Source organism: Paenibacillus sp. PK1-4R, assembly GCF_030369595.1.
GTDB lineage: Bacteria > Bacillota > Bacilli > Paenibacillales > Paenibacillaceae > Paenibacillus.
The window spans coordinates 5,535,480-5,650,822 of record NZ_CP126535.1 but is presented as its reverse complement, the minus strand read 5'-3'; the positions used below and the strand labels follow the sequence as shown (position 1 = coordinate 5,650,822).

Genomic DNA, 115,343 nt, shown 5'->3' with positions numbered 1-115,343 from the left:
CAACGGGCGCATGCCCGGCTTTAATTTGCGGGTAAAGAAATCGTTCAGTGAACGGTATTCCTTCCAGTCTTTCTCGGCCTCCTGAACAGGGATGTCGTAGGTCCGGACAAAATAAGGGATAAATGCCTTACTTCCCCGGCTTTTGGAAAAGGCTCCCACAGTCCGGGAGATCCATTTGCGCGAAGAAAGCTCGGTCATTAATCGCAACAGCGTTTTTGCCATGAATATCCCCCTTAGGGTTAATGCGAACTTCAAGGCCGGCAAGACCGGCCGTTCTGCATAATATTGACACAGAATGCACACGAAATCAATATAGTCTCCTATCGTATGTCTGCGGTTGTCTCGGAATTCTCGAATTCTGTTCCAGCAGCAGACGTCCATAAGCCATCGGTTTGCTGTACGTTGCCTTCCAGTGTTCCGACATTCCCGCCTTGCGAAAACCGTAACGCTGATCCCGTCCATTGCATTCAATAAAATAGATCTGGCCGCTGCGCGTTATCCCGAGATCAAGGCCCAGATCAGCCAGATGTGGCAGACTGGCCGCCAGGTTCTGGGCAATTCGAAGTGCAACGAGTCCGATTCTGTATTCCAGTCGAGCCAGGTCGAAGCCAGATTCTCCTAATTCAAGGGCCTCTGCGAGCTTCATGACTTTACCGCCCTGGGCGATATTGCTGACAAATGTATGGGCAGGAGCCGCTTTGGCAAACATGCCTGTTATTCCCCAAAGACCGTCGCTGCCACGTTGTACAGATACCCGCAAATCTACCGGCCTGCCCTCATAACGTACCAGTGGGATACGCTCTTCAATGAGGTAGGCATGGCGAAAGATCCGCCTTAGGGTGGCGGAAGGAAGCTGTCCTTTGCTCAACCGGAAGGTAGCCCACCCTTTGCGTGCAGCCTTCGTCTCACAGGTTAGTTTCCACTGTCCATCTCGCTCAAAGACTCGCATAATACCATGACCGATGCTGCCGCTGCATGGTTTGATGACGAGGTCATCATACTGTTCCATCATATAGGCCAGAGACTCTGGCGTAGCTTTAACTGCATGGGGTAGGTGTTCTCGCAAGGCGAGGTCCTGATGAAGCATGTCATGAATGTGATCTTTACGATACCGGTTGCGAACGTTGAATACCTGGATACCCTGCAACATCAGCTTGGTAATCTGATGCTGTTCCGTCCGGCGAAGCTGGAGTGATCGGTTATGGATGACGGAGGGCAGTGGCATGCGCTCGCGAACATATCTGCCTTCTTTTTTAACATAGGCAAGACATGTTTTTTGATCCGAATCGATATCTTCCAGCCTCAAAAAGCAGGGGGTTAATCCATAACTGGCCGCTGCCTGTTCATAATTCGCGAGTGATTCCTGACCGGTCCTTCCGGCCGGTATCCCCCGGTACATGCGTGAATCGAACATAATGCCGATCGTTTCTTGGAGCATGACCGTTCCTCCTTCGATGTTATCGCGACCATGGATCGTCCATTCATGGAATGCCGGCCTGTCACCGCATGGCTCAGACATCGCGATAACGCAGACCGGTGTATAAGATGAATCGCCAAGCACTAGTGCTTGCTCAGGGCGTGTCTAAAACTCCAAAGGAAGCAGGTTTTGCCGAATTTTCGTTCCAAGCAAGGAAGTTTTCTGCAGGCATGCCGGGGCACGTCAAGGGAAAGTGACGCAGCAGGGGCGAAAAGACGGTGAAAGATGCACTTCAGCGAGTTTTCAGACACGACCTAGACATAATATCCTATGACATGACTGGGACGGGGGCGTGGACAGCCGCCTTTCCTCTGCAGCCCTGACACGCCTATTTCCACGAAGATCATCGAACGTTCCTGTCTTGACGCCTGTACATTCGTGCTCTGGAATCCGCAAAAGTCATAAATGAAGTGGCAGATGCCCATATGGAAGCATATGATGCCGGAGACGAACGTTAGAGGAAGGAGCAAGCTGCATGAGTAAAAATGGCAAAAAGAAGGTCCCGACGCCGAAACTGCGGCATGTGAGCCCGAAATTTAAGGAATTGGAACTGACTGATCGCCGGGCAGACAAGATGAACTCAGGTTTCACTGTGAATAGGGAAGAACGCTTGAATACGAATAAAAGGGATTCGAGAGCTGTTCAGGAGTCGGAAGAATTCCTATTCGAATCAATGGAGCTACCTGCTTCAACAAACGAGCTGGAAGAGCTAGAGATCGAAGCCAAAATCAAGTCCGAACCCGTAGAGTCTGATCGCAAGGAAGTTGAGACACAAGATAGCTCGGAAAAGCAGATTCAGGTTAGCAGCGTGGCTCCGGTTGCTCTGGAAGAAGAGCAGGACATCAACAAGCAGGAGATAATAAGCAAGGATCGGCTGCAAATCTTGAACCAAAACCAGATGCCGGGTCATACCGGACACTACATCTACACGGACGACTTGAGTGAATTTGCTGTTACGGAGAGCAAGTTGGCTCCTTTCTCTGTGGATGCTTCCAAGCTGAAACCGGATGCGGTCGGCAGTGAAGCATTGCAGGATTATGCGGTGACCAGCATTCACATTGCAGACGGGGCCATTGTTTCGGCGAAACTAGCGGAAGCGTCTGTATCTGAGGAGCACCTGATTGACGGCTCTGTGTCTGGTCATAAAATACGAAATGCTTCTATTGCCGGTGAGAAAATCAGAGATGGCAGTATTACTTCTCAGAAGCTTGGCAACCAGGTCATCGATTCGGCCAAAATTGCCGACGGTTCCATCAGCACAAGACATCTCAGCCGCATGCTGGTAACGGAAGAATTAATCAAGAATCATGCCGTAACTGGAGACAAGATCGCGATTAGCGGCGTGGATACAAGGCATCTCACGGGAGGAGCTGTGAATACCTCCAAACTGGCTGACGATGCAGTGACTACATCCAAAATTCGGGAAGCTGCTGTCACAGGCAGCAAAATCGAAGAACACTCCATCGAGTCTCACCATATTCAGGCAGGTGCTGTTAAACAGACACATCTGGCAGAAGGGTCTGTCGGTCGTTCACAACTATTATGTGGCAGTATTGGAAGTGACCAGATAGAGGATGGATCCATACAAACTAGACATTTAGCTGAGGGTTCATTAACTGGAAGACATCTACTGGACGGTTCAATCGGATCAAGTCAGATTCGTGCTCATTCCGTTGGCAAGGAGCAGATTGGCAATGGAGAAGTGGGCAATGAGCATTTGACGGAAGGTGCAGTAACCAGCAGCAAACTGGCAGACCAGTCTGTGGGAACAGCAAAATTGCTGGAGCAGTCCATTACGGCATCCAAGATCTCTGATCAGAGCGTCATTTCTTCCAAAATTGCGGATGAAGCCGTACAAGGTAAACATCTTGCCAAGGGGTCCATTCGTGCGGAACACATTGCGAATCGGGGAATCACACCGGTACATGTGGACAATTCCGCAATTCACTCCATTCACATTGCAAGTGGAAGCATCGAGGCAACTCATCTATCTGCCGGAAGTGTGTCTGGAGATGCTCTCGCAGACGACGTGGTGTGTGAGCGGCATCTTGCAGAGTCGGCCGTGGGTACGTATGAATTGCAGGATGCTGCCGTTACAGACGTTAAACTCGCGGATGGAAGTGTGACAACAGAAAAGCTTGGAACGGCATCGGTAAGTAGCAGAGCGCTTGCCCCGGGAAGTGTTATATCCTCGCATCTTGCGAGTGGTGGAGTCACAGGTACACATCTGGCTCCAGGCAGCGTGGGTTCCGAGGCCCTGAGACCTTATGCAGTGAAATCAGAACATCTGACAGAACATGCCGTAGGTGTACCTCATCTCCAGCCGGGCAGTGTTGAAACGGATGCGATTGCACGGGCCGCGGTCACAACTGACAAATTGGCTCTTGATAGTGTAACTTCAGCCCAGCTGGCTGGCGGGTCCATTTTTCCGCCTCATCTAACAGATCATGCGGTTACTTCCCCCAAGCTCTCACCAGAAAGTGTTGCCACAGATAAACTGGCGGATTTTGCTGTCACGTCGGCTAAACTGGCAGACGGTAGCGTGACTTCTTCCAAGATTATGGCAGAGAGTATTAACGCCAAACATATTCCAGCAGGAACCATTCGTGGGTATCACCTGAAGCAGCATTCCGTTTCACTGGAACATTTGTCGGAAGAGATACGCTCACCGGAATTATTTGCTAATGGCAGTATTACCGGCAACAAACTTCGGCATGGCTCCATAAGTGCGGACCATTTGACAGCAGACTCGGTATCCGGAACAGAACTGCAACAGGCTGCTGTAGGTAGCGAGCACTTGCAGCCATCCGTTGTACAATCCGTCCATCTGGCTGAAGGCAGCGTGAAATCTGACCATTTGGGGACTCAAGTAGTGAGCTCACAGCATCTGAAGCCAGACATTATTCATGAGGAGCATATTGCTGAACAGGTGGTCACATCGCATCACTTGGCACCTGGATCTGTCGAAACAGACCATCTGGCACCTTTATCCATTACAGCAGCTCACCTTCAGCCAGGTTTGATCAGTGGTTTGCATCTTCAGGCAGAGTCGACAAGTGCTGTTCATCTGCAGCAAGGAGCCGTGCATTCCCGTCATATTCAAGATGGTGAAATTCTTCCTCATCATATCCATGAACGCAGCATCGGAACATCTCATCTGGAAGAAGAAGCGGTAAGTACGATTATTTTGCAGGATGAATCTGTAACACGCTCCAAACTAGCAACGGGTAGTGTGGATGGCAGCAAATTAGCCGCAGGAAGCGTATCGGCTAATCACATTGCCAATGAAAGTGTGCAAACCCGTCATATCCAAGAAGGAGCAATCCTTGCTGATCATATTCAAGAGTGCAGTATTGGCTCAGTTCATCTGGATGAGGAGTCTGTAAGTGCGGTTCATTTGCAAAATGGATCTGTAACAAGTGCCAAACTGGCGGATGGCAGTATAAACGGCAGCAAATTGCTTGAAGGAACCGTATCGGGTGCTCATATTGCGTCCGAAAGTGTGCAAACCGGGCATATTCAGGCAGGGGCCATTCATGCTGACCATATTCAGGAGCGGAGCATCGGCACAACCCATCTGGAGGAGGAAGCAGTAAGTGCCATTCACCTGCAAAATGGGTCTGTCATCAGTGCCAAACTGGCCGACGGCAGTGTAAACGGCAGTAAGTTGATCGAAGATGCGGTGTCAGGAATCCATATCGCCTCTGAAAGTGTGCAATCCCGCCATATCCAGGCAGGAGTAATCCTTGCTGACCATATTCAGGAGCACAGTATTGGCATGCTTCACTTGGAACAGGAAGCAGTAACTGCCATTCATCTGCAAAATGGATCTGTAACAAGTACCAAGTTGGCCGACGGCAGTGTAACCGGCAGCAAGTTGCTTGAAGGAGCAGTATCAGAGATCCACATTGCAGACGATAGTGTACAATCCAGTAAGATTCAGGCAGGAGCCATTCATGCTGACCATATTCAGGAGCGGAGCATCGGCACAACCCATCTGGAGGAGGAAGCAGTAAGTGCGATTCACCTGCAAAATGGGTCTGTAACGAGTGCCAAACTGGCGGATGGTAGTATAACTGGCAGCAAGTTACTCGAAGGTACGGTATCCGGGATTCATATCGCATCGGAAAGTGTGCAATCCGGGCATATTCAGGCAGGAGCCATTCAAGCTGATCATATTCAGGAGCGAAGCATCGGCACAGCCCATCTGGAAGAGGAAGCAGTAAGTGCGGTTCATCTGCAAAATGGGTCCGTCACAAGTGCCAAATTGGCTGACGGTAGCATTAGCGGCAGCAAATTGCTCGAAGATGCTGTATTGGGGAGCCATATCGCATCGGAAAGTGTGCAAACTCGCCATATCCAGGCAGGAGCGATCCTTGCTGATCATATTCTGGAGCATAGCATTGGTACGTCCCATCTGGAGGAGGAAGCAATAAGTGAGATTCATCTGCAAGATGGGTCCGTAACGAGTGCCAAACTGGCGGATGGCAGTGTGAGCAGCGACAAACTGCTTGAAGATGCGGTGTCGGATGTCCATATTGCCAATGGAAGTGTGCAATCCCGTCATATCCAAGAGAAAGCCATACATGCTGACCATATTCAAGAGCGAAGCATTGGGATCTCCCACCTCAAAGCGGAATCGGTAAGTGCGATTCACCTGCACAATGGTTCCATAACAAGTGCCAAAATGGCTGACGGCAGTGTAAACGGTAATAAATTGCTTGAAGGTGCGGTATCGGCTATCCACATAGCAGACAAAAGTGTGCAAACTCGTCATATTCAGGATGGAACCATACATGCTGATCATATTCAAGAACGCAGTATTCGCACAACTCATCTGGAAGAGGAAGCAGTAAGCGGGGTTCATCTGCAAAATGGGTCCGTCACAAGTGCCAAATTGGCCGATGGCAGCGTGAACGGCAGCAAACTGAGTGAGCAGAGTATTACCTCTAATCACTTGAATGCGGGGATTGTAGGTCCAGCGCATTTGAGCGAAGAGATATGGAATGCGATTCGTCAGTTCAGTGGAGAAACGCTGGAGCAACTGGCAGCTATCAAAAGACAAGAGGGATTGCTTCAACCAGAAAATGAAGGTGTACAGCAATCACAGCAGGTAATCGTCGAGGCATTACCGAGTGCTGGTCTGGAGCAACAACAAGAGCTGATATCCCAAACAGATCAGCTTGGCGAATCACCGGCAGCTTTGTTCACGACAGATCAGGCGGATCAGGCAGATCAGGCAGATCAGGCTCAGCAACCACAGCTTGAACGGTCACAGGAGATCGCTGGAACTACGGAGTTTATGTTAAGTGAACAATCGATTACACAAGAGCATCTGTGTGATGATGCCGTGGGCAGCAGCCAGCTGCAATCGGGTGCAGTTCAGGCCAAACATCTGGCCTTCCAACCCGTTCGCAGCGTAAGTAAACAACCGGTTGTGCAACAATTCGGAATGGAAGCTTTTGTACTGCCAGAGAGTGAAGTATGCACAGAAGTAACCGTTGTTTTTGAAGAATCATTTGCTTCAGAACATTATGTGATTGTGGGCATGAGCAATGATCGGGGATTCCAAATCTCCCTGCTCTCGCAGAGTGAGGACGAAGCGGTACTTGAGGTGTCACGTACGGCAGATTGCAAGCATACGTACGGGTTGTTGTCATGGATTGCTGCGGGACCTTCGCAAGAATAGTGCCGGTTGTTGTATCTGTAATACAAAAATGACAAAAGCGGTGTCCAGAGTTGTCCGGGACACCGCTTTTGGTTGATATAAGCTTAATCCGTTCGGACGGTGAGGGGTGTCTGAACGTTTTGTTACCATTAGGATAAGTACATTATAAGTTCAATCACGATAAAGTAAGATTTTACAGGCCTACAGCTTGATACGCTTTGGTAATGGCAGTAGCTTCAGCAGAATTCGCTCCGTACAGATCTTTGGCTGCTTGGATGGTAGCTGTTTTGGCAGCGGCAAATTTGGACGTTGGTGTCAGGTAGTTCACCAGTGTGCTGTAGAAAATTTGAATCGCTTTATCCCGGCCGATTCCGGTAACAGTCACACCATTATGTGTTCCGCCTTGAGCAGCAAGGTAATAGGCTTTGTTGATGATACCGCTGTTGATATGAACACCGCCGTTGTCCTGTGTGCCTGTGTAGCGATCGCTGTATTTGTCAGGTTGACCATACAATGTAGGGTTGGAGAGGGAGCGCAGCGCATCTCCTGGAATGTTAGGTGTGTAGATATCATCACCGAGCAGCCAGTTTTTGTTTTGGATCGTATTACCGAAAATATCGGCAAAGGCTTCGTTGAGTGCACCTGGTTCATTGCGATATTCCAGATTGGCTGTATATTCAATAACACCATGTGTCAATTCATGGCCCACAACATCCAGATCACCTGACAGGGATCGGAACGTCGTTCCATCTCCGTCACCAAAGACAATCTGTGCCCCGTTCCAGAAGGCGTTATTGTAATTGGAGCCGTAGTGCACGGTTGATCTGATCAACAATCCGTTACCATTAATACCGTTACGGTTGAATTTGTTTTTGTAGAAATCATACGTAGCAGCCGCATGAGCGTGAGCATCTACACCTGCACGATCGGTCCATACATTATCCGAATCTGTGAGCAAGCTACCAGGCAGTGAGGAGCCATTGTTCGCCGTGTACGTTTGGATGCCATTGCCGCGAGTGGTGTCTTTCAGTTGGAAGGTGCTGCCGGATTGGGTGGTTGTCAGGGTTTTGGTATCTCCAAGCACACCTGTACCTGTTCCGGTGGCGAAGTTAATGAGGTCAAACTGGGATACGATACTGCCATCCACTGCGTTAATGAAATATTTGGTCCGTAGAGGGGTTGGTTCCAGTACGTTTACTTCCGTAATGTAAACCAGATACGTCTGACCATCTTCTTCATGATGATAGATGTTCAATTCAGCTTGAGGTGTGATTTCCGCGGCACCAAGCTCTCCAATCCGGGAGGTTGCTTCTTCGGTTGCAATACGGATCGCATCTTCTCCGCTGATCTCGGCTACACCATCATTCGGAATGGCCTGCTCTTCAATCGGTGGAAGATCGCCAAGTGCGGAGCTCACGGCTCCGGTTTTGTCCAGGTGGACCGTCTGTTCTGCACCATAAACCGGGATACCTTTAATATACTGTTTCAGGCGGAAGTGTCTTACACCAGATGTATCTGTGTTTCTTTTGACAATTTTGAGCTGGGATTTCACATCGGAATTCAGGAATTGTTCCTGCTGTCCAAGATAATTAAAGATGGTGTCATCTGTTCCACTGTTCAATGGAATACCCTCCTCAGAGGCATAAGGGGCCTGAAGTGGAATGGATTGATCAGACACTGGAGCTGCAGTAGCAGAGGATACGGAAGCGAGCAAAAGAGCTCCTCCAAGAATTGTTGGCATAACTTTAGCGAATTTCATAGTAAACTCTCCCATTCTTAAACTTATTTTTTGGTTGGAAAATGTTCATGCCAGTCTCGGTTGGAATTCCGTCTGCAACTTGGGCAGCGCGGAGCGTGGGGCTGAACCTGAAGCGTGGAATGAGACAAGAAACGATTGGAACAAAATTGGCTTGGCCTTAGCTCGGGAAGTGTTAAGCACGACACCAAACGAAAAGGATAACCGTTTATTCAGTTCAGCCCGAAGGTTTAATCGTCTATTGTGTTCCTCTTTCAGAAAGCCGGGGGTTGTCCAATTGCGCAGGTAGAAGATACGTTCACGGAAAACTGGGGTGTTCAATCCGGGTTTGCGTAAATGACAAAGGCAGTGTGTTCTGAACGGCATCACTCCTCTCAAGAGTAAAATGTATCTGCTTACAGGTTCTGCGAATGAGGTCATAATCTAATCAACCTAAGGTCAATAAATTGATTTAAAAAATATATGGGAACTTATGTTCACCACAAGGTTATTTTTGTAAATAAAACTGCTTGGAACGTATATTATCACAATGTAAAACTTTGGAAAAGATACAAATTTAGATTTTTGCTAAAATTGTGTCTGAAGTAGGGGAGAGGTAGCGTTTTTCACATATTTTGACGTATTTTGTCTAAAAGCAAGGCCTGTACCCTCGTGATCACAGAGAGAACCTGCTTAGTGCAAGGACAAACGCCGTTTCCACTGCTCCACGAATACATAGAATAACGTGTACTCCCTTGGCATGCCGATGATCGAATGCGGGAGGTGAAACTGTTGCGCAAAACCCGTACCACAGCACGTTATGCAACCCGATCCAATGTGACACGAAGAAAAACAGTGCTGAAGAAACGAAGATGGAAGTCTGGACACAAAAAGGGTACAAAGGCCTATACGTTCGTTATTCCATCCAAACAGCTGATGTCACAGGCTGAGGATAGAGTAGAGAATGGAGCGGAAAATGGCATGAGTGATGCTCCTTCACACAGGGATGTTTCTCAGCGACCGATACTCTCGGTCATTATCCCTGCTATGAATGAGGAGAAAAAGATTGGTGCAGTTGTACGTGAAGCGCTGCGGATATGCCGTGATGCTGAAGTGCTTGTCGTTGTGAATGGTTCAACAGATGGTACGGCTAAAGCAGCCAAACGGGCTGGAGCACGAGTGCTCACGTATGCAGAAGCGCTGGGGCATGATGGAGGACGAAAAGTAGGCGCAGCGGAGGCGCGCGGTCAGGTATTGTTATTTACTGATGCCGATATCGCAATTCCCGCAGAGCACCTTGCACCTTACGTGAAGGCTGTGCTGAAGGGAACGGATGTGGCGCTTAACGACTACCATGGGCCGGTCACTCATCATCCCGTTCATCCGGTAGTGGAGGCCAAACACATGTTGAACAGCATACTCGCAAGATCCGATCTCCGGGGGGCATCTATGACAGCTATTCCACATGCAATAAGCCGAAAAGGACTTGAGGTCATAGGGATATCCTCACTGGAAGTTCCGCCACTCGCACAAGCCAAGGCAGTGATCGGCGGACTTCGGGTACGCGCTGTTCATCACGTACCTGTGGGTAGAATGAATGCAGTACGAATCAAAAAGCGAAGCGGAGCTGATCCGCTAAGTCAAGTGGTACTCAATGATCATATGGCAGCGATTAAGTGGATTACGGATACGCTCGGTCCTCGCGGAGGTTATACCGATCTGAAACGTGTTCGCAACTTGGCGAGGTAAGCATGTCGCATCGGATGATGCAGCATGCTGGAGGTGAGGAAATGAAGGGACGTTCAGGGGTTGTCCGCCGCAGGCGGACAGCAAATAGACAAACGACAGCAGGAAGAACAGTAATGAACAAGCGTCTTAGGAACAAGAAACATGTAGATATTCAAAAAACAAGAAGAAGCCGAGTAAAGTCTGGCCAAGTAGATCTGCACTTGATGTGGAAAGCGGGGCAAGTTGCAGGAAGCGAGGCAAAGGCAAACAACACAGTATCAGAAAAACACGCACGTCTCGTGTGGAATGCACACGCGGCGAACGTTGGGGAGCTAAACAACTTCGAGCTAGCTCTGAAGGCAGGTAAGGCATTTATGCAGGGTTATACTCAGGCCTCGGGACATTCATTCCAGATCGTGCCGCTACCTCTTCGTCATTCGGCTGCTGCCGTTGTCTGTGCCTGTAATGAGGAACACACACTGGGGCAGATGTTATTGCAACTAAAGCGGTTGCCTCTGACGGATATTATTGTGGTACTGAATGGAACGACAGATGACAGTTTGAAGCAGGTACTAAGGCAGCCGGGACTTACAGTAATCTATGAACCGGATCGGGCAGGACATGATGTGGGCCGGGCACTTGGAGCCAAGATGACGGATGCGGAGACGGTACTTTTTGTGGATGGAGATATGGTCGTCTCGGCTGAACAGCTTGCACCCTTTCTGTTCGCGGTTGATCAGGGACAGGATGTGGCGTTGAATAATCTGACGTCTTTGCTTCCTGCGTTTGCCGGGCAGGATGAGGTAAGCCGGATCAAAGCATATCTGAACCGAACATTAGGCAGGGCAGATCTTGGTTCCAATTCCATGACAGCCGTGCCTCATGCATTATCTCGTCGTATGATTCAGACCGTGAAGCCAGCATCACTGGCCGTTCCACCTAAGGCACAAAGTCTAGCTATTCAGCATGGAATGAACGTCTCGGCACCAAGTCAGGTGGATGTTATTCGTTCCAATCGGTTGCGTCCTGGTAACACGGGAAGTGGGAATGATGTCGCCAAATTGATCATCGGAGATCATCTGGAGGCACTGGCTACATTGCTGGGTACAGGTTGGAATCCAGCCCAGGCACATACACTCTCCCGTGTAGAAGTGGCTTACAGGAGGAACGCCTAATGACACTGACGAGTATGATTATCCCAACTTACAATGGTCTGGATCTGATCAGGCCCTGCATCGATGCCATACGTCAATACTCGGGCGATCCTGCGTCATATGAAATTATCGTGGTAGATAACGGTTCGACGGATGGAACGGCTGAATATTGTGCGCTGGAGCGAATTCGATTTGTAAGGTTCCCGGACAATCGGGGGTTTCCGGCAGCGTGTAACGCTGGACTTCGTGCAGCTTGCGGGGATGAGCTGTTGCTGTTGAACAATGATGTTACGGTCACGCCCCGTTGGTTGGAGAACCTGCGAACGGCTCTGTACAGTGACGCAAGTATTGGGATCACGGGTCCTGTTACGAATTATGCAAGCGGCATCCAGCAGATTGAACTGCAGTTTCGGGATATGGAACATTTTCAGGAGTTGGCCAATTCCAATAATATTGCGGATTCTTCAAGGTGGAGGGAAGTACGCCGGATCGTTGGTCTGTGCATGCTGATGAAACGAGATGTCGTGGAATCGGTTGGACTGCTTGACGAGGCATATTCTCCGGGACACTATGAGGATGACGATTATTGTTATAGAGCAAGATTGCAGGGATATCGCCTGCTGGTATGTGGAGATGTTCTCGTGCATCATCAGGGAAGTGCCAGCTTCCAGAAGACAGATCCGGTAGCGTGGAAACAGCTGCTTGAGCGTAATCGTTCGATTTTTATGAACAAATGGCATGTCGATCCGCTTGAATATATGGACATATCCGATGAAGGAGGGAACGTGGAATGAAAGGTGTAATTCTTGCCGGCGGAACAGGAACTAGACTGTATCCGCTGACCCGGCTCATTAACAAACATCTGCTTCCAGTCGGTAAACATCCGATGATTATGTATGGCATCGACAGGCTCCGCCAGGCAGGCATTGATGAACTATTGATTGTGATCAACAAACATTCCGCCGGCTTATACACAGAGTATCTTGGTGGCGGAGCGGATCATGGGGTGAAGTTGACTTATCGCATTCAGGAAAAGGCAGGCGGGATTGCAGAAGCATTGGACCTGGCAACTTCCTTTATTCTTCCTGGCGAAAAATTTGTAGTGCTTCTCGGTGATAATCTCTTCAGCGATGATCTGAAGCCTTATGTGGACCGTTACATGCAGCAGCCTGCTGGTACAGCGCGAGTTCTGCTCAAAGAGGTGGATGATGCACGACGTTACGGGGTGCCTGTTTTTGATCCAAAGCATCCAGAGCGAATCTCGTACATTGAGGAGAAGCCAAGCCAGCCGAAAACCTCTTATTGTGTGACGGGCATATACATGTATGACGATCATGTATTTAACCTGATTCGCAACATTGCGCCGTCTGCGCGCGGAGAACTTGAAATTACGGATGTGAATAATCACTACGCATCTGCTGGAGGGCTGGAATACGACATTTTGCAGAAATACTGGAGTGATGCAGGTACATTTGAATCCCTTCAGGAAGCAGCTGTCCGTATGAAAGGACAATTGCCCTAAAATATATGCGACTGATGCTGCCGCTGTGCGGTGCCCCATGGGAGCAGAACACTCTGCGCCGGAGCTGGAAGGATGCTCCGGCGCTTTGCGCAGCGACAATCCTCGTGCATGCCAAAGGAGGGAACGGCGTGAGAGTAGTGACACGCAACGGGGCTGCTAGGGCCACCGTGTCAGGTAAACCCCGGGGCATCCACCCGGCCGTATTTATGGGCAGTGGCACTCCGGCAGCAGCAGATACAGGGTCTGCTGGAGTCAGAGGTGTGAAGTCAGGGAAACGTAGTACCCTGACCAAAGCGGGTACATCTGCCGGCGCATCGCATAAGGTCCGTGCAAGGAAAGCGAGCAGCACAGGCAGTGTTGTTGGCAGAGCAGGCAAAGCTGGCTCTGCGAGCACGAGCAAAGCGGCAAAAGCCAGCCGCACCGGCAAAGGCAAAGCCGGTCTGCGCAAGGCCACTGCTTGGCGTAGGCCTGCATCAGCACGGGGCCGGCGTGCCGCTGCCCGCGCCAAGCAGCGCACGGCGATGCGCCGTGCGCCCATGCCAGCACCGCAAGCCAGCACGCCACAGGCGATGCCTGCCAGCGGTGCTGGCCCCGCCCCGCGCCAGGCGACACACCCGAAGGGTGTCGCCCCCGCAGGGCGGGGAGGCGCTGCCGGCGCGAAGGCGGGCAGCGCGAAGGGTTTGCCGCCTCCGCCCGCGGAGCACGCAGTGCAGGCGGAGGCCGTGCCCGGCGGTTACGCCGAGGGCTACCGCGACGGCGTATTCGCCGGCGGGGAGGCGCTGGTGGCGCAGCACATCCCGCCGGATCACATTCTGCCTGCCGTGGCGGCGGCAGATCTGATCGCGGCGGGATTCCGCCAATACGCGCCCAGCCTGACCCGGCTGTCCAGCCCGCATGAGATGGCTGGACACATCACGGCGGCGCTGGATGCACAGCGCCCCTTGTCTGTCGTTCGCCTCGGAGATGGCGAACTGCTCACGCTGGCAGCCGATACGGTGCTGCCAGGCCAGGAAGTGCAGGAGCTGGCACCGTTTCTGCCCTATGCAGGGGTGTCATGCTCAACCCCCGACATCCGCGCGATGCTTGCGGAAGCCATACAGGCCGCCGACTGGGTTGGCGTGCCGATCTCGCGGGCGCCGACATTCCAGGGGCTGTTATTCCCGGTATTGCGCCACTTCGGGATCGACTGGTCCCGGCTGAAATTGACCAGTTCCACGATCAATTACAGTCTGCATCAGTCCGGCCTGGTGTTGCCCTTGCTGCAAGGACGGCGGGTTCTGCTCATAGGCAGCCAGGCACCAGAGCTTGCGGCACTGCTGCATAACCGGGGGATTCATGTCACAGGCATCATTGGTTCTGTAGCAGGAGTTATGGATATACCGAGGGTGATGCAACAAACCGCAGAACATGCTTTTGATATCGCGTTGGTGGCGGCGGGAATTCCGGCGGTCATTCTGTGTCGGCGAATTGCAGGTGAACTCGGCAAGGTCGCTCTGGATTTTGGACATTTGGCCGACAAACTGGTAACAGGAGAGCTTCAACTCTAGTGGACCGTCCGGGGGCTGGTTATGTGCGTGTTGGCCTCACGGACAAGTGGAAATGGAGGGAGCAACATGAGCACACCCGATCAACAGCGCGGGGAAGAACGTCATAGCCGCAGCAACAAGGTTAAGGCTCGAAACGTCGTCCGTCGAAAGGGTCACAGTCATCTGAACATCATTCCAAATATCAGCACTCGCAGTGACAACAGCCGCAGTGAAAACAACCGGAATGGCAGCATAAGCAATGAAAAAAAAGCGGCCCGTCGTGCCACACAGCACGATGTCTCGCGATCTGATATGGCAGTCCTGCATGCAGCAGGTCGTCGCTCAATGCGGAAATCCAGACGTAAAGGCAAAAGCAGGCGCACAGCCAAAGGCGCGAGGCTCTACAAACAGGGGTATACCAGAGGATACAACGAAGGTGTCCGCCAGGGACAGAGCTCGTTTGGTCTTGTTTTTGAAGGAGTTAGCATTATTATCCCCACGTACAATCAGCGGGAGTATGTGCTGAAATGTGTGTCCAGTATCGAAAAGCATACCCCTGCCCCCTTCGAGATCATTGTCGTGGATAATGCCTCCAAGGATGGAACTGCCGAGGCCATGCTCCGCAAAGGCGGCATGGTGAGGGTGGCTGCCCTGGATAAGAACCGGGGGTTTGCCGGAGGTGTCAATCATGGGCTGATGATGGCGAGAGGTCGACATATCATCGTGCTGAACAACGATACGCTCGTTACTCCAGGCTGGCTGGATAACATGATGACTTGTCTTGCCAGTGATCCGAAGATTGGTGTGGTGGGTCCGGTGACCAACTATATTGGCGGGGATCAGCAGATTCAGGTTCCGTACCGTGAGGTAGAAGAGATGTGGTCTTTTGCAGCCACACATAATCGTCCGGATGCAGACAAACATCGAATAACCGATCGCCTGGTCGGGTTCTGCTGGTTGTTCTCACGGGAGCTGCTGGAACGGGTAGGTTATCTGGACGAAGGGTACGCGGTGGGCAATTTCGAAGATGATGACTGGATCATCCGGGTGAAGCTGGCAGGATACCAGCTTGCGGTAGCCGGGGATGCTTTTATCCACCACTTCGGAAGTGTCAGTATGAAAGCCTTGGGTGAGCAAGACTTTGCTGTAGTGAATAAGGATAACGAGCAGTTTTATAGCCAAAAGTGGGGAGATCCCCATGCGCTGGTTGCCGAAACCTCTCGCTTGGCTAGACAACAAACCTCTGGTACCCCATCCGGTCAACAAGAGGATGGTGACACAAACCCAATGGATCCGCGTCAGCGAATCTCAACGCAGGGTAGCCAAGATCCAGCATTACAGTTCAGACACAGTTATGACTTCTACCCGGAAGGTTCGTTCCTGTCCGATGCCAAAGGTGATGTCTATACTTTAACCGGCGGTCGGCGGCGTAAGCTGAACATCCCTGTACCGCGTGGAATATCACCTGTTCAGGTTGCCAAGCCGGACCTGCTCGCCATTCCTGCCGGAGAAGCACTGATATCAGCGGGGGACGTGCAAGGATGGCCGAGGGAATCACAACAGGCGCATATGACAGCGGTTCATGGTTCTCACAATGGCTGGGCAGAAGGAAGTATTGTTGCCGCAGTGGATGCACCCGAGATTCGATATCAGATCAGCGGAGACAAGCGGAGACGATTTGTTTCGGTCTATGCATCAGAACGTTGGGGTGTACATTCTGGGCATATTGTCAGCGTGTCTGCAGACCAACTGGATTCGATGGAAGAAGGATGGCCCATTATTGCCCCACCTCAGCTCTTGAACCCAGATCTGTAATGTCGGGCGATCTGTTTATCCAGATTAGCAGTATGATGCGGAATGGAAAATGTAGCGGTACCCTGTGTAATCGCTCTGATTCATTCCGCATCCGAATATTACATATGAGTTGTTAGCTAGACTACTGAAGCAGAGCGATTCAATCTTGTAAAATAAGCCATCTTTCAAATTTATAATTTAATCTTTCTATTTGGTTATAGGTTTATTCTATTAGCAGATCCATTGACGCAGGAAGGGCGCAGGAGTACATTTAGAGCCATAATTCTTATTTAACAGATGGGAATTGAAGGTCTAGGGCGTTCATAGTTAATCACCCAGACCTTGATCTTAAAACCAATCAGGAGGTATGTCGATGTCATCATCAACCAAAAAAGTCGTGCTGTGGAGCAAAACAGGCTGTCATTTCTGCGGGGAAGTGAAAGCATTTCTGACAGAGCGAAACCAGCCTTTTGAGAACATTGAAGTGCAGGGAAATGACGTGTTGCGTGATGTGCTTGAAGCAAAATATGGCATTCGGCATGTACCCGTTATTGAAGTGGGAGGGGACGGCAAATTTGAAGCCTTGCTGGAACCTGATCTGGAGAAGCTGGCGGAACTTCTGGCACGAACGGACGAAGCGACAGCAGTCTAACGGGAGTTAATATATACCTTTGAAGCAAGCCGTTCCGGCTGTTGCATGATGCAAGATCGCATTTGTACAGCAGCTGGAACGTTCATAAGTTATGGCTCACTTGGGATGTAAATGGTCTTATTTACATCTTCAATGTTCATATAGAAAAAATCTATTAGTCACGCTGTTGACCCTTTTACGGGGCAGTGATAAGATTTGTGAAATTAAAACAAACCAAACTCATAGGAATAGTTAACTTTTAAGTTATTTCGCATACGTAATCAGTTCAGTTGGCCCTTGATCATTCTTTTGAAGATTCTAATCCAAGGAAGGCGGAGTGCATATGACAGCGAAACGCAGTTTGAAATTTGGAGCCATTATTCATGGGGTTGGAGGAAGCAACACCACATGGAGACACCCGGAGGTTCTGTCGGATGCCAGCGTTAACTTTGGATTCTACAAACGTCAGGCACTGAAAGCGGAGGAAGGCAAGTTCGATCTTGTTTTTATCGCAGACGGTCTATATATTACCGAGAAATCCATTCCGCATTTCCTGAATCGCTTCGAACCAATCAGTATCCTCTCCGCTTTGGCTGCCGTTACTTCACGCATTGGACTGGTGGGTACCCTCTCAACATCCTATAGTGATCCGTTCACCGTAGCCAGACAGTTCGGTTCCCTCGATCAGATCAGCGATGGCCGTGCAGGCTGGAACGTTGTGACTTCTCCGCTGGAAGGTACAGCGAAGAACTATAGTAAGAGCAGTCACCCTTCGCATCCGGAACGTTATCGCATTGCCGCAGAATATTTACAGGTAACCAAAGGGTTGTGGGACTCTTGGGAAGATGATGCCTTTGTAAGAGACAAAGAGAGCGGCGTATTCTTCGATCCATCCAAGCTGCACACGCTTAATCATGAAGGAGAGTTTTTCTCCGTACAAGGGCCGCTCAACATTGCCCGTTCACGGCAAGGACAGCCGGTGATATTCCAGGCAGGTTCATCGGAAGATGGCAAAACGCTGGCGGCGCAAGAAGCGGATGCTGTCTTTACCGGACACGATACGATTGAAGATGCACAGGCATTCTATAAGGATGTCAAAACACGGGCGGCCTCCTATGGACGTTCTGCACAGGATATTGTTATTCTGCCAGGCATCAATCCCATTGTTGGACAGACCGAAGAGGAAGCGGAACAGAAATATCAGGAGATTGCGAGCCTGGTTACCATTGATAAAGCGCTGGATTATCTGGGACGTTTCTTCGAACACCATGATTTCTCCCAATATCCGCTGGATGAACCGTTCCCGGAGCTGAATGGCACTGGAAGCAACAGTTTCCGCAGTGGAACCGACAAGATCAAGAAGGATGCCAAAGAGCAGGGATTGACCTTGCGTGAAGTGGCTCTGCGGGCAGCAACACCACGCAGCAAATTCCTGGGCACACCAGAGCAGGTCGCTGACAAGATTCAGGAATGGTTTGAGACGGAAGCAGCAGATGGTTTCATTATTGCTTCTGAGCTGCCAAGTGGATTGTCTGATTTTGTGGAACTGGTTGTTCCAATTCTGCAAGAACGCGGTCTGTATCGTACGGACTATGAACACGATACATTGCGGGGGAATCTTGGGGTACAGATTCCGGTTAACCGTTATACGGCTGCGAAGAAGCAAGTTGTATCTGATTTGGCATGACGGATAGGGAGCGAACGAGTATCTGATTTTGTCTGCTGTTTTCTCCAACCGTAAAAAAAGCAATTACTACGATTCACACTATCTTAAAACCAACTTAACTCATAGGATATATAGAGTATTGGTATAAACATCAATTTAATGACACCTGTATACACAGAGGGGGAAGCGATATGAACAGGTCTATCTCATGGATGAAATATATGGCATTGGCAGCAGTATTGGTGATGGTATTATCCGGTTGTGGAGCGGCGGGAGGCAGTACGAACGGTGCAGCACAGGCTTCGGGCGGGGATCAGGCCGGGCAAGCTGAAGGAGGCAACCTGACTTTTGCACTCGCGACTTCACCGGATACGCTTGACCCTCATCGCAGTGGGCTTGCCGTAACAGTACGTGCCATCCGAACGATCTACGACAATCTGGTCGTGCAGCTGCCTGATGGTTCCATCAAACCTTGGCTCGCCACGGAATGGAGCGTATCCGAGGACGGCAAGAGTTATACGTTCAAGCTGCGTGAAGGCGTGAAGTTCCATGATGGTACACCTTTTAATGCGGAAGCCGTGAAATACAATCTGGACCGGGTGATCGATCCGGCCACCAAAGCTGCCAATTCTCTGGCCCTGATTAGACCGTATAGCTCCTCCGAAGTCATTGATGAATATACCATCAAGGTAAATCTGGAATCACCATCGCAAGCCTTTCTCGGTAACTTAAGCCAGGCGCTTCTGGGGATCGTATCCCCAACAGCTGCTCAAAAATATGGTGACCAGCTGGGTAAAAATCCGGTGGGAACAGGTCCGTATACCTTTGTGAAATGGGATGAAAATGCGGATATCGTCGTTGCCAAAAACAAGGATTACAACTGGGGACCTGAGACGGTTGAAAATAAAGCCGCGCCCCATGTGGATACGATCACATTCAAGATTGTACCGGAAGAAGCGACGCGCATCGGAAGTGTACAGAGTAATCAGGTACTCGCTGCCGAGACGGTTCCACCGCAGAATATCGCTGCATTAAAAAACGATCCGAACCAGCAATTGTTACAGGCCAATACGGTTGGACTGCCGTACACACTCTTCTTCAATCTGCGCAAAGCGCCTTGGGATGATGTGAAAGTAAGGCAGGCAGTACAATCCGCTGTAGATGTTGAATCGATTGTCAAAACATTGTATCTGGGCAACTACGAACGTGCGTGGTCTGCACTGTCTCCTGGAATTCTGGGTTATGATGCATCGCTGGAAGGAAGCATCAACCCGGACATCAATAAAGCCAATCAGCTGCTCGATGAACAAGGCTGGGTGAAAGGCGCTGACGGTATTCGTGCAAAAGACGGCCAGAAACTGACCCTGCGTTATGTAGATGGTTCGCCCAATCGCGAGAAACGTAATGACATCGCCGCCATTATCCAGCAGCAGTTGAAACAGGTTGGTATCGCTGTTGAAGTAGAAATTACAAAAGACGTGGCAACGGTTATCTATCAGAACTGGGATTATGATCTCTATGGCAACAGTCAGGTCAATTCTGATCCAAATGCCTTGTACGCTTTCTATCATACGAGTGCAGAGGGCCAGCGTCCGACCTTATCCGGTTTGTCTGATCCGAAGATCGATGAACTGTTAGAGCAGGGAGCCGTGGAGAGTGACGCGGATAAACGTGTCGAGATCTACAATCAGATTCAACAATATCTGATTGAGCAAGCGGTAATTCTGCCGATCTATGTATTCCCGTACACCGTCGCAGCATCCAAAAAGGTCGAAGGCATCAAGTTTGATTCACTGGGGTATCCACTCTTTAACGACGTTCGCATTCAGCCCTAACAGGAACGACCAATCCAGATTCAGGAAGGAGATATCCCGGTATGGTTCAAACGATACTGTCACGACTCGCAACATCGCTTCTGGTTATTTTCGGAGCTTCGGTGCTGGTGTACTGCATCATGTATCTCCTGCCGGGTGATCCAGTTCTACTCATGCTGGACCCGTCCTCGGCTACCCCGGAGATGATCGAGAATCTGCGGGTTCAGCTTGGACTGGATCAGCCGTTTTACATCCAGTTTGCGAACTATTTTGGTGATATGCTGCGTGGGGATTTCGGTAAATCGATGATCAATTCGGATCCGGTTTTGCCAAAAATACTGGAACATTTTCCAGCGACACTGGCTTTGACCGCACTCAGTTCAATCATTGCCATCACGATTGGAATTACACTTGGTGTACTGTCTGCGATCCATCGCAATGGCGTGATTGATTTCGTCGCCCGGCTCGTTGGACTGTTCGGCATTTCCATGCCAACCTTCTGGACGGGGATACTGCTCATCCTGTTATTTTCAGTACAGCTTGGCTGGTTCCCGGCGATGGGTTCCGACGGATTCAGCTCACTGGTTCTTCCGGCTGCCACACTGGGTCTTGTGGGTGCAGGGTTTATCGTACGGATGGTGCGTAACAGCATGCTGGAAGTGATCAATGAACCGTTTATCGTGGCATTACGGGCCAAAGGACTTTCGGAACGTGCCATCATGTATGGTCATGCACTGCGTAATGCGCTTATTCCTGCAGTAACGGTAATCGGCATGCTGATCGGTGATCTGCTTGCTGGAACCGTGGTGGTGGAGACCGTTTTCTCCAGACAAGGAATCGGCCGAATTATTGCAGATGCGCTAATGGCCAAGGATCTGCCAGTGGTGCAAGGTGTCGTCTTTTTTACCTCAATTATCTATGTCGTCTTGAACTTGCTGGTGGATATCTCGTATTCGTACATTGATCCTCGGGTTCGGCGTGCAGTCCGCACATGATATTGGATGGAACAGTCAGAAGTGTCCTGACGCGGAGTATGAAAGGAGGAGTTGGTGCTCATGAGCATGAAACCTTTGGCTGGTGACAAAAAAGCATGGGCGGGCAGTGTAGGACGTATCCGTCTGTGGAATCGCCGCCCTTGGCGTTATCGCGTTTCATTCGCGGTATCCCGATTATTCTTTTATGCAGCATTGCTGGTGGTGGTATTTACCGTGGCATGTGCGATTGTGCCAGGCTGGATTGCGCCCTATGATCCAACTCAGATGATGACGGATGCCATCCTGCAGGCTCCCTCTGCTGCGCACCTGTTCGGGACGGACTATTTTGGCAGGGATATCTTCAGTGTGATTGTGCATGGGAGCAGAGATTCATTGCTCATTGGATTCGCCTCGGTACTTGTAGGCGGTATTGTTGGCAGTGCTCTTGGTATTATCTCCGGTTATGCCGGAGGTATTGTTGATACCATCACCATGCGGGCTGTTGATATTCTGATGGCTGTACCCGGCGTACTGCTTGCATTATCTGTTGCAGCTGCTCTCGGGCCAGGACTGATGAATATTGCACTGGCTGTTGCGGTTTCCTCCATTCCGGGCTACGCACGGGTGATGCGTGGGCAGGTCATATCAGTTAAAGGTCTGCCTTTCATTACAGCGACACGTTCACTGGGCGGTTCCAATACACGTATTTTCTGGAAACATGTACTGCCACATTCGTTGTCACCCTTGCTGGTCATGGCTACGCTGGGCGTAGGGACATCAATTCTAACGGGCTCCGGACTCAGTTTTCTGGGACTTGGGGTGTTGAAGGAAATACCGGATTGGGGCGCATTGCTCTCACAAGGAAGAGGTTATCTGACGGTTGCCTGGTGGATCTGTACGTTCCCGGGACTGGCGATCACTTTGTTTGTACTGGCGGTTAATCTGATTGGAGACGATATTCGCGATCGGCTGGACCCCAAAGTAAAAGGAGCGGCCTGACCGCTATACCAAGGAGGAATACGTTATGTCACATGTTGTCATTATTGCCGGATCACCTTCCAAACGTTCGCGTTTGACAGGTCTGACGGATTACAGCAGCCAAAAATTAACGGAGGCAGGCATCACCGTTGAAGTCATTCATGTTGTGGATCTTCCCGCTGAGGATCTGGTGCAAGCCCGGTTTGACAGCTCATTCATTCGTGATGCACTTGCTGTCGTGGAAGCGGCGGATGCAGTTATTGTGGCTACGCCGGTATATAAGGCATCTTACTCGGGAGTGCTCAAACTGTTCCTGGATCTGATTCCGCAAGAGGGGCTACGGGGTAAGTTGACACTTCCGCTCGTTATCGGTGGTTCCATTGCTCATCTGCTTGCCATTGATTATGCATTGAAGCCTGTACTGGCAGCCCTTGGTGGAAGACATATCCTTGGTGGGGTCTACGCTGTGGATCAGGGGATTGAACGATTGGATGATGGAAAGTTCGTACTCTCGGCGGATATTACTACACGTCTGGATCGCTCGCTGGATGAATTGATATTGACACTGGAAAAGGATGGGATTACGATATCATAAAACCAAGTAAATATATTGGATAAATCAATATAAGATCAAACGTCTGCGGACGTGGATACGGAGGCGCTCATGAATATCGAGAATATTGAAGCATTTGTATATATCAATCATTATGGAAGCTTCAATAAGGCTGCCGAAGTACTCTTCTTGTCCCAACCTTCGGTCACAGCTCGCATTCAGTCACTGGAAAGGGAGCTGGGCTGCAAGTTGTTTGATCGGCTTGGCAAGCAAATCGTGCTGACAGAGGAAGGTCGGAAATTCCTGCCATATGCGCAGCAAGTGCTGCAAGTGATTCAGAAGGGCAAGCAGAAGATTCAGCAAAGGCGATCAACACCGGATGCGCTTCGGCTCGGTAGTACAGTATCGGTATCTAACTATGTTATTCCCGATTTTCTACCCAAGATCAAGGAAGCTTACCCCGAAATTAACATCAAATTGACGACAGCAACGACGGATCAGCTGATTGCCAAACTGCTTGGTCAAGAGATCGATCTTGCTTTTGTGCGCAAGGTCATGCATCCTGCGATCCGTACGGTTGCTTTTTATGAAGATCCGATCCAGCTCTATGTGTACAAAGGGCATCCATTCATTGAGAGCGGGCATGTCAGCATGGAAGCCATCCGGAATGAGCAACTGGTCTTTTTTGAATGTGGTTCACTGGACTGGCTTCGCATTCACCGGGCTTTCGACTCGCTGGAACATCCGCCGAATATTACATATCATGTCGATAATTCGGAGACGGCTAAGAAGCTGGTTATGCAAGGGGCAGGTATTGCCTTTCTCCCGGGACTCACGGTGAAGAAGGAAGTGCAGAATCAGGAGCTGTTCCCCATTCAGGTACATGAGGTAGCAGGTGTATCGTTGCAGATCAGCGTTGTCACGTTAAAGGAAGAATATTCGCCATTGGCAGAGCCCTTCGGGGAACTGCTGCGGCAGTTATAGATTGTTTGTAAGATTCAAGAACAGCGGTTCAGCACAATCAAGGAGGAGAAGGATATGAGTATTCGTGTTGGCATTTTGGATCAGACCCCTATCTATGAAGGGGAAACGGCAGTGGATGCTTTTCGGCATACAATTGAGCTGGCACAGCGGGCAGAGCAGCTTGGATTCCATCGGTTCTGGGTATCGGAGCACCATGATTCCGGGCATGTTGCAGGTTCCTCCCCGGAGGTACTCATCTCCCACTTGCTTGCGCATACAAAGCGGATTCGGCTGGGGTCTGGCGGAGTAATGCTCCAGCATTATAGTCCATACAAAGTCGCCGAAAATTTCAATATCCTCGCAGCGCTCGGACCCGGAAGAGTTGACCTGGGAATCGGTCGTGCACCAGGTGGATTACCCCGTTCAACACAGGCGTTACAGGAAGGTATTCAGGAAGCTGCATCTCTGCAAGAGAAAATTGTTCAGGTGAAACGATACATCCACAATGAGCCGCTTGAAGATCCATCACATCCACTTGCAGGTCTCAGTGCCTCGCCAGTGTCCGACATTCCAGCGGAACTGTATGTGCTTGGAGCAAGTGTCGATAGTGCAAGCATGGCTGCGGAACTGGGACTCCCATATGTCTTTTCACTGTTCATTAACAGTAATATAGAGGTAGCGCTTCAAGCGATCCGTGTATATCGTGAACAATTTGATCGTTCCCAGGGACGGGAGCCTTACGCTGCATTAGCCATATCGTTAATTGTGGCCGAGAGTGAGGAAGAAGCGGAAGGACTTGCGAGTGAGCATATGCTGGTGAAGATTCATCTGGAGAGTGGAAAGGTGCTGACCGTTGGTTCTGTGGAGCAGGCGGAAGAATTCGGACGTCAATCAAACGAAACCTATCGGATCGAAATTCTGGAGCCAAGTGTGACCCGGGGTACAAAAGAAACCGTAGGTCAGGCACTGTTGAAGTTCCAGCAGGATTTTGCCGTGGAAGAGTTCATTGTGACTACAGCTACACGGGACTTTGCCAAGCGAATTCGTTCATTCGAATTGTTGCGTGAGATTCTGGCAGAGCAGGGACTCAGTGAATTTGCACTGGAATCCAAGGAACAGGAAGCTGCAATCGGATAGAAGTAGGCAGTTAATATAGCAGTGAATATATATGAATGGGAGGCCATGTGATGAAAAGTGATCTGGAACAGCCTAAACAACAGGCTGAGCAACAAGTACAGGGCCCCGAGCATGAACTTCACGGTGAACGGGCGGAAGAATTTGCGGAACGTTTAATCACCATTCGGCGACATCTGCATCGCAACCCGGAATTGTCCGGCGAGGAAAAGGAGACGACAGCAGCCATTCGCAGTTGGCTGGAAGAGGAAGGCGTCCGTATTGCAGACGAATATGCGCTGAGGACAGGGCTTGTCGCTGAAGTAGGCCAAGGGGACGGACCTGTTGTTGCCCTAAGAGCAGATATTGATGCGCTGCCCATTCAGGAAGAGACAAAGCTGGAATTTGCCTCCCAGGTAGATGGAAAGATGCACGCTTGCGGACATGACGCACACACGGCAATTCTGATTGGTGCTGCACGATTACTGAAACAGCGCGAGTCCAGTTTGCCGGGAAAAGTACGGTTGATATTCCAGCCCTCGGAGGAAAAAGCAACGGGTGCTCGGCAAGTGATCCAGAGCGGCGCATTGTCCGATGTTCGGGCGGTATTCGGATTACATAACAAGCCTGATCTCCAGGTAGGTACGGTGGGCATTCGGGAAGGCGCATTGATGGCAGCAGCAGACGGTTTTGTTGTCAAAGTGGAAGGTGTAGGTACCCATGCAGCCGTGCCTGAAGCCGGCATTGATCCAATCGTGGTTGCCGCACATATTGTTACGGCATTACAGGCCATTGTGAGTCGTAATGTAGGAGCACAGGAGAGTGCCGTAATCAGCGTCACCAAGCTCCACAGCGGCACAGCCTGGAACGTTATTCCGGATGAAGCGATCCTCGATGGCACAGTACGCACCTTTGATGAGAAAGTGCGTGCACGGATTCGCGAGCGTTTCAATCAGGTGGTAGCGGGTGTTGCGGCGGCCTATGGCACACGTGCTACGGTTCGCTGGATTCAGGGACCACCTGCCGTGGTCAACGATGAAGCACTGACATCTGCGGCGGAGCAAGTTGCAAGTGAGATTGGATTGAATAGTGTTAGACCGCTACCTTCTCCAGCAGGTGAGGACTTCTCTTTTTATCAAAAAGAAGCTCCCGGCCTGTTTCTCTTCCTGGGCACCTCTGGCCCGCATGAGTGGCATCACCCTGGCTTTGATGTGGATGAACAGGCATTGCCGCTCGGAGCACATCTTCTGGCTGCACTGGCTGAGAAAGCACTGCACAATGTGCAAGCACATCAAGAGTGATGAGTATAGTGAATCACTGGATCATATCCAGATCGAAACGGTTCCGTTCGACGGCAACCGTTTTTCGTATTCCCTTTTTTAAGTGAGAGCGGGGTAGGAACGACGAATTGTTGAACCTTATTAGATGGTGTAGTTATGGCTAGGGTTGGCGCAAAAGCGTCAGCTCTGTTTGGGTTTTCTTACAGGAAGGGCAGCTAAAGGTATTGTTAAATTTTATTTTTTTTAATGGAAATATTTGTTGACGCTCCCCAAAAGGATGTGCTATATTTTTCTCGACCTTTAATCGTAATAATTACTATTAGATAAAAAAAGAAGAACAGGAGTAGTCGCTGCGATGAAACAGGAGATCGATTTTATCAAGTTCAGTCCCACTCAAAACATGACGATTCTGGTTAAAACGGATCATGCAGCAGAGAAATACAATCATATTGCGACTCGTCTAATGTCGTATGATAACGTTTACGCTGAACAAGTGGGATTCATTGAACCAACGAGGAGACCGGAAGCTGTGGCCCGTCTGGAAATGGCCGGAGGCGAGTTCTGTGGCAATGCCTGCATGGCACTTGCAGCACACCTCGCATCTGAAGCAGGACTGGTACAACAGGAGTCTATGGATATCATGCTGGAGGTTTCCGGAACCGATCAATTGATCATGTGCCATGTGAAGAAGCAGCAGAACGAATACAACTGCCAGGTAACCATGCCGGTTCCGAAGCAGATTGAACAACGAACAATCCGATATGAAGGCATCGAGCTCGATATGGTGATCATCCGGTACGCTGAGTTCATCCATATCGTGATTGAAGTGGATGACTTCGACGATACGATGAAAAAGAGGGCACAGACCCTTGCAAGGTTACTGGGACTAACCCTGGGAGATAAGCTGATCGGTATCTTGTTATATCAATCACACTTGGAAGAAATGGCCCCACTCATCTATGTTCCAGAGCTGGATAGTCTGATGTGGGAGAGAGGGTGCGGTTCGGGTACGGCCTCTGTGGGAGCCTATCTTGCATGGAGCCAGCAGAGGCAGATTACACAGTATATCAAGCAGCCCGGTGGTGCGATCAAAGTGATAGCTGAGTGGAATGGCGCAGAACTTGGGAGCATTACGATTGAGGGATCGGTAGGCATCGTGGCACAGGGCAAAGCCTACATAGATGCTCCAGCAGAATGGAGCGTTATAAACGCATGAGGTACATGACATGATCGAGACAACGTATTGGGGGAAAAGAAATGATCACATTGGTTCATTTTCAGACATGTTTGAGTGAATTTGCAGAGAAATTTGATAAGCTCGCGAGCAAGTATGATCATACGATTCTGCATAGTTCGGAGCTGGAGGCTGTGATCAATGACTACTCCCGCTTTGTGACCGATCAGGAGAATAAGGCAGCCTGGGAACAGTTGGAGCATTCCGAGCTGGAAGAGCTTGATTCGCTTGTGTGGCAGTTAAGAAATAAATCCGCCCAGTGTGTGGCGATCATGGAGAAATATCGTGCATTAAAGTTAGAGAACGGGGATGTGCAGATTGCCGATTATTTCAAAAACATAGAAGAGTGTATCGATAAAGAATTTGGCAGCTTCCATGTCACCTCCGATTCCAGAGTGTTGTTGGTAGGCTCCGGTTCATTCCCAATGACACCATTACTCATCGCCAAGCGAACAGGTGCACAGGTTGTCGGGATCGATATTGATGAAGAGTCCATTACACTCGGGCGAAAAGTGGTGGAGACACTGGGCACGGGTTTGAAGATTCGTTTGGAGTCAACCTTGCTGGAGGATCTGGATTATACCAGGGAAGCAACCCATATCATTTTCAGCTCTACGGTGGCCCCTAAATATGAGCTGCTTGATCAACTGCATGCCCTGACGAATGCACAGGTGGTTGTAGCCATGAGATACGGTGATCAGTTGAAGTCGTTGTTCAATTATCCGATGGAAGAGACGGACAGCAGCAAGTGGAAGCTGGTGGACCAAATCCTGCGCCCGGATGATGTGTTTGATATTGTGTTGTATCAAAAAGCATAGGTATGCATGTGCATCCAAGTGCGTCCAAATGGATTACAGATTGAACTTTGAATTAAGGAGGATTATATGAGCAATCTTCAGCGAATTCTGTTACTTGGAACCGGGCCTGCATCCATTCAGCTTGCGGTAACGCTCAAAGATCATCTCAACTGCTTAATAGGCATTGCGGGGAGACAATCGGTTCGTTCAGCGTCCGTATTCTCAGCCCTCGAACAGAGCAATCAACGTATTCAGGTCAGCATTCAAAATGAGAAACATCAATCGCTCGCAGGTGAGTGTTTCGTTGATCATGTGTTCAAGGGATATGACACCATTGAGGGGGAATGGGATACACTCATTTTGGCGGTTACCACCGATGCTTATATCGATGTATTGGAAAAAATGAAAAATGAATTCATCAAACAACTGAAATGTATCATTTTGATTTCTCCAACGTTTGGGTCGAATCGACTCGTGACCCATTATATGAGAGAGCGGAATGCAACGCCGGAAGTGATCAGTTTCTCTACCTACCTTGGAGATACCCGTTGGATGCACGAACATCCGTCCAATCATGTGATTACTACAGGGGTGAAGAAAAAGGTCTATATCGGTTCCACTCGTTACCCGTCTGAACAGGTCAGTATGTTACGCCAAGTTTATGAACGTTTGGGTATTGCGCTGGAAGTGATGCGATCTCCACTGGAGGCGGAAACGAGAAATATCTCGTTGTACGTGCATCCACCCTTGTTCATGAATGACTTCTCATTAGAAGCCATCTTTGGAGCTCCAGATACTCAGAAATACGTATACAAGATGTATCCTGAAGGTCCGATTACACAAGTTTTGATACGGGAAATGCGGGCACAGTGGCAGGAGATTATGAATATTACGGACCGACTTGATATTCAGGGAGTGAACCTGCTTCAATTCATGACGGATGACAACTATCCGGTTCGATTAGAGAGTATATCACGCCAGGATATCGAGAATTTCAATCAGCTGCAGGTCATTCATCAAGAGTATTTATTATACATACGGTACACCTCCTTATTGATTGATCCATTCTCGGAACCCGATTCGGAAGGGAAATATTTTGACTTTTCAGCAGTCCCATTCCGCAAAACGTTCATGAACCACGAAGGGGAACTGGACATCCCCCGTATGCCCAAGGAAGATTACTATCGCATCAAAATCATTCAGGGCCTTGCCAGACATCTCGATGTGAGCTGTCCAACCATTGATCAATTTATCGCCAGATATGAGGCAAAAATTCAGGAAGTAGCTGACGCACACCCGAATCAACGCTTGTCCGATGCCTTTGTCATCCAATCCTTTGACGAGGATATCCGCATGATTTGCACCGGCCTTTGACTTTGAGTAATTGGGTTAATTACATCTCAAATTAATCAAGTTGAACCTGATGTTTACATCATAACGAAGAGTGCAGAACCAATCTGAAGAAGCGAAGCGGTCGCCTTTATCCCCGGATTTTCTCTTTGGAAAAGAGATCAAAAAAATCTGGGGATAACAGTGATCGGAAGATGGTACTGCAATCGGAGTTGCCCGATGTAACCTACGAGGTCTGCTTGTAATTTCATCATCAGGAGGAAATGTTGTGAATAAAGGTAGTACTTTTAAATGGTTATTATTGCTGGTATTTGCCATTGCGCTGCTCGCCGGATGCGGACAGAGCCCAAAAGAGAAAGAGAGCGCCCAAACGGAGCCTGCCAATAGCCAGGTACAAACGGAACTTATCTATGCTTCTGCCAAAGATATTAATGATATGAACCCCCATCTGTATACAGGCTCCATGCCTGCACAAGGGATGGTATACGAGTCTCTGGTGGAAAACACACCTGACGGAATCAAGCCATTGCTGGCTGAATCATGGGATATTTCCGAGGATGGGAAGACCTATACCTTTCATCTGCGACAAGATGTGAAATTCCATGATGGAGAGCCGTTCAACGCAGAGGCGGTTAAACAAAATATCGATGCAGTACAGGCGAATGCCGAAAAACATGCCTGGATCAAGCTGTCTACCAAAATCACAAGTGTAAAAGTTATAGATGAGCATACGGTGGAGCTGACGCTATCGGAAGCCTATTATCCGGCACTGGTGGAATTGTCCATGACAAGACCTTACGTCTTCATATCACCCAAGGATTTCAAGGATGGCGGAACCAAAGACGGAGTAAGTGGTTTCCACGGTACAGGACCTTACAAGCTTACTGCTCATAAAGTCGAAGAGAATGCCACGTTTGAAGCCAATGAAGACTATTGGGGTGGTGCACCTGCAATCAAGAAGATCACATCCAAGGTCCTTCCGGCAGGTGAAACAACATTCCTGGCATTGCAAAAGGGAGAGATCAACTTTGTGTTCACCGATGACCGGGGAGCAGATAGTATCGATGTCGAAGCCATGGACCAATTGGCTGAATCCGGTGGTTATCAAGTGGTTCGAAGTGAAGCGATGAATACTAATATGATCGTAGCCAATAGCAGTCGCGAGAATAGTCCGGTTCAGGAAACGGCAGTGCGGGAAGCGCTATGGGGTGCCATTGATCGCGAAACGATCAGTAAGGATATTTTTAACGGAACGCAGACTGTAGCGGACACGCTATTTTCAGCCAATGTCAATTACGCCAAGGTAGACCTGAAGAAACGGGATTATGATCCGGAAATGGCTAAAAATCTTTTGGACCAAGCTGGCTGGACATTGGCGGATGGTAAAGAGGTGAGAACGAAGAACGGTCAGCCTTTAGCCATGAAACTATACTATGACAGCAACTCGTCTTCACAGAAAATACAGGCTGAATTGATCCAGTATTCGATGAAAGAATTGGGTGTTCAGCTTGAGATTGTGGGCGAAGAATCCACTTCCATTGCGAATCGGAGAGCCACCGGGGAATATGACCTGCTCTTTAATCAAACCTGGGGACTGGCCTATGATCCACAAAGTACCATTGCGGCATTTACGTCCGATTCGGCATACAAGCATACGACAAGCGGAATTTCCAAAGCAGATGAATTGTACAAAAAAATCGATGCGGTCATGGTTTCCACGGATGAGGCTTCACGCCAATCCCTGTATGCCGACATTATGAAGATCGTCCATGATGAAGCGTTGTTCATTCCGATTACCAACGGACGTGTCACCGTTGTCGCTCCCGAGAATCTCGATGGAATCTCATTCAAACAGACTCAATATGAACTACCTTTTGAAAAAATGAATTTTAAATAGAGCGGAGATGGATATGGGAAGTTATATCATCAAAAGGATTCTGTTAACCATCCCTTTACTGATTATCATTTCATTTATAACGTTTGTTCTGATTAATTTATCTCCCTTGGACCCGGCGGTTGTTGTGTTACAGGCACAGGAAGTTCCGCAGATCACAGAGGAATTAATTGCCCAGACCAACAAGGCATTGGGGTTCGATCAGCCGTTCATGATCCAGTATGTGAACTGGATTATGGCTGTTGTGCAGTTGGACTTTGGCAATTCTTATGTATCTGGTGAACCCGTATGGTCATTGATGGGGCCGGCTTTTATGAACACATTGAAGTTAACGCTTGTCTCATCGGTATTCATTATTGCGCTGTCCATTCTGCTGGGTGTGATCTGTGCCATGAGAGAAGGCAAGTTGCTGGATCGATCGGTCAGAGGCGTATCATTTTTCCTTACCGCCATGCCATCCTACTGGCTTGCAGCCATGATGATCTGGTATTTTTCCGTCAAGCTGGACCTGTTACCTACCAGCGGCATGGACTCGTATCGAAGCTACATTCTACCGGTGATTGTAATCACGGTGAGTTATACAGGCATTTATTTCCGAACGGTTCGAAGTTCCATGCTGAGCAATATGAATGAGGACTATGTATTATATGCAAGGGCAAGCGGTCTGAGCGAAAAGAAAGTAACCCTGCATATTCTGAGAAATTCATTACAGGTGGCTGTGTCCATCTTTTGCATGGCGATCCCGATCGTGCTGGGCAGTACGGTGGTCATTGAAAATGTATTTGCCTGGCCGGGGCTCGGAAGGCTCAGTGTAAAATCCATTTTAAGCAGGGATTTTCCGATTATTCAGGCGTATGTTCTGATGTTGGCTGTAACCTTTGTCTTGTTTAATACGTTATCCGACATCATTAATGCGGCGATGAATCCCCGGTTGAGAAAGGAATTCTGATGCGAATACTGAAAAATCTGAGCAAAGACAAGCTTGCGATGACCTCTTTGGTAGTGATTATGGTCACGATTATGGCGGGCGTACTGGCTCCGCTTATTGCGCCGCATGATCCTGGACAAGTGAACATGAAGCTTCGGTATGCCTCCTCATCCTGGGATTATCTATTAGGCAATGATCATCTGGGTAGATGTGTATTATCTCGGCTTATCTATGGCATCCGTCCAAGTGTGTTATGGGTTCTGGTTGCGCTGAGCCTTTCTGTTCTGATCGGGGCCATTGTTGGATTCATCGCAGGTTACTTCAAGGGGAAAGTGGATGCGTGGATCATGAGAGTCTGTGACATTATGCTTTCTTTCCCCGGATACGTAATGACACTGGCGGTGGTTGGCATTCTGGGTGCAGGACTGGAGAATATTTTGATTGCCTTTGTGTGGATGAAATGGGCCTGGTTTGCCCGCGTTATTCGAACATCTGTGATGCAATTCTCTGATATGGATTATGTAAAATTCGCTAAAGCCTCCGGCACGCCTAACCTGAGAATTATAACCAAACATATTGTTCCGGTTACATTTGCCGATATTGCTGTCATTGCCAGCGGTTCCATGTGTTCGATGATGTTGCAGATCTCCGGCCTTTCCTTTCTGGGGCTTGGAATCCAGGCTCCGCATGCGGAGTGGGGCATGATGCTCAATGAGGCGAGGGAAGTCATGTTCTCCAGACCTGAGTTGATGTTGGCACCAGGCCTGGCCATTGTGGTGGTGGTGTCTGCCTTTAATTTTTTATCGGATGCGCTTCAAGTGGCTCTGGACCCCAAATTGATGACCTCTCAAGGTAAGTCTGACAAGTCTTACGAAAGTGAGGTGAGAAAGGCCGCTTATGAATATAGTCGAGGTTAAACATTTGAAAGTATGGGACAGCAATACAGGCAAAGTGATCATTCATGACAGTTCATTTGAAGTCAAACAGGGAAGCTGTATGGCCATCGTGGGGGAAAGTGGTAGTGGGAAGTCCGTTACGTGCAGGGCCATCATGCGACTGAACAAGCCATGGATTCGCCAATCGGGCACAATGTCATTTCAGGGCGAAGACCTGAACCAGCTTTCGGAACCGGAGATGCGGCGTAAGCGGGGCAAGCATCTGTGTATGATTTTGCAGAATGGCATGAGTGCATTTGATCCTTCCTGTGTCATTGGTGTTCATATTCGGGAGACGCTTCAGCAACATTTTGGATGGAACACCCGTGAGATTGAACGGAAAATCATCGATGCCATGGAAAGCGTTATGCTCAGACATCCACGCGAGATTTTGAATCAATATCCACATCAGCTGTCCGGTGGGATGCTGCAACGAATCATGATTGCACTGGCATTGGTGCTGGAGCCTGATCTGATTATTGCGGATGAGCCAACAACGGCACTGGATACGATCTCCCAATATGAAGTGGTGGAGCAATTGATTCAATTACGTGAACGCATGGGCTGTTCCATGATGTTCATCTCCCATGATCTCGGCGTCGTCCAGAAGATTGCAGATGACGTGATGGTTATGAAAGACGGCAAGATCGTTGAGCGTGGCAGCATGCATTCTGTTTTGACAGAGCCGAAGCATGCCTATACGCAGTATCTGGTCTCTACCCGGCTGGAGCTGAGCAATCATTTTAAGGCGTTGATGCAGGGGGACTCCTAGATGCTAAAGGTGGAAGGTATCGAAAAATCATATAACCAAGGCGGACTGTTCTCCAAGCACAAACAACAAGTTTTGAAACAGGTTACCTTTGAATGCCAGCAAGGCGAATGTCTGGGCATCATCGGTGAAAGCGGAAGCGGAAAATCCACATTGGGACGGTTGATGCTGGGCATTGAACGCCCGGATCGTGGAACGATCTCGCTCGATGGTAAAGACGTACAGGATCGACGTGTACGGATGGGTAACATCAGCGCCGTTTTTCAAAATTATACGTCCTCGATCAATCCATTTCTTACCGTGGAAGCTGCCATTATGGAACCGATGCAAGCACAGCAAAAGCTGCGAAAGGATCAGGGTAATTCAGAGAAGGTGGATCTGTTGCTGAGCCAAGTTGGACTGGACCCTTCCTATAGATCCAAATATCCGCATGAACTATCGGGCGGGGAGGCTCAGAGAGTGTGCATTGCCAGGGCCATCTCCACCGCCCCCAAATGCATTGTGTTTGATGAAGCGATCAGCTCACTGGACGTATCTGTTCAGATTCAGGTGTTGCAATTGTTGAAAGAGCTGAAAGAAATCTACAAGCTGAGCTATGTTTTTATCACGCATGATATACAGGCGGCAGCTTATATCTGTGACAGGGTAATCATTTTCAGAGAGGGACAGGTTGTAGAAATCGTTCCGACCAAGCAACTTAAGGACGTACAGTCCGATTATGCGAAGCGATTATTGAAGCATTTAATACCATTTTAGGAGGAGCCCCATTGTGAGTGGAGCGATGTCTTGGCCTTTTCTACGTTTGTACATATTGGTTCTTCTATATTTCAGTGCCAATGCCATTCTTAACGTGATCATCCCATTACAAGGGGAGTCCTTGGGTGCGAGCGGTACAACGATTGGACTGATCATGGGCGCTTATATGTTTACAACGATGTTCTTCAGACCCTGGGCAGGTCGGATTATTCAAAAGCACGGACCGATCAAAATATTACGTCTGATTCTGATTATCAATGGATTTGCGCTGATTTTATATACCTTTACGGGACTTGGAGGTTATTTGCTTGCTCGTATTCTTCAGGGGGTATCCACGGCTTTCTTCTCCATGGCTTTGCAGATTGGCATTATTGATGCTCTTCCGGAGAAAGATCGGTCTCAGGGTATTTCCTATTATTCGCTATTCAGTTACATACCGGGGATCGTGGGGCCTGTGCTCGCATTGGGGATATGGCAGGCGGGAGGCATGGATTATTTTACAGTGGTTCTGATCGGCATTGCTGTCTGTACGGGCATCTTCGGATATACCGCCAAAATGGAACCAAACAAGGAGCAGCCTGCTGTGGATCCATCGGAGCAGAATGTGAGCATGTGGGAATCCTTTGGGCAGTTGGTGAAGAATCCATATTTATTTCGTTGCAGTGTGTTAATGCTCGCTGCTTCCGTTGTATTTGGCGCGATTACCACCTTTATTCCCCTGTATGCGAGCCAAGTACCAAACGGGAATGCCGGCGTATATCTGATGCTTCAGGCAGGAACGGTGGTGCTGGCTCGAATTATGCTTCGAAAAAGGATTCCTTCCGATGGCAGTTGGCATTCTCCTTTCATGATGGGCACCATGTGTCTGCTCGCCGTAGCTGCGCAATGTGTCAGTTTTGCCGTGACAGGCGGAGTGGTCTTTTTCTATGTGGGCGCTGTATTTATGGGAATCGGTCAGGCGATCCTGTATCCGACACTCACGACCTATTTATCTTTTGTGTTGCCTAAGCTGAATCGAAACGTTCTGATCGGTTTATTTATCGCGATGGCGGATCTGGGTATTTCTCTGGGTGGTGTGATTATGGGACCCGTCGCTGACTTCTCTTCCTATTCATTTATGTACATGATGTGTGCTATCCTAGGAGCGGTAATGATCGTTTTTGCCTATGAACGGCGGAGACCCGTTACAGGTACATCTGTGAGTTGACTGCCAGAAGAGAAAGTGGTGACGAACGTTTGAAGTCTTCAATGACGGCAACATCCAATGGAAAATTAAATCCGGTATCCTTTTCCTTTATCCGGTTTTATATGCTGGCCTTTTTATTTTTTGCGGCGAATTCTGCTTTGACGATTATTCTGCCTTTGCGAAGCGAGGCCGCCGGATTGAATCAGGCTGAGATTGGTCTGATGATGGGGGCATACATGTTCACCTGTATGCTCTTGAGACCTTTTGCAGCACAGCTGCTGGGCAAGCATGGGCCGCTTCGTGTGATGCAATGGTTATTACTTTTACATGCCGGGACGTTGCTGCTGTTTGTTGTTTTTGGTGTGGAGACGTATCTGTGGTTGCGAGCCCTGCAAGGGGTGGCTACGGCCTTTTTCTCCATGACGATGCAGGCAGGCATTGTGGAAAAGCTGGAGGACAAAGACCGGGCACAAGGGCTGTCCATGTACACCCTGTTTACGATGGTTCCTTCTCTGGTCATTCCGATCCTCGCCATACAAATCTGGGAAAATGCCAGTGATCTAGCGTTTACGCTGCTGATGATCGGACTGGCGGCGCTGCCACTTCTGATTGGATATAATGTGGATCTGCCCCGGAGTACCGTGCAGAACAAATCGTATACCTTGGGTGATATGTGTCGTTCATTCGGCGGCATCTGGCGCAGTACGCCACTGCTGATCAGTAGTGTGGTGATGCTGTTTGCGTCCTGCGTTTTTGGGGCAACAGCGACCTTCCTTCCCTTGTATATGGTATCCACCGGAACGGCGAGTGCTGGGGTATTTCTGACGATTCAGGGATTGGTTGTGATCCTGTGCAGGTTTATTTTACGTAAAAAAATTCCGTCCGACGGTAGCTGGAATACCTGGCTGATGGCAGGATTAATGCTGTGTGCAGCACTGGGAACCCAGTTACTCAGCCTGATGGAGATCATCGGGCCATTGGTGTATCTCTCCGCGGTGTTCAGCGGTTTTGCCTTGGCACTGTTGTACCCGACATTAACCACATATCTGTCTTTTGTGCTGCCTGCGGATTCCAGATATGTACTCATGGGGATCTTCATGTCCTCGTATGACCTTGGATTCTCTCTGGGAGGACTGGCGATGGGGCTCATTGTACAGGTGAGTTCGTATTCGACCATGTTTATGATCTGCACGTTGCTGTCTATTGCAGCGATGGTACTGGTGTTGGTGTTCAGGCAACGGATGGAAGCGGGCAATAAGGCCAGATCTGTGGTGACTATATAAATTGAACTAAAGAACATTTACACGGATCACTCCGATGACAGAACAACCTTCCGATCGCAGTTATCCCCAGATTTTTTTGATTCCTTTTTATAAGGTTAAATCCGGGGATAGCGTATGCTTCCGATGTAGCTTTCTTGCAGAAAGCTTGTAGGCGAAGTGTATGCTTTCGAAGTAGCTTTCTTGCAGAAAGCTTGTAGCTCCGCTTCTTCAGGTTTTTTCTGTCCTCTCCGTTTCGTGTAAATGTTCAGTTCAATCTATATAGTTTTGTTGAATATGTCCCGGTACAGGCGTACTTCTAATTTATATTGATAGTTCCGCTGTCTAGCCTATCCCGCATGTAGTGCGAATATTTACAGAGGAGGTTTATGACTCACTTCTTGCCAAAACGTATCATCAGGATGCGAAAGTGTAAGGGGCGGTCATCAACCTTTTTTTGCAGGTTGAATCAAAAATAGTTTGACAACGACCGTCCAACAGGATTATAGTCATTGTTGTTAATCGTAATAATTACTATTAAAGTCTGGATTACGCAGACTGCACATATAAGGAGTAGATTTCTATGACACAAAAGCAAGTTCCGGTAACCGTACTGAGTGGTTACCTCGGTTCAGGGAAAACGACGGTTTTGAATCATGTGTTGAACAACAGACAAGGGCTTAAGGTTGCCGTGATCGTTAACGACATGAGCGAGGTCAATATTGATGCTGCGCTGGTTAAGGGGGAGGCAACCTTGTCTCGAACTGAAGAGAAGTTGGTGGAGTTGTCCAACGGCTGTATCTGTTGCACCTTGCGGGATGATCTGATGCAAGAGATTGAGAAGCTGGTGAACGAAGGCAAGTATGACTATATTTTGATCGAATCCACCGGAATCAGTGAACCTGTTCCCGTTGCACAGACCTTTACATACGCCGATGAGGAGTCGGGTATTGATCTGACTCGTCTGGCCCGATTGGATTGTCTGGTAACGGTGGTGGATGCCAATCGATTCTGGCATGATTTTGGATCAGGACAGAGTCTTCTGGATCGTAACCAGGCGACCGGAGATGAGGACACCCGTGATGTCGTAGACTTGTTGATTGATCAGATTGAAACCTGTGATGTGCTGCTGCTGAACAAATGTGATCTGGTCGATGACACCGAGCTGAACAAGCTCGAAGGGGTCATCCGCAAGTTACAGCCTAACGCCAAGATCATTCGGACTGAGAACGGACAGGTGAATCCGTCTGAGATTCTGAACACAGACCGCTTTGATTTTGAGAAGGTGAGCATGTCCGCTGGATGGATTCAGGAGTTGGAGAAGGAGTCGCATACACCGGAAACCGAGGAATATGGCATTGGTTCCTTTGTATATCGCCGCAGAAAGCCGTTCCATCCTTCCCGTCTGGCTGAATTCATGAGTTACTGGCCAGAAGAAGTGGTACGTGCCAAAGGTTTGGTATGGCTTGCGGCCGAAGGCGATGTTGCTGCAAGCCTGAGTCAGGCAGGACCATCCATTCAATTTGGTCCTGCGGGACATTGGATCGCGGCGTTGCCGGAAGCGGACAAGCAAGAGATTTTGCGTAACGAGCCGGATGTTCTGGAGAAATGGGATGCCCAGTGGGGAGATCGGCAGACAGAGCTTGTCATGATTGGGATCGACATGGAACGTGCCAGTATTGAAGATGAGCTTGATCAGTGTCTACTCAGTGACGAAGAAATGCTGGGCGACTGGGGTCATTTTGACAATCCCCTGCCATGGCCTGTGGAAGCCGTTTAACTCGGAAGATGATGTCATAATCATAAATTCAATGGATAAGGAGCTGTAATTCATGGCTAAAAAATCAAAAGTGGTACGTGAGAAGCAACGTCAGGCGATCGTGGCAAAATATGCGGACCTGCGCCGGGAACTGAAGGAAAAAGGGGATTACGAGGCATTGCAGAAATTGCCGCGGAATGCATCTCCGACTCGTTTGAAGAACCGTTGTGAAGTGACAGGCCGCCCGCGGGGTTATCTACGCAAGTTCAAGGTATCTCGAATTAAGTTCCGTGAATTGGCTCATCAAGGTCAGATTCCTGGTGTAACTAAATCCAGCTGGTAAAATGATCAAGGGTTGGGTATTTTGCTGAAAGGATGTGCATCTTCATGCTGGACTTGTTTACGTTACGGAGAATTGAGTCCGTAATGAACGGATATATTCACGAGAAGGTACCTGCGCCACTGCGTACGATGGTGAAGCTGACATATGAGATGAATGACAATGAATTGATCCTGACCGAAGAAAGACCCGCCGAGGAACGGTATCAATGGGATAAGATGCATATTGCCCGATTTTACTGGGAAGAAAATCAGTGGAAAGTGTATGCCAGAGATGAACAGAGCAGCTGGAATCCGGTAGATGATATTACACCTTGTTCCGATTTTGAGAATGTGCTCGAGCAGGTGGAACGGGATGAAGCTGGACTGTTCTGGCGTACATGAGCGAGTTCAAAGATAACCACATCCAGTGGCTATCTTTGGGCTTTTTTTGTGTCCAAGAATCACTGAAGCAAAGAGAGATGCGATTTTTTGATCTTCCTTTCTTAATGGGCAAAAGAATAAATAAAATCTGTTTTGCAATAAAAATTTATTGTAAAACGATAAATATTATGATAAATTCATATCACTTAAAACAAGTGAGGTGCTTTTTGTGAAGCGAGGTACAACCATTTTTTTAAAATTGGCAGTGTTTCTTATTGGTGTTCCCGTTCTTGCCTTATGTATATTCGGTATACCCTGGTTAGCGAATAATCCGGTGAATCCGAATTATGCAGGTGCACTATACCCCATAGTGATTATTATGTATGTGTCAGTTATTCCGTTTATTGTTGCACTGTACCAAGCATTCCGTCTGCTGAGCTACATCGACAAAAATGAAGCGTTCTCTCTAATGTCAGTGAAATCCTTAAAAACAATAAAATATTGTGCTATTGTAATCAGTAGTCTCTATTTTGTGATGTTGCCATTTGTGTATGTTGTAGCAGAGAAAGATGATGCCCCAGGCCTCATTCTTATGGGGATGGTTCCTATTTTTGCTTCATTGGTCATCGCAGTGTTTTCCGCTGTGCTCCAAAGATTGTTACAGGAAGCGATTGATATCAAATCAGAAAATGACCTAGTGGTCTGAGGTGAATATATGGCCATTATAATCAATATTGATGTGATGTTGGCAAAGCGGAAAATGACGGTTACCGAGCTTGCAGAGAGAGTTGAGATCACGATCGCCAATATTTCCATATTAAAAACAGGAAAAGCAAAAGCGATCCGTTTATCCACTCTGGATGCCATCTGTAAAGCACTGGATTGTCAGCCTGGAGATATATTGGAATATAAAGCTGACGAGGACGAAGATACAAATGAGCATTTGTGAAAAATGACCGAAGAAGACTCTGCATGTTGTATGCAGAGTCTTCTTTTGCGTCAGCTTGTTCAAGGAACATCTGACTATAACGAATGATTGTGCATTATTCGAAATTGCATGGGTGTTACGTTTTCCTGGGTTTTAAAACATCGGATGAAGTAGCTTGACTGAGAGAACCCCGTTTCCAGTGTAATTTGTTTAATGGAAAGGTTGGTTGTCGCGAGCAGTTGTTTCGCATGTAGTAGCCTGGATTCCAAGAGGAATTCCGGGAAAGAGATTCCAAACGTCTGACTGAACTTTCGGCTAAAGTATGTTGTACTGTATCCGGCAATCCCGGCAGCGTGGTCTAGTGTAATGTGCTCGTTACTATGGGAACGAATATAATTCCCTGCTTCACGAATTCGCTCGGAAGTGTGATTTAACGAAACATTGATTTGGCTCGCTGCGGATTGCAATCGGGTCAGAAGTTCATATAGAGTAGCTGCCACACTGTGCTCGTCCTCCACCTGATAGCCTCTGCCTAGCTCCAGTAATCGATCCATGAGCGCGGTAACCACCGGAAAGTTGGAACATTGAAATAGCCAGGGCTCGTCAACGCCTTTTCCATTTAACAGCTCTTCGAGACGAATACCGTAGAAGTGAATCCAACGAATACTCCAAGGATCATCCAAATCTGAGTAGTAGGTTTGTCTGAGACCGGGGCCGTAGAGGAATCCCTGACCTCGTGTTAGCTCATAACGAGTGGTTCCCGTGTCCAGGAATCCTTTACCGTCCAGGACAAGGTGCAAATTGTAGCATTGATCTAAGTTGATATCTTTCGTTCGATATTCCCGATTCACATGATGCTTCGGAAAATCACTGTACCCTCCAATAAAATCGGGAAAACATACATGTCTGGGGAAAACCGGCTTGGGGAGAAAGATGTGTTCTTTCACGTGCATCCTCCATTTAAACGCAATATTTTTATGTAGTGAACTGAAATAGATTCAGCCCACTGTTATTTGAATATTCAGCAATGACAATATTTTATTATAAGTCGCATAATCTTGTCATTTATTATATGTGAAGGTTCCAATAGAATGGAGGCAATATGGCAGGTTAAGGGGGCAATTAAAGGTGGCAAAATCAATCCAATTGGATGAATTAAAAATGGGGGTCTGTTATTACCCTGAGCACTGGTCGGAAGCGTTGTGGGAGGACGATTTCCGTAGAATGAAAGAGATGAATATCACAGTTATTCGGATGGCTGAATTTGCATGGTCCATCTTTGAACCGGAAGAAAGTCAGTTCGATTTTAGTTTTTTCCAGAAGGCACTGGATCTGGCGCATCAATACGGTTTAAGCGTTATTTTGGGAACACCTACTGCAACTCCACCAGCATGGTTAACATCCAAATATCCTGAAGTATTAAACGCAAATAAGGACGGGGTATTGTATCAACACGGTATGCGACGCCATACCAACTACAGCAGCCCAATCTACAGACAGCAATGTGAGAAAATCGTGCGTAATATGGTGATTGCCTATAAAGATCATCCTGCTCTCATTGGATGGCAGATCGATAACGAATTCAATTGTCATATGGATGTTTTCTATGCTGAGACTGACCATGTCGCCTTCCGTGAATGGCTTAAGAATCGTTATGAATCGTTGGAGAACCTGAACCAGGCTTGGGGAACCGTTTTCTGGAGTCAGACCTATTCCGACTGGGAGCAAGTTCACCTTACCCGAAATATGGTCAGCCAATCGCCAAATCCTCACCTGGCATTAGATGAAAAGAGATTCATCTCAGCAAATACCATTTCATTTGCCAAACTTCAGGTGGAGATCATTCGGGAACTGGATCCGAAACATTGGATCACAACGAACGGTACGTTTGGACACTTGGATAATCATGAAATGACAGAAGACCTGTTGGATTTCTTCTCCTATGATTCGTATCCGCAGTTTGCCACGATCTTCCCAGGGACAGACGATAACTCATTACAAGATCGGGCCTGGAGTATGAAACTGTCGAACGTACGCAATATGTCACCGAATTTCTGCGTCATGGAACAACAGTCTGGGCCAGGAGGCTGGGTCGACAGTATAGGCATGGGTACGCCAAGACCGGGACAGATCCGATTATGGTCGTATCAATCTGTTCTTCATGGAACAGATCTGCTCGTCTACTTCCGCTGGCGGACGGCAACATTTGGCACCGAGATGTACTGGCATGGCATCAATGATTACCATAATCAGCCCAACAGAAGGGTACGCGAGGTTGCACAAGTAGGGGAAGAGTTTGCCAAGATCGGGCGTGTTATTGCGGGCACTACATATCAAGCCGATGTTGCCATCCTGCAGGATTACGATAACATCTGGGACGGGGAGTTGGACGAGTGGCACGGTCCGCTTCAGCAACAGAGTATACGCTCCTGGTATAAGCAGCTCCAGTATCGTCATATTCCGACGGACATGGTTACACTGCAACCAACGACAACACTGGAAGAGTTATCCGAATATAAGGTGATCATCTATGCTCACCCGGCCATCATGACAGACGAGACAGCAGAACTTCTCCAAGCCTATGTCAGTCAAGGAGGCACTCTGTTTTTCGGTGCTCGCACCGGATATAAGGATCTCAAGGGGCATTGTTATATGAGACCGTTCCCTGGGGCTGTCGCTGAGTTGTGTGGTGTAACCGTAGAGGACTTTACCTTAATCAAAGGAACCATTTCCGCAGCTGAGCTGCAATGGAATGGGGCGAGTGAGCGACTTCAGGAGGGAACGTCAACGGCCGGATTTAACGAAGTTCTTCATGTGGAGCATCCTGACGTACAGGTCGTAGCCGAGTATGCATCCGAATATTATGCAGGTAGTCCTGCATTGACCAAACGTGCAGTAGGTCAGGGACAAGTATGGTATTATGGAGCGGCTTACAATGAACCGGTCGTAGATGCTCTCCTGGATGAAATAGGGCTATCTTCACCTGTGGATGACCTGGTAGAGGTACCGTCCGAAGTTGAGCTTGGTATCCGTTCCGGTAAGGATAAAGCTTATTTATTTTTACTCAACTACTCGGATCAACAAGTACCCATTAAGCTTAAGAAGCAAGCAAAAGAGTTACTGTCAGGTACAACACTTCAGAATGAGATCAACATGCCCGCGTATGGTGTGTTCATTTTTGAGATCGATTTGCCACATTAAGCAATCCATTCATCCATATATGCGTTATATATAGAAAGAAACACCAAAGACGCCTTGCAGCCATTGCAAGGCGTTTTGTATATGCATGATGTGATGTGTAACATATATTTAGCATGAACTTATTTCGTATAACTATGCTTCGTACAAAATTTCACCTGTCCGGGATACATCATATCCCTCGAATGATTGCAGTTCCTGCCTGAACTCCGGCGATTGGAGAATCCGCAGGACAGATTTTGTCCAGGCTTCATTACCTTGCTTCCTCAGCATGACTAGATCATAACGTTCCTGAACGAGCGGGATAAAATCAACCTGTCCCACAAGTCGCGCAGCCTTCTCAATGCCAACTCCGACATCAGCTTCGCCTGAACTGACTTTGGCCGCCACGCCCATGTGACTGGTTTCTTCGACTTGATATCCGATCAGACCTGCGGCAGGAATTCCATGCAGTCGAAGTTGCTCATCCAGCAATACTCGCGCGCCAGAACCTATCTCCCGGTTAGCGAGTCGAAGTTCAGACTTGCTCAGATCGGTCCAATTCTGCAAGTTCTGCGGATTACCACGCTGTACATACAGTCCGGCAGGTCGTGATAGCAGGTTCACCACAACATAAGATCGTCCCGTCAGAATTTTGCGAATATACGGCAGATTATACTCACCGGTATCTCCGTCGAGCAGATGGGTGCTGACCAGATCGGACTCACCGCGATACATCGAGATAAGCCCATCCAGACTACCCATGAACGAGCGTAGCGGACGAATGTCCCGAGTTTGTTTTTCCATATGGCGCATTAGGATATCCAGACTGACATCCTGACCTGTTATGACCAGATGCCGTGGTACAGCAGTCATTGCATGAGCAGAACTCGCTGGAGTAATCGCATGCGCAGACCCTACAGGTGTAGTCAATTGTAAGGAAGTTCCCTGAAAATCACCCTGACCTGGATGAGTTCCTGATGCCGAGGTCTGATGAGGAGTCGGGATACGCTGACCTGAGGACTGAAGTTGTTTGGAGCGACGTTTATATGCCTCCAGATCGGTTGCATCAATTCGCATTTGTTTACCCACACGGTATGCGACGAGGTCTCCCTTTTTGATCAGGTCATAGACCGTCAGTTTCGATATTTTGAGCAGCTTGGATATTTCTTCGGTAGTGTAGGATTGCTCCTCCGTCATAAGTGAAGATCCTCCTTCAAAGGTATAGAGCAATTATGGTTTTGTTATGAATGTTTCTTGTACTATATCATTAATTGAGGGATGCCATAAACCTGAGAACACGCAATAAACGCATAGGACAGATAACAAAAATCAAATGTGATCTTAATCACCTTCCCATTTTTTTTGTCTTGTGTATAATTAGATATAATCAATTATAACTAGTTATAACCAAAGATAACGTTGGGGGAGAAATGAATGAGAAAGAGAATCGGATATGTGTTGGGAAGTATGTCACTGGGACTGGCTCTTGTATTGGCTGGTTGTGGCGCAAGCACGGGCACTACGGATACATCCACGGGTGCAGAACAAACGACCTCAACGCCAACGGCATCAGGTGAAAGTTCGTCAGCAGGAAATACTGATCCGCAGGAAACGGTAGATCTGACAATCTCTGCGGCGGCCAGTCTGACCGATGCGATGAAAGAGATTGAAACCAATTATGAGCTAGCTAATCCTTATATAGAACTTAATTTTAACTTTGGCGCCTCGGGTGCCTTGCAACAGCAGATTGAACAGGGTGCCCCGGCTGATGTTTTTGTATCGGCGGCAACAAAAAATATGAATGCGCTAGTGGATGAAAACCTGATTGCATCGGGCGATCAGAAGAATTTGCTACAGAATTCACTGGTGGCCATAGTGCCAGCAGATGGGACCCACACAGTAACCAGTGAAACGGATCTCACCAGCGACTCCATCAAGACGGTAGCCATTGGGATTCCGGAAAGTGTTCCTGCGGGAACCTATGCCAAGGAAGCTCTGACCAATGCCAAGCTGTGGGATGAACTGGAAAGCAAACTTGTGCAGGGGAAAGACGTTAGACAGGTTCTTCAATATGTAGAGACAGGTAATGCTGATGCAGGATTTGTATATAAAACGGATGCTCTTACTTCGGATCAGGTGAAAATTGCGTTTGAGGTGGACAAGAACAGTTACACACCCGCCAATTATCCAATAGGCATTATTGAAGGAACCAAACACCGTACAGAGGCCGAACAATTTTATGCGTATTTACAAACCCCTGAAGTGCTCGATATCTTTGCGAAATACGGATTCACAATTCCGGAATGAATGTGAATGCCATAGATTGGTCCGTATTCTGGTCACCGGTGCGCTTGTCACTTCAGGTTGCGCTGTTATCCAGCGTGGTGGCCACTGTGCTCGGAATTGCGATAGCCTGGAAGATGTCACGTTCTTCATTTCGGGGAAAGATCCTGCTGGAAACGGCATTTATGCTGCCGCTAGTCCTTCCCCCAACGGTGGTTGGATTTCTGTTACTTGTCATACTGGGGCGTAAAAGTCTGTTTGGACAATGGATTGAAGCCATATTCTCCGCTCCGGTTATTTTCACCTGGTGGGCTGCGGTGATTGCTTCGGTGGTGGTTGCTTTTCCACTTGTGTATCAGACGATGAAATCGGGATTCAGTGGTGTGGATCGGGATCTGGAAGATGCGGGTCGTTCGATTGGGGCGGATGAGTGGCAGGTTTTTCGTTACATCTCCCTGCCGCTCGCAGGCAGAGCATTGATGACCGCCTTCATCCTGGGCTTTGCCCGCGCACTCGGGGAATTCGGAGCCACACTGATGATTGCAGGGAATATTCCAGGCAAAACACAAACGGTACCCACGGCAATCTATGTCGCTGTGGATTCGGGCAATCAGACCATGGCTTGGGCATGGACTATTTCCATTATCATCATCTCGTTTATCATGTTACTGATGACCAGACAGCAGCGAGATGGAAAAAATGACTAATTTGATATGTGTTAATATTATATATAAAATGATGAAAAACTCGTTTTGAGGAAAGAACTTTTTTCCTTAACGCGGGTTTTTATTACCAATTTCATATGTACCAATATCAATATCCTGCCAAATTGGTCTTAATGGAAATGTAAAGCTGTTTTAACATAAAAAAATAAAAATTTTCCCAAAATTTAATCGTTCAGTACTCGCTTTCAGTGGTCTTGTTCCTGTAAGATAGAAGTAATGGATTCCAGCCAAGTACTGAAATAAGGAGAGACGACGATGAACACTAAATCTGATTGCGGCGTTTCGTTGCAAATCGATGACTATCTGGATCTTTTGCATTTTGCCATCCAAATTCAGGATCAGGAATGGCAACAATCCCTTATCCGCCAACTCAAAATATTTCAGACGGCGACGGAGCAGCAACGCACACCTGAAGAGGAATTATGGACACGGTTTGATTACATCAACAGCAAACTGACAGGTCTGTGCCACCAGATTCATGCCGCTCATTCCATGGACGAACGCAAGAAGTTCGAGGAACGGATCGGTCTCTTACAATTACAGCGAGTGGAAGTTGCACGTAAAATTAAATGGGCGAGTCGCAGATAGATGAGTAGTGTATACACCAAGTGATGCACCGCCAAAATGGTATAATCAGTGAGAGTCATACAAGAAGAAGTCATCCACCAATCGATATTGGGGATGGCTTTTTCTTGTACTATAGAGAAATCCTATAACCATATCAGGATGTCCTATTAGTTTAGTTATTGCCCTAAGATGACTTGTAATGATATTCTTTGTTCAACCTAATTCCGACTATACAAGTAAGAATGGTTTGTTAATAGGGTAGAGGAATGGGAGTACACATCATATTCGCTGTGATAACAGCCTGTGGAGGAGATTGGGAATGGTTAAAAAACGGGGGATTCAAAAATTCCGGACAGCACTGCTGTTCATTACAATGCTGGCGGTACTGGCTGGATGCAGCACAGGAACTGCAAGTAATGATTCAGAATCTGCTTCGGCAGCAGGCGACACCAAAGTGAAAAAGATCATTGTAGGAACAGGTACACAATTCCCGAATGTCTGCTTCATTGATGAGAATGGCAAGTTAACAGGTTATGATGTGGAACTGATCCGGGAGATCGACAAACGTTTGCCTGAATATGAATTCGAATTCAGCACGATGGATTTCAAAAACCTGCTGCTGAGTCTGGAAACGAAAAAAATTGACCTGATCGCTCACCAGATGGAAGTGAATGATGAGAGACAGGCCAAGTTCCTGTTTAATGATGAAGCCTATAATATTTTTCCAAATAAAATTGTCGTAAGTCAGAAAAATGAGGAAGTAAAATCGATTGAGGATCTCAAAGGGAAAAAACTGATTGTTGGTGCTACAAGTAATGCGGCTGTACTTGCTGAGAAATGGAATGCAGCGAATGGCAACGGGATTGATATCGTTTATTCCGGAGCGGGTGAGGATACCATTACCCAGATCAAAACAGGCCGGGTGGATGCCACCATCAGCACGCAGTTTGCCATTGATTATCAGAATAAGGCGGTTGATGCTCAGTTGAAAACGGTAGGAGATGCCCTCTCCAACTCCAAAGTGTACTTCATTCTGAACAAAGATGAGCAGGAGCTCAAAACCAAAGTGGACGAAGCGCTCAAAGCGATCAAAGAAGATGGAACGTTAGGCAAACTGAGCACTGAGTGGCTTGGAGCTGACTATACGGTTGAAGAGTAGTCTGAGAAAGGTGTGCAGCGGTAATGGGAAAATCATTTGATCTGTCATTGGTTCTGGATTTCATCCCGGAACTGCTACGATATTTGCATATAACACTGATTGTACTGGGTGGTTCCATCGTGCTCGGACTGGTGGGCGGCGTGCTTCTGGCCGTTCCCCGGCTGTATCGGATTCCGGTACTAAGCCAGTTGGCTACCCTGTACGTCTCATTCATGCGGGGCACACCGATCCTGATCAAATTGTTCCTGGTGTATTACGGATTTCCCGAGCTGCTCAAACCCATTGGCATCGACCTGTCGAGAACCGACCCGTTGTTATTTGTCATTGTGACCTATGCGCTTAGTGATGCGGCATCCTTTGCCGAGATCTTTCGCGGAGCGGTGCGCAGTGTGGATAAAGGCCAGACGGAAGCAGCCTATGCTGCAGGTATGACCACATTCCAGTCTTTTCGGCGGATTGTTGTTCCACAGGCACTGATTGTTGCTTTTCCGAACATGGCCAATACGTTAATCGGTTCATTGAAGGATACTTCTTTGGCCTTCTCCATTGGTGTCATGGATATGGTGGGCAGAGGGCAGACGTTAATTTCGGCTACATCGCACGCACTTGAGGTGTATATCAGTCTGTCTGTGGTCTATTATGTCATTGTCATTGTGCTTGAAAAAGGATTTGCCTTTGCAGAACGCAGACTCCAGCGTCATGAACGCAAGAGAGTTGTACGCAAACCGGCAATTCGAGCCAAACGCCTGAAAGAGGTTGTTCAAAAAGTCCGCTTTTGATTACGAATCATGCCTGGCGGCATCATCAGCATCGAAGTTGAAATTCAGCCGAAATGTCCGTTGCTCACGTAGTTTTCCCTACGCTCCGCTACTCCATTTCTAACTTCATTCCATCTTCTCGGTACTGAAAACCAGACTTTTTGAACTCTCACTGAAACGAATAGCGGGGTGAGCATATGTCGATTGATCTCCAGTTTATCTATACATCTTTTTTTCAAATCCTGAAGGCATTGCCACTGACACTTGTCATTACGATTGTTCCGTTGATTGCAGGCTTCGGAATCGGTCTGGCTACAGCTCTGATCCGTATCTATCGCGTGCGGTGGATTCACCGTATTGCTGACTTCTACGTTTCTTTCCTGCGTGGAACACCGATGCTGATGCATCTATTCCTCATCTATTACGGCATTCCGATGATTATCGATAAGCTAGCGGAACGTTACGGTTGGGCTTTTCAATCCTCGTCGATTCCAATTCTCGTATTTGTACTGATTGCTTTCTCGCTCACTGCGGGCGCTTATATGTCCGAGATTATCCGTTCAGGTATTCTTGCTGTGGATATCGGCCAGATGGAGGCGGCTCACGCTGTAGGCATGAGCACATTCCAGGCTTTAAGGCGTATCATCATCCCTCAAGCGATCGGGGCTGTATTGCCTAACCTGTGCAGTATGTTTGTTGGGTTCCTGCATGGATCAACACTCGCTTTTACCGTGTCTCAGATGGACATACTCGGTAAAGCGGATGTGGTGGCATCCGTCAGTCTGAAGTTTCTGGAGGCCTTTATCGCCGCAGCGTTTATCTACTGGGGGCTGACCATCATTGCCGAGCGGATCACTGCTCTGCTTGAGCGTCGGGTTGCCGTGTACAGCAAAGGAGGCGTGTCATGATTAAACTAACAAACATACACAAAACTTTTGGCAAGCAGGAAGTATTGAAGGGAATTGATCTGACCGTGGAACAGGGCGATGTCGTAGCGATCCTTGGACCGAGCGGATCAGGTAAAACAACGCTGCTGCGCTGCGTCAATTTTCTGGAACGTGCCGATGAGGGCGAGGTTCAGATCAGTGGATTAAGCGTCGATTGCAAGCATGCACGCAAACATGACATTGTGCAGTTGAGACGAAAAACGGCGATGGTGTTCCAGCATTATAATCTGTTCAAACACAAGACAGTGCTGGATAACGTCACCGAGGGATTAATTATTGCCCAGAAAATGTCCAAAGCCGATGCCCGCACGCGTGCCTTGCGCGTGCTTGAACAAGTCGGACTGTCTGCCAAAATCAATGAGTATCCAAGTATGTTGTCAGGTGGACAACAGCAACGGGTGGGCATCGCCAGAGCACTGGCACTGAATCCCGAAGTGATTTTGTTTGATGAACCGACATCAGCGCTGGACCCCGAGCTTGTGGGTGAGGTGTTGTCTGTCATCCGCTCCATTGCTCAGGAGGGGATCACCATGATTGTAGTCACCCATGAAATGGGGTTTGCCCGTGAGGTGGCAAATCGGGTTGTTTTCATGGATGGAGGTTCCGTTGTGGAGGAAGGAACCCCGGAGGAGGTGTTTGTACGTCCCAAGCAGGAACGTACTCGCCAATTCCTCAGTCGATATTCTTCCGACTGGAGTTATGTCATCTGACGATATAGGCGCAAGCTGTAGTAACTGACGATCCCGGCCCGGCATATGCTGTAACAGGCAAATGCTGATAGGCCGGGTTTTTCTATGGGTGAAGCAGGCCGTGACGGTAAGGAGGAGGACCATGCAGAGCAAAATCGATGAAATCATCACACATATTGCACACTCTCACCAGCAGATCGCACGTGTGCTGGATGCCAAACGCCAAGTCGCTGTACGCATGTCTGAAATCATCAATCATTTGCCAGATATCGAACCGGAGTTGGATGGCGTTGACGGTCTGCTGGATAGCTCTGGGCAAATCAACAAAAGCATTATCTCTTACTTGGGGGGCCTTGCAGATCTGGAAGAGGCTGTAGCCGAAACGCTGACCCAAGTCATGCGGGAGATCGCGGTTCAAGAAGAAGAATAAGCCCGGAAGGCGGGTGAAGGAACATGAGTAGAGAACAGAGCCTCATTCTGATGCTGGACGCAGCAGCCAAAATGCAGTGGAATATTGCCCTGATTCTGGAGGCAAAAGCGATTGAGGCCGAGAAGGTACGGAACTGGACGCTGAATCATTTGAATGGGGATACCTTTCTGACGCATGGGGATCAGGTAGGCGAGCCGCTTAAAATGCATGATCAGCTAGTGGAATTGCTGGAAGGATTAACCCGGATGGAGACCGGACTGTGCAACAATCTCAAAGCGGTGATGGTGCAGAACGATAGCGAAGATGGCGGCGGTATGGACGGTGGCATGTTTGGCGGCATGGATCTGGGAGACCTGGGAAAATGAGTCTGATGCGGCGTGAGCAGGAAGCCAAACTGGCGCTCATTGAATCCATTGCACACAGTCAGCAGGCGCTGGCACGCATTCTGGACAGTGTAGCCAGTGTAACCGCTCATTCGGAAGTATCCGCCCGCAGTCTGGCCGAGAACATTCGTTTGCTGAGTCGCTATCAGGCAGAAATGTCTCGTATGGTTACGGGAATCAGGCTGGCCCGAATCCAGCATGGGGAGCCTGGCTTGCCGTGGCTCAAAGACCCCGGGTGTGCAATTCGTATCGTTCGGGACATACAGGAGGAATGTTGACATGTTAAAGAAGAAGAAAATACGACTGAGAACCAAAAGAGCTTTGGTAACCCGTGGAGCCCGTCTGCGCAAAATTCGCAAACTGCGTGCGCTCAGAGCCAAACGTGTTCTTCACAAACGCCCACTTAAAGGACGCAGTGCGTGGCTCAAAAAAAAGAAACGTGCGGTACGGCGGCACCGGAGTCCAAAGCCCGTACAACCAGTCGTCCCGGCTACCCCTACCGATCCGAACCCGGACGGTGCGTACAGCCAGGGATACAACGAGGCGTACAACGAGGGATTCAACGCGGGTTTCGCCAAGGGATTCGAGGACGGACATCAGCTGGCGTACAAAGCACAGTAACCGAGTAGACAGGATTATTCCTGCATGGAATGATACCTGTCCAACAGTGCCAGTTCAAAAAGACCGGTTTTCAGTACCGAGAAGATGGGATGAAGCTAGAAATGGAGTAGCGGAGCGTAGGGAAGGCTACGTGAGCAACGGACATTTCGGCTGAATTTCATATTCGATGCTGGTGATGCCGATAGGCATCCTTCGTAATCAAAAGCGGACTTTTTGAACATCTTCTAACAAATGATGTTAGCCCGGGGGGACAGATCCCTCCGGGCTATTTGCATCGCCGCAAAAGCGGACATGCCCGTACAGGCGGATGTGGAGGGCAAGCGCCAATTTTGCGCCTTGCAGGACACCCGTCCATGATGCATCTGACCCCGAGGCATATCCTTTAGAGGGAAGACCAATCTCGGGGAGAGTCTGGAAGTGAGATCTCCTGAAGGAAGACAGGGTGAAGAATGTGGCAAAACGAAAGCACCGTCCGCTGACCGAAGCGGAAACGGCTTACCGCGGCGGATATGCAGAAGGCCGCAGATTTGGCGGCTGTCAAGCCATGATGGAGCGGGTGCAGATGTTTGAACCGACCCTGCGGGATATGAAAGTGTTATATATCCCGCAAGGATTCGATGCCATCGATGAAGGTGTCACCTTGGCTCTGCAGCAATCTGTACGTGAATGCGTTGTTGGATCGCCAGCAGCGATGTTGCAGGAAGCCAGTCAGCATCGGCCCGATGTTGTGCTCGTCATGAATGGTCTGCATGTATTTCCCGCAGATCATGTGGAGCAGGTGAATGGCATACGTGCACTCGGTATCCGAACTGCCGTGTGGTTTGTGGATGATCCGTATTTCACCGAAGATACAACGTCCCTTTGCCAGCACTATGATGTCGTGTTCACGCATGAAGAGGCCGCGGTGCCCTTCTACCTGGCACATGGAGCGAACCAGGTCATCTATATGCCACTCGCGGTGAATCCAGGCATGTTTCAACCGCGGCGCGCGGCACCGCAGCATCAACACGACATTTGTTTTATCGGTACCGGATTCTGGAACCGGATTGCTTTGTTCGACGAGCTGGCCCCTTTTCTTGCGGACAAAAAGGTATTCATTGCGGGTAGCCAGTGGAATCGGCTGGCACGCTTTGATGTACTAGGCCGTTTCATCCACGAAGGATGGATTGCTCCTGGAGAGACAGTGGATTATTACAATGGCGCCAAGATTGTCATTAACATTCACCGTACTTGCGAGAATGGGGAAGACAATCGCAACACACATCATCTTGAAGGTCACTCGATTAATCCACGCACGTATGAGATCAGCGCCTGCGGCACAATGCAGATTACGGATGCACGTGCAGATTTACCCCGTTATTATAAGCCGGGATATGACATCGAGACGTTCACCAACGCAGCAGAACTTCAGCGCAAGATCCACTATTATCTGAAGCATGAAGAAGAACGACAGGCGATGGCGTGGCGGGGACTTCTCACCACGATGAACCAGCACACATTCACTCGCCGCATCGGTCAGTTGCTGGAACATTTGTAATCCCCGTCTGAAGTGCAGCATCAACGAGAACCCTATCCCAAAAAATAAAGGAGTGGCGGTATGTCTCTCAAACACCGTAAAACCAAAAAGGTTCATGCACCCGTACTGAGCCTGGCTGATCAAGCACGCAAAAATGGGCAACATGCCGGATATGACGCAGGTAAGGAAGAAGGATATCTGCGCGGTCGGGCCAACTATATTGTGAATTGCGCACAGGAACCGTTGCCTTTCCGACAGCTTCACGTGCTGTATGTATCCTCGGGTAAAGGCTTCCCTTACTCCCCGTTGGATGAGGCCATTATGGCCACGCTACAGGGTATGGTAGCTCAAGTAACCCTCTCTGATCCGCGTCAACCGGTATCTGAAATTGCGCTGCAGACGCGTCCTGATCTTGTGCTTGTGCTGGATGGAATGGATATCCCCATCGAGCATATCGATGCGATTCGCCAAGCGGGCATTCAGACGGCGATCTGGCTCACGGATGACCCGTACTATACAGATATGACGCTGGATATTGTGACACATTTTGACCATGTCTTCACGTTGGAACTGAACTGTATCGATCTATATCGACAAATCGGCTGCGCGTCAGTTCACTACCTCCCTTTTGCCGCATTCACTAATCATTACTTTCCGATTACAACTCCTTCCCCGTTAAAACGGGATGTCAGCTTTATCGGCTCGGCCTATTGGAACCGGGTATACTTCTTCAATCCGATCATGCCTCAGTTGATGTCACACAATACGGTATTTAACGGAATCTGGTGGGACCGTCTGCCTGACTATACTGCCTATGGCGAGAAGATTGAACTCGGGCGCTGGATGAGTCCGCCGGAGACCAATGATGTGTACAATGGCACCAAAATTGTCATCAACCTGCACCGATCCCACGAAGATGATTCCGTCAATAATAATCACCTCAAAATCCCACCAGCCTCACCGAACCCGAGAACGTTTGAAATTGCCGCGTCCACGACGCTGCAGCTGACCGACGCCCGGGATGACATTGCGCGTTTCTACAAACCGGGTGTGGAGATTGAGACATATTCCTCGCCACAGGAGTTACTCGACAAAGTGGAATATTATCTTACTCATGAAAAGGAACGCCGTGAGATTGCACTTCGTGGACTCGAACGTACACTGAAAGACCACACGTATGGCAAAAGAATTAATGAAATGTTAACCATCATATTCCCTTAATTCTGGCCGGGAGGAGGTGTGCACAGTACCCTGTATCGGTTACCCGTGTACAGGGTCCGTGCGGCCATGGCAACGAAACCAAAGATGATGTTATTTTCACATGTGTGCAATACTCGCAGCATTACAGGCGCCGAGAAGCTGCTGCTTCATTTTATGAGAGAGATCGGTGCAATCTTTGAATGTGTGCTCGTAGTCCCTCAGGAGGGGAAGCTTGCGGGGCTTGCGCGGAGATTCGGCATTCAGGTCAAAATATGCACTCTGCCGATGCTTCACGGTGTGTACACACCTTACCTGGGCATTGCAGATGATGCGGAGCATCTTCGCCATACACCAGCGTATCAGGAAGCGGTCTCCCTCATACGGGAGACTGCTCCCGATATGGTGTTAACGAACACCTGCGTTAATGTGATGCCGGCTGTAGCGGCAAAGTCCCTTCAGATTCCGGTCATCTGGAAGATTACCGAGATCATTCATACGAATGAACATACAACCGAGGCGATCCAGATGATTGGGCGTTACGCGGATTGGATTATCGGTATATCCGAGACAGCGGTAGCCCCATTTCAAGAAGCCGGCATGGGTGACAAAGTGACCATCATTTCCCCAACTTGGGAACCCGCGCTACCCGCACCGGACCGCTGGGTTCATCTGCGTGAACGCAAGCGTAAGGAGCTCGGTTTCAAATCATCCCAGACCTGTATCGGTTATATTTCTTCATTTATATATGATGCCAAAGGGTTGAAACCTTTTGTGGATATGGCCTTGAGGATCTGTGAAACGCATTCGCGCTGTCGCTTCTGGATCATCGGGGCACCATCGGATAAAAAGTATTACGACGAGTGTGTATCACGGGTGAGAAAATCCGGGTATTCACGCCGGTTTACCTTCACCACATTTGAAGAGAACGTATCTCTAGCGTATACCGCGATGGATATCCTGGTCATCCCAAGCATGGTCAAGGAAGGATTTGGCATGACCGCACTGGAGGGGCTCTATTTTGCCAAACCGGTCATCGCTTTTGCCCAGGGTGGACTGAAGGAATTAATGGAATCCGTAGGCAGTGATACATTTTTGGCCCCGCCGGGCGATACCGAAGCGCTTGTCACTTTGGCAACAACCTTGCTGAATGATGCAGAGCTGGCCTCAAATACGGGGTGGCGCAATCGGACAGAAGCGGAAAGGCTCTACGGCGTTGAAACCTACCGAACGAAACTGCATACGATGGTGACACAGTGGTTATTGCGTTTTCCCGGATGGTTTGCTTATATCCAACCTCCGAATGGACCTGTGTATACCCATGGGGAGGGAGGACTACGCACTGTACTGGTTCTGGAGCCGACTACGGTGCGGGCACTGTTATTCCCACTGACCGTCATACAGGCGTTGCCACATTCCTCATTACCTCCAATCGCATTGGGTCACGATGCTCCTGTTGCCTCAGGTACTGGCCCAGCTGCAAAGCCGATTCAACAGAGGGGCAAAACGCGGAAACGTCGTCGCAAGCCACTTGCACCTCATTCTCGCCGAGACCGTGAGGGGCTGAAACGTACTTCCGGAACTGGCAGACGTAAGGGGAGAACCCGTACAACGAAGGGACCGCGTCCACATATGGGGAAATCGGCTAGTCGCAGACGCAAATCTGCCAAGGCAGGACGTAGCCGAGCAGGGCGCAAGGGTTCCAATACAAGATGAAGGCAGGGATTACGATGAAGATCATGACGGTGCTGGGTACGAGACCTGAGATCATACGGCTCAGCCTGATCATCTCCAAGCTGGACCAGTACGCGTCCAAACATATTCTGGTGCACACGGGACAGAACTTCACGGAAAGTCTCAGCGGTCTCTTTTTCAAGGAAATGGGCCTGCGCGCACCGGATTACGTTCTTCAGGATGAAGCGGCCTCTCTGGGACGACAGCTATCCTCGATGTTTACGCAGATGGAAGATCTGATAATGCAGGAGAAGCCCGATAAATTGCTGCTGCTTGGCGATACCAATAGCGCATTATGTGCAATATTGGCTGAGCGCATGGGTGTTCCTGTTATTCATATGGAAGCAGGCAATCGTTGCTTCGACCTGGATGTGCCTGAAGAGAAAAATCGTAAGGTTATTGATGCCATCTCCACCGTTAATATGCCTTACACGGAACAGAGCAAGAAACATTTGGTCAGCGAAGGGGTACCAAGCAGGCGCATCGTACTAACGGGCAATCCCATCTATGAAGTCATGCAGCACTACGACGCGCAAGTAAGTTCGAGCAAAATACTCAAAAAGCTCAAGCTGAAATCCGGGCAATACTTCCTGGTTACTGCCCATCGAGCCGAGAATGTGGATCATGCCCCTCATTTGCTGGAGATTATGAAAGGACTGAACCAGGTCGCAGAGGAACACGGGTTGCGTGTGATCTGCAGTATTCATCCGCGTACCGCGATCCGGATTGCGGAGCATCTGCAACTGGAGATGAACCCGCTGGTGGAGTTTCACGAACCGTTTGGATTCTTCGACTTTGTAATGCTTGAACGTCATGCACGCTGTGCACTTACGGATAGCGGTACCGTGCAGGAGGAGTGTTGCATTATGGGCGTGCCGACCGTAACGATGCGTCGAACTACCGAGCGACCGGAAACGGTCGATTGCGGCAGCAATGTAGTCTCCGGTCTGGATGCCGCGCGCATCGCTGATTGCGTGAGAGTCATGACAAAGATGTCTAGCGACTGGGATTGCCCGCAAGGTTACAAAGCCACAGATGTATCCAGTAAAGTGGTTAAATTTCTGCTTGGAGGGAAAATGCATGTTTGAAAATAAGCGTATACTCGTGACTGGCGGTACGGGATCATGGGGTTATGAACTTGTGGCTCAACTACTGCCCCAGCAGCCCAAAGAAATTATTGTATATTCCCGGAACGAGTCCAGCCAAGTGGCTATGAGTCGTGAATTTGAAGACCCGCGTCTTCATTTCCGGATTGGAGATATTCGTGACAAGGATGCCTTGACGGCGGCTTGCCAGCATGTAGACTATGTATTTCATCTGGCAGCGCTCAAGCATGTTCCGGTGTGTGAAGACCAACCGTACGAAGCACTCAAAACCAATGTGATTGGTACACAAAACGTAATTGAGGCTGCTATTGAGAACAAGGTGGAAAAAGTAATCTATATCTCGACTGACAAGGCTGCCAATCCGTCCAACTTCTATGGCATGACAAAAGCGATCGGCGAGAAATTAATTGTATATGCAAACTTGTTACACAGCGATACCAAGTTTGTTACGGTACGGGGTGGGAATGTACTGGGAACAAACGGAAGTGTGGTACATCTGTTCAAGAATCAGATCCGCCAGAAAGGGCAGGTCTCCATCACGGATATGAGTATGACTCGATTCTTTCTTACGCTGAAGGATGCAATTACCTTGCTGTTCAAAGCTTCGGTGGAAAGTGTCGGCGGAGAGATCTTTGTCATGACGATGCCTACCTGCAAAATCGTTGATCTCGCAGAAGTGCTGATTGAGGATTCCGGTGTGGAGAATGTGAGCATTGTGGAACGTGGCATTCGTCCAGGGGAGAAAATCCATGAAATATTGATGAGTGAATTCGAGAGCATGACCACCGTTGTCTACGATGAGCAGTACCTGGTTATTCTTCCTACCCTGGGTATACCGGGTCTGCGTGAACATTATACCAATTGTCCCCCGGTCTCCTTTAACAGTTTCAGTTCTGAACACCAACTCATGACCAAAGAGGAGATTCGTGAAATTCTGAAACGCGGAGGATTCTTGTCATGAAACTGCTGATACTTGGTGGAAACGGAATGGCCGGCCATATTTTGGTCGACTATTTCCGCCGTCAAGGTGTACACAGCGTCTTCTACACATCTCGGGATGTAACGGACCCCAATGGTCTGCTCCTGGATGTGAACGACAGCTTCATGGTTGATCGATTGGTAGAAGCTGTGCACCCGGATGTGATTATTAATGCTGTAGGTGTGTTGAACAACTTCGCAGATGAGGACAAAATTACTGCATATCATATTAACGGTTTCCTGCCACATCGTCTGCGGCGGGTTGCAGATACGATTGGTGCACGCCTGATTCATATCAGCACGGACTGTGTGTTCAGCGGGGAACGGGGAGCATACCGGGAAGATGATGTTACGGATGGGACTTCAGCTTACGCCATCACCAAAGCCCTAGGCGAAGTTCAGGATGAAGGTCATCTGACGATCCGTACGTCCATCATTGGACCCGAGATTCGCCAGGGCGGCATTGGTCTGATGCAATGGTTTATGTCCAGCACAGGTGAAGTCGGGGGGTATACCCGCGTATTCTGGAACGGTGTGACCACACTTGAGCTGGCCAAATGGGTAGACCATTACCTGGCCTCATCGGTTAGTGGTCTGATCCACCTAGCTCATCCGGCACCTGTCAGCAAGCATGACCTGCTTGTATTGTTCAAGCAGACCTGGGATAAGCAGGATGTGACGATTGTGCGTGATGACAGTGTAGTGCAGGACCGTACGCTGGTGTCCACTCGCGAGGATGTGAAGACAGACCTGCCGGATTATTCTACAATGCTGAAGGAGTTGGCATTATGGATGGAGCAGAGCTGAGAGGCAAGAACGTACTGATTACAGGCGCCTCCGGTTTTACCGGGCGACATGCCGTATCTTATTTTCGGGAAGCGGGTGCAGTGGTTGCAGCGGTAGTCCGGAGGCCGGATGTGTATTCATTTGGTAAAGATGCACAAGTCCATGTCTGTGATCTGAACGATAAACAGCAAGTACGTCATCTGATCGGCGAGGTGCAGCCCGACTATGTGCTGCATCTCGCTGGCAAAAATTCAGTGCCTGATTCGTGGTCTGATCCGCTACTGGTCCTGGAGACCAATGTGATGGCCGTGCTGTATTTGCTGGATGCGCTTCGTAGTTGTCCGACAGCACGAACCGTTATTGTAGGATCGCGGTTAAAATATACGCCGGAACCTGGCCGGATTCCCCGGCCTCCGCATCCATACAGCCTCAGTAAAGCGCTGGAAGAGATGGTGTCGTTGTCGTGGATGTCGCTCTTTGGACAACAGATCATGCTGGCGGAGCCAGGCAATCTGATTGGTGCGGGTCCTTCCACAGGCATCTGTTCACTGCTTGCACGCCATGTTGTTGCCTGTGAGCAGGCGGGCAAAACCGAGGCATTCCGTCTGTCCGGACGGGACAATACCCGTGACTTTCTGGATGTGCGGGATGCCGTCAGAGCATATGCGACCCTCCTGGTACACGGGTCCAGCGGTACAGTATACCCGGTGGTGTCTGGAGTCGAGCGCAGTCTTGGTGAAATTGCAGATCTGCTGTTGTCCATGACAGAAGCGGAAGTCCCTGTTCGCTGGGATGGGGCATCTTCTGGTCCGGATGGTTCGGGAAAACAGGAGGAATTATCACTGCTGCGCAAGCTTGGCTGGCAGCCGATGATTCCATTTGCCACATCGCTTCAGGATATCCTGAGTGATGTTCGTGTCCAGCAAGGGAGGACGACAAGTTGAATCCGAGAGTATCCATTGTCATTCCATTTTACAACTGCCCTTATGTGCCTCAGGCAATTCAAAGTGCGCTGAACCAGACGTATCCCGATGTGGAGATCGTTGTTGTGAATGACGGTTCAACCCGGCATGCAGAGTTGCTTCAACCCTATCTTCCTTATATTAATGTGCTTGGCAAAAGCAATGGCGGGACGGCTTCGGCACTTAATCATGGCATCCGTCATGCCTCTGGTGATTATGTAGCCTGGCTCAGTTCGGATGATTATCTGTACCCGGATAAAATTCGGCATCAGCTGGAGTTTATGCAACGTGAGAATGTGCTCGTCTCCCATACGAACTTTCATTATATCAATGAACATTCCGCAGTGACCAAGTTAAACGGAGGACCTGCACCGATGGCCGATCTGGATTGGCTGCGAGTGTTCGTTAACAGCAATCCAGTCAACGGTTGTACTGTCATGATCCGCAAGGATCTGTTCAGCGGAGTGGGATTGTTTGATGAGCTTCTGCCCTACACCCATGATCTGGATCTCTGGATGCGGATTTTGCTGAACGGTCATCGGTTTCCGTACCTGAACGAGTCACTTACCGCATATCGTTGGCATGGTGGAATGGGATCGGTACGTCATGCGGATGTCATCGGCAGAGAGGCATCCATGGTATGGTCCAGATATCGGGAACCGCTGTTGCAGCGAATAGCGACGCTTGGCGGGTAGCGTAGGGAGGGCAGTTATGAAAGCCAAAAGATGGCTGATTAACGCCCTCTTTGCGCAGCATTTTACCTAAGACAGTAAGAGGAGGGACATCTAATTGTGTTGTCATAATTAATAATAGAACTATAATTACTGAGAAATATATAGTTGCGCAGTTTTATGTCGTATTTTCACTTTATAAAGTGTTTTAATCATTTTATTGATATGAATAAAAGACTTGCTGGACCTATGTCAAAAAAGTAGACACTACGCTGCGGATTTGTCCGTAAATTTCATCGCAAAACGAGCAGGGGAAAGATATCCTAGCGCGCCATGCATTCGCTTGGGGTTGTAATAGAACTCAATGTACTGATAGATAGCAGTATAGGCCTCTTCCGGTGTCTTAAAACGAGGGTTGCAGTATTGAGTTCCTTCTTTAAAATACTGTGCCATGACTCAATACAGGCGTTATCATAACAGTTTCCTCGGCGGCTCATGCTTTATTCCATTCAGTATAATTTTTAGTTGCTCCACGTATTCTTTTGACGTGTATTGAGAGCAGCGATCCGAGTGATGGAGTAATCCCGGAGCGGGGCGTTTGGCCTTGTAAGCTTCCTCCAGTGCACTTCCATAGGTTATATAGACGCCAGCCTACAATTTCACGTGTGCACAAATCCAGAACGCTGGCGAGGTATAGACGACCTCGTCGGCAAGGAATGTAGGTGATGTCGGTAACCCATACCGTATTCGGTTTGGACGTTTCAAATTGCTGATTCAGCGTATTTAGCGCAAGGGGATGGTCGTGTTTGGAATCCATAGTCTGAACGCGATATTTGGGCATGACCACAGAACGTAGATTCATTTGACGCATGTATATACTGACGGTACGGGAAGAGATTCGCAACCCTTCTAAACGGAGCAGATACGTAATTTTAGGGCTTCACACCGCATCTGGTGGTCGTAAAAATGATAGCGAATACGCTTCATGACCTGGCCTTTTCGGTTCTGCCGCTTGCTGGTTTGGTCCATTCGCCATTTTTAATATCCGCTCCGTGATACTTGAAAGGTTCTGCACATCTTCTCCAAAGAAAACTCGGAGCGATGATCTTCCACAAACTGAAATCTTAGCTCTTTGGTTTGCTGAAGATGTGCACTGCTTTTTTTACAATCGCCAGTTCTTCTTGTGTATCCGCAAGCGTGTGCTCTTTCTAATGAAGCTACCGGCGCATCTCATGAAGCTCTGCTTCCAGTTCCTTCACTCGATCTATGCTGGCAACAGGCTCATGTTTTAGTTCGCGGTACTTACTCATCCATTGGTGCAACGTACTTTTTGGAATGTTGAGTTCTTCTGCCAAATCTCCAAGTGTCTTCGTCTGCTCTTGAATGAATTTGAACGTTTGTTTCTTGAATTCTTCGTTATATCGTTGCCGCTGTTCTCCCATGTGGACACCTCCGTTAGTCTTATTATCCTTCCGTCCGTTAACGGGTGTCCACTTTTCATTCTAGCTCCATGCTGGATGCGTTGAGAATGATCAGAAATATGAGATCTAAATTATTTATGATATTAACAGAGGAGTTCGTCAATTCTGTATAGAAAGCATAGGATACTTTAAAAAGTTTGAATCATATAATGATGGATTCAAAAAGGGTTTAACATGGTGTCACAAGCGTAGTGAAAACAGAAATCGTTTTAGGAGGATTAGATACCTATTTACTCGACTTGTAGTAGTATGCCTGAGTGAATTCGCTTTAAGGGTCCATATTAAGAGAGAATTCAGTCTCATTTCCCTAGCAATTTCATAACGAGTAGATTTATGTCGTACTCCCCACGTAGAGTTAGCCACCCCTTTTTAAAAGATCGATATTTGCCTTAAACTACGCCATGTTCCAACGCTCGCGAACTTTTTCTGTGGGCGTCCTACGCAAATGTTTCTTGCTCAGATGGTATCCTATCAATAACGATCCGCTCACACTTCGACTCGTATCTTATTTCGAATCTTAAGTTGCCTGGTTATCTCTCGGTTACTAGTTTAAAAGCTTACATTTTCAATTTCTCAAGTGCATGAGAAATAAAGGGATACCAAATTATGATTTCAGCAGTCAAGATTAAAAAATAAAGACAAATAAATGTTTAAGGACAGTGCATTAGAAAACTACTCAAGCACTGACTGGAAATTCAATTATGAATTTAGGTTGCTGTTGATAAGCTTTTATTGTACAAATTAAAGTAGTGTGCCTGTCTTCTTAGCAATTCATCGTGTTTACCGCTCTCGACGATTTGACCGTCCTTCATTACCAGAATCCGGTCTGCATTTTGAATGGTCGATAATCGGTGTGCAATGACTAATGTTGTCTTTCCAATCATCATTGTATTCAACGCTTCCTGAACAAGTCGCTCAGACTCATTATCTAAAGATGCAGTAGCTTCATCTAAAAGTAAGATCGGCGCATTACGAAGAATTGCTCTTGCTATAGCAATGCGTTGCTTCTGGCCACCTGAAAGGTTTGAGCCTCTTTCACCAACTTCAGTTTGGAAGCCATCTTTCAAGTTAGTGATGAATTCGTAAGCATTTGCATGAATTGCTACCTGGACTAATTCTTCCTCTGTAGCCTTCTGATTTCCGTATATGATGTTTTCAAGAATAGTTCCGGAAAAAAGGTAAGGCTCTTGAGGTACCATAGAGAAGTAACTTCGAATTTCTTCCTCACTTAAGTTTTCATAGGACTGACCATCAACTGAAATGGTTCCTTTTGAACTAGGATACAAACTTAGTAATAGTTTAAATAAGGTTGATTTTCCGCTCCCACTGGGACCAACAATGGCAACAAACTCACCTTTGTTAATATTTAAGGACAAGTTTTGTATTACAGATTCATTATCGTATTCAAAGTGAACTTGATTCATTATTAAATTGTTAAACGAATTCTGAACGTGTTTCGCATCTTTTGGTGCGCTTAATTGTTCTGGCAATACGTCCAAAATTTCAGAAATTCTGTCTGCGGCTCCCATAGAATATTGGAAATATCCCCATATGCCTGAGAATGCTATGAAGGGCATAATTAAGTAATTCATAAGTTGGGTAAAAGCGACTAAGCTTCCTACAGTCATATCACCTTGAGAAACGAAATATGCACCGAGAATGAATGCAATAAGGAATGCAATGTTTGCAACGACTTGTGTAGTGGAATCTAATGCGCCTCTCATTTTACCGTTTTTAAGTTCTAACTCAAATATTGTCTCTGCTTGTTTCACGAATTTTTTGTGGAAAATATTTTCTAGTGCAAAAGTTTTGAAGAGGATGCTTGATCCCAAAACATCCTGTAAAAAACTAGAAGTCTGTCCGTTCTGATTTTGTAAATCGTTAGAAAGCTTTCTCATAGCTCTACCGAAAACGATTGCAATAGCTAAGGTGACTGGGCTAATCAATAAGCATATAATCGCAAGTTTCCAGTTTATTGAAACTAAATAGATGAAGGAAAAGATAGCGAGCAGAGGGTTTTTAATTAGTTCTATAAGTGTATTTCCAAGCGCGTCACCTACCAATGAATTGTCATTGGTCAGTCGGGTAACCAATTGTCCGGAATGATTTTTATCATAAAAAGGTTGTTTTAATTGAAGAAGTGTAGTCATTGTCTTTTTCTTGAGATCGTTACGGATCATACTGGCCACTTTAGCTTTTAAATATGTATCAGTGTATGCATTTAAACCGAGTATAGCTAGAATAGTACATCCTGCATAAACCATGAATATCAATTGTGAGGAGTCTTGTATTATGGCCGCATCAGTTATTCTGGAGATAAACCAAGCAAAGGATAAATTTAGTGCAATGCCAATAAGCATTGTAAAGGCTAAGGGTATATAGAGATACCAGTATTGTTTTAGATACGCTCCAATAAACTTCACAGTGTTTCACCTCTTAGTTTCAGTAAGGTTTAGTTATTTCCTCTTCCAATTCAGCCTTTACTTATGGGGAGCTATGATAATACCCAAAGTAATGGCTAATTTTAGTGTTTCAAGTGTAATTCCTGGAGTAACATACGCTTCAAAAATTGGTTTGATTTGAGAAAAATTCTTTGTTCGTCTTTAAGATCAAGGTGGTCAAGATCAACAACACCAATTTTCAAATTTTATAGTCTCTGTTTATCAATATTATTCATTAGAATTAATTCCTCACCACGCTTTTATTTTGAGTTTATTACTCAAGATCGGTCATTGAAATGCTTAAATCATATTCATAAAACGTCTGTATACCGTCCAAATAGATTATATGTAAAAGAGAATCGAAACTCAAGATCAATAGACTATGTCATTTCGAAAGTGTGGATCGCTTATGAAGTTAAATATCATAGGGTGGACTGTGCGAAATTTGGGGATTGAAAGGATAAGAAGAAAAAAATATATAAGATATACTTGGTTTGTAATGTTTATTTCTGTAATTTATACATGGGCTATTGTTGTATTTATGAGACCGTTAACTGTAAGTTAAACGTTACTATACCTGTTAGAGGTATTATGAATAATTATTTTTCGCGGTGTGAAAACATGTTCTTATAGAGGTTTGAGGTGTATCTAATCATTTTCCAAGTGCTAGTTCAATAACCAAGAGGGTAAAGTTTATAATGCCAAGGAATCAAATATAGTAGTTTTGAAATTTAAGTGATTTATTTTTTTTTCTAAGATCCCCTTTTAAAGAGGCTGGAGGAATTGGAATTCCAAAAGCTAACGTTGAATGATGCGAGACATGGCGATATACAATAGAATTTTATGTTTGTTATTTATGAAATTATACTTAAATGTGCTTCCGGGATACCGCAGATGTCCAATACCGATCGAATTGATCTTCATATAATAAAGGAAAGCAATCGCTGCGCACAGACAAGCGGAGGAGGGGAAGGCCTGAATGGAGCCAAAAGTATCGATCGTCATTCCTTTTTACAATTGTGCTTATATCGAGCAGGCTGTTCACAGTGCCATTCACCAGACGTATCAACATATTGAAGTCATCGTGGTGGATGATGGGTCAACCGAGCACGTGGAGAAGCTACAACCATTCATGGATTCCATCCGCTATATTCACAAAGAAAACGGTGGAACCGCGACAGCATTAAATGAGGGCATCAAACATGCAACAGGGGATTACTTTGTCTGGCTCAGCTCGGATGATGTGATGCTGCTGGATCGGGTGGAGAAACAACTGAAGTTTATGCGAGAGGTCAAGGCTTCATTCTGCCATGGTGCCTACCATTATGTGAATGAGAAGAGTGAATGGTTGGATACGGTGCATCCGGAAGTGGGAAGTCGTCTGGAGATGTTGCAGGTACTGCTGGAAGGTTGTCCGATCAACGGCTGTACTGTCATGTTAGAGATGGAAGCATTTGAGCGGTTTGGACTGTTCGATACTGATTTTCGCTACACCCATGACTATGAGATGTGGATGAGGCTGTTTCCAATGTATGAGCTGTTCTACTACAATGAACCTCTGATGTGTTACCGATTGCATGAGTCGATGGGTACCAAACGTCACTTCAAGGCACTGGTTGCCGAGATGGAAAAAGTTCAAGAGAAGCATAGACCTATTTTACTCAATTTGCTTCAGGTTGGCGGGTATTGGAAGTAGATGGATTTGGCAATGATGGCTGAGTGGATTAGTTTTTAAAATGGTAGGAGAGCACCTTTATGAAGCACTTTTAATGTGCTATAAGTGGGGAGCTCTTTTTTTGTTCCATGGACGATCCGTGGATAGAAATGTAGATGGGTTGCTGAAGTCTCTGTATAATGAAATGATTCATACACGGAAGGGACTGGACTATGCGCAGATATCAATATCTTAAACCGAATCATTAATAAACTAATGGAGGTAAAAGAATTGATTACAGAGTTACACACAGAACGGTTATATTTGCGAAAAATGAACGTATCGGATTCGGCCAGCTTGTTTAAGATTTGGTCTGATCCGGATGTTACTAGATTCATGAATATCAGTCATTTTACGGATGAGAATCAAGCTATAGCGATGATTAATCTTCTGAATGATCTTTCTCAGGATAACAAGGCTATTCGGTTCTCCATCATTGCGCAAGAGTCCAACGAAATCATAGGTTCATGTGGTTATAATTCGCTGGATTTTGACAATCTTAAAGCAGAAATTGGGTATGATATTGCCAGATCACACTGGGGAAAAGGATATGCTACGGAAGCGATCTCTTCTTTATTAGCTCACGCCTTCTCGACTATGAAGCTGAATCGAATTGAAGCAAAGGTTGACCCCCATAATGTGAATTCAATCAAGCTATTACAAAAGCTAAATTTCACATATGAAGGCACTCTCAGAGCATACGAGAGGGTAGGCGAAACGTTCATTGATCTGAATATGTATTCCAAGTTGGCGACAGATTAATAAGATCTGTAATAGCGTGTTCTCGGTCCATTAGAACACATTTGAAGCGAGCAAGGGGTGTCCTCAGTCATTCATATGACAGATGGGACACCCCTTGTTTGATATTTCGGCATGTTATATAAAGACGGCATATCATTGGACGACTCAATCTTTTGAATTCATGATCGCCATGGATGCAGGATCGGGAAATACATATCCTTTAGGCAGCTTTTTCATCAATTCATTCATTACAGCGTAATCCACGTCGATGTGAGGTGTGGAAACTGGAGTCGAAAACCAGCGGTTGTACAGATCACTCGGTACAAGTAACGTCATATCGTAAGTCCTCCTCTGTAGATGGCTTCTTGGTAGACTTGAAATGTACGCAATCCCATCACTTCCAGTGAACGGTGTTGTTCAGCCCAGGCTTTCGCCGCCGCACCCACTGTTCTCCGGGTAACATTATCCTCAAGTAGTGCATCCAACAGTTCACGGAGCGAGTCGACATCCTGCGGAGGAACAACCCATCCCGTACGTCCAGGTTCAACCATCTCGGGCATGCCGGCTGTGCCACTGACGATAACAGGTACACCCGCAAGTTGCGCTTCGGTAACGGAGAACGGCTGGGTGTCCTGCAGGCTGGGCTGGACATAGATATCTGCATGGCGCAGGAAGGAAGGAATATTGTCCAACTTGCCCCAGAACACAACATCCGCTCCAATACCCGTTGACGCGGCCTGTGCTCGCAATTCATCGGTTAGATTGCCTTCACCTGCGATCCAGCAGACCCAATCAGAACGTTTATTTTTCAGACTGGCTAAGGCCTTGATTAACACATGAACACCCTTGATGTATTCAAGTCGTCCGGTAAAGGCAATGACTTTCTTGCCCGCAGGTGGTCGCTGGCGGAACTTCACAGCTGCTGAGGCACGGTAGGCTGGGAGATCTACAGCATAGGGAATCTGTCTGAACTTTGATTCAGGAACGGCAAGTTCTGTAAGCGTACTCTTGATCCAGTGGCTTGACACGAGAATGAGCTCGGACTGTGCTGCACTTCTCTCTTCCAATGAGAGAAAATAACGTCCACGCTTGGATTGCAAATATGAAGGGAGAGTAAGCTGTGGGTTGGAATTTTGAGCATCGTAAAAGGCTTCGCGTGCAAGAGCGCCATGATAGCTTGTAACCAGTGGGATATTGCGGTTCAAAATGCGTTTTATGGCTACGGCAGCTACCGGATCTTGCGCATGAATAACGTCATAGTGGTCCACTCCCAGATAAGCGGCCGCCATCTCGAAGGCATATCTATTCAGTTCATAATAAGCGAGAAGAGGATCGGCAGTGAATTGTGGCAGATCAGTCGGATTGAGTTTGGCTTGCAGCATGGGCCACACCTTATCCTTGGAGAAAGCGCGATTCAGATTACGAACATATACTTCGTTATTGGCACCATTTGTGCCCATGATATCAACCTCTACACCAAGCGCCATCAGCCTGTCGGCCAGTTGTTTAACATATGTCCATATGCCTCCCATATGTGTAAGCTCCCAATACGTAACGAGCAGAACTTTCATAGCTACCTCCTTGTCACGACCTGCACCGGCCGAGCTTCTATCCTTTTATTCTATGAAAAAAGAGGACCGGAAGGTCGGGCATTTCCGTGTAATTGGTCGAAAATGGGTGAATGCAAATGGCAATGGACGAGAGGAAGCATATCCTATGTACAGGAAGGTTCATGTGCTCCGAAGGAGGGATCTACAGTGGCGGTATATTTACTTGAGATTCATGAGAATCTGTTACAGACATTTGTTCCCGTCAAGTACATGGATGTGGAGTTGGCCTATGTGGGCGGCGAGGAAGGGACGGATGTATTTGTTGGTGGAGCCAGTATTCACGGAGAACTGTACCGACACCTGTTTCACCTAACGGCATATTCGGGGGGAGCGGGCGGTAATCAGGTCATTCATAATCTGGATGTGTCATCCGAGCCTCATGAACTGAGGATCATCAGCAACAGCTCTTCACCGAAGCATCTGGTTATTCGAATATATTGCAGAAGTATTCACGGTCAGACATTGGGCATACTGTCAGAATATCAGATGATGAAGCTTGCAGATTGATATGGACATCATTGCATAGTCATGATTAACCAACGTGTGGAGCAGGGAAGGTGCCTGTTCCATTTTTTTGTGGTGGATCCATAAAAGAAATGCCTGAAAAAATAGCTTGACAGCAAAGGTATTTTCATTAGAATTAGATCAGTATTAAACGAAAGTTTAAAACGACGATTTAAAACGATAGTTTGAAATTAGTCGTCAATATAGGCTGAGTGAGACGCATGGATAAGCCTGCGATCTCCTGGCTGGAAAAGAGTGTGGAGAACGTGAAAGAACAAACAGCAGTATCCCAGGAGCCCGCAGAGTTTTCAATCAAAACGATTATACTGCCACTCCTGGCTATTATCGTCGGTATGATCATGGTTATTCTGGACAGCACGGTGGTGAATGTAGCCATTCCGAATCTCGTTCAATATTTCGAGACGGATCTTAAAACCATCCAATGGACGGTTACGGGTTATACCCTGGCTTTGTCTGCGGTTATTCCACTGGCAGGCTGGTTAACAGACCGCTTTGGTGCCAAAAGAGTATTTCTGTTCACGATTGCCATGTTTACCTTGGGTTCTGTATTATGCTCGATTGCCCAATCACCTGAGCAATTAATCATTTACCGTGTCATTCAGGGCCTTGGTGGAGGCATGGTTGCTCCTATTGGTATGGCAATGGTCTTTCGTCTGGCTCCTCCTGAGCGAAGAGGTTCCATCATGGGGATGCTGGGAATTCCGATGCTGCTTGCCCCTGCATTGGGTCCGGTCTTGTCCGGGTGGTTTATTGAATCACTGAGCTGGCACTGGATCTTCCTGATTAACTTGCCCATTGGTATTGCAGCTTTCATTCTATGTATCAAGTTTTTGCCGGATACAGATCGTGGACGCACACCTGCACTGGATCTGCTCGGCATGATTCTGGCGCCAATTGCGTTCTCGATGCTGGCTTACGGTGTGAGTGAGGGTGGAACGAGCTGGACGTCTGCAACAACTTTGACGGGTGTCATTGTGGGTGGTGTAGCGCTCATTATGTTCATTATTGTGGAGCTTCGTCATCAAAATCCATTGCTCGAACTCCGGGTATTCAAATCATCTGATTTCTCACGGGGAATTATTCTCGCATGGGTGTCACAAGTGGCGCTGTTCGGTGCGATGATCCTGATCCCGCTTTATTTGCAGCAGATCAAAGGATACACTGCACTGGAAACAGGATTGATTCTACTGCCACAGGCGTTGGCTTCCGGAGTGGGTATGCCTCTTGGTGGTCGGTTGTTTGATAAAATCGGTGCTAGACCTCTGGCCTTTGTGGGTCTGGGTATTATTTCGGGAGCATTGTTTATTCTGTCCTCCATTACGGCAGAGACAGGTCTTGGCCTGATTATAACAGCTCTGGTTATGATGGGTCTGGGTATGGGCCTGTCCATGATGCCACTCAATACGCATGTATTAAATGCTGCACCGCGTAAGTTGGTTGGACGGGTGACACCGCTCACGGCGGCTGCACAGCAAGTGGTCGTGTCCTTTGCGGTTGCAGGGCTTACAGGCTTCCTTACTTCAAGAATCGCAGACAATACAACGAGTACAGAGCCGACCGCTATCGTTCATGGTTTGGTGGCTGGTTTCAATGATACGTTTTTCCTGGCCGCTTGTATTGCATTGTTCGGATGTTTGCTCAGTCTGATTCTGCGCAAACCTAAACCGATGCAGGAAGAAGAACTTCAAAATGGCGACAAGCCTGATCCCGCGATGATGATGGGACACTAAGACTCTATAAAAACCATACTAAGGCAGTTCAGAGAAATTTTGCTGAACTGCCTTTTTTGTTATGCTCAATGGAAAATTCGCAGTGCTGTCATCATTTCACGGAAAGAAATGGCATATCGATCTGGTGAAAAAGACAAGCTCATATGCTGTCTGCCCTGAATGCGAATATACTCACGCAGTTTCTTGTTATTCATCAGGTCCCTTGCTTCGGCTACAGCGGCCTCTACATTTCCAATTGGATAAAACTTACCAGTCTTATTATGTGTGATAAATGAACGCACACCATCCGAATCCGTGCTGAGCACCGGGCAGCCACAACTGATGGCTTCAGCAACGGCATAACCGAATCCTTCAAGCAGGGAAGTGGATAACATGATGCCCCCTGAAGCGGCAATCATGGAATAATATGCAGGCATCTGAGAATGAGGAACATTGATAAAAATGCCAATCCGATCCTCAAGCCCGTATTCTGCCAGCATGTGCCGGAACATGACTTCATCTTCTGGATTAGCCAAAGTTGGATCGTGGAACAACCATAGTCTGGCTTCCGGATTTTTTTTGACGATTTCACTCGTTATGATTAAATATTCACGCCAGTTTTTGTTGTGTTCAAGTCGTCCTACCCAAGCCAGCACCGGATAGGGTGGGGTATCCACTAAGATTGGTGCGAAGGTGTCCGTATCCAGCATATTGGGAATAACAAATCGATGAAGCCAAGGGCAGATATGAATGAACATATCCAGCAGGTGGTCTGTGGGAGGTATAACGGCAGCATCGCAATGAGCTTGGAGGTAAGGGACACCCATCTGTATCGTTTCCAGAGCCTGATCGCGAGTTCCGAGTCCCTGCGCTTCAAAAATAATTCGTCCCGTATAACCAAGTCCTCTCAAGCGGCCGGGCATAGCGATGTCTGAAGTGGCAATGATGGCATCATAATGATGAGTATGGATGATATGATGGATATCCTCGTCACTGGATGCGGTGAAAATGGGCGTATCACTGTTGTTCTGCAATCCCGAGCCTGTGTTGAGATACAATAGGTGCGCTTCAATGCCATGACGTTTCAGAACAGCGGTGCGCAGTCGATTTAACGTATCCACGCCACCGCTTGGAATATAAAACGTGAATAATACTTTCACACGATTCACCCTCTGACTTTTGGTCAGGAGCACATTCTCCTGTACTCTATGTTACGTTGGCTCTAAGTGCAGGGTGTGGGTGTTAACCGGATTGTTCACATTTTGGACAAAAATTTTTAAGCTGTCTTTTAAGTGTCATTAAGCTGAGGCTAGGATAGCTCACGTAAGATACAAGGAACTTCCCGTGTCTATCATCTATTACATAAGTTCAACATAACATTTACACGATAAACGGAGAGGCAGAAATAACTTGAAGAAGCGAAGCGTTCGCCTAAAAGCTTTCTGAAAAGAAAGCTACATCGGAAGCATACGCTATCCCCGGATTTTTCCTTCTGAGAAGGAATCAAAAAATCTGGGGATAACAGTGATCGGAAGGTTATTCTGCCATCGGAGTGCAAGTGTAAATATTTTCAGTTGAATTTATATAACGAACGATGGTGCACGGGTATTTTAACGGGAAAGGATGAATGATGTGCTCGAAGTGAAACAGGTCAGCAAAGTTTACGAAGGGCAACGCGGCGTACATCAACTGGATTTCACCATGGAACGTGGTGAGATTGTTGGCTTTCTCGGGCCCAATGGTGCCGGAAAAACAACAACGATGCGTATGATTACGGGTTATGTGCATCCAACCGCGGGTTCCATCATGGTGGATGGGGTATCGGTGCATGAGCAGGGTCAGCGTGTTCGTTCCAAGATTGGGTATCTGCCTGAAACTCCGCCACTGTATCCCGATATGACCGTGCAGTCCTATCTTAAATTCGTAGCCAATTTACGAGATGTCCCGGCACGTGAGGTTAAGCTGCGGGTCAGTGAGATGGTTAGCAGACTGGGGCTTCAGGGTCGGGAAAGGCAAATGGTACGTGGGTTATCCAAAGGATACAAACAACGCCTTGGGCTGGCAGGAGCCATTATTCACAAGCCGGATCTGCTGGTCCTGGATGAGCCAACATCGGGCCTTGATCCAAACCAGATTATCGAGATCAGAGATCTGATTCGAGAACTGGGGGAGAACCATACAGTGCTGCTAAGTACGCATATTTTGCCTGAAGTGAGCACGCTCTGTAATCGAATGTTGATCATCAATCAGGGACAGCTCGTGCTGGATGGTTCACCTCAGCATTTCGGATCAGCAATGGGGGATCAGTTCAAGGTGTCGATTGAAGTGAAGGCCTCTGCGGAGCAATTACATAATGTGCTGACCCCATGGGAGAAGGTGCGGAGTGAAGTCATTCAAACATCGGATGCGAATACCGCCAAAGATACTTCACTTAACTCAGCGGATACGGTTAAAATGCTGCTTACTGGAGAAAACTCGGAAGATTTCCGGGAGGAGCTGTTCTACCTTTTGTCAGGTGCAGGATTACCGATACTGGAGATGAAGAAGGAGAACCTAAGTCTGGAGCAAATCTTCCTGAAGCTGACCACAACCGAGGCCACAGACACAGACGCAAATTCGGCAGATGTGGATAAGGTTGCTGGGGCAGAGATGGATCAGGATGTAACTTCGGACATCGACTCGTCGAGTATATCGGGAACAACAGTTAGTACAGCAGCCGATGCTTCGCCCCATTCTCGCAAAGGGGAGGACTCCAAATGAGACGAATGATGGCGGTATGCAATAAAGAGCTGCAAGCTTATTTTCTGTCACCCACGTCCTATTTTGCTTTTGCCGTATATGTACTGATGACCAGTCTGCTGTTCTATTCAAGCTTTGTATATTACCAGCCGAGCATTGTCGATTATCGTCTCGTGTTGGGCGATACGTTGTCCATGCTGCTGTTTGTCGTGCCGTTGTTAACGATGCGACTGGTTGCAGAGGAATTCAGACAGGGAACAGATGAATTGTTGCTGACTTCTCCGGCACGAGTAACGGAAATTATTTTTGGTAAATATCTTGCTTCTCTGGCCATTCTGGTTGTGCTCATCCTGTGCAGTCTGGTGTACCCTTTCATCATGTCATTTTATGGGACATTGGATATGACGACGGTATGGATGTCTGCGCTGGGGTTATTTTTCCTGGGCGGAAGCATGATGGCGATTGGACTGTTCGCTTCCACGTTATCTCAACATCAGATGGTGTCTGCGGTGGCGGGTTTTATTATTTTGCTCGTTTTGTGGATGCTTGATTCATTCGCAGGTAATACAGGTTCTGCTTTGCAACAGTGGCTGGACCCGTTTGCACTGACTAACCGGTTCGACAGCTTCATGAAAGGTGTACTTAGTGGACCGGATATCTTGTATTATGTCACCCTTTCGGGTGTGTTTCTGCTGTTAAGCATTCAAATTGTGGAACGGAAGCGGTGGAGGTGAGAAGATGAAAAAATGGTTAAGTCATACCAACAGTACCGTGCTGTCCGTAGCGGTGATTGGCATCTTTATTTTGCTAACACTGTTCCTGAATTCACTTGGCGGCTTCCAGCTGGATCTGACCTCGAACAAACAATACACGTTGTCTGACCAGTCCCTTACTGCGATCAAAAATGTGAAGGATGACGTCAACATTCTGGTGTTAACGGTCGAAAATGCCAACAACACCGTCCTGAACCGTGAGGTCAAGGATATGGTCGAGGAATACACGAAACGTAACAGCAAGTTGAAAATAAAACAATATAATCTGACGCAGGAACCTGCGCTTGCATCCAAATACGGCATAACAGGCAGCTCCATTGTGTTGGAGCAGGGAGATCAACACAAAGTGATTGATATCGCCAGTTTGTTCACCGCGACAGGTGACGGCAGTGATGGATCATATCAGTTCACAGGTGAGGAAAAACTTACGCAGGCGCTCATGAATATGTCATCCACCGATATGCACAAAATGGTCTTTTTGACCGGACATGAAGAACTGAGTCTCGATCAGATGACTACGCTGAAATCCTCCTTGGAACAAAATAATGTGCAGACGGAAGAGTTGCAGCTGAATCAGGCCGGGAAAGTTCCGGAAGATGCAGATGTGCTTGCCATTATTGGTCCACAACGCGATCTCAGTGATACGGAAATGAAAGCCATTCGCACCTATCTGAGTAATGGAGGCAAGCTGTTATTATCCCTCGGATTTGTGGAAGATATGAAATCCAGTTGGAAAAACATCGATGCTCTGATGGCTGACTATGGCGTCGTTGATGAGCATGCGGTCATGGTGGATAATCAGCAAGCCAGTACGATGGGGCCACTCTGGGTGGTGCCGGAGTATGGTACACATGCAATTACGGACAAACTTGCTGCAAGCCAATTGTATCCGATGTTGTCGCTGTCGATTGCGTTGACTAGCAAAGAACAGGATAAATATACCCTTTCACCGTTAATTCATTCTTCGAATGACAGTTATGGGGAGACAAATATCGGCGGTTTATTGCAAAATGAAACAAGCAATGATGCCGAAGAGGACATTCAGGGACCAGTGGAACTGGGGTATGCAGCCGATACAACGGATGGTAAACCGAAGGCGGTTATTCTGGGCTCGTCCATTTTCATGCAGGATTCGGAAATTGCAAATGGCGGCAATCGGGACTTTATTTTGAATACGGTAAACTATCTGAGTGAGAAAGAAAATGGATTGACGATTCGCCCAAGGGTACAAGCCGGGTATGAGATGGCATACCTGAATGGCGAACAGGCCAGAACGATTTTCTTTGTGGCTATTGTAGCGTTCCCGCTCATCTTTGTTATCATCGGTGTACTCTTATGGTGGAGGCGCAGACGGGTATGAGAAAATGGGTCCCAACGATTCTGGTAGTCATCGTACTGATTGTGGGCTGGGTGTACGCGGCCAGTCAAAATTATTTTCGAGAAGAAGAAGCGGTACAAGCCAAATTGCTCGGTATTCAATCCGGGGATATCCAATCCATCACGATACATGATACTACGGAGGAGACATCTGGTGCAGCAGGATCTTCGACTTTGTCGCTTGAAAATGGCGTATGGCAGATGGTTGAGCCAAAAGCCTATCCTCTGAACGGTTACAGTGTCAGCAGTTGGTTAGATGCTCTGAGTGGTGCGAATCAGGAACTGGTGGTGGAAGAAGCGCCGACGGATCTGGATAAGTATGGATTAGGAACAGATGCTACACGTATGGATATCAAACTCAAAGATAATCGGGAGATCAAACTGGCTATTGGTGGCCAGCTTCCAGCAGATGATGCATGTTATGTGCGTGTTGATTCGGGTCCTGTGGTTGCCGTGCAGACAGAGGCGATTACCAGCATAGCTTTGTCTCGTCGTGATTTGTTGGACACGACACCTTTTAACATGGATGAGACAAATGTTGGGTCTCTGGAGTGGGAAGGTGAAGCAGCTACCTGGATGTTAACATCGACATCGGAGAACGATGCGGCAGAGCAGACTTGGACACTGAATGGAAAAACGATTGAAGCCACAGATGCCGTATCTCTTATCGGCAAAATCAAAAACTTGTCGACAGCAGATGATGTGCGCAAAGCGTCCGAGCTGAAGAATTCGGTTCCCCGATTCACCCTGTCTGTTGAACAGACGGTCAATGGGCAACAAGTTCGAGATGTGTATCGAGGAATTACGGTGCCATCCGAATCGGATCAGATCTGGGTCATTACGCCGGATGGTCAATGGGCATATGCCATGGAGGCGACGAGTCTAACGGAAGCCGAGAAATTCCCGGATACAATTAAAGCATCCACAACTTCTTCGGAAGAGTCATCAAGTTCGGCAAATGAAGCAACGACATCCTCATCAACAGACGGGAAATGAGTGGGGCGGAAGATAAGTGATATTATTGTGTTGAGATGCAAATATTATGATGCAAATATTATTTCGAGGCAGTGCTGCGAACAAGCAGCACTGTTTTTTTATTTTATATAGCAAGAAATTCACGGTCCACAGATCAAAAACTATAAACAAAGACCAGAACCAGAAGACCCGAATCTATAGGGTAAGGTACCATATCCTTTCAGCATATCGGTACGTACAGAAGCACATCCTATCTTTGTGACCAAAACCAACAAACATTGGAGGATGAGTACATGCCAGCAGTCAAAAAGGCAACAGCTATTACGTTATCATTATCTACTGCGATCTTTGTAATGGCCGGTTTGACAGGTTGTGGCACGAATCGGGATACCAACAATATGCATACACAAAGTGTTCGTCAGCAAGCGAGCGGCATTAACCGTTATGGTGTGGAAACAAATGGCATGGATGGCATCCGTGCGAAAAGTTATCGCATGCATAATGTCACTGACCTGAAATCCAGTGAAGAGCTGGCAAAACGCATCACGGAGATGAAGGAAGTTAAATCTGCCCGTGTCATGTTAACGGATCGTAATGCTTATGTGGCCGTTCGTTTGGCAGATGGTCACGCAGGCAAGTTGGAAAGCAAGTCCAATGGTCGTACGAGCATGCTGAATGGAACGATGCGTAATCATGCCAGTGATACCATGCGTGGGGGAAACATGAATCACGATATGGGTGGCATGCGTGTGAATGGTGGTACGGGCACAATGTCTCCGTACAGCACTAGCGGAATTGCTCCAGGACTGAACACGAATTCAGCAACGGATCGCAGCCATATGGGGAATGACCGCAGCATCTATGGAACCATGGGCACAGGTACAATTGGTATGATGCGTGGTCTGACAAATAGCGGCAAAGCACGTGGGACGGACGATGGGCATTATGGTATGAAAAGTGAAGGACAACGTGTAGATAGCACGGATGATAACACATCAGCTGAGATTAAAGGTAAGATTTCAGCAAAAATCAAGCAGTTTGCACCGAACATCGAGAATGTATATGTATCAGCCAATCCGGATTTTGTGGAGCAAGTGGAGAACTACGCCACAGATATTCGTAATGGTAAGCCAGTCAGTGGCATGATCGATACATTCCAATCGATGGTAGAGCGTATTTTCCCAACCAACGGTACGGATACCAATCACCGTGATGGCATCCTTGACGATGGCCTGATGAACCGTAATCACAATGGTGGGGTCATGAATCGAATGAATCGGTAGTTTTTTGACTGAACAAGTGTGCCTTTGCGCAGATGGTAACATCAGCTGCAGGGGCATGTTTGTTTTACATAATCTCAAATACATAGACAACTGCATACGTTCTCTTTGGACAATGAATCACATGTTTTACTGCCCATTTTTCTTATAAAACTGAACCAACGCCCTTGACCTGACATAAGATGAGTTGACTGTATCCCCTTAACCTTGTTACACCAACACAACCCGAGCAAGGAGGGGTGAACATTGAAGGGTATCGATCATAAAAGCAAATTTTTGTTAACCCACCGTGAACGCGAAGTATTCGAATTACTGGTTCAAGACAAAACAACGCGTGACATCGCAGGGCAGTTATTCATCAGCGAGAAAACGGTGCGTAACCATATTTCGAATGTGATGCAGAAACTCAATGTTAAGGGTCGTTCGCAGGCAGTTGTCGAGCTGATTAAGCTTGGAGAACTGAAGATTTAGTTGCGAATTACAGTTAGGATTACGTAGCAGCATGAAAGCCTTTCTCTATTCTTTGTCATGAAGAATGGGGCAAGGCTTTTTTGCTGCAATGGACCATAAAATAAGGGAGTTAACAATAAATTGAGGGAAGATCCGAAACGTAGCATCGCTTGTTTTCATTATTTTAGTAGACCATAATGATTACATATATGAAACAGATAAGGCAGTAGGTAAGGCTTGAAATTGAAACAATGGTAGAAAGGACGATCTAAATGGACCGTTTCTTAAATGAATTTGAAGATCATTTTCGTGCGGGTTTTCTGCCCGATCTGGAACAAATGCTGGCTAAGGTGCAGCATGAAAAAGTATATGCTTGTGCTTTTGGAACGGACAGTGATTGGGTTACCCTGTTTTTGGCGGTAAATACAGAGGAATCCCTTGCTGGGCATATTGTGAGTATGAAAGAGCAAGGGCTATGTGATAGTGAGGAGGACGAGATCTATTACAGATGGGGTTGCTCCGAATATCAATATGGCGAGGAGACGCACTTTAAGCATATCAGCCGATTGTTGTATGCAACAGAAGATGTCCAGAAGTATAAGGATGAGATCATTCGAATCATCGCCAAAGTTGTGAATGAGACAGCAAATGACGTTTTCGCCCGGTATGGACAAGCAAAAGCAGACATTACGTTCTTTGTTTCTCTAACAGATGACGATCTAGCGGAGGAGATTGAAAATCAATCGGTTCATCAAATGACTGTACCCGGCTTAGCCAGCAAATTCTTAAAACGATATGATGGCATCAATTAGAACGAGTTAACTCGAATCAAAACGAATTGAATCTTAGTACCGCGAAAGTCTTTCCTATTCTTTAACTAAACTAAAGAAGGAAGAGGCTTTTTTGTTTTTGCGTGAAAAAATGAAACAAACGAATCCATACACTTATTGATTCCTATTCATTTGAAGGAACATCCTCCATTTTTTCTTCGAAAATGGCTGATAAAAGAGCTGCTCCAATTCCTCAAATTGTGCTTCGTTCAGATGAAGATGGAGCGCTATTTTCGCAATTTTTGCGGCAGGTTGGGAAGCGGATTTCCTTCCTCCGGCTTTTCGTTTGATCGGAATATGAAATTGTAGCAAGTCTTCGAGCTGATTCCAACCTTCCCAACTCAACCGACCTCCGCGTTTCCAGTCGATAGCATAGAGGGCATAATAGGCGTGTCCTTCTGTTTGTTTGGAAGCCATAATCCAGATGGAAGGAATGAGCTTTTCCCGTTGTCTTCGATTCATTAGAATTGCACCCCTCTCGATTCTCAATATAAAGGACATCAACTATGCGTATCAAGCAGGTGAGGGGCTATACACGCTCAGATCATTGCAAAAGTCATGTTAAATTCCTCTTGATTTGCAGGATCGTCTTGATTAAAATGAAGTTATAAAAATAATTTTCTTGATTTATTAAAAATAAATAAAAATAATTTTCATAAAGTGAGGTCCTCATGGCAGCCATATTACGTGCGTTGCAGCAAGAACTGAATAACCTTCCGTCTCAGGAGCGACGTATTGCCGAAGTCATTATGCAATCTCCATCGGACATTCCCGGGTGGACGATTAGTCATCTGGCAGAGCAGAGTGGCACAAGTGCGGCGACGGTGACCCGCTTTTGCAAGTCGTTTCATTTTAAAGGCTTCCCCGATTTCAAAATGAAGCTCGCCGCAGAATTGTCCCACGCATCTGATGAAACGGCGTATCAGGATATTGTAGCGGGCAATTCACTATCCAAAATTGTTGAAGCTATCGAAGCCAACCACCTTGCGTCTATTTCAGATACCACCCGTTTGCTGGATTTGGGCAGATTGGAGCAAGCCGTTCAATTATTGTGCCAGGCTCGCCGCATCGATCTGTACGGTGTGGCTACCTCATCGATTGTTACACAGGATTTCTATCAGAAACTGGTGCGGATTGGCAAGAGCTGTACGGCTTTTTCCGACTCACATATGCAGATTACATCCGCATCTTCGCTCGCCGAGGGAGATGTGGCGATGGCCGTATCCTATTCAGGCGAAACACCGGAGACCATCGATGCCCTGCATTGTGCCAAACAGGCCGGAGCTTCTACGATTTCACTGACTTCCTATGGCAGTAACACGCTTGCAACTGTATCCGATATCCCACTATTCACCTCTTCTCTGGAAGAAGGCATGAGGCGTGGAGATATGGCTTCACGTATTGCACTGCTGCATGTGGTCGATATTTTGTTCACAGGCATGGTAAGTGCCGACTTCGACCGTTTTATCCCCAGACTGGAACAATCCTATCATAATGTGCAATCTTATCGAGTCCAACACAACGGAGGTGCCTGACAGATGAAGATGAATATACGAATTTTTGAAAATGAAGAAGACTTGAACGCCACGGGTGCTGGCCTCATTGCCAGCTTGTTGCAGACCAAACCACGGGCTGTATTGGGGCTCGCAACAGGAAGTTCTCCTGTGGGCATATATAAACAGCTTATCACGTTGTACCAGAAGGGGCTTGTCAGCTTCTCACAGGCTTCTTCTTTTAATCTCGATGAGTATGTTGGACTTCCAACAGAACATCGCGAGAGTTACCGCAGTTTCATGAACGAACAATTATTCAAACATATCGATATAGATATTGCTAGAACGCAAGTGCCTGATGGTCAGGCTGCCGATCTGGAACAGGAATGTAATTCCTATGAACAACGGCTGGACGATCGTGGACCTGTAGATCTGCAACTGCTTGGCATTGGACATAATGGTCATATTGGCTTCAATGAACCGGGAACTGAACTTACAGGACGAACACATGTTGTGGATCTGAAAGACGAGACGCGAAAGGCAAACGCACGCTTCTTTGACAGCATTGATGAAGTTCCGGCTCAGGCGATTACGATGGGTGTTGGTACCATTTTGAAAGCCAAACAAATTCTGCTCATTGCCCGTGGCGAGGAAAAAGCCGAGATTATTCGCGAAGCATTCATGGGCCCAATCACAACGGCCTGTCCTGCATCGCTTTTGCAATGTCATCCAAATGTGGTGGTATTGCTGGACCGTGCAGCTGGGAGGCTGGTGAGATGACCGAGGTGAATAGCCATGAACCTAGGAGTCAGCGTGATGAAAATATTTCTCTTCTTCGGGGCAAGCTGCTCCTTGCAGATGAGATATTGGAAGACGGTGTATTAGCTTGGAGGGATGGGAAAATCATCTATGCTGGGATACCGGAAGGTCTTCCTGAACAGATTCGGAGCGAGGCTTTGCCGCTGTCAGTACCGGAACGTGGTCTCATTGTGCCTGGATTCATTGATATCCATGTGCATGGTGGGAACGGAGAAGACTTTATGGACGCAAGCCCTGAGGTGTTGGACAAGATCACTTCTTTCCATAGTACGCAGGGAACAACAGCGATGCTTGCGACTTCCATGACAGCTCCAAAAGAGCGACTGGATAACGTACTTGCTGAGGTCAATCGGTACCGTTCCGGTGAAATGCCTTATGCTCAGCTTGAAGGTGTACACTTGGAAGGTCCGTTTTTTAGTCCGAAATGGCCTGGTGCGCAAAATCCGGAACATATCATACTGCCTGATGTATCTTGGCTCGAAGCATGGGAGAAGCAATATCCTGGCCTGATCCGTCAAGTTACGTTGGCACCGGAACGTGAAGGCGCGCTGGAAGTCATTTCATGGCTGCGAGAACAACGGATTACAGCGGCACTTGGCCATACAGATGCGACCTATGAAGAGGTGGAGCGGGCAGTGGAAGCCGGACTGCATCATGCGGTACATACATTCAATGCCATGACACCGTTGCATCATCGGTTACCCGGGGCTGCCGGAGCCGTGCTGAGTGATCCACGTATCAGTGCCGAGGTAATTGCCGACGGCATTCATGTTCACCCTGCGGCGATCTCAATCCTCGCTCAGCTGAAGCAACATGATGATCAACTCGTGTTGATTACGGATGCCATGTCTGCTGCGGGACTGGATGATGGGGAATACAAGATCGGCGACCTGCCCGTAATCGTGAAGCATGGCGAGGCCAGACTGAAGGACGGCGGCGCACTGGCTGGAAGCACACTGACGATGATTCGTGGTTTCCGTTACCTGATACAGGAAGTGGGCTTGAGTCTGAACGCTGCATCAAGAGCAGCAAGTCTGACTCCTGCACGCCTGCTCGGCATTGATCACCGGACAGGTTCCCTGGCTCAAGGAAAACAGGCAGATATCGTTTTACTGAATGCGGAGCTGGATATTGAGGGTGTATGGGTGAAGGGCAGAACTCTAAAAGAATAAATACAAACCAAATAGCTAATCAGTAGTCCAATCTACTGATTAGCTATTTGGTATAAGATGGGAGTGTTTATTGAGCAATTTTATTTGGAGCTGAGCAATCAGATATTTTATTAAAAAGATTACGAAAATTATCTATGGTTGTTTGATCAAATCCTGTCTCTTCAGATTTATTAATTGAACTTACTCGATCATAAAATCCTCGAGACAAAATAGCTTTACGATTTCCGGCTAATATCGAATTAGAAATGTTGATTGTTTGTTGTTGTGAAGTGCTTTCTAATAGAATGAATTTATGGAAGTCATTTGCAGAAAAGAGATCTTCAATAGCTAGTTTAGTGTCTCCTACAAAAATATACTCTTTATCTTCATCTAAACCGATTTTTTTTAATTTATTGCTCACGATTTTTCCCTGCTTGTCCTGATCAAGTAAACAAATAAAGGGAACTCCCCAACCTAAAAGTATGGCTGCTATATTTGGAATCTGGTCAACTCCAATTGAGGGGATTATAGTGAAATCTTGAGACACTCCCAAATAGTTTTTCATAGCTAAAATATAATAGTAATCAGATATTCCTTCAACAATAATATTAGTATTGCTATTGAAGGATATGCCTGTAGATAAGTCGTACCCTAATGCAGTTATTATAGGAGTTAAAGTGTCTCTATCAGAAACTTTATGGAACTTATTCTCAATATAGGTTGACTTATCATTTCTCATAACTAATTTTAAACGATCTAATCTATCTGTATCAATTAAATAGGGGCTATGAGTAGTCATTAATATTTGATTTTCCTTTGACAATGATTCTAGCACTCGTAGCATATCTTGTTGTGCCTTAGCATGTAAATATAACCCAGGTTCATCAAGTAAAATAATATTTGGAGCAGATTGCTGTTCAGCAACTAAAGTAATATAAAATGAAAGAAACCATTGAAATCCTTGACTTCTTTGATCGGGTTTGAAGGGAGCAACATTATTTTTTTCATATAGATAAAAACTTAACTCGTCACCGTCAATATCAAGAGATAAATCAACAGAATTTTGTTGGTAAAAACTAGAGAAATCTCCTGTTATCTTTGAGGAGGCGTCATTAACTAATAATTTTCTTTTTTGTTTAGATGTTTCATCAAATATGACTTCTTCTGAAATACCCACAATTTTAAAGAATCTTTGTATAATTGTACTGCTTGCAGCAGTAGTACGATTTGCTTTGTCAGGAAGTAAATCCGTAAAAGAAGAAAATAGTATTAATTTAGGTAATTCTATATCGTCATATTTTTTTGAGTCAGAGAATGAATTAAGACTATCAAAATTGTCTAATACTTTTAATATTGGTGAATTTTCATCTAAAGAAGTTACATCATAGAATTCAAATAGTGTTTCAGCAAAAGCTATGTATTCGTTCTCTGTAAAATAATCATTTAATTGCTGAGAGATTGAATTATCGATTAGTTCAATGTTTTTCATTAGCAGTTTAATGGTTTTAATCAACTGCTTTTCCCAATAGGCATATTCTTCGTCATTAACATGTCTAGTATATTCGATATAACTACCTTCGGTAGTAGTAGCTGCCCCAACGGTCTTAGAGACTACAATTTCATGAGTTTTATTAGTAGGGCTGACTTCAAATTTGTATTCCTCAGAGAAAATGAGTTTGTCAAGCATGATCCTTTGAATCTCCATTTCAGAAATACTGTAGCATATCGTAATTTCTGGAGGTTCTGCTGATAGTGAATTTGGGAAATCATATTCCTTATCAAAATTATTGTCTTGAAATGCTTGTAATGCTTTTAGTATATTACTTTTTCCTGATTCATTTTTACCTGCGAAAATTGTTAGATTATCATTTATGTAACATTTGCCCGAATCCACTATAGATCTAAAATTTTTTATTTGAAACCAACTTAATTTCATGCATAGCCACCTCAGTGTTGTTTTACTTAATAATATCACATAATAACTTAGTAAGGTGACTGGTATTTCCAAATTTCAACAATTTTTTTACGTGAATATTATCTCTGTTCTATATATTTATAATAAATTATGTGCAACTATTTATATAACTTGAAATGAGATAACTTCAATTTATTTGTTCAATTATGTTAAAATAGATCTCAAAAAGACGGGATCTGCGGATCACGCATAACGGAGGCGTGAAACATGGAACGTAACGCTATGCTCGAACATGATCCGTTCATCACAGTGCTGGCGGAGAAGTTGCACATACACGGATATTATGCCTTTTATGGCGAGCATTACAATGAGACCGATATGGAGCTGTACCGCAGGCATCTGTTTACATCATTCAGCAACATCGTATGGGTAGAGCTGGATGCACGCAAAAAGTATATGATTGTCGATCATCGTGGACGCAACACGGTCATGAAATTGATCGAAGGTATGCTGAACACACGCAGAACGCTGCGGGCGAACCAGGCAATGGCAGGCACGGACACCTCTGGAGTCCAGCAGGAGATCGCACATTTATCCAAGCTTGTGCACATGTTGAAGTTCACAACATTCCGCACATAAGCGAAGTGTGATATGTGGGCTGTAATAAGCGGCGTGAGTAGGAAGAGTAGAGTATAATATGTGGCTCTCATAAGCGATGAGTAACAACGAAAAATGAAAATAAACACCAAGACATGACAACGAGTGCATCTCATAAGTAGTAATCTCCGAAGGGTCGCTCAGTTCTAACGAACCTGCGAAGCCTTATTTCAATGATTTGGCTGTCATACAAAATGTAACGAATCTTAGACACGCTATTTAATGTAAATGAGCGATATTACGTTACAAAATCATGCTTACACTCCAAATAAGTTGTCTACGATTCGTTAGATTTTCAAACCTGCGAAATTTCAAGTAATAAGGCTTGTGAGGTTCTTTAGACGACAGTTGGCAATTTCCATGAAAGCTATGTGTTGGGTTTAGATAGTAAACGAGTAAACATAAAGAGAGAGTCCTGTCATAGCTGACGGAACTCTCTTTATTTGCTTTATACAATTCAACAACACACATTCTCTATATAAGCAATTATCTAAACGAAGTCACAAAACTGCTGAACAGCGTCCGGACATCATACTGATATTTATTGATCGGCTCAATCGGACGTTTCTCTCCAAGCAGGGTGTAGACGGCGATCCGTGCTGCCCGGACTGAATATTCTTCGGTGAATACCACGTCATCGGGAATTTCGCAGAATTGGCTGATAAAGGCCAGGTTGGTGGAGCCTTCAGGCACAACCTTAGGTCTGTCGCTATTCAGTCTTGGCATGAATTGGGCTGTAATGTAAGGCATCATACAAGGAATGCAGTTGGCGGTAGCCATGATCTCCTCTTGATGTTCCTGGAAATGAAGATGGCCGATCAACTCTTGCATAATCTCTTCCCCGGTACAGTCGCACATTCTTTTCTTCACGTAATCGCCCACGTTATCCGGATATAATCCGTATCCCCAGAATACGTTGACATGCTCCGGCTGACCACGGAAATGCGGTTGGAAGGCTAGAACGACAGACATGAACCAGCTGGAATCCTTGAAAGTAACCAGCGCGCCGGTACCTGCCCGGTTGCGTGTGAATTTCTCCATCAGATCAAAGAAGACCGAATCCTGGAAGGTGACCGTAAACGACTCCCATTTGGACTCATTCACATGATCATTAAAAGAAGAAGGGTTGCCCAGCATCGGTTTCTTGGCGGCAATGTTCTCCCACAGCTTCCATGAGCTGCCCTTGCCATTCAGTTTCGGGGCGGAAGTCATGGAGCCGATGTCGGCCCCTTCGGTCATCGAACCGTTTGTAACAATGACCAGATCACCTTCGTGGATGTCAATGACTTCCTCGGTACCATTCCGGCTCACATGCATCCGACTTACCGTAATGCCCTCGCCGTCTTTGAAATCCAGATCCGTGACGGTACATTTCAGCGTGAAATCTACGCCAAACGGTTCCAGATAATTATGCAATGGAAGGATGATCGAGTCATATTGGTTGAAGGGCGTGCGGGTAACGCCTTCCAGCGTCTGAATTCTCGGGAATTCGTGAAAAAAGCGAAGCATGTATCTTTTAAATTCCACGGCGCTGTGCCAAGGTTGGAAGGCAAAGGTGGTCGCCCACATATACCAAAAGTTTGTTTTAAAAAAGTGAGGGCCAAACCAGTCGTTGATGCGCAGTTTACCCAGCGTGTCTTCAGGAGTAATAATCAGTTTACCCATCGCCAGACGGTCCGCCATATCAAAGCCCATCGAGAGCACATCTTCGACCTTCCCGTCACGGTTGATGAGCCGTGCATTGGAATGTGTGGGATTGGCATCGTCAAATTCGGTAATTTCCTGTCGGACAGATATGCCTGGATGGTCGATGGAAGGGATGGAAGCCAGCAGCTCCCACAGATTCTCATAGGCCTCGTCATTGAGCATCCGCCCGCCGCGGATGATATATCCTTGATCAGGATTACCAGCCCCGTCATTGCTACCGCCGAGAATTGGCATTTCTTCGATAATGTGAATATGTTCTCCAGGAAAGCCACAATCTCTGACAAGATAAGCTGCACCCGCCAATGATGCAATGCCGCCGCCTACAAAATAGACCTGTTTATTACCATGTTCTTTCTTCACGATCATTCGCCTCCAAAGGGTTCTGTAATCACATCCCTAATGTAAACCTTGCAGGTCCCGTAAGGTATGATCAAAAGAAAGGGAGTGTCCATTTTTTGGTCACTTTTGGAAAAGTGTCTAAAGATTATGCGTAGATCACATGTAAAAAAAGCCGCACATCCTAATCGGATGGCAGCTTATTCTCATACTTGTGCAACGCCCTCAGGACACTGCCTTCGATCAGCTCACTGAGCTTCTCGATAATATGTTTGGGAGGTTCTCGCATGTCGCCCCTCATCCATTGGATAATCAGCCCCGTGAAGGCCAAGGTATAGAAGTTGGCGACGAACTCTTTGTCCTCACTGCGGACCTGTATCCCACAGGCCAGCTCATCAATAACACCCATGATCAGATCATGGGTTACTTCATAGAGGTATGTGTCCAAGTGGGTGCGCCCGAGCGAGTCGAGTGTATTGAAGCAGAACGTTTTATTGTTCTCGATGTAACAAAAGATTTTATGGAATCCGTCCGTCCATGTGCTGTAGCTTCGGTACTCCGTAAGGCTCTCTACCGCTTCAGTCTGATATATCCACCCAAGCAGCGCGTAAATATCCTGAAAATGATAATAAAAGGTTTGCCGGTTCACGCCGCAATGGTCAACCAGATGTTTGACCGTAATCTTGTTCAGCGGGGTGTGCTCCATCAGTGATTTAAGCGAGTGAGCCAGCGCATGTTTGGTTAAGTGAGAAGCAGACACAACATTCACCTCATCATTTTGGATTAGCTTGCTGGTATGCACCAGCAGGTAAACACTCATGGCAAAAGCCCCGCAGCGAAGTCACGAGTATAAGCAAGTCAAAACGCAGGAATCCGAAAGATCCTCCAATCCACAAAACCCCTGTAGCTATCAACATCTTCGTTACCCGATCCGCACCATATTCCATAAGGGTGCATCCTAAATATTGAATATCAATCGCTTCAAATAAACTCCTAAAGGCCACTTGTGTTGTCTCTATCACAATCCCTTAAAAGTTAGCCGTCGTCTAAAACCAGTCACAATAAAGAGCAACCATGGTAAAAGCCTGAAACCTAGTGAAGGAGACGTAATCAATCTAAAAAAACGGCCGATAAGGTCGCGTATATTATCTCTATAACACTAAACCATTAAAACCGAGACCCCGTCTATAAAATCAGTCATAGGAAGAACGATAACGAAATGATCGAGAAAAAATCGAAAAACTGTTCAGTAGCCCATCGTTTTGTGATCTATCACACTAACCTTCAAAGTTAAACCCATACCTTTAAAGAAGCCATAATAAAGCAAACTGTACGCAATGATCGATACAAAATTCAAAGAACGGCCTAAAGGTCACCATGTTTTTATCTCTAATACACTAACCCATTTAAAAGTAAGTCACCATCGTCTCCCTTCATAAAAAGCAGCCACGAAAAAACCACAATTTCACCAAAGAAAAAAGAAACAACTTCACCAAAAAAACAAAAAAAAGAAACAAATAAATCAAATAAATAAAAAAAGACGACCCGAAGGCCGTTCTTTTTTCTCCCCATTACACTAACCAATCAATAGTTAGGCTCAATCTTAAAATCAGTCTGCGAGAAGCTGCAACGTAGTGAAGGGGACGAAATCGATTCTGAAGAAGCGGAGCGTTCGCCTTTATCCCCGGATTTCTCCCTTTAGAAAGGGAATCAAGGAAATCCGGGGATAACAGCGATCAAAAGAACGATTCGGCCCCGGAACGTCCACTAGCACCTTGCCCCAGCACTTATTTTAGTAATGATGAGCCCGACTATTACAAACTCTTCAGAAACTGCACAATCGTCAACAACCCTTTATCAAAGTTCTCCAGGTTGAAGTGCTCGTTTGGTGCATGAAGGTTCTCATCCGGCAAACCAAAGCCCATCATAACAGCAGGGATTTCGAGTACACGTGAGAGCTTCTCAACAATCGGAATGGAGCCGCCATCTTTGGTAAAGAGGGCACGAACGCCATACACGTGCTCATACGCATCTGCCGCTTTTTGCAGAATTGGATTGGAAGGATCAGTGTTGAAAGCAAAAGCTTTTTCAATCTGTTTCACATGCAGCGTTGCACCCGGTTGAACGTGAGCGCGCAGATGTGCTTCGATACGATCCAATACATGTTGTGGATCTTGATCCGCCACGAGGCGGCAGGTGATTTTGGCATGAGCTTCCTTCGGAATAACCGTTTTGCTACCTTCGCCTTGGAAACCACCCCATACGCCGTTTAGTTCCAATGTTGGACGAGCGCCAACACGTTCCACGAACGAGTAACCTTCTTCGCCGTACAATTGCTCCAGTCCGAGGTCTTGACGAAGTTGTTCTTCATTGAAGCCCTGTTTCACAAATTCTTCTCTCATCTCAGGAGATAGTGGTAGAACGCCGTCGTAGAAACCATCTACACTCACACGGCCTTGCTCATCATGCAACGAAGCGAGCAGGGATACGAGTGCGTGCAGTGCGTTAGGTACACCACCACCAAATGAACCGGAGTGCAAGTCGGTATTGGCTGTGTTCAGATCTACGTGAAGCGAGCAGAGGCCGCGCAGGCCAGTGGAGATCGCTGGTTTACCTTTTTCAAGCAGGGACGTATCCGAGATCAGTACCATGTCTGCACGCAGCTTGTCTGTATTATCATTAAGATAGATGGGCAAGTTCGGGCTGGAGATTTCCTCTTCGCCTTCGATACAGAACTTGATGTTAACCGGAAGTTCTTTGTTTTCGGCAAGAATGGCTTCTACTGCCTTGATATGTAGGAAAATCTGTCCTTTGTCATCCGTCGCACCACGGGCGAACAGCTTCCCATCACGAACGGTAGGTTCGAAAGGAGGTGTCTCCCACAGGTTAAGCGGATCAACTGGTTGTACATCATAGTGTCCATAGATCAGCGCTGTCGGTTTGCCGGGTGCATGCAGGTGATCTGCATAGACAATCGGATGTCCAGCCGTTTGAATGACCTCTACGTTTTCCATGCCTGCACGTGTGAGCGCATCTGCTGCCCATTGTGCTGCACGATTAACATCCTCTTTATGCTCGGAAATGGCGGAAATACTTGGAATGGACAACCATTCATTCAGTTCTGCCAGGTGTTTTTCTCTATTTTGTTCAAAATAAGTCTGTTCTTTCATTAAAAAGGCCTCCTTCATGTTTGCTTTATCTCATTGTAATCCATTTTGTCATGTTAATAAAACATTGGTTAAAAAAATGATCGGTTACAGATCGTTTCATTCACCTGAGGATTGTGCGTATAATACAAGAAAAGGATTTCATCCATATATTCTCAGGGGAGTTGAGGAAGTTTCCATGACAGTCAGACCCGATGCAAGCAGGCAGGTGAGCAGCGATGGAACCGACTAGGAGCGATCGAATATTTGGCAGATTCAAGCGATTATCCGATCTGAAGGCTGGAAGGCATAAAGGACGATTTTATCGAAACAGCCTGATGCTTATTTTACTCATTGCCAGCATTCCCGGACTAATCACAGGTATCGTCATGTATCAACAGGTTGTTGGCCGGATGGAAACCGAGTTCAATCAGATGCACCAGAACCAGATTGAGAACCGGGCACGCAATGTGGATGACCAGCTGGCTTATCTGGAGATGAACTTATCCCATTGGGCTTTTGAACCGAGGTTTGGCAATGCTTTGCGAACACTGGATTTTGTGTATTATTTTAATGAAACGCAGGAGATTGTGACTACCTTATACGTATTACAAGGTTCCCATCCACTGATCAAGTCAGCACAGCTGTATTTGCAGGAACCAAAGCCAATCTTGTTTAATCGGGATTATACCGAGTTGAACGATGAAGCCAAAGTACAAGCCTATGATCGATACCTTTCCATGGGTAACCACGTGTACTGGACAGACTGGGTTTCCAGCATCAACAGAGATACCGAACCTTCGACTAACGATAGTCCACTGCATACGGATGCAGGCAATGCACTTGTTCTAGTACATAAGATACCAGGCGAGAGCATTAATCCGTTTGGTGCACTGATCATCACGCTGGATAACGAGAAAGTTGCCAGTTTATTGAAAACGCTTACTCCTTATGACGAAGGTTTGACGTTCCTCATGGATCAGGAAGGTAACACACTGGTTACCGGAAATCCGGGAACGGCGGGAGAGACTTCTGCTTTTGAGCAGCAGCTAAAAGAAGAAGTAGCCCTGCATGCGGGCAGCCGCTCATTCCTGTTCCGATATGAGGATCAGACCTATTCTGTCTCATACGGTTCATTGAGTCGGATCGATTCAGACTGGACTTACGTCTCCGCAGCACCTTTGACCTCAGTCACTTCGCCAGTTAAACTGGTGTCCAAAATCATCGTCATTGCGAGTATAGGCAGTCTCATCCTGGGATTATTGTTATCCTGGTTTGCTTCACGCCGCATATATTCACCTGTAGCGCGGATGCTCCATCTGCTTACGCCTGGCAGAAACGAAACCACACCAACGGATGCCAAGCTGGATGAGTTTGAGCTGCTGGAGCAACAGTGGAACGAACTGACCTCCCGCAGTGTTACGGCACATCGCCAGTTGCAGGAGCAGCTTCCCCATCTGCGCGACAGCTTTGTCCTACAACTTGTACAGGGGCATCTATATGCCTATAACGAGCAGGATCTCCAGCAGCGCATGCGTCATCTTGGATTTGAGCTGGAGGGCCAGCAGTATTTGCTGGTGCAGATGTATTTTACGGGGTATGAGCAGCTGCAAGGCAGATTTGGGAGCCAGGACACGGGATTAGTCACCTTTGCAGCCGTGAATATCACTCAGGAAGTGGCAAAGAATTATTTTAGACAGATCAGTGTCATGAATTTTCATGATCTGTCTTCCGCCATGCTTGTGATTGCTCCCCAGGACGAACCTGTGAAATCACAAGCGATGTTATGGGGGCAGGAGCTTGTGGAGGTCATTGGAAGAACACTCAAACTGAAGGTGACTTTGATGATCAGTCGCCCAGCAGCTTCACTTCAGGAACTGCCCGGACGATTCGTTGAGATGGAACAGGCCGTGGCTTATCGCAGTGTGGAGGAAGGAAGTCAGATTCTCGATCTGGAGGATGAGGCGTGTTTCCGTAGAAATGAAGCAGCTTCCTATCCACTTGGGCTGGAACGGGAGTTGTTACAGGCGGTCAGGCTGGGCAAACAAGCCGAAGCAGAACGTGTGCTGGAACAATTCATGAGTGAGATTACGCGGACGGGCAGTACCGAATTTCAGGTGCAACAGATGATGCTTCAATTGCTCGGCAGTATTCAGCACATGATGTTGCAAACGGGTGTCACACCTTATAAGCTGTTTGGTGGTTACAATATGTATGAGCAACTATCCGGTATTCGTGAACCTGTACAGATGAGGCAGTGGATGATGAATGAGGTATTCATACCGTATATACAAGAGGTTGAGGTACGATCGCAGGAACCGCTGAAACTGGTGGTGGAACGAACGATGTTGTATATCGATACACATTACCGCAGCGACATTTCGCTGGAAAACTGTGCTGACGAGGAGCAGATGACACCCTATGCACTGAGTAAGGCTTTCAAACAGGTATCGGGCATCAACTTTATTGATTATCTGACACGTGTGAGAATGGATACGGCGAAGCAATTGTTACGTGAGACAACGATGAAAATCAATGATGTTGCGGCGGCTGTGGGATATCAGCACAGTTATTTTAATCGGATCTTCAAGAAACAGGAGGGAGTTACCCCGAGTCAGTATCGCGATCAATGGTTTGGACAATAACCTTTTATATCTTTGTCATTTCAGACCGACATTCAGCTTTAACGGATGTCGGTTTTTTCTTTTTTTTACCGTGATACAAAGAAGGATAAACCCGCAAAAATGTGCAATTCTACCTGCTACGTTATGTTCAGTTTCTTGTGGAAATGGCGTTATAGCGGGCTTTTCGGCCAATGAGCCGGAGCAATGCAAAAAATGAAGGTTGCCGGAAAAAGATCGGCTGTATAGTCTGAGTATCAGGTTATTTGATAACGCTTACATCGTTGAGAAAGGGGAGACATGATGAACGGGAAGACGGACTGGAATACCAACGGCACTGCAACTGCTCAAGCGGATATGGCAACAAGACCATTAAAACAGGAGTCCAATTGGAAAAGGCAGATTAAACGAAACAAATGGTTATATGTGCTTGTGCTTCCCGGCTTTTTGTACTTTGTCATCTTTAAATACTTGCCCATGTGGGGGATCATCATTGCCTTTCAGGACTACCAGCCTTTCCTGGGCATCCGGGAGAGTAACTGGGTGGGGTTAGAGAACTTTACGAACTTTTTCTCCAACCCGGACTTCTTCCGACTATTACGCAATACATTGGTCCTTGCCCTGTATGATCTTATCTTCTTTTTCCCGGCACCGATCATTATCGCCTTGTTATTAAATGAAATTCGGGTCGCTTTCTTCAAAAGAACGATTCAAACGCTGGTTTATGTACCCCATTTTGTATCCATGGTGATTATCGCCAGTATCACGTACGTGTTCCTGACCCCACAGGGCGGGGTGTTATACGACCTGATCGCCTGGATTACAGGCAAGCCCATTGATGTACTTTCCAGCCCGGGTTCGTTCCGCCCGCTCATTATTGTTCAGATGATGTGGAAGGAGATGGGTTGGGGCACAATCATTTTCCTTGCTGCCCTCGCAGGTGTCGATACGGAACAATATGAAGCCTCCATTGTGGATGGCGCCGGACGATTACGGCGGATGTGGCATATCACACTTCCAGCCATTCGTACGACCATAGTCATTTTGCTCATTCTCAGACTGGGGAACTTCCTCGATACCGGATTTGAGCAGATCTATCTGATGACCAACTCCCTCAACCGGGATGTGGCAGATGTATTTGATACGTATGTGTACACGGTGGGGATTACGCAAGGTGCATTCAGTTACAGTACCGCTGTTGGACTATTCAAGTCTGTGGTGGGGATTATCCTGGTGCTTGGCAGTAATAAACTTGCGAAAAAATTCGGCCATCCCGGAATTTATTAAGGAGGAGCGCCCATGAACAGCCGTCTATACAACAGCCCTGCCGGCAAGGTATTTGATATCTTCAATTACGTCATGCTGGGGATTCTGGGCATATTAACCGTCCTTCCGTTCCTGTATATTATAGGGAATTCTTTCGCAACGGAAGCCGAGATCACCGAACGCAGTTTTTTTCTCATTCCGAAGGTGTTTTCCTTCAGCGCGTATGAGTATATTTTCTCCTCGTCCACGATCTTTCGCAGCATTGGTGTTTCCATTTTCATCACGGTGGCAGGCACACTGGTCAATCTGTTTTTCACTCTAACAATGGCTTATCCACTATCCAGAAGTGACTTCTGGGGCCGTAACGTCATGATGAACATGGTGATCTTCTCGATGTTATTCGGCGGTGGCATGATTCCAACGTATCTCGTTATTCGAGGACTGGGACTGCTCGATTCTTACTGGGCTCTTATGCTTCCTGGCGCGATCAGCGCTTTTAACTTAATCGTTGTCAAAAACTTTTTTCAGCAAATGCCGCCCGGGCTGGAGGAAGCGGCCCGCATCGACGGCTGTTCGGATCTCGGCGTGCTGTGGCGAATTGTTCTGCCTTTATCGAAACCGGTCATTGCCACGTTTGCTTTGTTCTACGCCGTAGGCCACTGGAACAACTTTTTCTCGGCACTCCTGTACATTTCCGATAGTGACAAATGGCCTCTGCAAGTCATGCTGAGACAGATCGTGTTACTCTCGCAAGCCAGTGTCGGAGATATGGCAAACATGGACCCCAATTTTGTACAGCCACCAGAGCAGTCGATCAAAATGGCAGTGATCGTTGTAGGTACCATTCCGATTTTGCTGGTGTATCCGTTTTTGCAGAAACATTTTGCCAAAGGTGTCATGTTAGGTTCAATTAAAGGTTAAAGCCAAGGGGGAGAACGTATGGGACAAAAAACGGGATTCAAAAAAGGTGCACTGTTACTCTCTGCGTCACTGGTACTAAGTACAATTCTGGGAGCATGCTCCACGGACAAAGCAGGTTCAGGAACCGCTGCGGGTGGCACCGACGAAATTACCATTATGCTTCCGAACTTCGAAGCGGAGAATCCGCCGGAGAACAGCCCGGTCATCCAGAAACTTGAGGAATTGACCAAGGTGGATGTGAACCTGCAGTGGGTGCCAAGCAGCTCGTACGAAGACAAATTCAACATCACATTGGCCTCGGGAAAGCTTCCTCAGATTATGGTGGTGTTAGGGAAGTCCCCAAGTTTCATTAATGCGGCCCGAACCGGGGCTTTCTGGGAGCTGGGTCCTTATCTGAAAGACTATCCGAATCTGAGTCAAATGAATGAAATCATCACCAACAATGCGTCAATCGATGGCAAAACCTATGGGATCTACCGGGCACGGGCCCTGGGACGTAATGGGGTTACAATCCGCAAAGATTGGCTGGAGAATCTGAGGCTGGAAGAGCCGAAGACGATTGATGAATTTTACAATGTGTTGAAAGCGTTCACGAAGGATGATCCGGACGGTAACGGCAAAGATGATACGTACGGTCTGGTTGCCAGCAAATTCACGGGCCCGTGGGATAACATGCAGGTATGGTTTGGTGCGCCCAACAAATGGGGAGATGATGGCAGTGGAGGTCTGATCCCGGCGCATGAGACACCAGAATACATGGAAGCCCTGAAATTTTTCCGGCAAATTTATAGTGAGGGTCTGGTCAACAAGGACTTTGCCGTGATGGATGCAACGAAACTGCCTGATCCATTTGTGAATGGGCAAGCCGGTGTCATGGTGGATGTAGCAGATAATGCCCAGCGCATGGATCAGAAAATACTCGATAAAGATCCAAATGCGACAGGACGTGTGGACGTGCTGCAAGCGATGGAAGGTCCAAAGGGATTACGTGATATGCCAACGTCCGGCTACTCCGGCCTGATTGCCATTTCCAAAAGCAGTGTCAAAACGGAAGAGGACCTGAAGAAGGTGTTGGGCTTCCTGGATCAGTTGAACGAACCGGAATTACAGGCATTGTTGTACAACGGACTAGAAGGCAAGCAGTATGAGAAAAAAGAAGACTACATCATACCGAGCACTGACAAGCTTGCGCTCCGCGACCTACAGGGTTTAAACCAGATTTTGATGTTTGTGCCGGAAGACAGAACGCTTCGTGTACAACAGACACCTGTCCGTGAAAAGGTTGCACAGGTGCAGAAAGCCAACGAAGAGATTGTCATCGCCAATCCTGGCGAACCGCTGATCTCTGATGTTTACGCCCAGAAAGGACCGCAGCTGGATAATATCATTAACGATGCGCGGATCAAATATATCGTAGGTCAGATTGATGAGAAAGGATTCGAAGATGCTGTTGCCCTGTGGAAGAACAACGGCGGAGATGATTATGTGAAAGAAGTTAATGAACTGTACGCTGCACTGAAGTAGTCGTATAAGCCAGAGCCCGGTAGCCGTGCTTTCAGTGTAGCGGAAACAGCCGGGCTTTTCTTATCGCTTTGTTGGCTTGATCCGTGAACAAAATTTCATCCAACTTTCTGGAAATTATGACTTCCTGAATATGGTTTTTGATGTATAATCAAAGCAAAAAAAACCTATTTGAACTGAAATGAACGGTATTGGTAAAGCTGGTTACCATACACTCTTGAACATGCAGGGAGGAAGGCAACATGTGGAACGGGGATGCTTTTGAAAATCCCGAGGCGCAGTACAGGGTCCATCCCTTTTGGTTCTGGAATGGGGATATGGAAGAAGAGCAGATTAAGCGGCAGGTGGCTGAGATGGCCACGCAAGGTGTAGGCGGATTCTTCATCTGTCCGCGTCAGGGACTACAGATTCCCTATCTCTCTGAAGCATGGTTTGATAAGGTGCGGGTTGCAGTGCAGGCAGCTGCCGACCATGGCATGCAGGTATGGTTATATGACGAATATCCATATCCAAGCGGGATGGCTGGCGGAGAAGTGACCCTTGATTTCCCTGAAGCGAAGCAGCGACAGCTCGTGCATCATCATCTGGTGGTTCAGGGCGGAGAAGCTGTGGATCTGGAGTTGCCGTGGGGACGAGTCTTGGTTGCCAAGGCGATTCCCAAGGATGAACAGGGCAAGCGTCTGTGGCATGGGTCCATCGATCTGCGCAGCAAAATCGGCAATATCCAGACCGATCAGGTCTTTCAGGAGACCGGACTCACATCGTATAACCGCAAGCGGTTCTTCACCTACCGAACAGCGTTCCGCTTGTTGTGGGAAGTTCCGGCAGGTGATTGGGAGTTGATTATATTTCAGGAAAAAGTGATCGATGATTTCAAATATTACGGCAACTTTGTTGATCCTTGCCACAAGGAAGCGATGAGTCGTTTTATTGAACTGACGCATGAGCGTTATAAGTCAGCGGTTGGAGATCAATTTGAAAGCGTGATCAAAGGCATGTTCTCGGATGAGATCGCACCGCTGGGTCGTATCCCCTGGTCACCACAGCTCCCCCGTTATTTCAGTGAGCGTTGTGGATATAGTCTGATCGATTCGCTACCGGCCCTGTTATATGGTGATGTTCCGGACGCGCATCGAATTCGGTATGACTATTACCAGTCACTCCACCTGCTTCTCAGGGAGTCCTATCACAAACAGGTGCATGACTGGTGTGAGGAAGCAGGAATCCAGTACGCCGCTGAGGTACCTGGCGTACGGATGACCACCCAGTTGTTCAGCCATATGCCAGGCGGTGATTCGGCACATGAGAAAATCGGACGGTCCTTATCGTGGATTCTGGAACGATATGGCCAAAAGATGCGTGACAATCCCAAGATGGTCAGTTCGCTTGCCCGACAATTGGGCCGAAGTCGCAATCTGATTGAATGTTTTCACAGTGTGGGCTGGTCGATGACGCTACAGGATGCCAAGTGGATGATTGATCGCATGGCTGCCATGGGCACCAATTTTTATAACTTTCACGCCTTTTTCTATACGATTGGTGGGCTTGCGAAGCATGACGCACCACCGTCTCAATTTTTGCAGAATCCCTACTGGAAGCATTTCCGGCAGTTGGGGGATTACACCGGACGGTTGAGTTATCTCATGAGCACCGGAACAGCAGACATTCGTATCGCCGTACTTGACCCAACGACGACATTCTGGAGTCTGATGGGTAATCCGCTGCATGGATTTGAGTATAGCGGCGAAGACGAATTAGAACGGGCGCAACTGGAGCGTCTGACGAAGGACTGGATGCGGATTACTACCCATTTACTCGAAAACAGACGAGATTATGATCACCTTGACCCCGAATTGTTGGCTGAAGCTGACTTAACGGATGGCACCATTCGGATCGGCGTTGCCCGTTATGACGTATTAATTCTCCCACCGATGCTGAATCTGGAGGCCGCGGCCTGGGAACAGGTGAAGAGATTCGTTCAGCAGGGAGGAACTGTTATTTCTGTTGGGATGCCTCCGCATATTGCGATTCAGCCGGGAAGTCCGGAGGGAGAGGAAGCTGCCCAGTTCTTTGGTGCGGGCGAGCAGCCTCAAGAAGTGTACTGGGGCCGTAACGTGACAACAGATCATGATAACCGTGAAACCATGTGGCATCAGGGTGAGGGGAATGCCTTTTTTCTACCCGCAGGAACGGGGCAGGGAGATGACTTTTCGCTGGAGCTAATCTCTCTCCTGCTCGATCAGGTATTGCCCGAACCCATCTGTTGGATAATGGAGGAGGAAAGTGCATCTCTGCTGATGCACACCCGTCAATTGTCGGCTGGGGAGCACATGGTTTTCTTGACCAATCAGGAGGGGCAGAATCTGAAGGGGCAATTGAAGGTGGTCGCCAGACAGCTGTGGGATGGAGAGGAGCTGGCAGAGAACGCTTGTCTGGTGGCAGAACAACTCGATCTGGAGACAGGGCAGCTTCAGGCATTGCCGTATACGAGCAGTGGCGGGGAATGGTGCATTGCGCTAACGCTCGCGCCTTACGAAGCGCATGCTCTACGCCTTACTTTACAACCTGCGAAGGAAGAGGCATTAACAATGAAGGTGGATGTAGCAGACAAAACGGGTTCGGCGTTTGTAACGGATGTATCGGCAGGAGCGAATCAGGCCCGTAAGATCAGAGTTCCTTCAGAAGGGCCATGGCGAATGGAAACGGTGCAGTCTAACATCCTGCGAATGGGACAATTCCATCTTCTCGCCTCCAATGATCACGGTGTAATTCTGGAAAGCCAGCATGTAGCTGTGAAACCGTTTATTGATCAGGCGGCAGAATTATCGGAACAGCAGCATCTGCCAATCCAGTTTAATCAGGTATTTGGCACACCGAAAAAGGCATCCGTTGCTTACCCGATCGAGTGCCGTTATACGACCACATTTGAGCTGAGAACGGCATTGCCTGCATGCCTTTTATTCATGGACAGAACGGCGATCTCGGGCACTTGGTCCATGGAAATTAATGGGCAACCACTTGGAAAAGAACAGTTCGATCCAATCGAAATAACCGACCACAATAACATCGCTTGTGATATTACGGAGCTGCTGCACAGCGGTCTCAACGAAATGACGGTGAGTGTGCAGGTAACGAAAGATGAGGATGGTATCGTTGATCCCTTGTATCTACAGGGAAGATTCGGCGTGGAGTTCCATCATGAAGGCATGGCTTCGCTTGTACGGGAGTCGGATACGGCCCTTCGTATCGGACCCGAACCGCAGCCACTGTATCCCCATTTTTCCGGGGAAATGAGTTATAAACGCACGTTCTGGTTGGATGAGCCAGGGGAAGATATGATCACGTTTGAACTGGAATTCAGCGATTGGCGGGTACAGGATGTGGTGGAAGTGCGGGTAAACGGGCATAGCCTGGGTGTACGATGCTGGTCTCCGTATCGCTGGAAGGGAGAGGTCTCCTGGTTGCGTCCGGGAGATAACGACATTGAAGTTCGGATTACCAACACATTGATTGGCCTGCTGGAAGGTACGTATTTTGATTCGGAACATCATCGATTACAGGATGCCGGTCATGTACCTTTTGCAGAATTCGGATAAAGGAGTGGAAGTAGGGCATGGGACATCGTATTCAGTTTGACCGTTATCCAGGTGGTGTGATGAAAGCGTTAACGCTCAGTTATGACGATGGAGTGGTGCATGATCGCAGACTGGTGGAAATCTGTAATCGGTATGGACTGCGGGGAACATTTAATCTGAACTCCGGTACGCTAGGCAATCCAGGCCGTATTGATCCGGAGGAAGTCGCTGAATTATATGAGGGGCATGAAGTAGCCGTTCACACGGTTACTCACCCTACGTTGCCTTATGTTCCGAATGAATTGTTGACGGAAGAGATTATCGAAGACCGAAAAGCATTGGAGCAGCTCGTCGGTTATCCGGTACGAGGCATGGCTTATCCCAACGGAGGGTACGACCGTGCGTTAAGTACCAAGCTGGAGTGGCTTGGCATCGATTATGCCCGTACCGTTGAATCTCATGGCAGATACACGTTGCCAGACCGGCCGCTTGAATGGCATCCGACCTGTCATCATAACCATGATCTGGCGGGGCATGCCGAACGTTTTATCCAACATTCCAAAACAGGTACGCCACTATTACTCTATGTCTGGGGTCACAGTTATGAGTTCAACGACAACGACAACTGGGAGATCATCGAACAGTTTGGTGAGCAGATTGGCGGCAGGGACGATATTTGGTATGCCACGAACATCGAAGTGATTGCCTATTGGAAAGCGGTGCAACGATTGGAGTGTTCGGCCGATCGCTCCATCATCCATAATCCGTCTGCCATCCCGGTTTGGTTCACGGCTGACCAGCAGGTTGTTGAAGTGCAGGGCGGAGAGACATTGCGGCTAAGCGAACGAATCAAGGTATAAGGAAGGGAGCTGACGGTCATTCGTTATTTTCATGAGAACGAGGCGATTGCAGGCAAGGTGTACGATTCAATTCCGGATATATTAACAACGGTGGCTCAGCGTTATATTGGCGATCATCCAAAACATTCATTTTTGTTCAGAGCCTATCATCAGGGAGGTTTTCGCAGGCTAGGGGACTATCGCTACGACCTGAATTTGAATGAGAAATGCGTAGAGGCTCGTGCAGGGCAGTACGTGTATGTATGGGGCAAGTTATGGAGCGAGCAGAATGCAACGTTAAATACGGGTTTGAACTGTTATAGTCCGGTGACGATTTACGTGAACGGTGAAGAGGTGTTCAAGTCCGAGTTGTTGCAGGAGTTATTTCCCGAGCGAAGAACCCAGATTCCAATTTCCGTGAACTATGGCTGGAATGATGTGTTGCTGTGTTTTGTCAAAACAGAAGTGGGATTCGGCGGTATCTACGGAACAGCCTCATTCAAAAATTTCCCGCTCCACTTCCTCACTCCTGGGGCAGATCGTCAGGGTCAGGAAGGCTGGTTATATTCGGAACCCATTGATGAACCTGTATTATCTCTTCCTCGTGACGGTATGACGGAAGAAGAAACAGGTCTTGCCTGGTATCCGCGCAGGGACTGGACAGACGAGGAGCAGAGCGCAGGTTCATTTGCTCGAATCTTTGGTACGGAACAACCGGCTGTTGCCTATGCGTGGTCCAGAATGGATGTAACCTTGCCAGGAACAACACCAGTTATTTTAAAAGGCCGTCATGATGGTGCTTTGACCCTGTATGTGGATGGCACGGAAGTATACTCTGCTGGAAGTAGTGCTAACTTCTATGTTGAACTCCCACGGCGTTACGGTTCCTCGGATTTGGTCGTGAAAAGTGTAATCCAGGAAGCTGGTGGCTCATGGGGATTCACGTTGGAAGATGCCGAGCGTTCGGGTTCCAGAGGGTGGAGACTGAAATCACCTCATCCGGTTGCGGGGTGTTCTGACCCCTGGCTGTACACAGGCGTGTTTGCTCCTGGTGCTGAACCATCCCACGCCGACATCGTGCGAACAGACACTGTATTTGATGATGGCGCACAAGGTGTGTATTGGCGGGTAGATCTTCCCGACACTCATGTTCGTCCTTACCTGGAAAATACACATTACGGAAAGTGGAATTATCCGCTCGGCGTTACCCTGCTTGGACTTCTCCAGACGGGACAGGAATTGGGACGGGATGATTACATTCAGTATGTGCGGCAACATATTGAACTGAGCACTTCATTTGATCGCTACGGTCTGTGGGATCGGGAAGGGTACGGTGCGGCAGGAATCAATAATCAACTGTCTGCGATAGACAGTCTGGATGATTGCGGTTCGTTTGGATCTACGTTGCTTGCTGCGATGGAGTTGGGCGATATTTGTGGGGGAAGAGATACCGCGGATCGAATTGCGGGCTACATTACGAATGAGCAGGAACGTCTGGAGGATGGTACCTTTTATCGGGTTCGCGGCAGTGGAGAGATGCGTCAGGAGACGATGTGGTGTGATGACTTGTACATGAGCACACCATTTCTGATGCGTTATGGTCAATTGACAGGAGATGCGACGTATTGGGATGATGCGGTCAATCAGTTCCTGATGTTCCGTAAATACCTCTATCTTCCCGAACAACAGATCATGTCCCATGTGTATGATTTTGTACGTGGTCGGGCGACTGGTATTCCATGGGGACGAGGGAACGGCTGGGTGCTTTTCTCATTAACCGAATTGTTATCCATCCTGCCACATGATCATGTTAAACGACCGGAACTGCTACGTTTCTACCGTGATTTAAGTCAAGGTTATCTGGCGCTGCAAGGGGGAAATGGACTATGGCATCAGGTGCTGAACCGCCCGGATTCGTATGAGGAAACCTCCTGCACATCCATGTTTATCTACGCTTATGCCCGTGGTATTCGGGAGGGCTGGCTGGAACAGCCAGAGCCTTATCTGGAGGCAGTGCGCAAAGGATGGGAAGGCATGACACGTTTGTCAATTGACTATAGAGGTAATGTATACGGGGTATGTCGGGGTTCGGGGTACTCGTTTACCGCCTTGTATTATCGCGATGATCTGGGATGGAATCTGAATGATACCCATGGGATCGGCATTGTGCTCTTGGCTGGCATTGAAGCGCATAAAATGAATCAGCAGCTCCGTGAGGCGCATATCGATTCTTCGGTTACAGCCGCGCAGCGCTGATGTTTGACGCAACGAAACGAATGTATGTGGATAGCCTTCTATTGGTAGATTACCAGCTAAAGAAAGCGGCAATGCCCTCAGGCTTGCCGCTTTTAGTTTTATTCCAATCCCGAATCTGATCTGCATAATAGCAATATATAAATACACTTACCTTCACCCAATAATATGAATAACTCCGTTTTTAGCACGCATTAAAATAGCTCTAGTTGCTCCGGTCCTTCTTCCTTCTCCGGTTCAGTACGGTCAGGAAAAGGCTTCACTGGCAGGTCCAGCAGGTCCATCATCATCTGGGCATTCGCCGCTGCATCGCCTCCGGAGTTGTTATTAAAAATAACATAGACATCCTTGCTCTGCTCCTGCAATTGCTCCAGATATCCTTTCCATTCCAACAATTCTTCCTTGTTGTAACGGTACAGGTAACGGGTCTCGCGCCAATTGGGCGCACCATTCTGATGCCAGCCGGACACGTTGCGTCCGTGCATGCGAACCAGTGTCATCTCCGAATCCGTCGCCTGTGGAACGATGGGAATGGAACCTGGACCCGCCTGAGGTTCGTCACAGACGCTGTGAACCCAGCCTTGTTCTTTCAGGAACGCAAGTGTGCGCTCTCGCATGTCACCTTCATACCAGCTACGATGACGGAATTCGAGGGCACACGGAATACCCTCCATTCTCAGTTTCACTTCACGAAGCTCTTTCACGTTGTCTTTATTGCACTCAAACCAAGGTGGATATTGAAACAAGGCTGCCTGCATCTTGCCAGCTTCAATGACGGGCTCTAGTGATTCTCGAAAAGCCTTATACATCTCTGACGTGCTGGTGAAGTAGGGCTTGCCCCGTAGATGTCCGGTCATTCCCTGATAGGCTTTGATGATAAAAGCAAAGGATTCGGGCGTCTCTGCAGCCCATCGTGCCATTCGATCCCGCGGCTGAACCGCGTAGAAGGAACTATCCACCTCCACGGTGGAGAAGTATTGTCCGTATAGACTGAGCTTGTCTTTGGCTTTGGTACGGTTTGGATAGAGATCTTCCTGATCCCCCCATCCGGTAAGTCCGATGCGAATCATAAGAACACCTCCTGTTGCTTATAGTAAGTGTTCAAAAAGACCGGTTTTCAGTACCGAGAAGATGGGATGAAGCTAGAAATGGAGTAGCGGAGCGTAGGGAAAACTACGTGAGCAACGGACATTTCGGCTGAATTCCATATTCGATGCTGATGATGCCGATAGGCATCCTTCGTAATCAAAAGCGGACTTTTTGAACAACCTCTTGTAATTAACCGATTTGCAGGCATATGTCTAACATTATATCGTGTGCATTTTGGCTCTTCAATGTTGGAAACTTACTGGAATTTTTTGAGTTTGCAGAATAAAGACGTTACAATACATTAAAGCTAGGGGAAATGATCAGGCTTGTACAACAGTGACTATAGATAGAGAGCCAGTGACCAAGTGGAGGGCGAGAATGGATGACGGAATGGTATGAAAAGAGTTTTGGAGAAGATTATCTTCTCGTATACAAGCACCGGGATGTGCAGGGTGCCTATCAGGAAGTACATAAAATGATCAATTGGTTGAAGCTTGAGCCCAATGCTGAAGTACTGGATCTATGCTGCGGTATGGGACGGCACTCCATGGCACTTGCTGACGCAGGTTTACGAGTGACCGGAGTTGATCTGTCCGATGTGCTTTTACGTGAAGCACGCCTAATAGACACTGAACACCGAGTATCTTGGTGTCACGCAGACATGCGTGAACTCCCGCTGAAAGGCGGCTTTGATGCCGTAGTCAATCTGTTCACATCGTTTGGTTATTTCCTAGAGGACGGAGAACAACTGAAAGTATTACGTGCCATTCATCGGATGCTTCGCCCAGGTGGCAGCTTTATAATTGATTTTATGAATACGGCTTATGTGACTCGTCATCTGGTACCGCACTCCGTCCGAGAGGATGAGGGGCAGCGGATTGAGGAGTATCGCAAGATTGAGGAAGGGTTTGTGCAAAAGGAAATTCGCATTACGGATACCACATCCGGACATGAACCGCGGGTATATCAGGAGCGTGTGAAGTTGTACACACGGGATCAACTGAGTCAGATGTTAAGTGCCGCCGGACTCCGGGTAGATCAGGTACATGGCGGTTATGACGAAGAGAAATATGACGAGCAGACTTCTCCACGCATGATTTTTGTGGGTCGTCGTCCTGTGGAGTGAACAGAGACAGTCTGGAAGGGGGATAACATGAAGCGCACAGAAGAGATGTCCATGACAGAGGGCATACACCGGGTCAAGATCAGCATGTCGTTTCCCTTGCGATGGGTGAACAGTTATGTGTTATCAGAATCGGGTGGGAAGATAACCATTATAGATCCGGGACCGCGTAATTCGGAAACAGAACAGGAGTGGAGTGAAGCGCTGGCAGATCTTGGCCTGACCTTTAGTGATATTCGTCAAATTGTACTCACCCACCATCACCCCGATCATCTTGGGTTGTCGGGTTGGATGCAACAGATGACGGGGGCACCCGTTCGAATGTCCACACGCTCCCGCCAAGAGGCCGACTATATGTGGGGACCTGATTCACGTATCAATACAATATTACCTGATTATTATGGTCGTCATGGTATGCCGGAAGACAAGACTGAGCAGATACATGAACATATGAAGGCATTTACTTCGCAGATCACGCCACTTCCGAATGTCACACCCGTTGAAGATGGCGAGTGGCTCGATATGGGCGGGAGACGTTGGATTGCTGTGGAGACGGGTGGACATGCCCCAGGCCATTTATCCTTTTATGCGCCGGAGTCCATGGAGATTCTGTGCGGAGATGCAGTTTTGCCACAGATTTCACCGAACATCAGTCTGCAACCCGGCAGTGACCCTCAGCCATTATTGTCTTATATGGAAGGATTGCAACGTCTTGGTGAGCTGAACGTCAAGCAGGCGTATCCCGGACATCGGAATCCTTTTGCCCAGTTCAACGAACGGACAGTACAATTGCTGGCTCATCACGAGGAACGTCTTCAGAAGATGACGGAGCGAATTCAGGAGTCACCGGCGAATGCTTATGACATCTGTGTGCACATGTTTGGCAATCGGCTGGGTACCCATCAACTGCGGTTTGCCATGAGTGAGACGTTGGCCCATTTGCAGGAGTTACTTCGACGCGAAGTAGTGAAGCAAGAGCAGCAACCGGATGGCACGTTCTATTTTCAAATCTAAACGAAATGATGATATGGATATGAAAAGATAATACGATCTATATAAAGGCTCTGGACAGGAAATTCACCTGTTCTGGGCCTTTTTAGCCTCTCTTAACGGTTCATTCATCTATTTTTAAGCCAGCGCGCCTATGATACATCTATGAACTTCGCTAGGGCGTGTCTTGAGACATACCCTAAAGAAAGTAGGGAAGAGCGATGACCAGAAGAAAACGGAATCAATGGAGAAAATGGCAAGCTTCAGCGGCAGCAACGTTGACTGTGGCTGCACTCTTTCAATATGTAAGAACTTCGGATGCCTTTGATGTGGCCTATGCAGCAGCAAATGGCACAGATACAAGTGTTACTGCTTCAAGCCAAGTGGATACGCATGATGATGTGATGGATGAATGGATCAACAGTACAACGGACAGCAACAACTGGAACACGCAGGACAATGACATTAATGATAGTCAATATAATGGAACATCTGATAGCACAAAAGCAGCTCTGCCAGATCAGAGCACAGGTTCATCATGAGCCGCACGGAGCAAGTTGCTCGTCCGCTCCGATTTCAATTCCGTGCGATGAACACGGATGTTGAAGTGCAACTGTCCGCTGGGCGGGAAGAAGCTGAACATGCAGCAACCTTGGTGAAGAATTGGTTTGAGACGCAGGAGCAGCGCTTCAGCCGATTTGTGGCAGACAGTGAACTAAATCGTCTGAATGGTTCGACCGGATGGATGCCCATCTCCGCTGCGATGGATGAAGTTTTGAGTCTGGCCTATGGATATATTGGACTGACTGAAGGGATTTTTCAACCAGGTATCTCGCAGGCTCTTCAGGCTTCGGGATATGATATAAGTTTCGAGAAAGTGCAACAACGACAACCGCAACGTCCGTTGCTTGAACGCATATTGCGAACTAAAACGCCTGAATGTTCAGGGATGAAAGAAGATCGATATGACCACAGTCGTCCGAGCTGGATTCAGCGGGAAGGTAGCAGGATGGTTCATTTGGACCCCGGAGCTGAGTTGGACCTGGGAGGCATTGTTAAGGGCTGGGCAGTGGAGCGTATCGCAGACTGGTTACAGCGAACGTTGCATATTCCGGCAGGTTTGATTAACGCGGGTGGAGATATTCAAGTATGGGGTTCACCAGACCATTCCCAGTGGACCTTGCAAGTAGCAGATCCTTTGCAGAATCAGGGTGCTGTGTCGGGAGTGATCCGTTTACAGCGAGGAGCTGTTGCCACTTCGGGTATTTCCCGCAGACAATGGCAGAATACGGATGGAAGTCTTGCGCACCATCTTATTGACCCTCGGACGATGGAACCGGCGGATACGGATGTGTTACAGTGTACCGTTCTGGGACAGCATGCTTCGCAATGCGAGATCATTGCCAAGACGGTCTGCATTTTGGGAAGTGCTGAAGCGGTGGGCTGGTTAAACCGACATTACGATCGGCATGACGTCCTGTGGATGACACGGGATGGGATTACTTATTTTAGAGGGAATACGGATACGCTTGCTGAGCACTGGCCCGGTTTTGATCCGGATCATCGCTTCAGTCTGATCTAGGACAAGTCTAACAGATATGGGGGAGCCGGTTATGGCACAATGGATTGTAGATTACCTGCCAACGTGGAATATCATTCGAATTAGTGGAATTGCTGCTTATGTGCTGCTCTTTACAGGTGTGTTTCTGGGCATTGCGCAAGGGATGCCTATGGCCAAAGGCAAACCAAAAGCAACCATGTTCAAATGGCATATTCGAACGACCTGGCTCGCCTTCGGACTTGGACTCGTGCACGCATTAACGTTATATATTGATCACTATAGCCCGTTTACCTGGGGAGAACTTCTGATTCCTTTTACAGCTTCCGTGCATCCGATCGGCAGTGGTCTGGGAACGTTAGCCTTCTACGGATTAGTGATTGTCCTGTTATCCAGTGATCTGCGGAACAAGCTGGGCCGTAAATGGTGGTTCATGTTCCACCTGTTGTCCTATCCGGTGTTCATTGGTCTGCTGGTTCACGGCATGGTTACCGGAACGGATTCTGGCAATATCATCATGCGGATGATGTATGTATTTACCGGACTCAGCATTCTCGGTATCACGGTGTTGCGTGGCATGTTGCGAGAACGCAAAGGCCCGGAAATCACGATTGGACCGAAACGGGCAACATCTGGTTCACATTCCGAGCAGAATTGGGTTGAAGGTATTGGTTTGGTGAGAACGGTACGACCTAAACATCTGAAATAATAACATGTGGATTATCCAATATGTATCGTTACACATGCAAAAGAAGCGGCCATCAGGCCGCTTTTTTCATGAATAGTTATTTCCTCAAACAGTTATTTCACGAAGCATCCACACACATGTCCAATGTTCCACATGGCTTCAGATATGAAACGAGTTACGCATTATACAGCGTCATCACTGACAGGTTTTTCTCCCAGTGCTTCTTCAAGCTCGGATTGTTTGCGATGGGCGATCCGACTGCTCGCTGCCGATGCAATCGCACCGACAATATCATCGAAGAACGTGTGAACAGGGCCCAGGCTCTTGTCATTCAGTCGTTCAAGCACCCCTGGTTTCAGCTTGTCCACATAACCATAATTCGTAAATCCAATACTGCCATATACATTGACGATGGAGAATGCCAAAATCTCATCCACGCCATACAGTCCTTCATCGTTCTCAATCATCTCCTGCAAAGGAGATATGAGCTGCCCCTGTTCTGCCAGAATATCAAGCTGAATCCCGGTCAGAACGGCGTTCTGTACCTCACGTTTACGGAGAACCATCTCCACATTTTCGATACATTCTTCCATCGTAAGACCTGGATAATATTTTTTCTGCAATAACATGACCAGCTCTGCGATCTCAGGGATCGTGACGCCCCGCTTATGCAGCCATTCCCTTGTTGCCTCCGCCACTTTGCGGCTATTCAGGCTGTAAGGGATTTTTTCTTGCTCAGGATGTTCCATGGGCGATTCCTCCTCTGAAGTTAGCAATGTCCCTACTCTTGCTTCCTAATACGTTATTAACCTGTTTTACGTTTCTTTAAGATAATATATAAGTTTTCAGCAAAGCGATTATCTTTTAGTTATTTTTTGGACAAAGGCTCGTATACATGGTAGTACAAACTGTAAAAATGATGAGGGGGAACGTGATCATGAGAAAGATCCAATCTTTGCGTACGGTATCGGCAGCAGCGCTGCTGAGCATTCCTATGGTATTGTCAGGCTGCGGCATGTTTGGAGCACAGTCTTCCGAAGCTGTTGATCCACCACCGCCCATTCAGGAAGCAGCCATGATTCAGGCAGCCGAAGGAAATGGTGCACTCGTAACGCTCCCATTAACGACGGTATATCTGCAAGACCAGCAGGGGCTGCTCGCTCCGGTATCCCTGACACTTCCTTCTGGAACAGACGCCAGCAGTCCAAAGACAGCACTGGATACACTTGTCACAGGTGGAGCCTATGCGGGTATGCTGCCTGAAGGATTCCAGGGCGTTCTCCCGCAGGGAACGGTTGTGCAGAATGTAACGATTCACGCGGATGACAAGCTGGCGGTTGTTGAGTTCTCGGGTAATTTTGCCAAGTATGATGCGAAGGAAGAACGGAAAATGCTAGAAGCTGTCACGTGGACATTGACGGGAACGCCTGATGTAGAGAATGTGCAGATCTGGGTGGATGGCAAAAAGTTAACACAAATGCCGGTGAACAGCACGCCGCTGCCTGAACCGCTGAATCGGGCTGTGGGAATCAATCTGGATCTGGGTGATACGTTTGTGACCAACAGTAGTCCGGTCACGGTTTATTTCTCCGCTGCTTCACCAGCAGGCATCCAATATTATGTTCCGGTGACACGTCTGGTTACACCTGGTGAAGATCGGGTGCAGGCAGCATTGAATGAACTGATCAAAGGACCTGACAAAGGTGGAGAACTGGAAGAGGTCATGACAGGCGGAACGGAGCTGCAATCGGTCAAAACGGCAGAGGATGGCACGGTCACGGTTGCCTTGAAAGATGATATGTTTGCCGAAGGGGATATCGTGCCAAGCGAGCTGTTACAGTCTGTCGTATTAACCACTGCGGAGAACACAGCCAGCAAGGATGCCAAAGTACAGATCGAGTGGAACGGCCAAAAAACGGTCATGGGTGACGACAACAGGGATTACAGTGCGCCGGTTTCCAAGCCTGAATATATCAACGAAATTCCGATTTAATTCACGGAGAATGCTTAAGGATGCTTTTAACCGAACTCTTTGGTAAAATATAAGGGATTAGTAAAAGTGTGAATAAGTTCAACATTACAGGATGCTTAAGTCGTAGGAGGCAGAAAATATGAGATCAAACGGACGAACCAGCGAACAGCTGCGCCCGCTGAATTTAACAGTGAACACGAATAAATACGCCGAGGGCTCTGTACTGATTGAAGTTGGAGATACAAAGGTGATCTGTACAGCTACAGTAGAGGAACGTGTACCTCCCTTTATGAAAGGGCAGGGTAAAGGCTGGGTAACAGCTGAATATTCCATGCTGCCACGTGCAACACATACCCGGAACCAACGTGAAGCCAATCGCGGCAAATTAACTGGACGCACCATGGAAATCCAGCGTCTGATTGGTCGGGCACTTCGCTCGGTAGTTAATCTGCAGGCTCTTGGTGAGCGTACCATTACCTTGGACTGTGATGTCATTCAAGCTGACGGAGGCACACGCACAACGTCCATTACCGGTGCGTTTGTAGCGCTGGCGCTTGCCGTGAACAAGATCTCCCAACAGCACAAACTGCAAGTGTTCCCGATTACGGATTTCATTGCCGCAGTAAGTGTGGGTGTTGTGGGTGAACAGCCTGTACTGGATCTGAACTATGATGAAGATTCCAAAGCCAAGGTGGATATGAACCTGGTGATGACAGGTGGCGGTAAATACGTCGAGCTTCAGGGAACAGGTGAGGAAGCTCCATTTGATCGCCGTGAGTTGAACGCGATGTTGGAACTGGGCGAGCAGGGGATTTTGGAAATGATCGAGCGTCAAAAAGAAGTGCTTGGACCGATTGCGCTTAAGATCGGCGCGCGTGGATTAGGGGAAGCTTAAGATGAGTTTGGACAGCCCAATCCTCATTGTTGCAACCCGCAATGCGGGTAAAGTCCGTGAATTCGCTCATGCTTTCGCACCGCTTGGCAAAGAGGTTAAGAGCATGTTTGACTACCCGGAGCTGCCGGATGTGGTGGAAGATGGCGTAACGTTTGCGGAGAATGCCTGGAAGAAAGCCAAGGCGGTTGGTGATGCGCTTGGATTGCCTGTTCTGGCAGACGATTCAGGACTTTGCGTAGATCTGTTGGACGGGGAGCCGGGAGTATATTCAGCGAGATATGCAGGCGAAGGAGCAACGGATGCACAGAATAATGCGAAGTTGCTGGAGACGCTGGAATCGTTGAAATCCGGTGAGGACACCGAGCAGCCGCTACTAAGTCCGGCTCGTTTTGTCTGTGCATTGGTACTGTACGATCCGACAACAGGTGATAAGTATGAATCGGAAGGCACTGCGGAAGGTTGGATCACGGCCCAAGCTGCAGGTGCTGGCGGTTTTGGATATGACCCACTCTTTTATGTACCTGAATACGAGATGACGATGGCAGAGCTGACGCTTGAGCAAAAACAGGCGATTAGCCACCGTGGTCATGCGCTGAGAGCACTTGTATCCAGACTTGAAGGATAAGAAATAACATTAAAGCGTTAATGGAAGGACAGAAGCATTCCAATGGAATGGTTCACCCGCCATTAACGCTTTTTTGATGTAATGGGGGATGGAGGGGGTGGGCGTGGTTGGTAAGGTCCATCCATATACCTAATGCTAAGGGTTATTTCTGTGACTGTTATATAGAACGTATGTTCTTGTACCTACATACAAATTGGTTTACATTGCACGATTGGGAATCTCATTGGGACTGGAGTTGGAAGAAGTTGCAAGCCTTGTGTGGTATGGGTTAACATTCAAATTAACGAATCATATATGAACCTTAAACGGAGGGATTTGCTCATGCAAGAAGTGAAGCTTGTTGTATCCTACGATGATTATGAGGACGGCATTCGTATGGAAAAATTAATCAAGGAACTGGCGGCTAAACCGGAGGCCAGCTCATTGGAAAGTCTGGTCATCGGAGATTGGGGACAGGCTTATGAAAATTCGCCTGATGAGTTCATGGGTGCGCTCGTCGAGTCGGCTCCAAGCTTTCCGTCATTGAAGAAACTGTTTATTGGAGAAATGGGATTCGAAGAATGTGAAGTATCATGGATTATCCAGACGAATCTCACACCGTTGTTGTGTGCTTTTCCAGAGTTAAAATCATTCTCTGTAATGGGTAGTAGCGATCTTAGTCTGGAACCACTCCAGCATGCCAAGCTTGAAGAACTGATTATTATTTGTGGTGGTCTCCCGAAAGAAGTGTTATCTTCAATCACCCACGCTGAATTGCCTGAATTGCGTAAACTGGAACTGTACTTGGGTGTGGATAATTATGGTTTTGATGGATCACTTGAAGATGTACTCCCTTTGCTAGAAAAAGGATTATTTCCAAAGCTGGTTTACTTGGGGCTGAAAGACAGTGAAATTCAGGATGAGATTGCCAAAGCAGCAGCTCAAGCACCTATTCTGGATCAACTTGAAATACTGGATCTATCGCAAGGAACGTTGTCCGATGAAGGGGCTGAGGCCTTGCTTGCCAGTGACAAAATCAAGAAACTGAAACATCTCGATCTAAGTTACCATTACATGACCAATGAAATGATCCTTCGCTGGAACCAATCGGGTATATCTGTAGATGTTAGCGACCAGCAACAGAGTGATGAGGATGACTGGCGTTACCCGTCGTTAACGGAATAGATGATGTCAGGTGTTACGGAAATGAAAGAAAGCATGCATCAACCAATAGGTATACCTGATCCAACGCAAGATCAGCCCTTATTGTTGATTGGAAACCCTAATAACCGAAGAACGCAAGGGATGCAAGAGGCCAGGCATAGATTAGGTTTGAAACCTGCCGTTGTATTGCCTTATGCCCAATTGCTCCAGAACTGGAGACAGGGACGAACGATCGCTGATACAGTTGATTTCAATCTGCCTACACCCCTGATTCGCATTGATGCTCCTGGTGAGGATTGGGAAGTAGAGCGTGAATTGTTGTTCCTTGGAGCTATGAACGATACGTCACCCTTAACAGATGGAATGGGTGCAGAAGCATTCTCCGCAGAGCAGGTACTTGCGCTGGAACAGGAGTGGGGAAGGATCTACGCCACTGCTCAGTGGTTCCGCGGCTGGAAAGCATGTTTGGATCGAATCAGCCGTGAGACTCGGGAAATATGGCCTGGAGGCCGATTTATGAATGATCCCGCCGATATCCAATTGATGTTTGACAAGAGAGTATGTCAGCAGCATCTATCTTCACATGGAGTTGATGTACCTCCGGCGCTTCAATCTTCGCAGCCAATCCGC

102 protein-coding genes (2 of these 102 cut by a window edge) are annotated in these 115,343 nt (G+C 47.5%); 83 read left to right on the top strand and 19 right to left on the bottom strand.

Annotated features, from left to right (window positions below; genetic code table 11):
* Window positions 1-222 carry the 5' end (the start) of an archaetidylserine decarboxylase gene (asd, locus tag QNO02_RS24560; RefSeq protein ID WP_047841263.1) on the bottom strand. The gene continues 570 nt to the left of window position 1, outside the view, so 222 of the gene's 792 nt are visible here — the first part of the coding sequence; its start codon is at window positions 220-222; its stop codon lies beyond the left edge, outside the window.
* An 85-nt stretch (window positions 223-307) separates the two neighbouring features.
* Window positions 308-1,438: a YheC/YheD family endospore coat-associated protein gene (locus QNO02_RS24555; protein WP_289390300.1), complete on the bottom strand. Its 1,131-nt coding sequence runs from the start codon at window positions 1,436-1,438 to the stop codon at window positions 308-310.
* A 514-nt stretch (window positions 1,439-1,952) separates the two neighbouring features.
* Between QNO02_RS24555 and QNO02_RS24550 the strand changes: the two genes are divergently transcribed.
* Window positions 1,953-7,166: a WIAG-tail domain gene (locus tag QNO02_RS24550; RefSeq protein WP_289390299.1), complete on the top strand. Its 5,214-nt coding sequence runs from the start codon at window positions 1,953-1,955 to the stop codon at window positions 7,164-7,166.
* 172 nt (window positions 7,167-7,338) lie between these two features.
* On the opposite strand, the gene QNO02_RS24545 is transcribed toward QNO02_RS24550, so the two are convergent.
* Window positions 7,339-8,904: a M4 family metallopeptidase gene (locus QNO02_RS24545; protein ID WP_289390298.1), complete on the bottom strand. Its 1,566-nt coding sequence runs from the start codon at window positions 8,902-8,904 to the stop codon at window positions 7,339-7,341.
* 768 nt (window positions 8,905-9,672) lie between these two features.
* Here QNO02_RS24545 and QNO02_RS24540 point away from each other — a divergent pair.
* The 30 genes from QNO02_RS24540 to QNO02_RS24395 all read left to right on the top strand — a co-directional run bounded on the left by QNO02_RS24540 (window position 9,673) and on the right by QNO02_RS24395 (window position 41,094).
* Entirely contained in the window at window positions 9,673-10,629 is a 957-nt protein-coding gene (locus QNO02_RS24540) for a glycosyltransferase family 2 protein (RefSeq protein WP_091037795.1), read from the top strand.
* Window positions 10,630-10,670: 41 nt separating this feature from the next.
* Complete coding sequence (locus QNO02_RS24535; protein ID WP_289390297.1) at window positions 10,671-11,783, top strand: glycosyltransferase family 2 protein; 1,113 nt, start codon at window positions 10,671-10,673, stop codon at window positions 11,781-11,783.
* The gene (locus tag QNO02_RS24530) at window positions 11,783-12,556 is read left to right on the top strand and encodes a glycosyltransferase family 2 protein (protein WP_091037791.1); all 774 of its coding nucleotides are present in this window, start codon (window positions 11,783-11,785) and stop codon (window positions 12,554-12,556) included. The genes QNO02_RS24535 and QNO02_RS24530 overlap by 1 nt, the downstream gene beginning before the upstream one ends.
* Complete coding sequence (locus tag QNO02_RS24525; RefSeq protein ID WP_036605812.1) at window positions 12,553-13,284, top strand: sugar phosphate nucleotidyltransferase; 732 nt, start codon at window positions 12,553-12,555, stop codon at window positions 13,282-13,284. Before QNO02_RS24530 ends, QNO02_RS24525 begins: the two co-directional genes overlap by 4 nt.
* A gap of 707 nt (window positions 13,285-13,991) precedes the next feature.
* A complete protein-coding gene (locus QNO02_RS24520) occupies window positions 13,992-14,831 on the top strand; it encodes a GT-D fold domain-containing protein (protein WP_289390296.1) in 840 nt (279 codons plus the stop codon).
* Between the two features lie 66 nt (window positions 14,832-14,897).
* Window positions 14,898-16,625: a glycosyltransferase family 2 protein gene (locus tag QNO02_RS24515; protein WP_289390295.1), complete on the top strand. Its 1,728-nt coding sequence runs from the start codon at window positions 14,898-14,900 to the stop codon at window positions 16,623-16,625.
* A 352-nt stretch (window positions 16,626-16,977) separates the two neighbouring features.
* Window positions 16,978-17,256: a glutaredoxin family protein gene (locus QNO02_RS24510; RefSeq protein ID WP_091037789.1), complete on the top strand. Its 279-nt coding sequence runs from the start codon at window positions 16,978-16,980 to the stop codon at window positions 17,254-17,256.
* 322 nt (window positions 17,257-17,578) lie between these two features.
* Entirely contained in the window at window positions 17,579-18,922 is a 1,344-nt protein-coding gene (locus QNO02_RS24505; RefSeq protein ID WP_289390294.1) for an LLM class flavin-dependent oxidoreductase, read from the top strand.
* A 170-nt stretch (window positions 18,923-19,092) separates the two neighbouring features.
* Complete coding sequence (locus QNO02_RS24500; RefSeq protein WP_289390293.1) at window positions 19,093-20,736, top strand: ABC transporter substrate-binding protein; 1,644 nt, start codon at window positions 19,093-19,095, stop codon at window positions 20,734-20,736.
* A gap of 41 nt (window positions 20,737-20,777) precedes the next feature.
* A complete protein-coding gene (locus QNO02_RS24495; RefSeq protein ID WP_036605816.1) occupies window positions 20,778-21,710 on the top strand; it encodes an ABC transporter permease in 933 nt (310 codons plus the stop codon).
* 60 nt (window positions 21,711-21,770) lie between these two features.
* Window positions 21,771-22,688, top strand: a complete 918-nt coding sequence (locus QNO02_RS24490; protein WP_289390292.1) for an ABC transporter permease — start codon at window positions 21,771-21,773, stop codon at window positions 22,686-22,688.
* A 25-nt stretch (window positions 22,689-22,713) separates the two neighbouring features.
* Window positions 22,714-23,262, top strand: a complete 549-nt coding sequence (gene ssuE, locus QNO02_RS24485) for an NADPH-dependent FMN reductase (protein WP_074096318.1) — start codon at window positions 22,714-22,716, stop codon at window positions 23,260-23,262.
* 69 nt (window positions 23,263-23,331) lie between these two features.
* Complete coding sequence (locus QNO02_RS24480) at window positions 23,332-24,204, top strand: LysR family transcriptional regulator (protein WP_017692495.1); 873 nt, start codon at window positions 23,332-23,334, stop codon at window positions 24,202-24,204.
* A 54-nt stretch (window positions 24,205-24,258) separates the two neighbouring features.
* The gene (locus QNO02_RS24475) at window positions 24,259-25,320 is read left to right on the top strand and encodes an LLM class flavin-dependent oxidoreductase (RefSeq protein WP_091037781.1); all 1,062 of its coding nucleotides are present in this window, start codon (window positions 24,259-24,261) and stop codon (window positions 25,318-25,320) included.
* A gap of 50 nt (window positions 25,321-25,370) precedes the next feature.
* A complete protein-coding gene (locus QNO02_RS24470) occupies window positions 25,371-26,597 on the top strand; it encodes an amidohydrolase (RefSeq protein WP_289390291.1) in 1,227 nt (408 codons plus the stop codon).
* Between the two features lie 334 nt (window positions 26,598-26,931).
* On the top strand, window positions 26,932-27,792 hold the full coding sequence (locus QNO02_RS24465) for a histidine racemase CntK family protein (RefSeq protein WP_289390290.1): 861 nt from the start codon (window positions 26,932-26,934) through the stop codon (window positions 27,790-27,792).
* Between the two features lie 41 nt (window positions 27,793-27,833).
* Window positions 27,834-28,628 (top strand): class I SAM-dependent methyltransferase, encoded by a 795-nt coding sequence (locus tag QNO02_RS24460; protein ID WP_133387058.1) that lies wholly within the window; start codon window positions 27,834-27,836, stop codon window positions 28,626-28,628.
* Window positions 28,629-28,694: 66 nt separating this feature from the next.
* The gene (locus tag QNO02_RS24455; RefSeq protein ID WP_289390289.1) at window positions 28,695-29,981 is read left to right on the top strand and encodes an opine metallophore biosynthesis dehydrogenase; all 1,287 of its coding nucleotides are present in this window, start codon (window positions 28,695-28,697) and stop codon (window positions 29,979-29,981) included.
* Window positions 29,982-30,225: 244 nt separating this feature from the next.
* Window positions 30,226-31,854, top strand: a complete 1,629-nt coding sequence (gene cntA / locus QNO02_RS24450) for a staphylopine-dependent metal ABC transporter substrate-binding lipoprotein (RefSeq protein ID WP_289390288.1) — start codon at window positions 30,226-30,228, stop codon at window positions 31,852-31,854.
* Between the two features lie 13 nt (window positions 31,855-31,867).
* The gene (gene opp1B, locus QNO02_RS24445; protein WP_289390287.1) at window positions 31,868-32,800 is read left to right on the top strand and encodes a nickel/cobalt ABC transporter permease; all 933 of its coding nucleotides are present in this window, start codon (window positions 31,868-31,870) and stop codon (window positions 32,798-32,800) included.
* Window positions 32,800-33,696 carry a staphylopine uptake ABC transporter permease subunit CntC gene (cntC, locus tag QNO02_RS24440; RefSeq protein WP_133387062.1) on the top strand — a complete coding sequence of 299 codons (897 nt, stop codon included), beginning with the start codon at window positions 32,800-32,802 and terminating at the stop codon, window positions 33,694-33,696. The genes opp1B and cntC overlap by 1 nt, the downstream gene beginning before the upstream one ends.
* Window positions 33,677-34,486, top strand: a complete 810-nt coding sequence (gene cntD / locus QNO02_RS24435) for a staphylopine uptake ABC transporter ATP-binding protein CntD (protein WP_289390286.1) — start codon at window positions 33,677-33,679, stop codon at window positions 34,484-34,486. The genes cntC and cntD overlap by 20 nt, the downstream gene beginning before the upstream one ends.
* Window positions 34,487-35,239, top strand: a complete 753-nt coding sequence (locus QNO02_RS24430) for an ABC transporter ATP-binding protein (protein ID WP_289390285.1) — start codon at window positions 34,487-34,489, stop codon at window positions 35,237-35,239. It begins immediately after the preceding gene.
* A 13-nt stretch (window positions 35,240-35,252) separates the two neighbouring features.
* Window positions 35,253-36,446, top strand: coding sequence for a staphylopine family metallophore export MFS transporter CntE (gene cntE / locus QNO02_RS24425; RefSeq protein WP_133387065.1), 1,194 nt, complete (start codon window positions 35,253-35,255; stop codon window positions 36,444-36,446).
* 29 nt (window positions 36,447-36,475) lie between these two features.
* Entirely contained in the window at window positions 36,476-37,708 is a 1,233-nt protein-coding gene (cntE, locus tag QNO02_RS24420; protein WP_502921839.1) for a staphylopine family metallophore export MFS transporter CntE, read from the top strand.
* Between the two features lie 559 nt (window positions 37,709-38,267).
* Entirely contained in the window at window positions 38,268-39,464 is a 1,197-nt protein-coding gene (locus QNO02_RS24415; protein ID WP_289390284.1) for a GTP-binding protein, read from the top strand.
* Between the two features lie 52 nt (window positions 39,465-39,516).
* Complete coding sequence (rpsN, locus tag QNO02_RS24410) at window positions 39,517-39,786, top strand: 30S ribosomal protein S14 (RefSeq protein ID WP_036605831.1); 270 nt, start codon at window positions 39,517-39,519, stop codon at window positions 39,784-39,786.
* 44 nt (window positions 39,787-39,830) lie between these two features.
* On the top strand, window positions 39,831-40,166 hold the full coding sequence (locus QNO02_RS24405; RefSeq protein ID WP_165980400.1) for a DUF3024 domain-containing protein: 336 nt from the start codon (window positions 39,831-39,833) through the stop codon (window positions 40,164-40,166).
* A gap of 208 nt (window positions 40,167-40,374) precedes the next feature.
* Window positions 40,375-40,851, top strand: coding sequence for a DUF2975 domain-containing protein (locus QNO02_RS24400; protein ID WP_289390283.1), 477 nt, complete (start codon window positions 40,375-40,377; stop codon window positions 40,849-40,851).
* Window positions 40,852-40,860: 9 nt separating this feature from the next.
* Window positions 40,861-41,094, top strand: coding sequence for a helix-turn-helix domain-containing protein (locus QNO02_RS24395; protein WP_076211193.1), 234 nt, complete (start codon window positions 40,861-40,863; stop codon window positions 41,092-41,094).
* 74 nt (window positions 41,095-41,168) lie between these two features.
* Here the strand turns inward: QNO02_RS24395 and QNO02_RS24390 are convergent, their stop codons facing one another.
* Entirely contained in the window at window positions 41,169-42,026 is an 858-nt protein-coding gene (locus QNO02_RS24390; RefSeq protein ID WP_289390282.1) for a helix-turn-helix transcriptional regulator, read from the bottom strand.
* A 175-nt stretch (window positions 42,027-42,201) separates the two neighbouring features.
* Here QNO02_RS24390 and QNO02_RS24385 point away from each other — a divergent pair, with 175 nt between their 5' ends.
* Window positions 42,202-44,274, top strand: coding sequence for a beta-galactosidase (locus QNO02_RS24385; RefSeq protein ID WP_289390281.1), 2,073 nt, complete (start codon window positions 42,202-42,204; stop codon window positions 44,272-44,274).
* Window positions 44,275-44,406: 132 nt separating this feature from the next.
* On the opposite strand, the gene QNO02_RS24380 is transcribed toward QNO02_RS24385, so the two are convergent.
* A complete protein-coding gene (locus tag QNO02_RS24380) occupies window positions 44,407-45,450 on the bottom strand; it encodes a helix-turn-helix transcriptional regulator (protein ID WP_249912876.1) in 1,044 nt (347 codons plus the stop codon).
* Window positions 45,451-45,687: 237 nt separating this feature from the next.
* On the opposite strand from QNO02_RS24380, the gene modA reads away from it, so the two are divergent.
* The 19 genes from modA (at window position 45,688) to QNO02_RS24285 (ending at window position 61,789) form a co-directional block, all read left to right on the top strand.
* Window positions 45,688-46,560 (top strand): molybdate ABC transporter substrate-binding protein, encoded by an 873-nt coding sequence (gene modA / locus QNO02_RS24375; protein WP_289390280.1) that lies wholly within the window; start codon window positions 45,688-45,690, stop codon window positions 46,558-46,560.
* Window positions 46,557-47,243, top strand: coding sequence for a molybdate ABC transporter permease subunit (gene modB, locus QNO02_RS24370; RefSeq protein ID WP_206105818.1), 687 nt, complete (start codon window positions 46,557-46,559; stop codon window positions 47,241-47,243). Before modA ends, modB begins: the two co-directional genes overlap by 4 nt.
* Window positions 47,244-47,516: 273 nt before the next feature.
* The gene (locus tag QNO02_RS24365) at window positions 47,517-47,849 is read left to right on the top strand and encodes a hypothetical protein (protein WP_017692504.1); all 333 of its coding nucleotides are present in this window, start codon (window positions 47,517-47,519) and stop codon (window positions 47,847-47,849) included.
* A gap of 316 nt (window positions 47,850-48,165) precedes the next feature.
* On the top strand, window positions 48,166-48,987 hold the full coding sequence (locus QNO02_RS24360; RefSeq protein ID WP_036673581.1) for a transporter substrate-binding domain-containing protein: 822 nt from the start codon (window positions 48,166-48,168) through the stop codon (window positions 48,985-48,987).
* 23 nt (window positions 48,988-49,010) lie between these two features.
* Window positions 49,011-49,766, top strand: coding sequence for an amino acid ABC transporter permease (locus QNO02_RS24355; RefSeq protein WP_289390279.1), 756 nt, complete (start codon window positions 49,011-49,013; stop codon window positions 49,764-49,766).
* A gap of 176 nt (window positions 49,767-49,942) precedes the next feature.
* Entirely contained in the window at window positions 49,943-50,653 is a 711-nt protein-coding gene (locus tag QNO02_RS24350; protein WP_036673453.1) for an amino acid ABC transporter permease, read from the top strand.
* On the top strand, window positions 50,650-51,402 hold the full coding sequence (locus QNO02_RS24345) for an amino acid ABC transporter ATP-binding protein (RefSeq protein ID WP_289390278.1): 753 nt from the start codon (window positions 50,650-50,652) through the stop codon (window positions 51,400-51,402). The genes QNO02_RS24350 and QNO02_RS24345 overlap by 4 nt, the downstream gene beginning before the upstream one ends.
* 121 nt (window positions 51,403-51,523) lie before the next feature.
* On the top strand, window positions 51,524-51,811 hold the full coding sequence (locus tag QNO02_RS24340) for a hypothetical protein (protein ID WP_017692509.1): 288 nt from the start codon (window positions 51,524-51,526) through the stop codon (window positions 51,809-51,811).
* A 23-nt stretch (window positions 51,812-51,834) separates the two neighbouring features.
* Window positions 51,835-52,176 carry an alpha-helical endospore appendage domain-containing protein gene (locus tag QNO02_RS24335; protein WP_289390277.1) on the top strand — a complete coding sequence of 114 codons (342 nt, stop codon included), beginning with the start codon at window positions 51,835-51,837 and terminating at the stop codon, window positions 52,174-52,176.
* Entirely contained in the window at window positions 52,173-52,472 is a 300-nt protein-coding gene (locus QNO02_RS24330) for a hypothetical protein (protein WP_017692511.1), read from the top strand. The genes QNO02_RS24335 and QNO02_RS24330 overlap by 4 nt, the downstream gene beginning before the upstream one ends.
* Before the next feature lies 1 nt (window position 52,473).
* Window positions 52,474-52,815, top strand: a complete 342-nt coding sequence (locus QNO02_RS24325) for a FliH/SctL family protein (RefSeq protein WP_133387074.1) — start codon at window positions 52,474-52,476, stop codon at window positions 52,813-52,815.
* A gap of 442 nt (window positions 52,816-53,257) precedes the next feature.
* Entirely contained in the window at window positions 53,258-54,352 is a 1,095-nt protein-coding gene (locus tag QNO02_RS24320; protein ID WP_091020899.1) for a CgeB family protein, read from the top strand.
* A 60-nt stretch (window positions 54,353-54,412) separates the two neighbouring features.
* Complete coding sequence (locus QNO02_RS24315; protein WP_091020900.1) at window positions 54,413-55,552, top strand: CgeB family protein; 1,140 nt, start codon at window positions 54,413-54,415, stop codon at window positions 55,550-55,552.
* Window positions 55,553-55,618: 66 nt separating this feature from the next.
* Complete coding sequence (locus tag QNO02_RS24310) at window positions 55,619-57,244, top strand: glycosyltransferase family 4 protein (RefSeq protein WP_133387075.1); 1,626 nt, start codon at window positions 55,619-55,621, stop codon at window positions 57,242-57,244.
* Window positions 57,245-57,258: 14 nt separating this feature from the next.
* Window positions 57,259-58,350 carry a non-hydrolyzing UDP-N-acetylglucosamine 2-epimerase gene (wecB, locus tag QNO02_RS24305; RefSeq protein ID WP_133387129.1) on the top strand — a complete coding sequence of 364 codons (1,092 nt, stop codon included), beginning with the start codon at window positions 57,259-57,261 and terminating at the stop codon, window positions 58,348-58,350.
* Complete coding sequence (locus QNO02_RS24300) at window positions 58,343-59,329, top strand: polysaccharide biosynthesis protein (RefSeq protein WP_017692517.1); 987 nt, start codon at window positions 58,343-58,345, stop codon at window positions 59,327-59,329. Before wecB ends, QNO02_RS24300 begins: the two co-directional genes overlap by 8 nt.
* Entirely contained in the window at window positions 59,326-60,153 is an 828-nt protein-coding gene (locus tag QNO02_RS24295) for a dTDP-4-dehydrorhamnose reductase family protein (protein ID WP_036605842.1), read from the top strand. Before QNO02_RS24300 ends, QNO02_RS24295 begins: the two co-directional genes overlap by 4 nt.
* Window positions 60,135-61,076, top strand: a complete 942-nt coding sequence (locus tag QNO02_RS24290; RefSeq protein WP_289390276.1) for an NAD-dependent epimerase/dehydratase family protein — start codon at window positions 60,135-60,137, stop codon at window positions 61,074-61,076. The genes QNO02_RS24295 and QNO02_RS24290 overlap by 19 nt, the downstream gene beginning before the upstream one ends.
* The gene (locus tag QNO02_RS24285; protein ID WP_133387077.1) at window positions 61,073-61,789 is read left to right on the top strand and encodes a glycosyltransferase; all 717 of its coding nucleotides are present in this window, start codon (window positions 61,073-61,075) and stop codon (window positions 61,787-61,789) included. Before QNO02_RS24290 ends, QNO02_RS24285 begins: the two co-directional genes overlap by 4 nt.
* A gap of 243 nt (window positions 61,790-62,032) precedes the next feature.
* Here QNO02_RS24285 and QNO02_RS30370 read toward each other — a convergent pair whose 3' ends face one another.
* The 4 genes from QNO02_RS30370 to QNO02_RS24275 all read right to left on the bottom strand — a co-directional run bounded on the left by QNO02_RS30370 (window position 62,033) and on the right by QNO02_RS24275 (window position 65,669).
* A complete protein-coding gene (locus QNO02_RS30370; protein ID WP_353959080.1) occupies window positions 62,033-62,218 on the bottom strand; it encodes an IS3 family transposase in 186 nt (61 codons plus the stop codon).
* 40 nt (window positions 62,219-62,258) lie between these two features.
* Window positions 62,259-62,582, bottom strand: a complete 324-nt coding sequence (locus tag QNO02_RS30365; protein WP_353959132.1) for a DDE-type integrase/transposase/recombinase — start codon at window positions 62,580-62,582, stop codon at window positions 62,259-62,261.
* A gap of 400 nt (window positions 62,583-62,982) precedes the next feature.
* Window positions 62,983-63,207, bottom strand: a complete 225-nt coding sequence (locus tag QNO02_RS24280) for a transposase (RefSeq protein ID WP_289390275.1) — start codon at window positions 63,205-63,207, stop codon at window positions 62,983-62,985.
* A gap of 746 nt (window positions 63,208-63,953) precedes the next feature.
* Window positions 63,954-65,669: an ABC transporter ATP-binding protein gene (locus QNO02_RS24275; RefSeq protein ID WP_289390274.1), complete on the bottom strand. Its 1,716-nt coding sequence runs from the start codon at window positions 65,667-65,669 to the stop codon at window positions 63,954-63,956.
* 997 nt (window positions 65,670-66,666) lie between these two features.
* Between QNO02_RS24275 and QNO02_RS24270 the strand changes: the two genes are divergently transcribed.
* A complete protein-coding gene (locus QNO02_RS24270) occupies window positions 66,667-67,383 on the top strand; it encodes a glycosyltransferase (RefSeq protein WP_133387078.1) in 717 nt (238 codons plus the stop codon).
* A 249-nt stretch (window positions 67,384-67,632) separates the two neighbouring features.
* The gene (locus QNO02_RS24265; protein WP_289390273.1) at window positions 67,633-68,163 is read left to right on the top strand and encodes a GNAT family N-acetyltransferase; all 531 of its coding nucleotides are present in this window, start codon (window positions 67,633-67,635) and stop codon (window positions 68,161-68,163) included.
* A 144-nt stretch (window positions 68,164-68,307) separates the two neighbouring features.
* Here the strand turns inward: QNO02_RS24265 and QNO02_RS24260 are convergent, their stop codons facing one another.
* Complete coding sequence (locus tag QNO02_RS24260; RefSeq protein ID WP_167483784.1) at window positions 68,308-68,478, bottom strand: hypothetical protein; 171 nt, start codon at window positions 68,476-68,478, stop codon at window positions 68,308-68,310.
* On the bottom strand, window positions 68,475-69,713 hold the full coding sequence (locus tag QNO02_RS24255) for a glycosyltransferase family 4 protein (protein WP_289390272.1): 1,239 nt from the start codon (window positions 69,711-69,713) through the stop codon (window positions 68,475-68,477). The genes QNO02_RS24260 and QNO02_RS24255 overlap by 4 nt, the downstream gene beginning before the upstream one ends.
* 186 nt (window positions 69,714-69,899) lie before the next feature.
* On the opposite strand from QNO02_RS24255, the gene QNO02_RS24250 reads away from it, so the two are divergent.
* Window positions 69,900-70,259, top strand: a complete 360-nt coding sequence (locus tag QNO02_RS24250; RefSeq protein WP_091037706.1) for a hypothetical protein — start codon at window positions 69,900-69,902, stop codon at window positions 70,257-70,259.
* A gap of 218 nt (window positions 70,260-70,477) precedes the next feature.
* Complete coding sequence (locus QNO02_RS24245) at window positions 70,478-72,007, top strand: DHA2 family efflux MFS transporter permease subunit (RefSeq protein ID WP_240768305.1); 1,530 nt, start codon at window positions 70,478-70,480, stop codon at window positions 72,005-72,007.
* 65 nt (window positions 72,008-72,072) lie between these two features.
* Here the strand turns inward: QNO02_RS24245 and QNO02_RS24240 are convergent, their stop codons facing one another.
* On the bottom strand, window positions 72,073-73,146 hold the full coding sequence (locus QNO02_RS24240; RefSeq protein WP_289390271.1) for a glycosyltransferase family 4 protein: 1,074 nt from the start codon (window positions 73,144-73,146) through the stop codon (window positions 72,073-72,075).
* Between the two features lie 472 nt (window positions 73,147-73,618).
* Here QNO02_RS24240 and QNO02_RS24235 point away from each other — a divergent pair, with 472 nt between their 5' ends.
* From QNO02_RS24235 to QNO02_RS24205, 7 genes are all read left to right on the top strand, one after another.
* Window positions 73,619-74,746 (top strand): ABC transporter ATP-binding protein, encoded by a 1,128-nt coding sequence (locus tag QNO02_RS24235; RefSeq protein WP_289390270.1) that lies wholly within the window; start codon window positions 73,619-73,621, stop codon window positions 74,744-74,746.
* The gene (locus QNO02_RS24230; RefSeq protein ID WP_017692528.1) at window positions 74,743-75,459 is read left to right on the top strand and encodes an ABC transporter permease subunit; all 717 of its coding nucleotides are present in this window, start codon (window positions 74,743-74,745) and stop codon (window positions 75,457-75,459) included. The genes QNO02_RS24235 and QNO02_RS24230 overlap by 4 nt, the downstream gene beginning before the upstream one ends.
* Window positions 75,460-75,463: 4 nt before the next feature.
* A complete protein-coding gene (locus tag QNO02_RS24225) occupies window positions 75,464-76,858 on the top strand; it encodes a GldG family protein (RefSeq protein WP_289390269.1) in 1,395 nt (464 codons plus the stop codon).
* Window positions 76,855-77,871 carry a DUF4340 domain-containing protein gene (locus tag QNO02_RS24220; RefSeq protein WP_289390268.1) on the top strand — a complete coding sequence of 339 codons (1,017 nt, stop codon included), beginning with the start codon at window positions 76,855-76,857 and terminating at the stop codon, window positions 77,869-77,871. Before QNO02_RS24225 ends, QNO02_RS24220 begins: the two co-directional genes overlap by 4 nt.
* Window positions 77,872-78,143: 272 nt before the next feature.
* The gene (locus QNO02_RS24215; protein ID WP_133387086.1) at window positions 78,144-79,133 is read left to right on the top strand and encodes a YhcN/YlaJ family sporulation lipoprotein; all 990 of its coding nucleotides are present in this window, start codon (window positions 78,144-78,146) and stop codon (window positions 79,131-79,133) included.
* Window positions 79,134-79,376: 243 nt separating this feature from the next.
* Window positions 79,377-79,601 (top strand): helix-turn-helix domain-containing protein, encoded by a 225-nt coding sequence (locus QNO02_RS24210; protein ID WP_017692532.1) that lies wholly within the window; start codon window positions 79,377-79,379, stop codon window positions 79,599-79,601.
* A gap of 251 nt (window positions 79,602-79,852) precedes the next feature.
* On the top strand, window positions 79,853-80,392 hold the full coding sequence (locus QNO02_RS24205) for a DUF4303 domain-containing protein (RefSeq protein ID WP_289390267.1): 540 nt from the start codon (window positions 79,853-79,855) through the stop codon (window positions 80,390-80,392).
* Between the two features lie 132 nt (window positions 80,393-80,524).
* Here the strand turns inward: QNO02_RS24205 and QNO02_RS24200 are convergent, their stop codons facing one another.
* On the bottom strand, window positions 80,525-80,872 hold the full coding sequence (locus tag QNO02_RS24200; RefSeq protein WP_289390266.1) for a hypothetical protein: 348 nt from the start codon (window positions 80,870-80,872) through the stop codon (window positions 80,525-80,527).
* Between the two features lie 209 nt (window positions 80,873-81,081).
* Between QNO02_RS24200 and QNO02_RS24195 the strand changes: the two genes are divergently transcribed.
* From QNO02_RS24195 to nagA, 3 genes are read left to right on the top strand one after another with little or no spacing between them, the layout of a single operon-like run.
* Window positions 81,082-81,945, top strand: a complete 864-nt coding sequence (locus tag QNO02_RS24195) for a MurR/RpiR family transcriptional regulator (protein ID WP_289390265.1) — start codon at window positions 81,082-81,084, stop codon at window positions 81,943-81,945.
* A 9-nt stretch (window positions 81,946-81,954) separates the two neighbouring features.
* Window positions 81,955-82,683: a glucosamine-6-phosphate deaminase gene (gene nagB, locus QNO02_RS24190; protein WP_091037991.1), complete on the top strand. Its 729-nt coding sequence runs from the start codon at window positions 81,955-81,957 to the stop codon at window positions 82,681-82,683.
* A complete protein-coding gene (nagA, locus tag QNO02_RS24185; protein ID WP_289390264.1) occupies window positions 82,680-83,894 on the top strand; it encodes an N-acetylglucosamine-6-phosphate deacetylase in 1,215 nt (404 codons plus the stop codon). The genes nagB and nagA overlap by 4 nt, the downstream gene beginning before the upstream one ends.
* 67 nt (window positions 83,895-83,961) lie before the next feature.
* Here nagA and QNO02_RS24180 read toward each other — a convergent pair whose 3' ends face one another.
* On the bottom strand, window positions 83,962-85,809 hold the full coding sequence (locus QNO02_RS24180; RefSeq protein WP_289390263.1) for an ATP-dependent nuclease: 1,848 nt from the start codon (window positions 85,807-85,809) through the stop codon (window positions 83,962-83,964).
* A 246-nt stretch (window positions 85,810-86,055) separates the two neighbouring features.
* Here QNO02_RS24180 and QNO02_RS24175 point away from each other — a divergent pair, with 246 nt between their 5' ends.
* Window positions 86,056-86,427: a hypothetical protein gene (locus tag QNO02_RS24175; RefSeq protein WP_074096289.1), complete on the top strand. Its 372-nt coding sequence runs from the start codon at window positions 86,056-86,058 to the stop codon at window positions 86,425-86,427.
* 504 nt (window positions 86,428-86,931) lie between these two features.
* On the opposite strand, the gene QNO02_RS24170 is transcribed toward QNO02_RS24175, so the two are convergent.
* From QNO02_RS24170 to QNO02_RS24160, 3 genes are all read right to left on the bottom strand, one after another.
* Window positions 86,932-88,518, bottom strand: a complete 1,587-nt coding sequence (locus QNO02_RS24170; protein ID WP_289390262.1) for an oleate hydratase — start codon at window positions 88,516-88,518, stop codon at window positions 86,932-86,934.
* Between the two features lie 154 nt (window positions 88,519-88,672).
* A complete protein-coding gene (locus QNO02_RS24165) occupies window positions 88,673-89,308 on the bottom strand; it encodes a TetR/AcrR family transcriptional regulator (RefSeq protein ID WP_289390261.1) in 636 nt (211 codons plus the stop codon).
* 994 nt (window positions 89,309-90,302) lie between these two features.
* The gene (locus QNO02_RS24160; RefSeq protein ID WP_076333733.1) at window positions 90,303-91,658 is read right to left on the bottom strand and encodes a dipeptidase; all 1,356 of its coding nucleotides are present in this window, start codon (window positions 91,656-91,658) and stop codon (window positions 90,303-90,305) included.
* 215 nt (window positions 91,659-91,873) lie between these two features.
* Here QNO02_RS24160 and QNO02_RS24155 point away from each other — a divergent pair, with 215 nt between their 5' ends.
* The 7 genes from QNO02_RS24155 to QNO02_RS24125 all read left to right on the top strand — a co-directional run bounded on the left by QNO02_RS24155 (window position 91,874) and on the right by QNO02_RS24125 (window position 104,633).
* Entirely contained in the window at window positions 91,874-94,279 is a 2,406-nt protein-coding gene (locus tag QNO02_RS24155) for an AraC family transcriptional regulator (protein ID WP_289390260.1), read from the top strand.
* A 333-nt stretch (window positions 94,280-94,612) separates the two neighbouring features.
* Window positions 94,613-95,542, top strand: coding sequence for an ABC transporter permease (locus QNO02_RS24150; RefSeq protein WP_026081491.1), 930 nt, complete (start codon window positions 94,613-94,615; stop codon window positions 95,540-95,542).
* A gap of 12 nt (window positions 95,543-95,554) precedes the next feature.
* The gene (locus QNO02_RS24145; RefSeq protein ID WP_017692544.1) at window positions 95,555-96,442 is read left to right on the top strand and encodes a carbohydrate ABC transporter permease; all 888 of its coding nucleotides are present in this window, start codon (window positions 95,555-95,557) and stop codon (window positions 96,440-96,442) included.
* Window positions 96,443-96,460: 18 nt separating this feature from the next.
* Window positions 96,461-97,966 carry an extracellular solute-binding protein gene (locus tag QNO02_RS24140; RefSeq protein ID WP_289390259.1) on the top strand — a complete coding sequence of 502 codons (1,506 nt, stop codon included), beginning with the start codon at window positions 96,461-96,463 and terminating at the stop codon, window positions 97,964-97,966.
* Window positions 97,967-98,205: 239 nt separating this feature from the next.
* Window positions 98,206-101,559 (top strand): glycosyl hydrolase, encoded by a 3,354-nt coding sequence (locus QNO02_RS24135; RefSeq protein ID WP_289390258.1) that lies wholly within the window; start codon window positions 98,206-98,208, stop codon window positions 101,557-101,559.
* Between the two features lie 17 nt (window positions 101,560-101,576).
* Window positions 101,577-102,398, top strand: coding sequence for a polysaccharide deacetylase family protein (locus tag QNO02_RS24130; RefSeq protein WP_091037653.1), 822 nt, complete (start codon window positions 101,577-101,579; stop codon window positions 102,396-102,398).
* A gap of 57 nt (window positions 102,399-102,455) precedes the next feature.
* Window positions 102,456-104,633 (top strand): glycoside hydrolase family 88/105 protein, encoded by a 2,178-nt coding sequence (locus QNO02_RS24125; protein ID WP_289390257.1) that lies wholly within the window; start codon window positions 102,456-102,458, stop codon window positions 104,631-104,633.
* 191 nt (window positions 104,634-104,824) lie between these two features.
* On the opposite strand, the gene QNO02_RS24120 is transcribed toward QNO02_RS24125, so the two are convergent.
* A complete protein-coding gene (locus tag QNO02_RS24120; protein WP_289390256.1) occupies window positions 104,825-105,700 on the bottom strand; it encodes a DUF72 domain-containing protein in 876 nt (291 codons plus the stop codon).
* Window positions 105,701-106,101: 401 nt separating this feature from the next.
* On the opposite strand from QNO02_RS24120, the gene QNO02_RS24115 reads away from it, so the two are divergent.
* From QNO02_RS24115 to QNO02_RS24095, 5 genes are all read left to right on the top strand, one after another.
* Window positions 106,102-106,845, top strand: coding sequence for a class I SAM-dependent methyltransferase (locus tag QNO02_RS24115; protein ID WP_289390255.1), 744 nt, complete (start codon window positions 106,102-106,104; stop codon window positions 106,843-106,845).
* A gap of 27 nt (window positions 106,846-106,872) precedes the next feature.
* Window positions 106,873-107,856 (top strand): MBL fold metallo-hydrolase, encoded by a 984-nt coding sequence (locus tag QNO02_RS24110; protein ID WP_091037643.1) that lies wholly within the window; start codon window positions 106,873-106,875, stop codon window positions 107,854-107,856.
* A 197-nt stretch (window positions 107,857-108,053) separates the two neighbouring features.
* Complete coding sequence (locus QNO02_RS24105; RefSeq protein ID WP_289390254.1) at window positions 108,054-108,374, top strand: hypothetical protein; 321 nt, start codon at window positions 108,054-108,056, stop codon at window positions 108,372-108,374.
* Entirely contained in the window at window positions 108,371-109,414 is a 1,044-nt protein-coding gene (locus QNO02_RS24100; protein WP_289390253.1) for an FAD:protein FMN transferase, read from the top strand. The genes QNO02_RS24105 and QNO02_RS24100 overlap by 4 nt, the downstream gene beginning before the upstream one ends.
* A gap of 31 nt (window positions 109,415-109,445) precedes the next feature.
* Window positions 109,446-110,099, top strand: coding sequence for a ferric reductase-like transmembrane domain-containing protein (locus QNO02_RS24095; protein ID WP_176873009.1), 654 nt, complete (start codon window positions 109,446-109,448; stop codon window positions 110,097-110,099).
* A 161-nt stretch (window positions 110,100-110,260) separates the two neighbouring features.
* On the opposite strand, the gene QNO02_RS24090 is transcribed toward QNO02_RS24095, so the two are convergent.
* Window positions 110,261-110,827 carry a phosphatidylglycerophosphatase A family protein gene (locus QNO02_RS24090; RefSeq protein WP_091037633.1) on the bottom strand — a complete coding sequence of 189 codons (567 nt, stop codon included), beginning with the start codon at window positions 110,825-110,827 and terminating at the stop codon, window positions 110,261-110,263.
* Window positions 110,828-111,015: 188 nt separating this feature from the next.
* Between QNO02_RS24090 and QNO02_RS24085 the strand changes: the two genes are divergently transcribed.
* The 5 genes from QNO02_RS24085 to QNO02_RS24065 all read left to right on the top strand — a co-directional run.
* A complete protein-coding gene (locus tag QNO02_RS24085; protein WP_289390252.1) occupies window positions 111,016-112,071 on the top strand; it encodes a GerMN domain-containing protein in 1,056 nt (351 codons plus the stop codon).
* Window positions 112,072-112,189: 118 nt separating this feature from the next.
* Window positions 112,190-112,945 carry a ribonuclease PH gene (rph, locus tag QNO02_RS24080; protein WP_017692572.1) on the top strand — a complete coding sequence of 252 codons (756 nt, stop codon included), beginning with the start codon at window positions 112,190-112,192 and terminating at the stop codon, window positions 112,943-112,945.
* 1 nt (window position 112,946) lies between these two features.
* Complete coding sequence (locus tag QNO02_RS24075; protein ID WP_017692573.1) at window positions 112,947-113,570, top strand: XTP/dITP diphosphatase; 624 nt, start codon at window positions 112,947-112,949, stop codon at window positions 113,568-113,570.
* A 321-nt stretch (window positions 113,571-113,891) separates the two neighbouring features.
* Complete coding sequence (locus tag QNO02_RS24070; RefSeq protein ID WP_289390251.1) at window positions 113,892-114,734, top strand: STM4015 family protein; 843 nt, start codon at window positions 113,892-113,894, stop codon at window positions 114,732-114,734.
* Between the two features lie 21 nt (window positions 114,735-114,755).
* Window positions 114,756-115,343, top strand: partial view of an STM4014 family protein gene (locus QNO02_RS24065; protein ID WP_289390250.1) — the 5' end (the start) only. The gene runs 660 nt beyond the window's last position; the window shows 588 of its 1,248 coding nt (coding positions 1-588); it begins with the start codon at window positions 114,756-114,758; the stop codon falls past the right edge of the window.

Bases quoted from the DNA above. Each gene is read 5' to 3' on its own strand.
- QNO02_RS24555 (WP_289390300.1), bottom strand. From the start codon at position 1,438: ATGCTCCAAGAAACGATCGGCATTATGTTCGATTCACGCATGTACCGG.
- QNO02_RS24550 (WP_289390299.1), top strand. From the start codon at position 1,953: ATGAGTAAAAATGGCAAAAAGAAGGTCCCGACGCCGAAACTGCGGCAT.
- QNO02_RS24545 (WP_289390298.1), bottom strand. From the start codon at position 8,904: ATGAAATTCGCTAAAGTTATGCCAACAATTCTTGGAGGAGCTCTTTTG.
- QNO02_RS24535 (WP_289390297.1), top strand. From the start codon at position 10,671: ATGAAGGGACGTTCAGGGGTTGTCCGCCGCAGGCGGACAGCAAATAGA.
- QNO02_RS24530 (WP_091037791.1), top strand. From the start codon at position 11,783: ATGACACTGACGAGTATGATTATCCCAACTTACAATGGTCTGGATCTG.
- QNO02_RS24525 (WP_036605812.1), top strand. From the start codon at position 12,553: ATGAAAGGTGTAATTCTTGCCGGCGGAACAGGAACTAGACTGTATCCG.
- QNO02_RS24515 (WP_289390295.1), top strand. From the start codon at position 14,898: ATGAGCACACCCGATCAACAGCGCGGGGAAGAACGTCATAGCCGCAGC.
- QNO02_RS24510 (WP_091037789.1), top strand. From the start codon at position 16,978: ATGTCATCATCAACCAAAAAAGTCGTGCTGTGGAGCAAAACAGGCTGT.
- QNO02_RS24505 (WP_289390294.1), top strand. From the start codon at position 17,579: ATGACAGCGAAACGCAGTTTGAAATTTGGAGCCATTATTCATGGGGTT.
- QNO02_RS24500 (WP_289390293.1), top strand. From the start codon at position 19,093: ATGAACAGGTCTATCTCATGGATGAAATATATGGCATTGGCAGCAGTA.
- QNO02_RS24495 (WP_036605816.1), top strand. From the start codon at position 20,778: ATGGTTCAAACGATACTGTCACGACTCGCAACATCGCTTCTGGTTATT.
- QNO02_RS24490 (WP_289390292.1), top strand. From the start codon at position 21,771: ATGAGCATGAAACCTTTGGCTGGTGACAAAAAAGCATGGGCGGGCAGT.
- ssuE (WP_074096318.1), top strand. From the start codon at position 22,714: ATGTCACATGTTGTCATTATTGCCGGATCACCTTCCAAACGTTCGCGT.
- QNO02_RS24480 (WP_017692495.1), top strand. From the start codon at position 23,332: ATGAATATCGAGAATATTGAAGCATTTGTATATATCAATCATTATGGA.
- QNO02_RS24475 (WP_091037781.1), top strand. From the start codon at position 24,259: ATGAGTATTCGTGTTGGCATTTTGGATCAGACCCCTATCTATGAAGGG.
- QNO02_RS24470 (WP_289390291.1), top strand. From the start codon at position 25,371: ATGAAAAGTGATCTGGAACAGCCTAAACAACAGGCTGAGCAACAAGTA.
- QNO02_RS24465 (WP_289390290.1), top strand. From the start codon at position 26,932: ATGAAACAGGAGATCGATTTTATCAAGTTCAGTCCCACTCAAAACATG.
- QNO02_RS24460 (WP_133387058.1), top strand. From the start codon at position 27,834: ATGATCACATTGGTTCATTTTCAGACATGTTTGAGTGAATTTGCAGAG.
- QNO02_RS24455 (WP_289390289.1), top strand. From the start codon at position 28,695: ATGAGCAATCTTCAGCGAATTCTGTTACTTGGAACCGGGCCTGCATCC.
- opp1B (WP_289390287.1), top strand. From the start codon at position 31,868: ATGGGAAGTTATATCATCAAAAGGATTCTGTTAACCATCCCTTTACTG.
- cntC (WP_133387062.1), top strand. From the start codon at position 32,800: ATGCGAATACTGAAAAATCTGAGCAAAGACAAGCTTGCGATGACCTCT.
- cntD (WP_289390286.1), top strand. From the start codon at position 33,677: ATGAATATAGTCGAGGTTAAACATTTGAAAGTATGGGACAGCAATACA.
- QNO02_RS24430 (WP_289390285.1), top strand. From the start codon at position 34,487: ATGCTAAAGGTGGAAGGTATCGAAAAATCATATAACCAAGGCGGACTG.
- QNO02_RS24415 (WP_289390284.1), top strand. From the start codon at position 38,268: ATGACACAAAAGCAAGTTCCGGTAACCGTACTGAGTGGTTACCTCGGT.
- rpsN (WP_036605831.1), top strand. From the start codon at position 39,517: ATGGCTAAAAAATCAAAAGTGGTACGTGAGAAGCAACGTCAGGCGATC.
- QNO02_RS24405 (WP_165980400.1), top strand. From the start codon at position 39,831: ATGCTGGACTTGTTTACGTTACGGAGAATTGAGTCCGTAATGAACGGA.
- QNO02_RS24395 (WP_076211193.1), top strand. From the start codon at position 40,861: ATGGCCATTATAATCAATATTGATGTGATGTTGGCAAAGCGGAAAATG.
- QNO02_RS24390 (WP_289390282.1), bottom strand. From the start codon at position 42,026: ATGCACGTGAAAGAACACATCTTTCTCCCCAAGCCGGTTTTCCCCAGA.
- QNO02_RS24380 (WP_249912876.1), bottom strand. From the start codon at position 45,450: ATGACGGAGGAGCAATCCTACACTACCGAAGAAATATCCAAGCTGCTC.
- modA (WP_289390280.1), top strand. From the start codon at position 45,688: ATGAGAAAGAGAATCGGATATGTGTTGGGAAGTATGTCACTGGGACTG.
- modB (WP_206105818.1), top strand. From the start codon at position 46,557: ATGAATGTGAATGCCATAGATTGGTCCGTATTCTGGTCACCGGTGCGC.
- QNO02_RS24365 (WP_017692504.1), top strand. From the start codon at position 47,517: ATGAACACTAAATCTGATTGCGGCGTTTCGTTGCAAATCGATGACTAT.
- QNO02_RS24355 (WP_289390279.1), top strand. From the start codon at position 49,011: ATGGGAAAATCATTTGATCTGTCATTGGTTCTGGATTTCATCCCGGAA.
- QNO02_RS24350 (WP_036673453.1), top strand. From the start codon at position 49,943: ATGTCGATTGATCTCCAGTTTATCTATACATCTTTTTTTCAAATCCTG.
- QNO02_RS24345 (WP_289390278.1), top strand. From the start codon at position 50,650: ATGATTAAACTAACAAACATACACAAAACTTTTGGCAAGCAGGAAGTA.
- QNO02_RS24340 (WP_017692509.1), top strand. From the start codon at position 51,524: ATGCAGAGCAAAATCGATGAAATCATCACACATATTGCACACTCTCAC.
- QNO02_RS24335 (WP_289390277.1), top strand. From the start codon at position 51,835: ATGAGTAGAGAACAGAGCCTCATTCTGATGCTGGACGCAGCAGCCAAA.
- QNO02_RS24330 (WP_017692511.1), top strand. From the start codon at position 52,173: ATGAGTCTGATGCGGCGTGAGCAGGAAGCCAAACTGGCGCTCATTGAA.
- QNO02_RS24325 (WP_133387074.1), top strand. From the start codon at position 52,474: ATGTTAAAGAAGAAGAAAATACGACTGAGAACCAAAAGAGCTTTGGTA.
- QNO02_RS24315 (WP_091020900.1), top strand. From the start codon at position 54,413: ATGTCTCTCAAACACCGTAAAACCAAAAAGGTTCATGCACCCGTACTG.
- QNO02_RS24310 (WP_133387075.1), top strand. From the start codon at position 55,619: ATGGCAACGAAACCAAAGATGATGTTATTTTCACATGTGTGCAATACT.
- wecB (WP_133387129.1), top strand. From the start codon at position 57,259: ATGAAGATCATGACGGTGCTGGGTACGAGACCTGAGATCATACGGCTC.
- QNO02_RS24300 (WP_017692517.1), top strand. From the start codon at position 58,343: ATGTTTGAAAATAAGCGTATACTCGTGACTGGCGGTACGGGATCATGG.
- QNO02_RS24295 (WP_036605842.1), top strand. From the start codon at position 59,326: ATGAAACTGCTGATACTTGGTGGAAACGGAATGGCCGGCCATATTTTG.
- QNO02_RS24290 (WP_289390276.1), top strand. From the start codon at position 60,135: ATGGATGGAGCAGAGCTGAGAGGCAAGAACGTACTGATTACAGGCGCC.
- QNO02_RS30370 (WP_353959080.1), bottom strand. From the start codon at position 62,218: ATGGCACAGTATTTTAAAGAAGGAACTCAATACTGCAACCCTCGTTTT.
- QNO02_RS30365 (WP_353959132.1), bottom strand. From the start codon at position 62,582: ATGGATTCCAAACACGACCATCCCCTTGCGCTAAATACGCTGAATCAG.
- QNO02_RS24280 (WP_289390275.1), bottom strand. From the start codon at position 63,207: ATGGGAGAACAGCGGCAACGATATAACGAAGAATTCAAGAAACAAACG.
- QNO02_RS24270 (WP_133387078.1), top strand. From the start codon at position 66,667: ATGGAGCCAAAAGTATCGATCGTCATTCCTTTTTACAATTGTGCTTAT.
- QNO02_RS24260 (WP_167483784.1), bottom strand. From the start codon at position 68,478: ATGACGTTACTTGTACCGAGTGATCTGTACAACCGCTGGTTTTCGACT.
- QNO02_RS24255 (WP_289390272.1), bottom strand. From the start codon at position 69,713: ATGAAAGTTCTGCTCGTTACGTATTGGGAGCTTACACATATGGGAGGC.
- QNO02_RS24245 (WP_240768305.1), top strand. From the start codon at position 70,478: ATGGATAAGCCTGCGATCTCCTGGCTGGAAAAGAGTGTGGAGAACGTG.
- QNO02_RS24230 (WP_017692528.1), top strand. From the start codon at position 74,743: ATGAGACGAATGATGGCGGTATGCAATAAAGAGCTGCAAGCTTATTTT.
- QNO02_RS24225 (WP_289390269.1), top strand. From the start codon at position 75,464: ATGAAAAAATGGTTAAGTCATACCAACAGTACCGTGCTGTCCGTAGCG.
- QNO02_RS24220 (WP_289390268.1), top strand. From the start codon at position 76,855: ATGAGAAAATGGGTCCCAACGATTCTGGTAGTCATCGTACTGATTGTG.
- QNO02_RS24215 (WP_133387086.1), top strand. From the start codon at position 78,144: ATGCCAGCAGTCAAAAAGGCAACAGCTATTACGTTATCATTATCTACT.
- QNO02_RS24205 (WP_289390267.1), top strand. From the start codon at position 79,853: ATGGACCGTTTCTTAAATGAATTTGAAGATCATTTTCGTGCGGGTTTT.
- QNO02_RS24200 (WP_289390266.1), bottom strand. From the start codon at position 80,872: ATGAATCGAAGACAACGGGAAAAGCTCATTCCTTCCATCTGGATTATG.
- QNO02_RS24195 (WP_289390265.1), top strand. From the start codon at position 81,082: ATGGCAGCCATATTACGTGCGTTGCAGCAAGAACTGAATAACCTTCCG.
- nagB (WP_091037991.1), top strand. From the start codon at position 81,955: ATGAATATACGAATTTTTGAAAATGAAGAAGACTTGAACGCCACGGGT.
- nagA (WP_289390264.1), top strand. From the start codon at position 82,680: ATGACCGAGGTGAATAGCCATGAACCTAGGAGTCAGCGTGATGAAAAT.
- QNO02_RS24180 (WP_289390263.1), bottom strand. From the start codon at position 85,809: ATGAAATTAAGTTGGTTTCAAATAAAAAATTTTAGATCTATAGTGGAT.
- QNO02_RS24175 (WP_074096289.1), top strand. From the start codon at position 86,056: ATGGAACGTAACGCTATGCTCGAACATGATCCGTTCATCACAGTGCTG.
- QNO02_RS24170 (WP_289390262.1), bottom strand. From the start codon at position 88,518: ATGATCGTGAAGAAAGAACATGGTAATAAACAGGTCTATTTTGTAGGC.
- QNO02_RS24165 (WP_289390261.1), bottom strand. From the start codon at position 89,308: ATGAGTGTTTACCTGCTGGTGCATACCAGCAAGCTAATCCAAAATGAT.
- QNO02_RS24160 (WP_076333733.1), bottom strand. From the start codon at position 91,658: ATGAAAGAACAGACTTATTTTGAACAAAATAGAGAAAAACACCTGGCA.
- QNO02_RS24155 (WP_289390260.1), top strand. From the start codon at position 91,874: ATGGAACCGACTAGGAGCGATCGAATATTTGGCAGATTCAAGCGATTA.
- QNO02_RS24150 (WP_026081491.1), top strand. From the start codon at position 94,613: ATGGCAACAAGACCATTAAAACAGGAGTCCAATTGGAAAAGGCAGATT.
- QNO02_RS24145 (WP_017692544.1), top strand. From the start codon at position 95,555: ATGAACAGCCGTCTATACAACAGCCCTGCCGGCAAGGTATTTGATATC.
- QNO02_RS24140 (WP_289390259.1), top strand. From the start codon at position 96,461: ATGGGACAAAAAACGGGATTCAAAAAAGGTGCACTGTTACTCTCTGCG.
- QNO02_RS24135 (WP_289390258.1), top strand. From the start codon at position 98,206: ATGTGGAACGGGGATGCTTTTGAAAATCCCGAGGCGCAGTACAGGGTC.
- QNO02_RS24130 (WP_091037653.1), top strand. From the start codon at position 101,577: ATGGGACATCGTATTCAGTTTGACCGTTATCCAGGTGGTGTGATGAAA.
- QNO02_RS24120 (WP_289390256.1), bottom strand. From the start codon at position 105,700: ATGATTCGCATCGGACTTACCGGATGGGGGGATCAGGAAGATCTCTAT.
- QNO02_RS24115 (WP_289390255.1), top strand. From the start codon at position 106,102: ATGACGGAATGGTATGAAAAGAGTTTTGGAGAAGATTATCTTCTCGTA.
- QNO02_RS24110 (WP_091037643.1), top strand. From the start codon at position 106,873: ATGAAGCGCACAGAAGAGATGTCCATGACAGAGGGCATACACCGGGTC.
- QNO02_RS24105 (WP_289390254.1), top strand. From the start codon at position 108,054: ATGACCAGAAGAAAACGGAATCAATGGAGAAAATGGCAAGCTTCAGCG.
- QNO02_RS24100 (WP_289390253.1), top strand. From the start codon at position 108,371: ATGAGCCGCACGGAGCAAGTTGCTCGTCCGCTCCGATTTCAATTCCGT.
- QNO02_RS24095 (WP_176873009.1), top strand. From the start codon at position 109,446: ATGGCACAATGGATTGTAGATTACCTGCCAACGTGGAATATCATTCGA.
- QNO02_RS24090 (WP_091037633.1), bottom strand. From the start codon at position 110,827: ATGGAACATCCTGAGCAAGAAAAAATCCCTTACAGCCTGAATAGCCGC.
- QNO02_RS24085 (WP_289390252.1), top strand. From the start codon at position 111,016: ATGAGAAAGATCCAATCTTTGCGTACGGTATCGGCAGCAGCGCTGCTG.
- rph (WP_017692572.1), top strand. From the start codon at position 112,190: ATGAGATCAAACGGACGAACCAGCGAACAGCTGCGCCCGCTGAATTTA.
- QNO02_RS24075 (WP_017692573.1), top strand. From the start codon at position 112,947: ATGAGTTTGGACAGCCCAATCCTCATTGTTGCAACCCGCAATGCGGGT.
- QNO02_RS24070 (WP_289390251.1), top strand. From the start codon at position 113,892: ATGCAAGAAGTGAAGCTTGTTGTATCCTACGATGATTATGAGGACGGC.